The 115,343-nt window shown below is 33.4% G+C and carries 101 protein-coding genes and 2 tRNA genes (1 of these 103 only partly in view); 44 read left to right on the top strand and 59 right to left on the bottom strand.

Features of this window, described 5'->3' with window-relative positions:
- The 7 genes from BXU01_RS12825 to BXU01_RS12795 all read left to right on the top strand — a co-directional run.
- Nucleotides 1-254 carry the 3' portion of a PA2169 family four-helix-bundle protein gene (locus BXU01_RS12825; RefSeq protein WP_055095047.1) on the top strand. It extends 205 nt beyond the left edge of the window, so 254 of the gene's 459 nt are visible here — the last part of the coding sequence; its start codon lies off the left edge, out of view; it ends in the stop codon at nucleotides 252-254.
- 137 nt (nucleotides 255-391) lie between these two features.
- Nucleotides 392-985 (top strand): hypothetical protein, encoded by a 594-nt coding sequence (locus BXU01_RS12820; RefSeq protein ID WP_083693563.1) that lies wholly within the window; start codon nucleotides 392-394, stop codon nucleotides 983-985.
- Nucleotides 986-1,005: 20 nt separating this feature from the next.
- The gene (locus tag BXU01_RS12815; protein ID WP_083693562.1) at nucleotides 1,006-1,407 is read left to right on the top strand and encodes a hypothetical protein; all 402 of its coding nucleotides are present in this window, start codon (nucleotides 1,006-1,008) and stop codon (nucleotides 1,405-1,407) included.
- Nucleotides 1,408-1,536: 129 nt separating this feature from the next.
- On the top strand, nucleotides 1,537-3,408 hold the full coding sequence (locus BXU01_RS12810) for a U32 family peptidase (RefSeq protein ID WP_083693561.1): 1,872 nt from the start codon (nucleotides 1,537-1,539) through the stop codon (nucleotides 3,406-3,408).
- A gap of 481 nt (nucleotides 3,409-3,889) precedes the next feature.
- Nucleotides 3,890-5,050, top strand: a complete 1,161-nt coding sequence (gene purT / locus BXU01_RS12805) for a formate-dependent phosphoribosylglycinamide formyltransferase (RefSeq protein ID WP_083693560.1) — start codon at nucleotides 3,890-3,892, stop codon at nucleotides 5,048-5,050.
- A 2-nt stretch (nucleotides 5,051-5,052) separates the two neighbouring features.
- Nucleotides 5,053-5,370 carry a DUF6370 family protein gene (locus BXU01_RS12800; RefSeq protein ID WP_083693559.1) on the top strand — a complete coding sequence of 106 codons (318 nt, stop codon included), beginning with the start codon at nucleotides 5,053-5,055 and terminating at the stop codon, nucleotides 5,368-5,370.
- Nucleotides 5,370-5,945: a Crp/Fnr family transcriptional regulator gene (locus tag BXU01_RS12795; protein WP_083693558.1), complete on the top strand. Its 576-nt coding sequence runs from the start codon at nucleotides 5,370-5,372 to the stop codon at nucleotides 5,943-5,945. The genes BXU01_RS12800 and BXU01_RS12795 overlap by 1 nt, the downstream gene beginning before the upstream one ends.
- Nucleotides 5,946-6,060: 115 nt before the next feature.
- Here BXU01_RS12795 and aceA read toward each other — a convergent pair whose 3' ends face one another.
- Both aceA and aceB read right to left on the bottom strand, forming a co-directional pair.
- Entirely contained in the window at nucleotides 6,061-7,341 is a 1,281-nt protein-coding gene (gene aceA, locus BXU01_RS12790) for an isocitrate lyase (RefSeq protein WP_083693557.1), read from the bottom strand.
- A 258-nt stretch (nucleotides 7,342-7,599) separates the two neighbouring features.
- A complete protein-coding gene (aceB, locus tag BXU01_RS12785) occupies nucleotides 7,600-9,201 on the bottom strand; it encodes a malate synthase A (protein ID WP_083693684.1) in 1,602 nt (533 codons plus the stop codon).
- Nucleotides 9,202-9,398: 197 nt separating this feature from the next.
- Between aceB and BXU01_RS12780 the strand changes: the two genes are divergently transcribed.
- The 4 genes from BXU01_RS12780 (at nucleotide 9,399) to BXU01_RS12765 (ending at nucleotide 13,146) form a co-directional block, all read left to right on the top strand.
- Entirely contained in the window at nucleotides 9,399-10,880 is a 1,482-nt protein-coding gene (locus tag BXU01_RS12780) for a helix-turn-helix domain-containing protein (protein WP_083693556.1), read from the top strand.
- Nucleotides 10,881-10,885: 5 nt separating this feature from the next.
- The gene (locus BXU01_RS12775) at nucleotides 10,886-11,245 is read left to right on the top strand and encodes a hypothetical protein (protein ID WP_083693555.1); all 360 of its coding nucleotides are present in this window, start codon (nucleotides 10,886-10,888) and stop codon (nucleotides 11,243-11,245) included.
- A 496-nt stretch (nucleotides 11,246-11,741) separates the two neighbouring features.
- On the top strand, nucleotides 11,742-12,458 hold the full coding sequence (locus BXU01_RS12770; protein ID WP_083693554.1) for a pirin family protein: 717 nt from the start codon (nucleotides 11,742-11,744) through the stop codon (nucleotides 12,456-12,458).
- A gap of 154 nt (nucleotides 12,459-12,612) precedes the next feature.
- On the top strand, nucleotides 12,613-13,146 hold the full coding sequence (locus BXU01_RS12765) for a YceI family protein (RefSeq protein ID WP_083693683.1): 534 nt from the start codon (nucleotides 12,613-12,615) through the stop codon (nucleotides 13,144-13,146).
- A gap of 141 nt (nucleotides 13,147-13,287) precedes the next feature.
- Here BXU01_RS12765 and BXU01_RS12760 read toward each other — a convergent pair whose 3' ends face one another.
- Nucleotides 13,288-14,151 carry a helix-turn-helix domain-containing protein gene (locus BXU01_RS12760; protein ID WP_083693553.1) on the bottom strand — a complete coding sequence of 288 codons (864 nt, stop codon included), beginning with the start codon at nucleotides 14,149-14,151 and terminating at the stop codon, nucleotides 13,288-13,290.
- Nucleotides 14,152-14,247: 96 nt separating this feature from the next.
- On the opposite strand from BXU01_RS12760, the gene BXU01_RS12755 reads away from it, so the two are divergent.
- Nucleotides 14,248-14,610 carry a DUF983 domain-containing protein gene (locus BXU01_RS12755; RefSeq protein WP_083693552.1) on the top strand — a complete coding sequence of 121 codons (363 nt, stop codon included), beginning with the start codon at nucleotides 14,248-14,250 and terminating at the stop codon, nucleotides 14,608-14,610.
- 71 nt (nucleotides 14,611-14,681) lie between these two features.
- Nucleotides 14,682-15,557, top strand: a complete 876-nt coding sequence (gene fabD / locus BXU01_RS12750; RefSeq protein WP_056190824.1) for an ACP S-malonyltransferase — start codon at nucleotides 14,682-14,684, stop codon at nucleotides 15,555-15,557.
- Nucleotides 15,558-15,966: 409 nt separating this feature from the next.
- Here the strand turns inward: fabD and BXU01_RS12745 are convergent, their stop codons facing one another.
- The 4 genes from BXU01_RS12745 to BXU01_RS12730 form a co-directional block, all read right to left on the bottom strand.
- On the bottom strand, nucleotides 15,967-16,149 hold the full coding sequence (locus tag BXU01_RS12745; protein ID WP_083693551.1) for a hypothetical protein: 183 nt from the start codon (nucleotides 16,147-16,149) through the stop codon (nucleotides 15,967-15,969).
- Between the two features lie 143 nt (nucleotides 16,150-16,292).
- A complete protein-coding gene (gene galE / locus BXU01_RS12740) occupies nucleotides 16,293-17,306 on the bottom strand; it encodes a UDP-glucose 4-epimerase GalE (RefSeq protein WP_083693550.1) in 1,014 nt (337 codons plus the stop codon).
- A gap of 14 nt (nucleotides 17,307-17,320) precedes the next feature.
- Nucleotides 17,321-17,728, bottom strand: a complete 408-nt coding sequence (locus BXU01_RS12735; RefSeq protein WP_255373759.1) for a nuclear transport factor 2 family protein — start codon at nucleotides 17,726-17,728, stop codon at nucleotides 17,321-17,323.
- A 36-nt stretch (nucleotides 17,729-17,764) separates the two neighbouring features.
- Nucleotides 17,765-18,898 carry a DegT/DnrJ/EryC1/StrS aminotransferase family protein gene (locus tag BXU01_RS12730; RefSeq protein WP_083693548.1) on the bottom strand — a complete coding sequence of 378 codons (1,134 nt, stop codon included), beginning with the start codon at nucleotides 18,896-18,898 and terminating at the stop codon, nucleotides 17,765-17,767.
- 136 nt (nucleotides 18,899-19,034) lie between these two features.
- Between BXU01_RS12730 and BXU01_RS12725 the strand changes: the two genes are divergently transcribed.
- A complete protein-coding gene (locus tag BXU01_RS12725; RefSeq protein ID WP_083693547.1) occupies nucleotides 19,035-20,264 on the top strand; it encodes a 3-deoxy-D-manno-octulosonic acid transferase in 1,230 nt (409 codons plus the stop codon).
- A 348-nt stretch (nucleotides 20,265-20,612) separates the two neighbouring features.
- A complete protein-coding gene (locus tag BXU01_RS12720) occupies nucleotides 20,613-20,825 on the top strand; it encodes a hypothetical protein (protein ID WP_055095081.1) in 213 nt (70 codons plus the stop codon).
- Nucleotides 20,826-20,940: 115 nt separating this feature from the next.
- On the opposite strand, the gene BXU01_RS12715 is transcribed toward BXU01_RS12720, so the two are convergent.
- The 4 genes from BXU01_RS12715 to mutS form a co-directional block, all read right to left on the bottom strand.
- Entirely contained in the window at nucleotides 20,941-21,315 is a 375-nt protein-coding gene (locus BXU01_RS12715) for a DUF1508 domain-containing protein (RefSeq protein WP_083693546.1), read from the bottom strand.
- A 152-nt stretch (nucleotides 21,316-21,467) separates the two neighbouring features.
- Nucleotides 21,468-21,553, bottom strand: a tRNA-Leu gene (locus BXU01_RS12710).
- Nucleotides 21,554-21,567: 14 nt separating this feature from the next.
- Nucleotides 21,568-21,640: transfer RNA gene (locus BXU01_RS12705), tRNA-Gly, on the bottom strand.
- A gap of 159 nt (nucleotides 21,641-21,799) precedes the next feature.
- Nucleotides 21,800-24,406: a DNA mismatch repair protein MutS gene (gene mutS / locus BXU01_RS12700; RefSeq protein WP_083693545.1), complete on the bottom strand. Its 2,607-nt coding sequence runs from the start codon at nucleotides 24,404-24,406 to the stop codon at nucleotides 21,800-21,802.
- Between the two features lie 156 nt (nucleotides 24,407-24,562).
- Between mutS and BXU01_RS12695 the strand changes: the two genes are divergently transcribed.
- The 3 genes from BXU01_RS12695 (at nucleotide 24,563) to BXU01_RS23890 (ending at nucleotide 28,955) form a co-directional block, all read left to right on the top strand.
- Complete coding sequence (locus BXU01_RS12695) at nucleotides 24,563-24,997, top strand: DUF1573 domain-containing protein (protein ID WP_055095086.1); 435 nt, start codon at nucleotides 24,563-24,565, stop codon at nucleotides 24,995-24,997.
- 76 nt (nucleotides 24,998-25,073) lie between these two features.
- Nucleotides 25,074-25,619 (top strand): RNA methyltransferase, encoded by a 546-nt coding sequence (locus tag BXU01_RS12690; RefSeq protein ID WP_083693544.1) that lies wholly within the window; start codon nucleotides 25,074-25,076, stop codon nucleotides 25,617-25,619.
- A 102-nt stretch (nucleotides 25,620-25,721) separates the two neighbouring features.
- Nucleotides 25,722-28,955 carry a T9SS type B sorting domain-containing protein gene (locus tag BXU01_RS23890; protein WP_255373758.1) on the top strand — a complete coding sequence of 1,078 codons (3,234 nt, stop codon included), beginning with the start codon at nucleotides 25,722-25,724 and terminating at the stop codon, nucleotides 28,953-28,955.
- A 177-nt stretch (nucleotides 28,956-29,132) separates the two neighbouring features.
- On the opposite strand, the gene folK is transcribed toward BXU01_RS23890, so the two are convergent.
- Nucleotides 29,133-30,266: a 2-amino-4-hydroxy-6-hydroxymethyldihydropteridine diphosphokinase gene (gene folK / locus BXU01_RS12680; protein ID WP_083693543.1), complete on the bottom strand. Its 1,134-nt coding sequence runs from the start codon at nucleotides 30,264-30,266 to the stop codon at nucleotides 29,133-29,135.
- 268 nt (nucleotides 30,267-30,534) lie between these two features.
- Between folK and sppA the strand changes: the two genes are divergently transcribed.
- The 3 genes from sppA (at nucleotide 30,535) to BXU01_RS12665 (ending at nucleotide 36,052) form a co-directional block, all read left to right on the top strand.
- Nucleotides 30,535-32,292, top strand: a complete 1,758-nt coding sequence (gene sppA, locus BXU01_RS12675; RefSeq protein ID WP_083693542.1) for a signal peptide peptidase SppA — start codon at nucleotides 30,535-30,537, stop codon at nucleotides 32,290-32,292.
- A 13-nt stretch (nucleotides 32,293-32,305) separates the two neighbouring features.
- Nucleotides 32,306-33,253 (top strand): alpha/beta hydrolase, encoded by a 948-nt coding sequence (locus BXU01_RS12670; RefSeq protein WP_083693541.1) that lies wholly within the window; start codon nucleotides 32,306-32,308, stop codon nucleotides 33,251-33,253.
- A gap of 174 nt (nucleotides 33,254-33,427) precedes the next feature.
- A complete protein-coding gene (locus tag BXU01_RS12665) occupies nucleotides 33,428-36,052 on the top strand; it encodes an AsmA family protein (protein ID WP_083693540.1) in 2,625 nt (874 codons plus the stop codon).
- A gap of 37 nt (nucleotides 36,053-36,089) precedes the next feature.
- On the opposite strand, the gene BXU01_RS12660 is transcribed toward BXU01_RS12665, so the two are convergent.
- Both BXU01_RS12660 and BXU01_RS12655 read right to left on the bottom strand, forming a co-directional pair.
- Nucleotides 36,090-37,169 (bottom strand): glycosyltransferase family 9 protein, encoded by a 1,080-nt coding sequence (locus BXU01_RS12660; protein WP_083693539.1) that lies wholly within the window; start codon nucleotides 37,167-37,169, stop codon nucleotides 36,090-36,092.
- 257 nt (nucleotides 37,170-37,426) lie between these two features.
- The gene (locus BXU01_RS12655; RefSeq protein WP_083693538.1) at nucleotides 37,427-38,221 is read right to left on the bottom strand and encodes a DUF2797 domain-containing protein; all 795 of its coding nucleotides are present in this window, start codon (nucleotides 38,219-38,221) and stop codon (nucleotides 37,427-37,429) included.
- A 261-nt stretch (nucleotides 38,222-38,482) separates the two neighbouring features.
- Between BXU01_RS12655 and BXU01_RS12650 the strand changes: the two genes are divergently transcribed.
- Both BXU01_RS12650 and BXU01_RS12645 read left to right on the top strand, forming a co-directional pair.
- Nucleotides 38,483-39,991, top strand: coding sequence for a GH3 auxin-responsive promoter family protein (locus BXU01_RS12650; protein WP_083693537.1), 1,509 nt, complete (start codon nucleotides 38,483-38,485; stop codon nucleotides 39,989-39,991).
- Between the two features lie 31 nt (nucleotides 39,992-40,022).
- Nucleotides 40,023-40,457, top strand: a complete 435-nt coding sequence (locus tag BXU01_RS12645) for a hypothetical protein (protein ID WP_083693536.1) — start codon at nucleotides 40,023-40,025, stop codon at nucleotides 40,455-40,457.
- A 551-nt stretch (nucleotides 40,458-41,008) separates the two neighbouring features.
- Here BXU01_RS12645 and serB read toward each other — a convergent pair.
- From serB to BXU01_RS12615, 6 genes are all read right to left on the bottom strand, one after another.
- Nucleotides 41,009-42,238: a phosphoserine phosphatase SerB gene (gene serB, locus BXU01_RS12640; protein WP_055095097.1), complete on the bottom strand. Its 1,230-nt coding sequence runs from the start codon at nucleotides 42,236-42,238 to the stop codon at nucleotides 41,009-41,011.
- 143 nt (nucleotides 42,239-42,381) lie between these two features.
- Nucleotides 42,382-42,840 (bottom strand): VOC family protein, encoded by a 459-nt coding sequence (locus BXU01_RS12635; protein ID WP_083693535.1) that lies wholly within the window; start codon nucleotides 42,838-42,840, stop codon nucleotides 42,382-42,384.
- Between the two features lie 71 nt (nucleotides 42,841-42,911).
- Nucleotides 42,912-43,352, bottom strand: coding sequence for an SRPBCC domain-containing protein (locus BXU01_RS12630; protein ID WP_083693534.1), 441 nt, complete (start codon nucleotides 43,350-43,352; stop codon nucleotides 42,912-42,914).
- Between the two features lie 2 nt (nucleotides 43,353-43,354).
- Entirely contained in the window at nucleotides 43,355-43,762 is a 408-nt protein-coding gene (locus tag BXU01_RS12625; protein ID WP_083693533.1) for a VOC family protein, read from the bottom strand.
- A 134-nt stretch (nucleotides 43,763-43,896) separates the two neighbouring features.
- Nucleotides 43,897-44,301, bottom strand: coding sequence for an SRPBCC family protein (locus BXU01_RS12620; RefSeq protein ID WP_083693532.1), 405 nt, complete (start codon nucleotides 44,299-44,301; stop codon nucleotides 43,897-43,899).
- Nucleotides 44,302-44,343: 42 nt separating this feature from the next.
- The gene (locus BXU01_RS12615; RefSeq protein WP_083693531.1) at nucleotides 44,344-44,748 is read right to left on the bottom strand and encodes an SRPBCC domain-containing protein; all 405 of its coding nucleotides are present in this window, start codon (nucleotides 44,746-44,748) and stop codon (nucleotides 44,344-44,346) included.
- Between the two features lie 169 nt (nucleotides 44,749-44,917).
- Here BXU01_RS12615 and BXU01_RS12610 point away from each other — a divergent pair, with 169 nt between their 5' ends.
- Nucleotides 44,918-45,883 (top strand): GlxA family transcriptional regulator, encoded by a 966-nt coding sequence (locus BXU01_RS12610; RefSeq protein WP_083693530.1) that lies wholly within the window; start codon nucleotides 44,918-44,920, stop codon nucleotides 45,881-45,883.
- Between the two features lie 163 nt (nucleotides 45,884-46,046).
- On the opposite strand, the gene BXU01_RS12605 is transcribed toward BXU01_RS12610, so the two are convergent.
- The 6 genes from BXU01_RS12605 to BXU01_RS12580 form a co-directional block, all read right to left on the bottom strand.
- On the bottom strand, nucleotides 46,047-46,715 hold the full coding sequence (locus BXU01_RS12605; protein ID WP_083693529.1) for a murein L,D-transpeptidase catalytic domain-containing protein: 669 nt from the start codon (nucleotides 46,713-46,715) through the stop codon (nucleotides 46,047-46,049).
- Between the two features lie 130 nt (nucleotides 46,716-46,845).
- The gene (gene clpX / locus BXU01_RS12600; RefSeq protein ID WP_055095105.1) at nucleotides 46,846-48,078 is read right to left on the bottom strand and encodes an ATP-dependent Clp protease ATP-binding subunit ClpX; all 1,233 of its coding nucleotides are present in this window, start codon (nucleotides 48,076-48,078) and stop codon (nucleotides 46,846-46,848) included.
- A 177-nt stretch (nucleotides 48,079-48,255) separates the two neighbouring features.
- Complete coding sequence (gene clpP, locus BXU01_RS12595) at nucleotides 48,256-48,930, bottom strand: ATP-dependent Clp endopeptidase proteolytic subunit ClpP (RefSeq protein WP_055095106.1); 675 nt, start codon at nucleotides 48,928-48,930, stop codon at nucleotides 48,256-48,258.
- A 374-nt stretch (nucleotides 48,931-49,304) separates the two neighbouring features.
- Entirely contained in the window at nucleotides 49,305-50,627 is a 1,323-nt protein-coding gene (locus BXU01_RS12590) for a trigger factor (protein ID WP_083693528.1), read from the bottom strand.
- Nucleotides 50,628-50,741: 114 nt separating this feature from the next.
- On the bottom strand, nucleotides 50,742-51,089 hold the full coding sequence (locus tag BXU01_RS12585; protein WP_083693527.1) for a phage holin family protein: 348 nt from the start codon (nucleotides 51,087-51,089) through the stop codon (nucleotides 50,742-50,744).
- 170 nt (nucleotides 51,090-51,259) lie between these two features.
- A complete protein-coding gene (locus BXU01_RS12580; protein WP_083693526.1) occupies nucleotides 51,260-52,024 on the bottom strand; it encodes an alpha/beta fold hydrolase in 765 nt (254 codons plus the stop codon).
- Nucleotides 52,025-52,244: 220 nt separating this feature from the next.
- Between BXU01_RS12580 and BXU01_RS12575 the strand changes: the two genes are divergently transcribed.
- Nucleotides 52,245-53,606, top strand: a complete 1,362-nt coding sequence (locus tag BXU01_RS12575; protein ID WP_083693525.1) for a hypothetical protein — start codon at nucleotides 52,245-52,247, stop codon at nucleotides 53,604-53,606.
- A gap of 39 nt (nucleotides 53,607-53,645) precedes the next feature.
- On the opposite strand, the gene BXU01_RS12570 is transcribed toward BXU01_RS12575, so the two are convergent.
- The 3 genes from BXU01_RS12570 to BXU01_RS12560 all read right to left on the bottom strand — a co-directional run bounded on the left by BXU01_RS12570 (nucleotide 53,646) and on the right by BXU01_RS12560 (nucleotide 57,788).
- On the bottom strand, nucleotides 53,646-54,506 hold the full coding sequence (locus tag BXU01_RS12570) for a DUF4249 domain-containing protein (protein ID WP_083693524.1): 861 nt from the start codon (nucleotides 54,504-54,506) through the stop codon (nucleotides 53,646-53,648).
- Between the two features lie 4 nt (nucleotides 54,507-54,510).
- On the bottom strand, nucleotides 54,511-56,787 hold the full coding sequence (locus BXU01_RS12565; RefSeq protein ID WP_083693523.1) for a TonB-dependent siderophore receptor: 2,277 nt from the start codon (nucleotides 56,785-56,787) through the stop codon (nucleotides 54,511-54,513).
- A gap of 287 nt (nucleotides 56,788-57,074) precedes the next feature.
- Entirely contained in the window at nucleotides 57,075-57,788 is a 714-nt protein-coding gene (locus tag BXU01_RS12560) for a pyridoxine 5'-phosphate synthase (protein ID WP_083693522.1), read from the bottom strand.
- A 116-nt stretch (nucleotides 57,789-57,904) separates the two neighbouring features.
- On the opposite strand from BXU01_RS12560, the gene BXU01_RS12555 reads away from it, so the two are divergent.
- The 8 genes from BXU01_RS12555 to murI all read left to right on the top strand — a co-directional run bounded on the left by BXU01_RS12555 (nucleotide 57,905) and on the right by murI (nucleotide 66,345).
- Complete coding sequence (locus BXU01_RS12555) at nucleotides 57,905-58,564, top strand: CBS domain-containing protein (protein ID WP_055095115.1); 660 nt, start codon at nucleotides 57,905-57,907, stop codon at nucleotides 58,562-58,564.
- Between the two features lie 110 nt (nucleotides 58,565-58,674).
- Entirely contained in the window at nucleotides 58,675-59,562 is an 888-nt protein-coding gene (locus BXU01_RS12550; protein WP_083693521.1) for an NAD kinase, read from the top strand.
- Nucleotides 59,563-59,735: 173 nt separating this feature from the next.
- Nucleotides 59,736-60,419 (top strand): DUF6089 family protein, encoded by a 684-nt coding sequence (locus BXU01_RS12545; protein ID WP_083693520.1) that lies wholly within the window; start codon nucleotides 59,736-59,738, stop codon nucleotides 60,417-60,419.
- Between the two features lie 4 nt (nucleotides 60,420-60,423).
- Nucleotides 60,424-61,164, top strand: coding sequence for an isoprenyl transferase (locus BXU01_RS12540; protein ID WP_055095173.1), 741 nt, complete (start codon nucleotides 60,424-60,426; stop codon nucleotides 61,162-61,164).
- Nucleotides 61,097-63,844, top strand: a complete 2,748-nt coding sequence (locus tag BXU01_RS12535) for an outer membrane protein assembly factor (RefSeq protein ID WP_083693519.1) — start codon at nucleotides 61,097-61,099, stop codon at nucleotides 63,842-63,844. Before BXU01_RS12540 ends, BXU01_RS12535 begins: the two co-directional genes overlap by 68 nt.
- A 48-nt stretch (nucleotides 63,845-63,892) precedes the next feature.
- A complete protein-coding gene (locus BXU01_RS12530; RefSeq protein WP_083693518.1) occupies nucleotides 63,893-64,894 on the top strand; it encodes an OmpH family outer membrane protein in 1,002 nt (333 codons plus the stop codon).
- Between the two features lie 15 nt (nucleotides 64,895-64,909).
- Complete coding sequence (locus BXU01_RS12525; protein ID WP_198529562.1) at nucleotides 64,910-65,413, top strand: OmpH family outer membrane protein; 504 nt, start codon at nucleotides 64,910-64,912, stop codon at nucleotides 65,411-65,413.
- Between the two features lie 155 nt (nucleotides 65,414-65,568).
- The gene (gene murI / locus BXU01_RS12520; protein ID WP_083693517.1) at nucleotides 65,569-66,345 is read left to right on the top strand and encodes a glutamate racemase; all 777 of its coding nucleotides are present in this window, start codon (nucleotides 65,569-65,571) and stop codon (nucleotides 66,343-66,345) included.
- 3 nt (nucleotides 66,346-66,348) lie between these two features.
- Here the strand turns inward: murI and BXU01_RS12515 are convergent, their stop codons facing one another.
- Both BXU01_RS12515 and BXU01_RS12510 read right to left on the bottom strand, forming a co-directional pair.
- Nucleotides 66,349-67,584: an aromatic hydrocarbon degradation protein gene (locus tag BXU01_RS12515; RefSeq protein WP_083693516.1), complete on the bottom strand. Its 1,236-nt coding sequence runs from the start codon at nucleotides 67,582-67,584 to the stop codon at nucleotides 66,349-66,351.
- The gene (locus BXU01_RS12510; RefSeq protein WP_255373757.1) at nucleotides 67,585-68,913 is read right to left on the bottom strand and encodes a DUF4270 family protein; all 1,329 of its coding nucleotides are present in this window, start codon (nucleotides 68,911-68,913) and stop codon (nucleotides 67,585-67,587) included.
- A 311-nt stretch (nucleotides 68,914-69,224) separates the two neighbouring features.
- Here BXU01_RS12510 and BXU01_RS12505 point away from each other — a divergent pair, with 311 nt between their 5' ends.
- From BXU01_RS12505 to BXU01_RS12480, 6 genes are all read left to right on the top strand, one after another.
- Nucleotides 69,225-69,986: a DUF6268 family outer membrane beta-barrel protein gene (locus BXU01_RS12505; protein WP_255373756.1), complete on the top strand. Its 762-nt coding sequence runs from the start codon at nucleotides 69,225-69,227 to the stop codon at nucleotides 69,984-69,986.
- 16 nt (nucleotides 69,987-70,002) lie between these two features.
- Nucleotides 70,003-71,010 carry a kelch repeat-containing protein gene (locus BXU01_RS12500; protein ID WP_083693513.1) on the top strand — a complete coding sequence of 336 codons (1,008 nt, stop codon included), beginning with the start codon at nucleotides 70,003-70,005 and terminating at the stop codon, nucleotides 71,008-71,010.
- Entirely contained in the window at nucleotides 71,000-71,332 is a 333-nt protein-coding gene (locus BXU01_RS12495) for a DUF4907 domain-containing protein (RefSeq protein ID WP_083693512.1), read from the top strand. The genes BXU01_RS12500 and BXU01_RS12495 overlap by 11 nt, the downstream gene beginning before the upstream one ends.
- Entirely contained in the window at nucleotides 71,333-72,436 is a 1,104-nt protein-coding gene (locus tag BXU01_RS12490; protein WP_083693511.1) for a sensor histidine kinase, read from the top strand. It abuts the gene before it with no gap.
- Nucleotides 72,437-72,448: 12 nt separating this feature from the next.
- Nucleotides 72,449-73,159 carry an intradiol ring-cleavage dioxygenase gene (locus BXU01_RS12485; RefSeq protein WP_083693510.1) on the top strand — a complete coding sequence of 237 codons (711 nt, stop codon included), beginning with the start codon at nucleotides 72,449-72,451 and terminating at the stop codon, nucleotides 73,157-73,159.
- 103 nt (nucleotides 73,160-73,262) lie between these two features.
- Nucleotides 73,263-73,979 carry a LytTR family DNA-binding domain-containing protein gene (locus BXU01_RS12480; RefSeq protein WP_083693509.1) on the top strand — a complete coding sequence of 239 codons (717 nt, stop codon included), beginning with the start codon at nucleotides 73,263-73,265 and terminating at the stop codon, nucleotides 73,977-73,979.
- A gap of 1 nt (nucleotide 73,980) precedes the next feature.
- On the opposite strand, the gene BXU01_RS12475 is transcribed toward BXU01_RS12480, so the two are convergent.
- Nucleotides 73,981-74,499, bottom strand: a complete 519-nt coding sequence (locus BXU01_RS12475; protein ID WP_083693508.1) for a gamma carbonic anhydrase family protein — start codon at nucleotides 74,497-74,499, stop codon at nucleotides 73,981-73,983.
- A 9-nt stretch (nucleotides 74,500-74,508) separates the two neighbouring features.
- Nucleotides 74,509-75,498: a type IX secretion system membrane protein PorP/SprF gene (locus BXU01_RS12470; protein ID WP_083693507.1), complete on the bottom strand. Its 990-nt coding sequence runs from the start codon at nucleotides 75,496-75,498 to the stop codon at nucleotides 74,509-74,511.
- Between the two features lie 143 nt (nucleotides 75,499-75,641).
- Between BXU01_RS12470 and BXU01_RS12465 the strand changes: the two genes are divergently transcribed.
- From BXU01_RS12465 to BXU01_RS12455, 3 genes are all read left to right on the top strand, one after another.
- The gene (locus tag BXU01_RS12465) at nucleotides 75,642-76,541 is read left to right on the top strand and encodes a NifU family protein (RefSeq protein WP_083693506.1); all 900 of its coding nucleotides are present in this window, start codon (nucleotides 75,642-75,644) and stop codon (nucleotides 76,539-76,541) included.
- 144 nt (nucleotides 76,542-76,685) lie between these two features.
- Nucleotides 76,686-77,093, top strand: coding sequence for a hypothetical protein (locus BXU01_RS12460; RefSeq protein ID WP_083693505.1), 408 nt, complete (start codon nucleotides 76,686-76,688; stop codon nucleotides 77,091-77,093).
- An 89-nt stretch (nucleotides 77,094-77,182) separates the two neighbouring features.
- Complete coding sequence (locus BXU01_RS12455; protein WP_055095133.1) at nucleotides 77,183-77,995, top strand: mechanosensitive ion channel family protein; 813 nt, start codon at nucleotides 77,183-77,185, stop codon at nucleotides 77,993-77,995.
- A gap of 3 nt (nucleotides 77,996-77,998) precedes the next feature.
- Here BXU01_RS12455 and tsaB read toward each other — a convergent pair whose 3' ends face one another.
- From tsaB to BXU01_RS12420, 7 genes are all read right to left on the bottom strand, one after another.
- Entirely contained in the window at nucleotides 77,999-78,673 is a 675-nt protein-coding gene (gene tsaB / locus BXU01_RS12450; protein ID WP_083693504.1) for a tRNA (adenosine(37)-N6)-threonylcarbamoyltransferase complex dimerization subunit type 1 TsaB, read from the bottom strand.
- A 92-nt stretch (nucleotides 78,674-78,765) separates the two neighbouring features.
- On the bottom strand, nucleotides 78,766-80,058 hold the full coding sequence (locus tag BXU01_RS12445; RefSeq protein WP_083693503.1) for an efflux RND transporter periplasmic adaptor subunit: 1,293 nt from the start codon (nucleotides 80,056-80,058) through the stop codon (nucleotides 78,766-78,768).
- Between the two features lie 6 nt (nucleotides 80,059-80,064).
- Nucleotides 80,065-81,450: a TolC family protein gene (locus BXU01_RS12440; RefSeq protein ID WP_083693502.1), complete on the bottom strand. Its 1,386-nt coding sequence runs from the start codon at nucleotides 81,448-81,450 to the stop codon at nucleotides 80,065-80,067.
- Between the two features lie 79 nt (nucleotides 81,451-81,529).
- Nucleotides 81,530-82,645, bottom strand: a complete 1,116-nt coding sequence (locus BXU01_RS12435) for an efflux RND transporter periplasmic adaptor subunit (RefSeq protein ID WP_055095137.1) — start codon at nucleotides 82,643-82,645, stop codon at nucleotides 81,530-81,532.
- A gap of 38 nt (nucleotides 82,646-82,683) precedes the next feature.
- On the bottom strand, nucleotides 82,684-83,949 hold the full coding sequence (locus tag BXU01_RS12430) for an ABC transporter permease (RefSeq protein ID WP_083693501.1): 1,266 nt from the start codon (nucleotides 83,947-83,949) through the stop codon (nucleotides 82,684-82,686).
- Between the two features lie 2 nt (nucleotides 83,950-83,951).
- Entirely contained in the window at nucleotides 83,952-85,196 is a 1,245-nt protein-coding gene (locus tag BXU01_RS12425) for an ABC transporter permease (RefSeq protein ID WP_083693500.1), read from the bottom strand.
- Nucleotides 85,189-85,890 carry an ABC transporter ATP-binding protein gene (locus tag BXU01_RS12420; protein WP_083693499.1) on the bottom strand — a complete coding sequence of 234 codons (702 nt, stop codon included), beginning with the start codon at nucleotides 85,888-85,890 and terminating at the stop codon, nucleotides 85,189-85,191. The genes BXU01_RS12425 and BXU01_RS12420 overlap by 8 nt, the downstream gene beginning before the upstream one ends.
- Before the next feature lie 175 nt (nucleotides 85,891-86,065).
- On the opposite strand from BXU01_RS12420, the gene BXU01_RS12415 reads away from it, so the two are divergent.
- Nucleotides 86,066-87,472 carry a DUF4403 family protein gene (locus tag BXU01_RS12415; protein WP_083693498.1) on the top strand — a complete coding sequence of 469 codons (1,407 nt, stop codon included), beginning with the start codon at nucleotides 86,066-86,068 and terminating at the stop codon, nucleotides 87,470-87,472.
- Nucleotides 87,473-87,497: 25 nt separating this feature from the next.
- On the opposite strand, the gene BXU01_RS23980 is transcribed toward BXU01_RS12415, so the two are convergent.
- The 16 genes from BXU01_RS23980 to BXU01_RS12335 form a co-directional block, all read right to left on the bottom strand.
- Nucleotides 87,498-87,818 carry a hypothetical protein gene (locus BXU01_RS23980; protein ID WP_083693497.1) on the bottom strand — a complete coding sequence of 107 codons (321 nt, stop codon included), beginning with the start codon at nucleotides 87,816-87,818 and terminating at the stop codon, nucleotides 87,498-87,500.
- The gene (locus BXU01_RS12405) at nucleotides 87,811-88,350 is read right to left on the bottom strand and encodes a DUF420 domain-containing protein (RefSeq protein WP_083693496.1); all 540 of its coding nucleotides are present in this window, start codon (nucleotides 88,348-88,350) and stop codon (nucleotides 87,811-87,813) included. Before BXU01_RS12405 ends, BXU01_RS23980 begins: the two co-directional genes overlap by 8 nt.
- A gap of 2 nt (nucleotides 88,351-88,352) precedes the next feature.
- Entirely contained in the window at nucleotides 88,353-89,042 is a 690-nt protein-coding gene (locus tag BXU01_RS12400; RefSeq protein WP_083693495.1) for an SCO family protein, read from the bottom strand.
- A 10-nt stretch (nucleotides 89,043-89,052) separates the two neighbouring features.
- Nucleotides 89,053-89,694 (bottom strand): hypothetical protein, encoded by a 642-nt coding sequence (locus tag BXU01_RS12395; RefSeq protein ID WP_083693494.1) that lies wholly within the window; start codon nucleotides 89,692-89,694, stop codon nucleotides 89,053-89,055.
- A 78-nt stretch (nucleotides 89,695-89,772) separates the two neighbouring features.
- The gene (locus BXU01_RS12390) at nucleotides 89,773-90,123 is read right to left on the bottom strand and encodes a cytochrome C oxidase subunit IV family protein (RefSeq protein WP_055095146.1); all 351 of its coding nucleotides are present in this window, start codon (nucleotides 90,121-90,123) and stop codon (nucleotides 89,773-89,775) included.
- 18 nt (nucleotides 90,124-90,141) lie between these two features.
- The gene (locus BXU01_RS12385; protein ID WP_056245348.1) at nucleotides 90,142-91,125 is read right to left on the bottom strand and encodes a cytochrome c oxidase subunit 3; all 984 of its coding nucleotides are present in this window, start codon (nucleotides 91,123-91,125) and stop codon (nucleotides 90,142-90,144) included.
- A gap of 42 nt (nucleotides 91,126-91,167) precedes the next feature.
- Nucleotides 91,168-91,764 (bottom strand): cytochrome c oxidase subunit 3, encoded by a 597-nt coding sequence (locus tag BXU01_RS12380; RefSeq protein WP_083693493.1) that lies wholly within the window; start codon nucleotides 91,762-91,764, stop codon nucleotides 91,168-91,170.
- A gap of 2 nt (nucleotides 91,765-91,766) precedes the next feature.
- A complete protein-coding gene (gene cyoE, locus BXU01_RS12375) occupies nucleotides 91,767-92,669 on the bottom strand; it encodes a heme o synthase (protein ID WP_083693492.1) in 903 nt (300 codons plus the stop codon).
- Between the two features lie 159 nt (nucleotides 92,670-92,828).
- Complete coding sequence (locus BXU01_RS12370) at nucleotides 92,829-94,949, bottom strand: energy transducer TonB (protein WP_083693491.1); 2,121 nt, start codon at nucleotides 94,947-94,949, stop codon at nucleotides 92,829-92,831.
- 18 nt (nucleotides 94,950-94,967) lie between these two features.
- Nucleotides 94,968-95,711 carry a deoxyribose-phosphate aldolase gene (deoC, locus tag BXU01_RS12365; protein WP_083693490.1) on the bottom strand — a complete coding sequence of 248 codons (744 nt, stop codon included), beginning with the start codon at nucleotides 95,709-95,711 and terminating at the stop codon, nucleotides 94,968-94,970.
- Nucleotides 95,712-95,818: 107 nt separating this feature from the next.
- A complete protein-coding gene (locus BXU01_RS12360; protein WP_083693489.1) occupies nucleotides 95,819-96,202 on the bottom strand; it encodes a VanZ family protein in 384 nt (127 codons plus the stop codon).
- The gene (gene gcvH, locus BXU01_RS12355) at nucleotides 96,195-96,575 is read right to left on the bottom strand and encodes a glycine cleavage system protein GcvH (protein WP_083693488.1); all 381 of its coding nucleotides are present in this window, start codon (nucleotides 96,573-96,575) and stop codon (nucleotides 96,195-96,197) included. The genes BXU01_RS12360 and gcvH overlap by 8 nt, the downstream gene beginning before the upstream one ends.
- 87 nt (nucleotides 96,576-96,662) lie before the next feature.
- Complete coding sequence (sprA, locus tag BXU01_RS12350; RefSeq protein WP_083693487.1) at nucleotides 96,663-103,859, bottom strand: cell surface protein SprA; 7,197 nt, start codon at nucleotides 103,857-103,859, stop codon at nucleotides 96,663-96,665.
- 24 nt (nucleotides 103,860-103,883) lie between these two features.
- The gene (gene ruvA, locus BXU01_RS12345) at nucleotides 103,884-104,465 is read right to left on the bottom strand and encodes a Holliday junction branch migration protein RuvA (RefSeq protein WP_083693486.1); all 582 of its coding nucleotides are present in this window, start codon (nucleotides 104,463-104,465) and stop codon (nucleotides 103,884-103,886) included.
- A 77-nt stretch (nucleotides 104,466-104,542) separates the two neighbouring features.
- Nucleotides 104,543-106,834 (bottom strand): NADP-dependent malic enzyme, encoded by a 2,292-nt coding sequence (locus tag BXU01_RS12340; RefSeq protein WP_083693485.1) that lies wholly within the window; start codon nucleotides 106,832-106,834, stop codon nucleotides 104,543-104,545.
- 159 nt (nucleotides 106,835-106,993) lie between these two features.
- The gene (locus tag BXU01_RS12335; protein WP_083693484.1) at nucleotides 106,994-107,419 is read right to left on the bottom strand and encodes a CBS domain-containing protein; all 426 of its coding nucleotides are present in this window, start codon (nucleotides 107,417-107,419) and stop codon (nucleotides 106,994-106,996) included.
- A gap of 728 nt (nucleotides 107,420-108,147) precedes the next feature.
- On the opposite strand from BXU01_RS12335, the gene BXU01_RS12330 reads away from it, so the two are divergent.
- Complete coding sequence (locus tag BXU01_RS12330; protein WP_083693483.1) at nucleotides 108,148-108,468, top strand: hypothetical protein; 321 nt, start codon at nucleotides 108,148-108,150, stop codon at nucleotides 108,466-108,468.
- Between the two features lie 149 nt (nucleotides 108,469-108,617).
- Here BXU01_RS12330 and BXU01_RS12325 read toward each other — a convergent pair whose 3' ends face one another.
- Genes BXU01_RS12325 through BXU01_RS12315 form a run of 3 tightly spaced genes read right to left on the bottom strand, consistent with a single transcriptional unit; the run spans nucleotide 108,618 to nucleotide 115,036 of the window.
- Nucleotides 108,618-110,618, bottom strand: coding sequence for an OmpA family protein (locus BXU01_RS12325; RefSeq protein ID WP_083693482.1), 2,001 nt, complete (start codon nucleotides 110,616-110,618; stop codon nucleotides 108,618-108,620).
- 12 nt (nucleotides 110,619-110,630) lie between these two features.
- Nucleotides 110,631-111,536, bottom strand: coding sequence for a type IX secretion system membrane protein PorP/SprF (locus BXU01_RS12320; RefSeq protein ID WP_083693481.1), 906 nt, complete (start codon nucleotides 111,534-111,536; stop codon nucleotides 110,631-110,633).
- A gap of 50 nt (nucleotides 111,537-111,586) precedes the next feature.
- Entirely contained in the window at nucleotides 111,587-115,036 is a 3,450-nt protein-coding gene (locus BXU01_RS12315) for a gliding motility-associated C-terminal domain-containing protein (RefSeq protein ID WP_083693480.1), read from the bottom strand.
- Nucleotides 115,037-115,343 lie beyond the last annotated feature (307 nt).

The raw sequence follows: 115,343 nt of genomic DNA, 5'->3' as shown, positions 1-115,343 counted from the left end.
CAACAGATACTGCCGGAGGCGGACCATTGGGAGCCTTACACCGCGCATGGATTGACATCAAATCATCTTTTACAAGCGGAGATACTGAAGCTATCATTAATGCTTGTATTACAGGTGAAGAAGCTGCAATCGAAAAATATAAAATGGCGTTAGAACACAACCATCTTGATGGAAGTCAAATCGCAATTGTTTCTAAACAATTAAATAGTATTGAAAACACTTTGACTAAAATTAAAGCGAAAAAATTGTCATAATATTTGGCACTATTTTTTGAGAACGAAAACTACTTGATAATTTCTTATCAAGTAGTTTTTTTTTGTCTTTAGAAATTTAAAAATAAATCTTTACTTTCGCCCCAACTAATCAAAAATTCTTAAGCAAAAACCACTTTATGAATCTAGCTTTACACCATTCTCTTTTTATTATAATTATTGCTTTATTTTTCTCCAATCAGACAAAAGCACAGACTGAAGGTAATTCTATTAAAGGCAGTATAGGTTTTGCTTCAAGTAGCTCTTACTACATTGAAAATTACGGAAATCAAGATGATATAGATGTCATGGGAGGCGGTCTTTATCTACAAGGAGAATACATCATCGGATTAAAATCATGGTTTAGTATACGTCCATATGCAGGGGGTATATTTACATCTGTCGATAAAAATCAGAATTTACAAGGCCAACCTCAATACAAAGTAACAACGAATGCTTTTTTACTTGGAACAAAAGTTCGTTTTTGTGCACCAATTCCGTGGGTTGCCCCTTTTATTGAAGGAGGTATTGGGACTTCGATAGGTAAATTCGAAACATTTACACCAAACATTAATTTTAATAAAAGTGATGTTTTACTCCATATTCCATTTAATATTGGATTAGCAATTGGTCGAAGAAATAATTTTGAAATTGGTATTTCTGGCTATTTTCACCCAGCAGCTAAACAATCGTCTGGGATATTTGCTGTAGGATATAATTTTCCGTTAGATTAACTTAAAGAGCCTTAATTAATATGAAATATATTTTCTGCGTATTGATAGTTCTTTTTTTATTTACTGGCTGCAAAAAAAATGAATTAGAAAACATAAATATTAAATTTACTCATCAAGAGGCTTTTGATTCTAATTATTTAAAACGAAACGAAAATAAAAAAGCAGAGCTCATCATTACCAAAAAGACAAAAAAAGGCATTCAAATCATTGTTGAAAAATATGAAACTGGAGGTCTTAAATATTATGGAAATGCAAAAATAATCAAGAACACCTTATTTCTTTATTACTGGATTAATATTGATCCAATGGATATTTCAGCAGTATTGATTCCAAAAAGATTTATATATGAAATTAAAAACGTCTCGTACAATCAAGTCAAATTTGAAAACTTAGGAAATAAATTTGAAAATAATATAAATTAAAATTTTAATTCATTCCATATAACCCAACTATTTCAAAAAAAGTCCCTTCAGTATTAGCAAACTCGAAATATTTATAAGAACTTTGCAAACTTTTTTCCGTGAATACCACAGAAGCTTAAAGTCTTAAAAATGAAGAAGATCGAAATATTAGCTCCGGCTAAAGATTTAATTGGAGGAATGGCAGCCATAAATAGCGGTGCCGATGCAGTTTATATTGGGGCACCACAATTTGGGGCACGCTCAAATGCCAACAACTCTATCGAAGATGTTGCTGCATTAGTACAATATGCGCACTTATTTAATGCTCAGGTTTTTGTGGTTATGAACACCATTTTATACGACAACGAACTAGAAACTTGCCGTTCAATGATCTGGGAATTATACGATATTGGCGTCGATGCCCTGATTATTCAGGACATGGCGATTATGGAAATGGACTTACCTCCTATCGTACTTCACGCCAGCACACAAGCCAATAATCGTGATGCCGATAAAATTAAATTCCTTAAAGATGCCGGAATCAAACGTGTGGTTTTAGCGCGCGAATTGAACTTGCACCAAATTAAAACGATTTACGACCATGCCGATGTTGAATTAGAATTTTTCGTAACCGGTGCATTATGTGTATCCTTTAGCGGAAACTGCTATATGAGTGTGGCAAATGGAGAACGTAGCGCCAATCGTGGTTCTTGTGCACAAAACTGCCGTTTACCATATAACTTAATCGACGGAAACGGAGAAACTTTAATCAAAAACAGTCACTTACTTTCGATAAAAGATTTAGATATTTCAGAGCAAATCCCGAATCTTATTGAAGCTGGAATCGTTTCTTTTAAAATCGAAGGACGATTGAAAGATGTAGTTTACGTAAAAAACAACGTTTCTTATTTACGTCAAAAACTAGACAGTTATTTAGAAGGCGCAGGACGCGGAAAATACATCAAAGCTTCTTCCGGAACTTGTACTTATACTTTTGATTCTTCTTTAAACAGAACCTTCAACCGTGGTTATACTGATTATTTCGTAAACGAAAGACACAGTTCTATTGGTTCTTGGGAAAGCCCAAAATCAAAAGGTCAATATATTGGTAAATTAATCCGAACTGTTGGAAACGCTTACGAAATCGAAAACGGCGAATTATTAAACAATGGTGACGGACTTTGTTTCATCAACGAAAACAATGAAGCCGACGGAATTTACGTAAACAAAGCTGAAAACGGTAAAATTTATCCAAACGTTTTAAAAGAAGTAAAAGACGGAACTTTCATTTACAGAAATAACGACGCCGCTTTCATCAAAATTGTAGAAAGAGAAGACAGCGCCGTTCGTAAATTAAGCACGACTTTATTACTTACAGAAACAGAAACTGGTTTCGAGTTAATCGCAACCGATGAAGACGGAAACGTAAGCACCGTTACTTTAGAACACGCAAAAGAGCAGACTAAAACTGGCGAATCAATCGAAGAAAATATTAAAACGCAATTGGCAAAAACAGGTTTCACACCTTATACTGCCGATGAAATCAATATTATGTTTTCTCAAAACTGGTTCCTTCCTATTTCAAAAATCAACGAAATGCGAAGAACCGTTTACGATCAGTTGACTGAAATTCGTTTGGCAAACTACAAACGCGAAGAACACCAAATGGTAAAAACATCGCATCCGTATCCAGAAACCAAATTGGATTTCATGTATAACGTTTCGAACAAAACGGCTCGTAAATTCTACGAGCGCCACGGTGTTACCGAAATCGAAAAAGCATTCGAATTACAATGGGATCCAGGAAAATCTCGCGTAATGACAACCAAATATTGTATCAAATACGAATTAAAAAAATGTCCGATACATCAAAAAGATATTGTAGGTGTTAAGGTAAAAGAGCCTTTAGTTTTAAAACAAGGTGAACTTGAATATAAACTAAAATTCAATTGCAAACCCTGCGAAATGGAAATCTGGGAAAAAGATGCCGAATTTGAAATCGAGGAAGATCATTTTCATTAACATACAAAACCGATACTTTTAAGTGTCGGTTTTTTTTATTTTTATTTGGGCGTGACCACAAGGGTCGGGCTATCCACTCCAAGTCCTCGCACTTCCTTCGTCAGGCTGTGGACTTTCCACTTCTATCCCTCACGCAAATGGGTCAACAAGAACTTTTATATTTATAATTTCTCACAATCTTGTCATTTCGACGGAGGAGAAATCACACTCGGGATTCGACAAAGATTGGCGATTTTGATTGCGGAGTTTCTAGTGTGATTTCTCGTTCCTCGAAATGACAAACTGCATGGTTACTTTACCTAAAAATTAAATTTCCAATTAAAAAAAATCTGCTCGATCTGCAAAATCTGCGTGAAACCTTTATAAACCTTATTTTAACTTAAAAACAAAAACTTCGCGTTCTTCGCGTAATTCTTTGCGAACTTTGCGGTTAAAAACATTTTTCGCTACTTTTACTACTCCATTATTTACAAACTCCAAAATGAAAATACTACTCCTTGGTTCAGGCGAATTAGGCAAAGAATTTGTCATCGCTGCACAACGAATCGGACAAACCATAATTGCAGTTGATAGTTACGAAAATGCTCCTGCAATGCAAGTTGCACACGGTTTTGAAGTCATCAATATGCTTGACGGCGAAGCTCTTGACAGAATCGTAGCCAAACATAAACCAGATTTTATTGTTCCTGAAATAGAAGCCATTCGTACGGAACGTTTTTATGATTACGAGAAACAAGGCATCACCGTTGTTCCTTCGGCGAAAGCGGCAAACTTTACCATGAATCGTAAAGCTATTCGTGATTTAGCGTCAAAAGAATTAGGCTTAAAAACAGCCAAATATCAATACGCAACTTCAGCAGAAGAATTGCAAAAAGCCGTTCAGGAAGTTGGAATTCCGTGTGTTGTAAAACCACTAATGTCATCTTCCGGAAAAGGACAATCGACAATAAAAACCGAAAGTGATATCGAAAAAGCCTGGCAATATGCCGTTGCAGGTTCTCGAGGAGATGTAATCGAAGTTATTGTAGAAGCATTTGTAAACTTCAATTCAGAAATTACGCTTTTAACGATTACTCAAAATAATAATCCAACCTTATTTTGTGCACCAATTGGTCACAGACAAGAACGTGGAGATTATCAGGAAAGCTGGCAACCTGCTTTAGTTTCAGAAAAAGATTTATACGAAGCCCAAGATATGGCCGAAAAAATTACTGAAGCGCTTGGCGGAGCAGGACTTTTTGGTGTTGAATTTTTCCTAACCAATGACGGCGTTTATTTCTCTGAACTTTCTCCACGTCCGCATGATACTGGAATGGTAACTTTAGCCGGAACACAAAATTTCAATGAATTCGAATTGCATTTACGTGCTATTTTAAGTCTTCCTATTTTCGAAATTACTCTTGAAAAAGCCGGAGCAAGTGCAGTAATTTTAGCATCGGAAGATTCTAACAATCCCACTTTTAACGGAATAGAAAAAGTAGCAGCTTTACCTAAAACCGATTTCAGGATTTTTGGCAAACCAACTTCAAGACCTTATCGCCGAATGGGAGTTGTATTAAGTCACGATTCACTGGCAACTCCAATCGAGGAAATTGTTGAACGTGCCAAAACAACTTCAAAATTAATAACTGTAAATTCTTAAAAATGAAAAAAGCAATATTTATACTATTCCTATTTGTTGGAATCACAACGCAAGCTCAAAATAAAAAAACAACCGAAAAACCTCAAATTGTAGAAACTGCTTGCGGAGAATGTCAATTTGGGATGAAAGGTAAAAGCTGTGATTTAGCCGTTCGTATTGACGGAAAACCTTATTTTGTAGACGGAACTACAATCGACGAACATGGTGATGCACATGCCGAAGATGGTTTTTGCAATAAAATACGCAAAGCTTCTGTAACCGGAAGAGTAGAAAATGGTCGCTTTAAAGCCAATTCATTCACTTTGATAAAAGAAAAATAATGACGTTAATTCTTGAAAACATTTCCAAGCACGTTTCGTTGACTCCTGAGGAACAAGCTCTTTTTTTATCCAAAACCGAAACACATACTTACAAAGCCAAAACTATTTTATTAAGTGCCGGCGAAGTTTGCAAACACTCTTATTTTGTAAATTCCGGGATTTTAAGAAGCTTCAATATCAACGATAATATTGTCGAGCATGTTCTTTCATTTTCATGTTCAGGCTGGTGGATTAGCGATATGTATAGTTTCTTTTCACAAAAACCGGGACAGCTTTTCATCGAAGTTCTGGAAGATGCAGAAGTAGTTTCATTATCCAAAGAAAATCAGGAACAATTATATTTGGAAATTCCAAAATTAGAACGCTTTTTCAGAATTCTAATCGAAAATTCATTGGTTGCCAATCAACAACGATTAATGGATAATTTAAGTTTACCTGCCGAAGAACGTTTTGATAAATTCTGTCAAAAATACGGAACATTGGTTCATAAAGTTCCTCAAAAACAAATCGCTTCATTTATTGGCGTTACACCTGAATTTTTCAGCAAAATGAAAGCCAGACTTTTGAAAAAATAGTTTTTTTGCCACGAATTCACGAATTTTTATTCTCAAAGATTGTCGCAAAATAATTCGTGAATTCGTAGCTATAAAAAACAGAAAAGCCAGTTAATAAACTGGCTTTTCCTTTGAATTAAAATTGCTCTACCTCCGTAGAATGTTCCATCGCCGTTATCGTTGATTTTCCTATCATAACTGTATTCTGAACGGCATCGAAATAAGAAGTTCCTACGAACGCCTGATGTTTTACCGCTCTGAATCCGTTTTTCTGCAAAGCGAATTCTCTTTCCTGCAATTCAGAATATCCGGCCATTCCGCGTTCTTTATACGCTTTAGACAATTCGAACATACTCGTATTCAAAGCATGGAATCCTGCCAAAGTAATGAACTGGAATTTATATCCCATCGCAGCTAAATCTTCTCTGAATGTTTCCATTTCAGCAACTGATAATTTTGCCGCCCAGTTAAAAGAAGGCGAACAATTGTACGCCAACATTTTATCCGGAAATTCTTTTTTCATTGCATCAGCAAACTTTTTAGCATAAACTAAATCAGGATTACTGGTTTCCATCCAAATCAAATCAGCGTAAGGTGCATAACTCAACCCTCGTGCGATTCCCTGATCGATTCCGCTATTTACATAGAAAAAGCCTTCATTTGTTTTTTCGCCAGTAATAAATTTAGTATCTCTTGGGTCTGCATCGCTGGTTAATAAATTAGCTGCATCAGCATCTGTTCTTGCCACAATAAGCGTTGAAACTCCCATAACATCTGCTGCTAATCGAGCTGAAATCAATTTATTAATTGCTTCTTGCGTTGGAACCAAAACTTTCCCACCTAAATGTCCGCATTTTTTAGCAGAACTCAATTGATCTTCAAAATGAACTCCTGAAGCCCCCGCTTCAATCATTGATTTCATTAATTCGAAAGCATTTAAGTTTCCGCCAAAACCAGCTTCGGCATCCGCCACAATAGGAACTAAGTAATCTTTTTTATCTTCAACTCCATTTACGGTCTGAATCTGATCAGCACGTAACAAAGCATTATTTATTTTTTTTACCACCATTGGCACACTGTTTACCGGATAAAGTGATTGATCAGGATACATTTCTCCCGCCAAATTTGCATCAGCGGCAACTTGCCAACCGCTCAAATAAATCGCTTCTAAACCAGCATCGACTTCCTGAATCGCCTGATTTCCTGTCAACGCGCCCAAACCAGCAACATAATCCTGACTTTTTAACTTTCTCCATAATTTTTGCGCTCCCATTTTGGCAATAGAATGCTCAATTTGATACGATCCCTGAAGCGTCACTACTTCTGTAGCGGTATAAGGACGTTCAACACCTTTCCATCTTGGGTTCGTAATCCAATCGTTAATCAATTCCTGAATTCTGTCTTCTGTTGTTTTCATAAATAGTTTAGTTAAAGTGGTTAGTAAGTGTATAGTTTTCAGTCTCAGTTTTTAGTTTTCAGCTTAACTGGACTTATTTTTCTTTGAGTTTAATTTTTAAACACATAGAGACATAGCTTTTCTTTGTGGTTAAAGGCATTTCATTTGTTTAAACAAACATAGCTATGTGTAAAAATCCAGATTTTTTTCAAAACTCTTTTTTATTCACATTTTAAACCTATGTCTCTATGTGTTTAAAAATTAAACCCAGTATTTTCTTTATAAATATTTGTAGCAAGGAATCGTCAAAAAGTCAACAAAATCCGGATTTACAACTAGTCTTTCCAGAACTTTTTCGGCCAAAGGAAATTGACGTTTTTCATGATTTTCCTCGCCTAATTCGTCTTTGATTTTTTTGAATTCATCTAAGGCCAATTCATGATAATAAGCCAGATCTAATTTTCGCCCATTATCTAAAAGCACTTTGTTTTGAAGCCATTGCCACAATTGCGATCTCGAAATTTCGGCCGTTGCTGCGTCTTCCATTAAATTATGTAATGCTGCGGCACCTTGTCCGTTAAGCCATGAAGCCAGATATAAAACTCCAACGTTTATATTTTTTCGAACACCATTTTCAGTGATGATTCCAATTGGTGGCTCAATTAGATCTGCTTCTGTAATTTTTCGATGTTCTCTTTTTATATGAATCTGGTTTGGAGTTGGCATTCCTTTATCAAAAATTTCTTTTGCAATGGCAACCAAATCGGGATGTGCAACCCAGGTTCCGTCGTGACCATTTTTTACTTCTCTTTCTTTATCAGTTTTTACTTTGGCGAAAGCAACGGCATTGGCTTCTTCATTATTTCGAATCGGAATTTGAGCTGCCATTCCGCCAATCGCATGAATACCTCTTTTATGACATCTTTGAATCACCAAATTCGAATAGGCATTCATAAAAGGCGAAGTCATATTTACCTGATCGCGATCTGGAACGATAAATTTTGGATTTTTTCTAAACTTTTTAATGTAGGAGAAAATATAATCCCAACGTCCGCAGTTCAAGCCAACGATATGTTCTTTTAGTTCATAAATGATTTCATCCAACTGAAAACTAGCAGTAATAGTCTCGATTAAAACCGTCACTTTTATTGTGCCTCTTTTCAGTTTTAGATAATCTTCTGTAAAATCAATTACAGTATTCCACCAACGCGCTTCTAGATAATGTTCTAATTTCGGAATGTAGAAGTACGGTCCTGAATTGTTTTCTAAAAGTCGTTTATGATTGTGAAAAACATACAAACCAAAATCTACCAAAGAGCCCGAAACTTCATTTCCTTCTATCAAAACATGTTTTTCAGGCAAATGCAAACCTCTCGGGCGAACAATTAATGTTGCCGTTTTCTCATTTAAATGATAGGATTTTTGTTTCGCCAAATCGGTATACGTAATTGTTTTGTTAACCGCATCGATTAAATTCATTTGCCCATCCATCAAATTTTGCCAGGTTGGTGAAGTACTATCTTCAAAATCGGCCATAAAGGTTTTTGCGCCAGAATTTAAAGCATTGATAATCATTTTACGATCAACAGGTCCGGTGATTTCTACTCTTCTGTCCAGTAAATCTTTTGGAATTTCTCCAGCTGTCCAATTACCTTCTCTGACACTTTTTGTTTCCGGAGTAAAAACCGGCATGACGCCCTGATCAAAAGCAGTTTGTTTTTGCTCGCGTTGTAACAATAACAGTTTTCGTTGCGATTCGAATTTTCGATGCAAATCGGTGATAAAAACAATTGCCTCTTCTGTCCAGATCTTTGGATAAGAAAGCTTCTTTTCGGCTAAAAATTCCATTGCCGTTTCGGTAATTTCTAATTGGTTTTTCATAGCTGTGAATTTTATTTTCATTAGTAAGAATTGAATTGATTATAGCTTTTCGAAAAACATTTAATCACAACAATCTGATATCTAATATTTTCTACACCACAATATTAGAAAAAAGTTTTTTACAAAACAAGCGAACGTTCGCTAAATGTTAAAAATAATTTTTTGGCGATTATTTTTCAAATGCTTATATTTGATTTATGGATATCGAAAAAGACTATATAAAGCTGATCTTTGGGCTAAAACTCAAGCAAGTTCGCACCCAAAAAAATCTTTCACTTTTTGGCCTGGCCAAACTCACAAATCTTTCAAAATCATACTTAAATGAGATTGAAAAAGGAAAAAAATATCCAAAAACAGATAAAATTTTACTGCTTTGTACGCATTTAGACATTCCTTACGATCAATTAGTATCGTTAAAACTCGATAATAACCTTGCTCCGATTGGCGAAATTTTAAAGTCAGGAATTTTAAAAGAGATTCCATTAGAGCTTTTTGGCATTCAGGAAGCAGATTTAATTGATATTATTGCCAATGCTCCGGCAAAAGTCAATGCGTTTATTAGTACGATTATCGAAATTGCGCAACATTATAATCTAAGTCGTGAAAGCTTCTTTCTCGCTGCTTTGCGTTCGTATCAGGAAGCGCACAGTAATTATTTTGAAGATCTTGAAGAAAAAGTAATTGCATTTTCAAAGTCGTTTCAGATTAATCTGGATTCTAAAATTAGTATCGAAGAATTGCAAGCTATCCTAAAAGAAGAATACGAATACACTATAAAAGAAATTGTTTTTACAGATCAGGAAGCTTTGGGGGATTTGCGTTCGATTTATGTTCCTAAAAGCAAAACATTATTGCTTTCTACAGAACTCGATGCGCCACAAAAAGCTTTTATTTTAGCCAAAGAAATTGCGTATAATTACCTAAACATTTCAGATCGATTGTTGACTTTCAGTTGGATTAAGTTTGAAAATTTCGATCAGGTTTTACACAATTTCTACGCTTCTTATTTTGCCGGAGCCTTATTATTGCCGAGGAAATTAATTGTAGATAAAATCAATTCTTTCCTGGAAAATGAAAATCCAAAACCGGAAGCTTTTGTAGCGTTAATAGAAAGTTTTGAAGTTTCGCCGGAATCGTTTTACCAGCGTTTAACCAATTTATTACCGAAAGATTTTCAGCTAAAAAACTTGTTCTTTTTAAGATTATCTCATCGGGTTGGTTCTGATGTTTATCAAATTAATAAAGAATTACATATTACGCACCAGCAAGAACCGCACGCGAATGAAACCAACGAACATTACTGCAGAAGATGGGTTTCGGTTAAAACGATTGACGAAGCGATCAAACAAAATAAATCTCACTTTTTTGATGCTCAAATATCGAGCTACGCTAATAGCGGAAATGAATATTTGGTTTTTTCATCGGCTACAAAAGATCCTTTTTCTGAAAATTACATCCGAAGTATTTCTGTGGGAATCTTAATTACTCCGGCAATGAAAAAGAAATTCAAATTTATTGAAGGCAAACCTTTGGTAAAACGAATTGTGGGGGTTACTTGCGAAACTTGTGCCGTTCAGGATTGTCTCGAAAGAGCCGCGCCGCCAATTGTTTTAGAAAGAAAAAAACGCCATGAGAATACAGATGCAGTTGTACAACAGTTTATAAGTCAATATAGTTAAGCGCCATGAAATATTTTACTTTAATACTAACACTACTTTCTATTAATTTAGTCCAGAAAACGCAAAAGCTTACCGGACGCTATAATTATTTAATCGAAGACAACAACTCTTACCTTCAAAAAGACAAAATCACTTTTAATGATAGTGTTTTTGCTTTTGATAATAAGTACCTGCCAAAAGGGAAAATTTCATATGGCAACGTAATACTGTTGGACAATTTTATCAATACTGACTTAATTATAAGTATCTCAAAAGACCAAATTAAAAAAGACACTATTCCGTTTTACATGCATAATAAGCAAGGTTCGGCTGCGAATTATCTTGACGAGGTTGTTGGAAAAGGGATATTGATTAAGATTAAGTAATCTCGCAAAGTCGCGAAATCGCAAAGTTTTATTATTCTTTTGAACTCAACCACAATCTTGTCATCTTGACGAAGGAGAGATCGCACAAGAAACTCCTAACCAATAATAGCCAATCTTTGTCGATTATGATTGCGTAGAATGGATTGATCCCGAAGCTTCGGGACATCCCTACAATATCATTCGTTCCTCTGGAACTTTTATGCAAATTGGAAATATAGATTTCTTATGAAAATAAAAGCTCTCGCATAGCCTCGATAGAAGTGAAAATCCTTTTGTGCCGGCGTTCGGCACAAAAGATTGAAACGTCCCGAAGCTTCGGGAGCGGGACGTCACGTCTTTTGAAAACAAAATTTCTGCTCCTAAAAAACATCACAAAAAAACTTAGTACCTCAGAACCTCTTAAACTCAGCACCCTAAAGAACTTAATCTAGGTTAAGTGCGTTTCATTGACCTTGGTGGTATCTTTGTACTATAAAAATAACAAAACACATAGATCATGGAAAATATAGTATTACACAAAGCAGAAACTAGAGGAAACGCAAATCACGGATGGCTTAACGCATATCACAGCTTTAGTTTTGCGAGCTGGTATAACCCTGAAAGAATTCAGTTTGGAGCGCTTCGTGTTTTGAACGATGACACGATTGCAGGCGGAATGGGTTTCGGAACACATCCACACGATAATATGGAGATTATTACTATTCCGTTAGAAGGCGATTTAGCGCACAAAGACAGCATGGGAAATACTGAAATCATCAAAAATGGAGATATTCAGGTTATGAGTGCCGGAACTGGAGTTCAGCATAGTGAGTTTAACCCAAATGCGGATCAGCAGACTAAATTGTTACAAATATGGTTGTTCCCAAATAAAAGAAATGTAGAACCTCGTTACCAACAAATAACTTTAGATGTTGCTGACAGACACAATAAATTAGCACAAATACTATCTCCAAATGCTGACGATGAAGGAGTTTGGATTCATCAGGATGCCTGGTTTAATATGGGGAATTTTGACTCAGGTCTGTCTACTGAATACAAAATCAAAAAAGAAGGAAACGGAGTTTACGCTTTTGTTTTAAAAGGAAATATAACCATCAACGGTCAGGAATTAAACACTCGTGATGCTGTTGGAATTTCAGGAACCGATATCTTAAATATAAAAGCAAATACTGATGCGGAGTTTTTATTAATGGATATTCCGATGAACTATTAATTTAACAACATTCTTCAAACAATAAAAACAAAAATACTGATATTCAAAAAGTTACTTCGTTATTTATTTCTTAATCTAGGTTAAGTGCTTAACAAAGACAATCGAAGTAACTTTGTCTTATCAAAATGAAATTAATTATTTAAAAATAAAAATTATGGCAACTACAAAATGGTCAATTGACCCAACACATTCAGAAATTGGTTTTAAAGTTAAACACATGATGTTTACAAATGTTTCAGGTAAATTTGGAACTTACGACGCAACAATTACTACAGACGGAGATAACTTCGAAAATGCAGATATCCAATTTTCTGGTGATATCGCATCTATCGACACAGCAAATGCTGACAGAGATGGTCACTTGAGAAGTGCAGATTTCTTTGATGTTGAAAACAATCCAAAATTAACTTTCAAAGCTTCATCTTTCAAAAAAATTGATGCTGGAGATTATGAATTAACTGGAGATTTAACAATCAAAGGTATTTCAAAAGAAGTTAAATTTCCTGTAGAATATAGCGGAATCTTAACTGATCCTTGGGGAAATACAAAAGTAGGTTTAAGTATAGAAGGAAAAATAAATCGTAAAGACTGGGGTTTAAACTGGAACTCTGCTCTTGAAACTGGTGGTGTTTTAGTTGGAGAAGAAGTTCGTTTAAACATCGAATTACAATTTGTAAAACAAGCTTAATTCTTTTAGAATAGATTTAATTTGGTTGGTTGAAAAGCCTGCACTTTTTAGGAAGTGCAGGCTTTTTTTTATTAGCCACGAATTCACGAATTATTTCAAAATTTGCGCATAAAAAATTCGTGAATTCGTGGCTAATAAAATTCAACGTATTGCATTTCGGAATTCTGTTGGTGACATTCCGGTTTGTTTTTTGAAGAATCGCGAGAAATACGAATAATCTTCATAACCAACTTTAAACGCTACTTCGTTTACAGCTAATTGTTTGTCGATCAGCATTCTTTTTATTTCTAAAACTACACGATCTGTAATAACTTCGGTGGCTGTTTTTTGAAGAATTTCATTGCAGATTCTGTTTAAATGCTTCAAGGTTATATTTAGTTTTTCGGCATAAAAAGACGGTAATTTTTCTTGTCTGAAATATTGCTCCAAAAGCATTTCGAACTTATCGATTTTAATATTATAGGAATGCGTTTGATGCGAATAGGTTTCGTTGTATTTACGAGCAATCTCGATATGAATACAATCTAATAAATTCAGCATTTTATCGAGTTGATAGCGATTTTCCTGATTGTTTTCCTGAATCAGTAAATTAAAATACGGAAGGATTTTTGGAATTTCTTTTTCCTCAAAAACCATTTCCGGTCGGTTATGTATCGAATGATAAAAGTTATACTCGTTGATGTTTTTTTGTCCGAAATAGAGATTATACAATTCCTGCGAAAAGATTATCACAAAGCCTTCAATATCTTCAGACAAACTCCAATGATGCATTTGTCCGGGTTGCAAAACAAATAAACTTCCATTTTTTATTGCAAATTGATCAAAATCTATTTCATGCTGCCCTGAACCTTTTGTGAAAAATACCATTAAATACGAATCATGTCGATGTGGCTCTTCGACAAAACTGTGACTTTTTAGATGCTCTTTGAATGTATTTACATAAAAATCACGGTGAATATCATTGCAACTGAAATTCTGGACACTATAAACGGGATATTTTTTCATGACAAATGTCTTTATTGTGCTATAAGTAGCGAAGATATAAAAAAGACTTTTATCCTACTCTGGATTACCTTTGTATAAATAAAAAACAACAAGATCATGTCAAGTGCATTAACTCATATTTTAAGCAACGAATGTCCTATTTGTCATAAAGGAAAAGTTTTTAAAGACAAGAATATTTTTCTAAATTTTAGCTTGCCAAAAATGAATGAATATTGCAGTCATTGCAATTACAAGTTCCAGAAAGAACCTGGTTATTTCTTTGGCGCCATGTATGTAAACTACGGATTAACAGTTGCTCAGGCAATTACAACGTATTGTATTGCTCAGTTTTTCTTTGAGAAAAATTTCGATTTAAGAATCATTCCTATTATTGCCGTTGTGATTATCCTGCTTACTTCTTTCAATCTTAGATTTTCAAGATTAGCATGGATTTACATGTTTAAGGATTATACGAAATAAAAAAGTACTATTTTTGCCTTTCAATTGAAACTAATTTTCAATTTAAAAAAATTCAATCTTAAATTAGACAAATGAAAGCATACGTATTTCCAGGTCAGGGCGCACAGTTTACAGGAATGGGCAAAGACTTATATGAAAGCTCGGCTTTAGCCAAAGAATTATTCGAAAAAGCCAATGAAATTTTAGGTTTTAGAATTACAGATATCATGTTCGAAGGTACTGCCGAAGAACTAAAAGAAACTAAAGTTACACAACCTGCTGTTTTTTTACACTCGGTTATTTTAGCAAAAACTTTAGGCGAAGATTTTAAACCAGAAATGGTTGCAGGACATTCTTTAGGAGAATTCTCTGCATTGGTTGCAAACGGAACTTTATCTTTTGAAGATGGTCTTAAATTAGTTTCTCAACGTGCTCTTGCGATGCAAAAAGCTTGCGAAATTACTCCATCTACAATGGCTGCTGTTTTAGGTTTAGCTGATAATATCGTAGAAGAAGTTTGTGCTTCTATCGACGGAATTGTAGTTGCTGCAAACTACAACTGCCCAGGACAATTAGTAATTTCAGGAGAAACTACTGCCGTTGAAAAGGCTTGTGAAGCTATGAAAGCTGCCGGAGCAAAACGCGCTTTAATTTTACCTGTTGGAGGAGCTTTTCACTCACCAATGATGGAACCTGCAAGAGAAGAATTGGCTGCTGCAATTGAAGCAACTACATTCTCTACTCCTATTTGCCCAGTTTATCAAAACGTAACTGCAAATGCGGTTTCTGATGCAAACGAAATCAAAAAGAACTTAATTATTCAATTGACTGCTCCTGTAAAATGGACTCAATCTGTACAACAAATGATCGCTGATGGTGCTACTTTGTTTACTGAAGTTGGTCCAGGAAAAGTATTAGCCGGCTTGATTAATAAAATAGATAAAGAAGCGGTTACTGCGAATGCTTAATTTTTAGTATTCAGTCGCAGTTTTCAGTGATAAACAGTATAAATTTAAATCCTCATATACTTTGATTAGTTTATGAGGATTTTGCTTTTACAGCTCATTTGCTTCACAAGAATTATTATTTATAATACCTGTTATTAAATAATAATTCTCATTTTTTTCAAAAAAGATATACCATGTTGTTCTTGGATTTACTTTATAAAAAATATAATTTGAACCTAAATATTTAATATTATTTGGAGTTTTCTTATGTGTTGTTTTCTTTATTCTATCAGGAATTGCCTTGTAAATATCAGATACATATTTTTCTGCAGATTCTATAAATCCAAATATTCTTTCTTATACAATTCATTAATCAAGTCATCTAAAAATCTAACAACATCTGGTGTAGAGTTTATTTCTATTTGCCCCACTACTCTCTTATTCTCCTGATTGATTCCGCTTTAGCTTCTTCCAGTGTTAATCCTTTTGCGAACTCTGCATCAAAATCAAAAGTTTCAGGGTCTATTCCTTTAAATTTAGGTTTTTGAACTTCGTATTCTACGGAAGGTTCTTCAACCTTATCATTTTTCGAGTCTTCTCTTTTCTTATTCATAATTCCTACAAATTAATCTTACAAATTTACAAAATAAATCAACCCAAAATAAAAAATCCCAAACAATCTAATGATTATTTGGGATTTTAATATTCTATTGTTAGACGCACTGCTGTGCGCCTCTACGGAATATCTTTATGTACTTAAGAACGAACTTTTTGTTCCCATTTCCATGCACTCGCCATTGCTTCGTCCAGGCTTAATTGAGCTTTCCAGCCTAAAACATCATTTGCTTTATCTGTATTGGCGTAAGCTTCGGTTATATCACCTTCGCGGCGCGGCATAATTTTATATGGCAATTTTTTATCGCTTACTTTTTCGAAACTATGAATTACTTCCAGAACTGAACTTCCTGTTCCGGTACCTAAATTAAAGGTTTCTACTTTTTGTACATTCTTTTTGTTAAACAAACGCTGTAATGCAATAACATGTGCTTTTGCTAAATCGACAACGTGAATATAATCCCGAACTGCAGTTCCGTCTGGAGTTGGATAGTCGTCTCCAAAAACTGATAATTCTTTACGCAATCCTACTCCGGTTTGTGTAATAAAAGGAACTAAATTTTGCGGAACCCCAATTGGTAATTCTCCAATTTCAGTTGTTGCATGCGCTCCAACCGGATTAAAATAACGAAGTAAAATTGCGCTTATATTGGTTACTTTCGCTGTATCTATAATAATCTCTTCTCCTATTTGTTTCGTATTTCCGTAAGGAGACATTGCTGTCTGCACAGGAGCATCTTCTGTAATTGGCATTTTTTCGGCTTGACCGTAAACCGTACAAGAAGAACTAAAAATAAAACTTGCTTCCGGTTTTTGCTGCAATTCCTGTAAAAGATATACTAAACTGCTAATGTTGTTCTCATAATATAATAACGGATTTTCAACACTTTCGCCAACTGCTTTTGAAGCAGCAAAATGAATTACCCCAGTAACATCATTGTGTTTTTTAAAGAAATCCTGAACCGCCGATTTTTCTCTTAAATCTAACTTTTCAAATAAAGGTGTTTTTCCTGTAATATTGGTTATTCCTTTTAAAACATCTTCTGTAGAATTTGAAAGATTATCAATTATCACAACTTCGAAGCCTTCATTTTGCAATTCGACTACCGTGTGAGAACCAATGAATCCTAATCCTCCTGTTACTAATACTTTCATTTTTTGGTTAATTTTTATGTAGTTAATTTATAAGCTTGTCTAGCAATAAGAACCCAGTGATTTCTTTGCTTTTGCCAAACAAGCATTATTCCTATCTTAATATCTCTGTCAATTCCCTCATCTTTAGTATGAGCTGACAGAACATGTCTAACTATTGCTACATCATTCTGAATAGTTATGGTTTGGTTTTGAAAATCTATTGTTACAAAATCAGATTTCCCGCTAACGATTCCATCTATAAATTCTGTCTGATTTTGAAAATTACCATTCGAATGAACGTAATTCAACCTTTCAGAAGTTAACGCTTTTAATTTACTTCCATCAGCATCAATCATTGCCTTACGCAAAATTTCAACTTGATTATTGACTGCGGCTTCTTCTTTTGCATTTGATTTTTGAGCAAAAGCAGAAAACTGCACCATAATCAACAGGATTAAAACACGGAAACTTCTCATATATTATTTATGTAAAAATTCTAAAACCGAATCTGTAATAAATTTAATTTGCTCATCATCTAATTCTGTATGCATTGGCAAAGCAATAACTTCCTGAACCAATTGGTTTGTAACCGGAAATTGTTCTTCTTTATAACGCGTATCTACATAAGCTTTTTGCGAATGCAACGGAATCGGGTAGTAAATCGCACACGGAATTTGCTTATCCTGCAAATGCTGCAATAAAGCATTTCTGTCTGCATCGATAATTCTCAATACATATTGATGAAAAACGTGATCGTTTTCGTTTGCATCAAATTCCGGCGTTATAATATGTGCATTTCCTGCGAAAGCTGCATTGTATTTTGAAGCTGCTAAACGACGTGCTGTATTATATTCGTCTAACAAAGGTAATTTTGCATTTAAAACCCCAGCCTGAATACTATCTAAACGTGAATTTACACCTACAACATCATGGTGGTAACGCTCGTACATTCCGTGATTTACGATTCCGCGGATGATGTGCGCTAATTTATCGTCATTCGTAAAAATTGCTCCACCATCTCCGTAACATCCTAAATTTTTAGAAGGGAAAAATGAAGTTGCAGCAACGTGACCAATAACACCTACTTTGCTTTTTGTACCTGATTTCGAAATATAATCAGCTCCAATTGCTTGTGCATTATCTTCGATTACATACAAATTATGTTCAGCAGCAATTTCCATAATCGCATCCATATTTGCTGCGCGACCAAATAAATGTACCGGAACAATTGCTTTTGTTTTTGGTGTAATTGCTTTTTTAATTGCTTCGATATCAATATTCATGTTTGTGATATCAACATCTACCAAAACAGGAGTTAACTGCAATAAAGCGATAACCTCAACAGTAGCTGCAAAAGTAAAATCAGCAGTAATAACTTCATCGCCTGGTTTTAGATCTAATCCCATCATGGCGATTTGCAAAGCATCTGTACCATTTGCACACGGAATTACGTGTTTTGCCCCTAAATAATCTTCAAGATTTTTTTGAAATTGATGAACCAATGGTCCATTTATATAAGTATTTGTATCTAAAACTTCTTGAATCGAAGCATCAACGGTAGTTTTTATTTTTTCGTATTGACTCTTTAAGTCAACCATTTGAATTTTTTTCATTTTCAATATATTTTTAAAATTAAAGATCTGTTTTTAAACCAGAATCTCTAAAAGGAGGAACAAAAATAGTTATTTAATACCTTCAAACCAATGAAAATAATCGAAAGAAACGTAATTTAGCCACAAAAATAAACAGATGCTTTTTCTATATAATTTAGTTATTTCTATTACAGGTTTTTTTCTGAAAATTGTAGCCCTTTTTAGTCCGAAAATTAAGCTTTTTGTTGATGGCAGAAAAGATGTTTTTAGCATTTTAAAACAAAAAATAAAACCAACCGACAAAACTATTTGGTTTCACTCTGCTTCATTAGGCGAATACGAACAAGGTTTACCGGTAATCGAAAAAATCAAGGAAAAATATCCTCAACATAAAATCATTGTTACCTTTTTCTCTCCTTCCGGATACGAAGTACGTAAAAACAACACAGTAGCTGATGTTACTGTATATCTGCCATTAGACACGAAAGGAAATGCTAAGAAATTTCTAAAAATAGCACATCCTGAATTGGCATTTTTTATTAAATATGAATTCTGGCTAAATTATCTAAAAGAACTGGAAACAAGCAAAACTCCTACTTATTTAATTTCAGGGATTTTCAGAAACAACCAAATGTTTTTTAAATGGTATGGTGGATTCTACAGAAAAGCATTAAAAGCTTTTACTTACTTTTTTGTCCAGAATGAAAGTTCGAAGGAAAAAATTGAAAGCATAGGATTTCACAATGTTATTGTTTCCGGCGATACTCGTTTTGATCGTGTAAATGCAATTTTAGAAAGAGACAATACGCTTGATTTTATCGAAAAATTCAAAAATAATGCACCTACTATAATAATAGGAAGCTCCTGGCCAAAAGATGAAGCTTTATTAGCTGAATATATCAATCAGGCACCGGATCATGTAAAATTTATTATTGCTCCGCACAACATCAAAGCAGATCAGATAGCGAGTTTAAAAAGTCAAATTACGAAATCTACTGTTTTGTTTTCTGAAAAAGAAAACCATGATTTGCCAAAATTCAATGTATTTATCATCGATACAGTGGGCTTACTGACTAAAATCTACAGCTACGGAACCATAGCTTATGTAGGGGGAGGTTTTGGAAATCCGGGAATTCATAACATTCTCGAACCAGCCACATTTGGAATACCAATTGTAATTGGTCCAAATTACTCCAATTTTGCAGAAGCGGTTCAATTAGTTACACTTGAAGGATGTATTGTAATTTCTAACCAAAATGAACTAAAACAAAATTTGGATCACTTGCTTAATGATCCAAAATTTTTAGAAGAAAAAAGTCGCATTTGCAAATCGTATATTCAGGATAATACCGGCGCAACAAATACCATTATGAATATCGTTTCTTAAGAGGTTTATTCAAACAATATAGTATTTTGTGTCATTATTATTTATAAAAGAGCTTAAACGAGATCTTTTTCGCTTTTAGAGTTTATTAAATAATGAATCAAAAACAAAATAAACTGCAAGGAAGCGAATAAAATTAGCCAATTCCTTTATTGAATATTCAACAAAAAATAATCTAATCAAAAAATACAATAATATAACATAATTTTAGCATTGTGGCATATTATTTGATAACTAAGATAATCGTGAGCAATGAAAATATTTTAAAAAAAAAATAAAAAAATATTTTACATATTAAAAAATTTATATCTTTGCCACGAATTAATAATTAACCTTTTATAATAAAGTAAGATGAAAAAAGTATTTTTAAGTTTAGCTGTTGTTGCTGTTTTAACTGTTGTTTCTTGTAAAAAAGCTGATGCTGCAGCTACTGAGTCTGTAGATTCTACTGCTGTTGCTGTTGATTCTGCTGCTGCTGTAGTTGATTCTGCTGCTGCAACTGTTGATTCTGCTGCTGCTAAAGTTGATTCTGCTGCTGCTAAAGTAGAAGAAGTAAAAAAATAATTAGAACTTAGTTCTAAAGATTTTAAAACCATCCTTGAGATGGTTTTTTTTTGTGCCTAATTTTAATGATTAGCATCCGCAAAAAAAAAGCGATCGCCATGGCGATCGCTTTTTTTTATTCCTCAACTTCTTCTTCGATTATTTCATCCTCAAAAATTGATTCACTTGATGAAAAATCCAAAATCTCCGACTTTGAAGCATATGTTACAATTTCTTTTATTCCCTTTTGCAAAAGCAATTCCGTGGTGTATTTACGACTTGTAGCAAAATGAATCTCTCCCAACATCAATTTAAAAAAATACTTCCCTCCAGAGCCTTTAAATTTTAAAAACTTAGCCTGATCTATATTTGCTTTAAATTTCTCAATATCCTCCTCACCTTCAAACTTCAATTCATAACTCAAACTCGTAAATATCACTTTACCCTTCCTAGAAGTAAATACGAATTTATACTCATCGTTAAACCTTTTGCTAATTACGAAAGCACCCATTTATTATTTTAGATTTTAGATTGTTGATTTTAGTCCCGATAGCTATCGGGGTAGATTCTTAGATTCTTTAAAATAAATTTACGAAGTAAATTTATTTTACGCTGTGCGAGTTTACACAATAAAAAAAGCCTCTTCAAAAGAAGAGGCTTTAGTACTCAGAGCGGGACTTGAACCCGCACGAACATTGCTGTTCACTGGATTTTAAGTCCAGCGTGTCTACCAATTTCACCATCCGAGCATTATATGGCATTGAGCGAAAAACGGGGCTCGAACCCGCGACCTCGACCTTGGCAAGGTCGCGCTCTACCAACTGAGCTATTTTCGCGTTTCAAATTCTTGTAAGAACTACAATACTTGACTTGTGCTGTATTGCGAGTGCAAATTTAGGACATTTATTCAATTATACAAGCGTTTTTTGAAAAAAATTACACTTATTTTATAACTTTCTGATAACCTAAACTTTAAACTTGAAAACTTTTAAATTTTATTTCTTAACCAGCATTCTTTTGATCTCATTGAGTTTCATCAGTGCTTCAACCGGAGTTATGGCGTTTATATCGAGACTCATAATTTCTTCTTTTATTTCTTCTAATAAAGGATCATCCAGATTAAAGAAACTCATTTGCATTTCATCACCAGCTTCCTTAATTCCGTTTAGCGCTTCGTTTGAATGGTTCTTCTCTAATTTCTTTAATAACTTTTGCGCTTTTAAAATTACAATTTGAGGCATTCCAGCCATTTTTGCGACATGAATTCCAAAACTATGCGCACTTCCTCCTTTTACAAGCTTTCTGATAAAAAGAACAGTATCTTTTAATTCTTTTACCGCCACATTATAATTCTGAATCCTCGGCAAAGATTCTGTCATTTCATTTAACTCATGATAATGCGTTGCAAACAACGTTTTTGGTTTCCCCGGATGTTCATGCAAAAACTCCGCAATCGCCCAGGCAATCGAGATTCCGTCATACGTACTTGTTCCTCTTCCAATTTCATCCAGCAGCACCAAACTACGATCTGAAATATTATTCAAAATAGAAGCCGTTTCATTCATCTCGACCATAAAGGTAGATTCTCCCATCGAAATATTATCTGACGCTCCTACTCTGGTAAAGATTTTATCTACAATTCCCATTCTAACGCTGTCAGCAGGAACAAAACTTCCCATTTGAGCCAATAGTACAATCAAAGCGGTTTGTCTTAAAATAGCCGACTTACCAGACATGTTAGGTCCGGTAATCATAATAATTTGCTGCGTTTCTCTGTCTAAATAAACATCGTTGGCAATATATGGGGTTCCAACCGGCAATTGTTTTTCGATAACAGGGTGTCTTCCGTTTTTGATCTCAAGTTCAAATGTTTCATCAATTTCAGGACATACATATAAATTCTCTACCGCCAATTGTGTAAAGGAACATAAACAATCTAATTGTGCCACCAAATTAGCATTCATTTGAACCGGCTTGATATAAGTAGCAATCCAGGCCACTAATTGTTCAAAAAGATCTGTTTCTATTTTATGAATTTTCTCTTCGGCTCCTAAAATCTTTGTTTCGTATTCTTTTAATTCTTCGGTTATATAACGCTCGGCATTTACCAGGGTTTGTTTACGAATCCACTCTGTTGGTACTTTATCCTTATGTGTATTTCTAACTTCGATATAATAACCAAAAACGTTATTGAAAGATATTTTTAAAGAAGAAATTCCCGTTCTTTCTGATTCTCTTTTTTCAATTCCTTCTAAATATTCTTTTCCCGAAGTTGAAATAGCACGCAAATCATCCAGTTCTTCGCTAATACCTTTTGCAATTGCATTTCCTTTTGCAATCGCAACAGGCGCATCCTGATTTAAAGTGGTTTTGATTTTCTCTCTCAACAAATCACAAGCATGCAAACTATCTCCAATAATTTTCACAGCTTCTTGCGGACTTGCAAGTGCTAAAGTTTTTATTGGAATAATAGCATCCAGAGATTCTTTTAAATAAACAATTTCGCGAGGGGAAACTTTTCCGGCAGCAATTTTAGAAATCAAACGTTCTAAATCTGAAATTTGTTTGATTTGATATTGAATATTATACAGTACTTCAGAATTTGCTTTCAGATATGAAACCACATCATGACGTCCTTTTATTTTATTACTATCTTTTAATGGTAAAGCCAGCCAGCGTTTCAACAAACGTCCTCCCATTGGCGAAAGCGTTCTGTCGATTACATCTAATAATGTAACCGCATTTGGATTATAACTGTGGTATAATTCTAAGTTTCTAATGGTAAAACGATCCATCCAGACATAAGCATCTTCGGCAATACGCTGAATCGCGGTAATATGCTGTACACGATTGTGCTGCGTTTCGGATAGATAATATAAAATCGCTCCGGAAGCAATAATACCTTCTTTTAATTCTTCGATTCCAAAACCTTTCAACGAAACAGTCTGAAAATGTTTGGTTAAAGTTTCTAATGCATAATCTTCTTTATAAATCCAGTCTTCCAGATAAAAAGTATGAAAATCTTCTCCAAAAGAAGCTTTAAAGTCTCCTTTATTATTCTTTGGAACCAGAATTTCACTCGGATTAAAATTCTGCAATAATTTATCGATGTATTCTGCATTTCCCTGAGCCGTTAAAAACTCTCCTGTTGAAACATCCAGAAAAGAAACTCCGATATTTTTATTAGCAAAATAAACAGATGCTAAAAAGTTATTTGTTTTTGATTGTAAAACCTCATCATTTAAAGAAACTCCAGGAGTTACCAATTCAGTAACACCACGTTTTACAATAGTTTTGGTCATTTTTGGATCTTCAAGCTGATCACAAATCGCTACACGAAGTCCTGCTTTTACCAATTTTGGTAAATACGTATTAATAGAATGATGCGGAAAACCTGCTAATGCAGTTTCCGTTTCTGAACCCGCACCTCTTTTGGTCAGGGTAATCCCAAGGATTTTTGAAGCCCTAATAGCATCTTCTCCAAAGGTTTCATAAAAATCACCCACTCTAAAAAGCAGACATGCATCAGGATATTTTCTCTTGATTTCGTTGTACTGTTTCATTAAAGGTGTTTCTTTCACCACTTTCTCTTTCGCTGCCAAATTATTGTGTTTTAAATGAAAATTAAGACAGCGAATTTATAATATTTTAAAGGAATATCGAAGAGGATCAAAAATTAAAATATTTTAAGATTTTTTTATATTAACATATAAGATTTTTATATAGATTTGTTTATAATTAAAACAAAGATTCTAAAGATGAAAAAAATAATTTTATTCGCTATGTTAGCTGTAGTTGGAATTACTGCTTCTAACGCTCAAGCTAAAAAAACAACTGCTAAAGCTGCTAAGGTTGCTAAGGTTGAAGGAGCTGGAATGGCTTTCGAAACAGAAACTATTGATTACGGAACTATCGCTCATAATGCTGATGGAAAACGTGAATTCGTTTTTGTAAACAACGGAACGAAACCATTAATCATTACAAATACACAAGGATCTTGTGGTTGTACTGTACCAACAACTCCAAAAGAGCCAATCGCTCCGGGTGCTAAAGGTATTATTGGTGTAAAATATGCTACTGACAGAGTTGGTGCTTTTACAAAAACAGTAACTGTTACTTCTAATGCTGAAGGACAACCAACAAAAGTACTTACTATTAAAGGTACAGTTTTACCAGATCCAGTAAAAAGCTAATCTGAAAACAAAATAAAATAATCGAAAAAGCTTCCTTATCTTTGGAAGCTTTTTTTATGACCTGAATTTACACCCAATGAGAAAACTTGAAAATAGCGAACTGGACAGAAAATCAATTGAAGATTTTAAAAAATCAGACAAAACACCTCTTATAATAGTGTTAGACGACATCCGTAGTCTACATAATATAGGATCTGTGTTTAGAACTTCTGATGCTTTTTTGGTTGAAAAAATAATCCTGTGCGGTATTACAGCAACTCCTCCAAATAAAGAAATTCATAAAACTGCTCTTGGTGCTACCGAAACTGTGGCTTGGGAACATCACGAAAATGTATTAGAAGTTATTGAAAATCTTAAAAAGGAAAATGTAATAACAATGGCAATTGAGCAGGTTGAAAGCTCTGTTTTCCTTCAGGATTTTAAAGTAGAGAAAAATCAAAAATATGCTCTTGTTTTTGGTAATGAGGTTTATGGCGTTGCTCAGGAAGCGGTTGCAATTTGCGATGGCTGTATCGAAATACCACAATTAGGAACCAAACATTCCCTGAATATTGCCGTAAGTGCGGGAATTGTTGTTTGGGATTTGTTTCAGAAATTAAACTGGCCAACTACTACGATTTAACGAAGAGCTACTATTTTTTACAAACAAAATAACTGATTACCAGCATTTATTTTACAATTCTCTTAAGTACATTTACGAAAGAGAATTAGAAATAGATTGCTTATGAAAAATAGAATTACCTGGTTTTTATTTTTAATTGGTTTTTTCGGTTATGCCCAATTTACACCGATTCCGGATCCAAACTTTGAAAAAGCTTTAATTGATTTAGGAATTGACAGTGGCGTAATTGATGGTAAAGTTCTAACAGCACAAATTAGTGAAATAACATCTTTAGAAATTCCAGGAAAAAACATTTCAGATTTAACAGGAATTGAAGCTTTTGTAAAATTAGAGCAACTAAACATTGGCGCAATTGACACTGATCCAAGTCAAAGAAATAGAATCAGTACTTTAAATCTTTCCAATAATTTACAGCTTACTTATTTAATTTGCAGTTTTAATAACTTAACACAGCTTGATCTCTCAAATAATATCAATCTAGAGTTTTTATACATCGACAATAATAATTTTACAAGCATTGATGTTTCTAAAAATACAGCTTTAACTATGCTTTTTGCCAGAAATAACAAACTGACAACTATAGATTTAAGCAAAAACCCTTCTTTAAATACCTTAAATCTAGACAATAACTTATTACTGAACTTAGATATTTCTAACAATCTATTATTAATTACATTAAACTGTATAGGGAATCAACTCACTATTTTAGATGTTTCTAAAAATAGCAAACTTATAACTCTAAGCTGCGGGTTTAATAAACTCTCTACTTTAGACACTTCACAAAATACTGGTTTAAATTATTTAAATTGTGAAAACAATCAAATAGCCAGTTTAGATCTTAGTAAAAATCTATATTTAAGAATTTTATATTGCAGCACGAATAAATTAACAGCTTTAAGTGTTTCTAAAAATGCATATTTAATTGATTTATTCTGCAACTCTAATCAGTTATCAACTATTGATATTGCCCAAAATCTCCTTCTAAAAAGTCTTAACATCGATAATAATCAATTATTAAACCTGGATACTTCAAATAATTTGTCTTTAATATTTTTTTATTGCGGTTCTAATAAACTACCTGTCCTTGATGTTTCAAAAAACGTTGCTTTAACTCATCTTAGAGTCAACGACAATCAACTACTTAGTTTGAACTTAAAAAACGGAAGCAATACTAATATAAAAGAACTGGATATAAAGTCGAACCCAAATCTGAGCTGCATACAAGTAGATAACAAATCCTACTCTGATACTAACTGGCCTTCTTATAAAGATGCCATTGCAATGTATGCTGATAAATGTAATGCCAGCACAACTCTTCCGCCAGTGCTAAATGCTTCGGGCGATCAATTCTATTGCCCCACAAATAATATTAAAATTGTTACTGATTTTTCTATAACACATGATCCCGGAGAAACAGGAACACAAGCAGTATATATTCAAATTTCATCTGGTTATTCTTCCGGTTTTGATCTTCTCAAACTTTTAAATCCTGCTTTGTACCCCAATATAAAAGAAATTTGGGACGCATCATCAGGAAAGCTGACTCTGACAAGTCCAGCTGGTATCGATTTATTGTATTCAGATATAGTGGCTGCTGTAAAAGATGTTGTATTTACAAATTCTTCAGCAACATCTTCAGGAACCAGAACTTTTTCTATAACTATTGGTCAAGCCAATTATTTGCCTTCAACCCAACATTATTATTTATTTGTTCCCAGTATTGGCATTACATGGTCAGCTGCAAAAACTGCTGCTGAAGCCAGAAATTACTATGGATTAAAAGGATATCTGGCTACTATTTTATCTACGGATGAAGCTAAATTAATTGGAGAACAAGCTTCCGGAACGGGCTGGATTGGCGGAAGCGATACTGAAACCGACAATGTCTGGAAATGGGTTACAGGACCTGAAGCGGGAACTGTTTTCTGGAACGGAACTGCAAATGGATCCACTCCAAATTTTGCTTTCTGGAATAGCGGAGAACCAAATAATCAGGGAGGAAATGAAAAATATGCACATGTTACCCAACCCGGCATTGGAATAAAAGGATCCTGGAATGATTTGTCGAATGCAGGAGATACAAGCGGCAATTATCAGCCTAAAGGTTATGTGGTAGAATATGGCGGAATGCCGGGTGAATTGCCTTTAAAAATTGCCGCGAGTACTAAAATTACAATTCCGGTTGCAACACCTGATCCAAATCTAAACTCTGTTTGTGATTCAGGAAGTTTTACATTAAACGCAACAGCAACAACCGGAGCAACAATTAGCTGGCATGATGCCGCTATTGGCGGAAATTTATTAGCAACAGGAAATTCATATACAACTCCAATACTAAATACAACGACAACTTATTATGTTGATGCCGGATGCGAATCAAATAGAAAACCGGTCGTTGTTACCGTAAATGCAACGCCAAGTCAACCTGTTGCAGCTTCATCAACAGTTTATAATTGCGGATCAGGAAGTGTTGTTCTTGCAGCCAATGCAAACGTTGGCATCATTAATTGGTTTACATCTTCTACTGGAGGAACAAGCGTTTATATGGGCAATAACTTTACTACACCTACAATTTCTGCCAACACTACTTATTATGCAGAAGCTTCAAATAGTATGTGCATCAATTCAAATCGTACACCGGTAAATGTTGTTATTTATACTCCTCCTGCTGTTATAAATGAAACTTTGGCCTTGTGCCAATTTCAAAAAATTACTCTTGATGCAGGGATTGCAGGAATGACTTATTTATGGAATACCGGCGCAACATCTCCAACTATTGATGCAAATACTGGCGGAACTTATACAGTAGACGTTACAAGTCCCGCTCCTGAAAATTGTACGAGCCGAAAAACAATAATAGTCAATGAACGCCTGCTTCCTCAAGTAGATCGAATTGATGTAAACGGAACGACAGCCGTAATTTATCTAAAAAAAGAACTTGATTATTTTGAATATTCTGTAGATGGAGCAAATTTTCAGGATTCTAATGTGTTTTATAATGTTGCCGGAGGTTTACAAACTGCCTATGTAAGAGACAAAAACGGCTGTGGACAAACGACACAAAATTTTGTGGTACTTGTTTTTCCGCCATTTTTCACACCCAATAATGATTCTTATAATGATTTATGGGAAGTAACGGGAATGGAAAATTATCCGGAAGCACAGGTAACTATTTTTGATCGTTATGGAAAATTAATAGCACAATTAAATGCTTCTAAAATGAGCTGGGACGGAACTTTTGAGCAAACGCCATTACCTGCTTCAGATTATTGGTATGCCCTGAAAATTGATAATACGAAACCTGTTTTAAGAGGTCATTTTACTTTAAAGAGATAATATTTTTAATTAGAAAATGTGCCAATTAGAAAATGGGATAATTAAAAATACGTTCTCAGAATTATCTAATTGACACATTCTCTAATTATCTAATTAATAGCTTGTCAATTAGATAATGAGATAATTGAAAATTGCGTTGCCAAAATTATCTAATTGGCACATTCTCTAATTATCTAATTAACTTAACTTCTTTTGGATTTCGTTTAAGATAAAAAGATAATCTTCGTGTTTTTTTACAAAATCACGATCAGAAACATCTATGATTAAAACATTCAAATCGGTTTGGGATTTAATATAGTCCAGATATCCATTATTGATTTTATCCAGATATTCGGCTTCAATGTTCTGTTCGTAAGTTCTGCCGCGCTTTTTGATGTTTTGAAGCAATCGTTCAGAGTTCTGATATAAGTAAACATACAAATCCGGTTTTGGCATTTCCTTGTATATGATATCAAATAAGTTTCGATACAAGCGATATTCGTCTTCGGCTAAAGTAATTTTAGCAAAAATCAAGGATTTAAAAATATGATAATCGGCGACTATAAAATCCTTGAACAAATCAAACTGTGCCAAATCATCTGATAATTGCTGATAACGATCTGCAAGGAAAGACATTTCTAACGGAAAAGCATATCGATTTTGATCTTTATAAAATTTGGGTAAAAAAGGATTGTCCGCAAAACGTTCCAAAACCATTTTTGCATTAAAATCTTCAGCTATTTTTTGTACCAAAGTAGTTTTTCCTGCTCCAATATTTCCTTCAAAAGCAATATAATTAAAATTTTCCAGTGCAATTTGACGCAAAGGATTTTTTAAATCCTGAACTATTGTACAAACGCTGTCATCTGGTGAAATCGCAATTAATTCCGGAATAGATTTCTGAAAAACAGGATGTTTCCAATCTAATTTTAAATCCTGCACAGGCAATAAAACAAAGTTCCTGTTTTGCATTAAAGGATGCGGAACCTGTAATTTCTCAGAATCAATAATTTCATCGTCAAAAACAATCACATCCACATCTATAATTCTGGATTGATATCCTTGCTCATTAGATCTGATTCGTCCTAACTGTTTTTCGACTTTTAGAACCTGATTCAGGATTTTTTGTGCTGATGAAGTGGTGTGTAAAACTAAAGCACAGTTATAAAAAGCATCGCTCTCAAAACCCCAGGCAGGAGTTTCATATAGTTTTGAAACCCTGATTACAGTTCCTACTTCGTGATGTATCAAATCGATACAACTTTCGATGTTTGCTAACCTGTTTCCCTGATTACTTCCTATAGATAAAACGACTTGATGCTGTGACTTCATAATTAATGCAAATTAACTAAAACTATTCCAGAATTAACCACATTATTTAACTCAAGAATCAGAAGTTTCCAACTGTTTCTGATTTTTTATTTCCTTTTACTGTTTAAAAAAACCTCGGATATCCTTCAAAATATCCTATCTTTAATTTAGAATTTAAAAATGTAAAAAGTACAAATATTTGGTCAAATCGTATATAATAAATAATTTGTTTTTAGAGTACATTTGTAACAAACCAATCTTTTTTGCTACTTATTAAAAAAATATACTTATGAAGTTTTTAGGAAATGTAATTGCCACAGTTGTCGGTATTTTTGTATTTATCATGTTCTTCTTTTTCGGAATAATTCTTATAGGAGCTATTTTTGGAGGAGATGACAAGGTTTCTGTCAAAAATGATTCGGTTATAGAATTAGACTTGAAACAAATTCAAAATGATTATGCCGGAAAATACAAAGATCCGTGGGTAACTGTTTTCTCAGAAAAAAAAGGCGTTGGCTTAACAGATGTAATCAATGCAATTGAAGCAGCAAAAAAAGATGATAATATTAAAGGAATTTCGATTCTTAATGATGAATCTTCTTTAGGCTTGGCTCAATATAAGGATTTGAGAAATGCACTTGAAAGTTTCAAAAAATCAGGAAAATTCGTTTGGGCGTATGCAAATACGTATTCTCAAAAAGAATATTATTTAAACTCTGTTGCCAATACGGTTTATATAAATCCTGCAGGTGATTTAGATTTTAAAGGACTTTCGTCTGAAGTAATGTTCTTTAAGGATTTTCAGGATAAATCAGGTATTCATATGGAAGTGATTCGTCATGGAAAATATAAAAGTGCAGTTGAACCATTTTTAGAAAATAAAATGAGCGATGCCAATAGAGAACAAGTAACTGCTCTTTTAAATTCGATCTGGACAACTGTTTCTACTGATATTTCAAAAAGCAGAAATATTCCTCTTGATAAATTAAACGAAATCGCGAACGGTTTATTGGCAAGAACTCCGGAAATGGCAAAAGCCCAACATCTGGTAGATATTATTGCTTATGAAGATGTTTACCATAATGCAATCAAAAAAGCTTTGAAAGTTACCGGCGATGATGATTATAACAAAATTTCGATTTTAGATTACACTCAAAATAATATTACAACTGCTTTAACGAATACAGCGACAGATCAAATTGCTATTATCTATGCGCAGGGCGAAATACAAAGTGGCGAAGGTGACGTTACCGTAATTGGTGAAGGTTCTATGCGCCGTTCTTTGCAGGAAGCCCGAAAAGACGAAGATGTAAAGGCAATTGTTCTTAGAATTGACAGTCCAGGCGGAAATGCTTTAACATCTGACTTGATTTGGAGAGAAATTGAAATCACCAAAAAAGTAAAACCTGTTATCGTTTCTATGGGAAATTATGCCGCTTCAGGAGGATATTATATTGCTTGTAATGCGAACAAAATTTTCGCAGAAAGTAACACAATTACAGGTTCTATTGGCGTTTTTGGCATCTTACCTAATTTTACTCCTTTAGCTAATAAACTAGGGATTAATACAGAACAGGTGAAAACACACGAAAACTCAGCTAATTATAGTCCGTTTGTGCCTGTTGACGAAAAGTTTAAAGCCTTTACTCTTGAAGGTGTAGAACATATTTACAACACTTTTGTAACGCATGTTGCCGAAGGCAGAAAAATGACTTTTGCACAAGTTGATGCTATTGCGCAAGGAAGAGTCTGGTCAGGATCTGAAGCTTTAAAAATTGGTTTGGTAGATAAAATTGGAGGTTTAAATGACGCTATTGCCGAAGCTGCAAAAATTGCCAAAGTAAAATCATACAGTACACAGAATTATCCTGAATACGAAAAAACATTCAACGATTTACTTTCTAATTTGCCTTTTGCACAATCGAAAGAAGCTTTTATAAAAGAAGAAATTGGCGAAGAGAATTATATGCTTATTGAGCAGGTAAAAAGACTTCAAAAACAAAAAGGAGTTCAGGCGATGCTTCCTTTTGGATTAAATATTAAATAATTCTATTCGCAAAATGAAAAAATTATTTGCTCTTATTGTCTTTTTATTTCTGAGTGTAATTCATGCTCAGGACAAAAGCGAAATTACTTTTAAAGAATCTCCTTTGATTTTAAAGATTAATATCGATCAGATTTTTGGTACATTGACTACTCCTGATTTAAAGACAAAATATCCGGTAGCTTTAATAATTTCAGGTTCAGGACCAACAGACAGAAACGGAAATAATGCAATGATGAAAAATAATTCGTTAAAAATGCTGGCAGAAGCATTGGCAAAAAACGGAATTGCATCTTTGCGATATGATAAAAGAGGAATTGGCGAAAGCAAAGCTTCAGCTGTTTCTGAGCAAACTCTGGTTTTTGAAAATTATACAGAAGATGCTAAAAGCTGGATTAATTTGTTGAAGCAAGACAAACGTTTTTCTGAAGTGATTGTTATTGGTCATAGTGAAGGTTCTTTGATAGGAATGATTGCCGGAGCAAAGGCAAACAAGTTTATTTCTATTGCAGGTCCCGGAGAATCTGCCGATAAATTGATAAAAGCACAAATAGCTGCCAAATCAAATAAACAATTAGAGGAAATGACTTTTCCTATTATTGATAGCCTGAAAAGCGGAAATACGGTAAACAAAGTCGATCCAATGCTTAATTCGCTTTTTCGGGCAAGTATTCAGCCATATTTGATTTCATGGTTTAAATACAATCCGCAAACAGAAATTAAGAAATTAAATGTTCCTATTTTGATTCTGCAAGGAAACAAGGATTTGCAAGTAACGGTAAAAGATGCAGAACTACTGGCGCAAGCCAATAAAAATGCAGCACTATTGATCGTAGAAAACATGAATCATATTATGAAAACTATCGAAGGTGATAATCAGGCCAATATCGAAAGTTATACAAATGAAACCTTGCCTATATCAGAAATCATGACTAAGAAGATTGTTTCTTTCATAAAAAAATAATCAAAATCATAAAACCATAAAAAATCCGTTTGAATATATATTCAGGCGGATTTTATTTTTTATTAAAATTTAAAATTATTCTTACATTTTACAAAAATTTTATCTTTGATCTCAATCAAAAAAAACTATTTTTGCAAGGAGTCAATTATAAATTAAATCCTCAAATCTATTTATATGTTAAAGAAAATTTTAAAAATTACAGCCATCGTTCTCGTGGTGATTGTAGCCGCATTATTTGCCATTCCGTATTTCTTTAAAGATCAAATAAAAGCTAAAATTGCAGATGCAATCAACGAAAGTGTTGATGCTAAGGTAAGTTTTGCTGATGCTGATTTAAGTTTGTTCAAAAACTTTCCGAATGCAACGGTTGGAATCGAAAAACTGGTAATCATTAACAAGGCACCTTTTGAAGGCGATACATTGGTTTCGCTAGGTGAACTGAATTTAAAAATGAGCATAAAAGAACTTTTTAAAGGTAAAGATGAACCTTTAAATATTCAGGGAATAAGTTCTACAAATGGTTTGATTAATATTATTTTTAATAAAGACGGTGTCGGAAACTTTGATATTGCTTTAAAAGATAAAAAAGAAACAAAAACAGACGAAGCAAGCAAACCGCTTTCTTTAAAAATTCAGAACTATAAAATCGAAAATTTCACTTTTAGATACATCGATCAGGGTTCAAAAATAAAAATGGTTATCGATAGTTTAAACCATGAAGGAACCGGAGATTTTACGAATTCTAAATTAGATCTAACAACGAAATCTACGGCTAACGTTTCTTTGGATATGGACAAAATCAATTACATGAAAAATGTAAAACTAACGCTGGACGCTGTTTTAGGAATTGATTTAGAAAAAAGCAAATATACTTTTAAAGAAAATAAAGCTTTAATCAACCAGTTGCCTTTAGAATTTGACGGTTTTATCCAGATGGTAGAAGCAGGTCAGATTTATGATTTAAAATTTAAAACGCCAACCTCATCATTTACTAATTTCTTAGGATTGATTCCTTCTGCTTATTCTTCAAGTTTAGAAGGTGTAAAAACAACTGGAGATTTTACTGTTGTTGGTTTTGCAAAAGGACAATTAACAGATACTACTGTTCCTAAATTTAATATTGCAATTGCGTCTAACAATGCTTCTTTTCAATATCCTAACTTACCAAAATCAGTTCAGAATATTGTAATCGATACGAAGATTATCAATGAAACAGGAATTTTAAACGATACTTACGTTAATTTAGACAAGTTATCCTTTAGAATCGATCAGGATGTTTTTAATGCTAAAGCAAATATTAAAAACATAACCGTGAATCCGTTTGTAGATGCAGCCTTAAAAGGAACTGTGAATTTAGCTAATCTTTCAAAAGCATATCCTATTAAAATAGACAAACCTCTTGCAGGTATTTTAAAAGCTGATGTAACGACTCAATTTGATATGGCATCTGTAGAAAAAAGCCAATATCAAAACATTAAAAATGCCGGAACGATGAGTCTGTCAGGATTTAAATATACGGATGAAAACAACAAATCAATGAACATTAGTACGGCTTTGGTTGAGTTTAACCCAAGCACTATTAATTTAAAGAAATTTGACGCTACAACCGGAAAAAGCGATTTAAGCATTAATGGGGTTTTAGAGAATTTTTACGGTTTCATGTTTAAGAAACAAGAACTAAGAGGAAACTTTAATATGAGCTCGAACCAATTGGCGGTTGATGATTTTATGACTGCCGGAGAACCTGCAAAAACCGGAACTGCAGCCGGAAAAGAAGGCGAAACTAAACCAACAACAGCAAAACTTGCTGAAGCCATGAAGATTCCTGCTTTTTTAAATTGTACCATAAATGCAAAAGCAACAACGGTTTTGTATGATAATTTAAAACTAAAAGATGTTTCAGGAAAATTGATTGTTAAAGATGAAAAAGCAACTTTAGAAAACTTTAAAACTTCGATTTTTGGAGGAACAATTGGCTTAACAGGAACAGTTTCTACAAAAGCAAAAGTTCCTACGTTTGATATGAATTTAGGTTTTAACCAGGTTGATATTTCGCAAACTTTTACGCAATTAGACATGATGAAAAAAATTGCGCCTATTGCAGGAATCATCAATGGAAAATTAAACTCTACCATCAAATTAAACGGAAACCTGGATGCAAATGAACTTACTCCGGATTTAAAATCTATTTCGGGAGATTTAATAGGTCAGTTGCTTTCTACAACTGTAAATACTAAAAATTCAACTGTTTTAAATGCATTGACTTCAAACCTTAAATTTATTGATATGAATAAGGTGAATTTAAATGATATTAAAGCTGCCCTGACTTTTGAAGACGGAAAAGTAAACGTAAAACCATTTGATATTAAATATCAGGACATTAAAGTTACTGTTGGCGGAACTCACGGTTTTGATCAAACAATGAATTACAACTTAAAATTAGATGTACCGGCAAAATATTTAGGAAGTGAAGCAAATGCTTTTATCGCAAAAATGTCTCCTGCTGATGCTGCAAAATTGCAAAACATTCCGATAAATGCACTTATTACAGGTAACTTTTCTAAACCAAAGGTTTCTACGGATATGAAAACTGCGGTTACGAGTTTAACCACTCAATTAGTAAATCAGCAAAAAGAAAAGCTAACTCAAAAAGGTACTTCTGCACTTACTGATTTAATCAATAAAAACACCAAAGCAAAAGATACTACTAAAGCTGCCGCAACTGAAAAAGAACAGAAAACTCAGGAAGCTACGAAAAAAGCCAGTGACTTAATCAATGGTTTATTCAAGAAGAAATAAAAAATACTCATAAAAANNTTTTTATGAGTATTTTTTATTAAATAGCGTCTGAGTAGCTATTTAATTTCCCGTTATTCAGGATTGAATTTATTGTTTTCAGATAATCTTGTTTGGTATATAAATTCACATCTACCGCAACACTACAATTATCATATGGTTCGTATTTTTTGATATTGGATACAGAAAATAAACCAATCGTTGGCGTTTGTACAGCACTTGCCAAATGCATAATACCACTGTCTGCACCAATAAATAAATCGGCGTTGGCAATCACAGAACCTATTTCGCGAATATCTTTGCTATAAAATGATGGTGCTTTAAATGCAATTTGTGAAACATTTTCTACTGGTAAAATTTCGATGATATTGTAATTTTTATATTCTTCTTTTAGTTTGGTATAAAAATTCCCCCACCATTCTTCTGACAGACATTTTTCTCCTGTTGCAAAAGTAAATATGCAGATTGTTCTTTTATCATTATGAAACAGCTCATTCAAAATTTTCTTTCCTTCGGCAATTTCAGAAGATGATAATTTGAGATCTAAAGGTGGTATAATTTTATTACTTTTAGGAAATCTGAGTTTGGTTAAGTAATGTCGAAAGTTATATACCGGATATTTGGCGATATGTTCGTAATCATTTTTTACAAGTTGAGTTTCTTCATTCGAATCTCCGTAAAATTTATACTTGGCATTAGAAAACTGGACTGCCAAACGTCCTGAAGAAGAATTTTGATCTACATTGATCGCAATATCATAATTTTGTCTTTTTATCGAAATCCAGACATTCATATATTTCAATAAACTTTTAAAAGGCTTTTTTGGCAAGTCGATTATCTTATCGATATTTTTGTAGTTCTCAAAAATAATTGGTGATAATGTTCCCTTAACAAACAAATCGACTTTACAATTTGGAAATATTTCCGTGACTTCCTGGACGAGAGGTGTTATCAATAATAAATTCCCTAATCTTCCATTTGGTCTGCAGATCAAGATTCTTTTTATATCTTTTTTATCAACTAAAATGATATCTTCCTGTGATCTTGCTTTACCAATATTCTTAGTAAGGTTGCGCATTAAGCTACGCCTGAAATTATTTATTTTTGCTACAACACTCATCTTATAAAATAGATTACGAATTATTAAATCTGCATTTTGACCTTAGAAAAATCAAGAATTCAACTAGCTTAAAACTAGTATCTTTTTTTTTCTAAAAGTAAATTCTTTCAATAAGCTATTATTACAAAATTGTAAGGAAATGTATCAACATTCACATATTCAGCTAATTGAAAGAGATTTAAAACTACAAAAACTATAATACAAATAATTATATATTAGACCGTTAGCCCAATACTGTAGACGGTTGGGTGATAAAACTAGACGTTTATAGTGACAACATAGCCTTCTGAACTACGAACATTGAAAACCGTTCCGTTTTCAAAAATTAAATACTGACCTTTAATTCCCGTTAATTTTCCCTGAAAAGATGGTGTTTTATCGAGATTTAAACTGGCAACTTTAGCAGGATAATGGAGAACCGGATAATTTAACTGGTACACATCATTTTTTTGAGAATAGAAATACTCTTTTGCTTCATCAGGAATTAAACTTTCTACTTTTACTTTCTCTGCCAGAAGATCAAAGCTTTCCCCTGTATTTTGAAGCATCTTTCTCCAGTTTGTTTTATCTGTATAATGTTCTTTTAAAGCGACCTCTGTAATACCGGCTAGATATCGATTAGGCACCTCAACCACTGCAATAGCCTGCGTTGCGCCCTGATCGATCCAACGGGTTGGAACCTGGGTCTTACGTGTTACGCCAACTTTTACTTCACTTGCCAAAGCCAAATAAACAACATGAGGCTGGAGTTGCACTTTTTGTTCGTATTCAAGATCACGGTCTGCAATCCCTAAATGGGCTGTACTTAATTCCGGTCTCATAATCCAGTCACCAACGGCCGGACTGGAATAAAAACAATCATAGCAAAATCCCTGACGAAATATTTTTTTCTTTTTATGACAATTCAAACATTCGTAACCTGCAAAATTAATCTCAATCTCTTTATCCAAAAGTTGGTTCATATTCAGAAAACTATCCTCGAAAACCAGATAATATTGAATTGGGATTCCCATTTCAGTTTGCATTTTTGTAAGTACACCTTGATATGTCATAAGAATTTTAGATTGTAGATTTCAGATATTAGATTTCTCCGTATTGTGAACTTTTATTTGTTAAAATTCCAATTACCTATTGGAATCTTTACTTTTATAGAACTGTTTTTTTACAAAAAAACACTATTTTTGATACAACGGCAAAGTTAGTATTTGTCGATCGATATTCAAATTTTATATTTTTTGATTTTCGCATTAAAAGAAAAAATCTAAAATCTAAAACCTCCCGATAGTTATCGGGACTAAAATCTAAATTGACTCATGCCCTTATCAATAATAAATTCGTTTGCTTCCTGGGTTCTGAAACAAAGGATACATCAAATAGAACTTTTTCTAAAATATCCCAACGAAGTTCAGGAAGAACTGCTGCACAATTTATTAACAGCATCAGAGAATACAGTTATAGGCAAACAATATGATTTTGAGTCTATAAAGTCATATACAACTTTTGCTGAAAGGGTTCCTATAGCAACTTATGAAGAATTACAACCTTTAATAGAACGTACGCGTCAGGGTGAACAGGGCGTTTTTTGGGAAACTCCTATAAAATGGTTTGCCAAGTCAAGCGGAACTACTAATGCAAAAAGTAAATTTATTCCGGTAAGTACCGAAGCTTTAGAAGATTGCCACTATAAAGGAAGCAAAGATTTGCTTTGTTTGTATTTGAACAATAATGAAGATTCTGAATTGTTTTTGGGGAAAAGTCTCCGTTTAGGCGGCAGTTCTCAGATTTATGAAAACAACAATACTTTCTTTGGGGATTTATCTGCTATTTTGATTGAAAACATGCCTATATGGGCTGAATTCAGCAGCACACCAAGCAGCAAAACATCCTTAATGAGTGAGTGGGAAGCTAAAATTGCTGCCATTATAAACGAAACCAAAAATGAAAATGTAACCAGTTTTGCAGGAGTACCATCCTGGATGTTGGTTTTAATGAATAAGGTTTTAGAAAATACAGGTAAAGAAAGCTTGCTGGAAATCTGGCCCAATCTGGAAGTTTACTTTCACGGAGGCGTGAGTTTTTCTCCTTATAAAGAACAATATAAAAACATCTTACCTAGTAAAGATTTTAAATATTACGAAATATACAATGCTTCTGAAGGCTTCTTTGCAATTCAGGATTTAAATAATTCGAGCGATTTACTACTAATGCTGGATTATGGTATTTTTTACGAATTTATATCGATGGATACTTTTGGAACTCCAAATCAAAAAGTAATTCGTCTGGCTGATGTCGAACTCAATAAAAACTACGCTATTGTTATTACGACCAATTCTGGTTTATGGCGTTATTTAATTGGCGATACGGTTCGTTTCACCTCTTTAAACCCATATCGAATTCGTGTTACAGGCAGAACCAAACATCATATTAATGTTTTTGGCGAAGAGCTAATGGTCGAAAATACAGATCAGGCGATTGCCAAAGCATGTCAGGTTACGCAAACTGAAGTTATCGATTATACGGTTGCTCCTATTTTTATGCAGGACAAAGAAAAAGGCGCTCATGAATGGATGATCGAATTCAAGAAAAAACCAGCTGATGTGGGTCTTTTCCAGAAAGTTCTGGATGAAACCTTGCAGACTTTAAACTCTGATTACGAAGCCAAACGCCATAACAATATGACGCTGAATCCTCTAGTGATTAATGTAGCACGTAAAAACTTATTCTATGATTGGCTAAAGGAACGTGATAAACTTGGCGGACAACATAAGATTCCGAGACTTTCGAACCAAAGAGATTATTTGGAGCAATTGAAGGAGATGTAGGGATTTAAAATAGTCAATTATAAAATAATAAATGAATAAAATTGTTCTTATAATCATTCCATTCTTTTTTTCATGCAATCTAAGAAACACTCCAAAGTGCAGTGACGAAAACGTAAAAAAAATAACATTAAATATTTTAAAAGAAGAACTAAGATATCCTTTGATTTTAAAATATTCAAATTCTAATTTTGAATTAGATCATGTTGAATCTGCAGATGCTTCTCCAAATGATTATTCTTTCTCGAATGAGCAAAGAAAAATAGCTGAAAAATATGCAACTAACATTCTTGATAATTTAAAATTATCAAACATTATAACGTTGAAAAAACAAAATAACATTAAAAAATGTGACTGTGAGTCCCATATTAATGTTGAATATTTAAACAATCTAAAAATTAAATATACTGCTCAATTAACCGATGAAAATGAAACATTTATAAAACTAATAAGCATTAAGCAAGAATAGTTCTTTACATAATCTCATTAGCACTAAAAAAAACAATCACATTTGAATAGACACAAGCTTTAGCGGTATAAATAGATCTGCACGCGGCTTTAGTCAAAAATTCTACATTGTTCAATATTTTGGCTAAGATCTTGATTCATTTCTATTAATTTTCTCCAGCTAAAACTGGAGGCAATTAAAAATAAAACTGCTTGTAAAAAACTAGAGTTTCAATAATATGTGAATTTTATTAAATCGCATGAGGGATAGAAGTGGAAATCCTTTTGTGCCGGGGTTCGGCACAAAAGATTGAAACGGATAGCCCGACCCGGAGGGGACATGCCATTATTATGACTCCAAGGTTCTGAGATTCTAAGTTACTAAGGTTTATTTCTACGAAATGTAAAAGCACGCGGATCATACGGATTCGCTTTGCGAAAACGCAGATTTACACAGATTTTTTTCTTGTTTGTCAGACTGAGCGATCCCGAGGATTCGGGAGAAGCCCCTTTTTCAATACAAAAGTTCTACAACAAAAGCCCTTCTCCCGAAACTTCGGGAGAAGCCCTTTTCTACATCATATCAATATATCTGTCGTGATATCCTAATAAGTATAAAACTCCGTCAAGGCCTAAACTTGAGATTGAGGTTGCGGCATTTTCTTTAACTTTTGGTTTTGCGTGAAAGGCGATTCCCAGACCGGCTAAGTTTAGCATTGGTAAATCGTTTGCTCCGTCACCAACTGCAATAGTTTGGTTGATGTGGATTCCTTCTTTTTCGGCAATCGCTTTTAGGTATTCGGCTTTCTTTTGACCGTCTACGATTTCTCCTAAATATTTACCGGTTAACTTACCGTCTTTAATCTCTAACTGATTGGCGTGAACGTAATCAATTCCCAATTCTTTTTGCAGATATTCTCCAAAATAAGTGAAACCTCCAGATAAAATAGCCGTTTTATAACCGTAATATTTTAGGGCTTTCATCAAACGATGTGCTCCTTTTGTGATTGGTAAATTGATGGCAACATTTTGCAAAACATCTTCGCTCAAACCTTCTAATAACGCCATACGTTGTTTGAAGCTTTCGTTGAAATCTATTTCTCCATTCATCGCCGATTCTGTAATGGCACGAACTTGCTCTCCTACTCCGTTTAGCTCTGCCAGTTCGTCGATAACTTCTGTTTGAATTAAAGTAGAATCCATATCGAAGCAAACCAAACGACGGTTTCGTCTGTAAATATTATCTTCCTGAAATGAAATATCGACATTCAGGGTTCTGGAAATCTCCATGAAACTTGCGGTCATAATGATCTTATTTACAATCTCGCCAGTAACGGACAGTTGTATACAAGATCGTGGATATTCTTCTTTTTCGACGATAGAAGTCCTGCCTGTTAATCGAATTATAGAATCGATGTTCAGGTTTTGATCTGACATTATTTTAGTCACTGCTGCTAATTGTGAAGCTGCCAGTTTCTCTCCTAAAATATTAATTATATAACGTTGTTTTGATTGTGATTTTACCCAGGTTTCGTAATCTTCTACAGAAATTGGGATAAATTTTACCTTAACACCCAATTCGTAAGCTTTAAACAATAAGTCTTTCAAAACAGGTCCTGAACTTGAGCCGGCTTCGATTTCGAATAAAATTCCCAAAGAAAGCGTGTCATGAATATCAGCCTGACCAATATCTAAAATATTGGCATCATAAGTAGCCAATACGGCTGTTAATCCTGCTGTTACTCCTATTTTATCATGCCCAGAAACTTTTAATAAAATAATCTCTTTACCTTCTATTGCCATTTTACGTTGATTTTAAGAAGCGACAAAAATCGGCAATCTATTGTTGATAAAAAAGGATATTGTTTGTTTTTTTGAAAAGAAAAAGCACATATGAATGTGCTTTTTGAATTAATTTAACAAATATGTTCAGGTATTAAAATAACCTAACTATTATATTCCTTATGTGCTTCTGATTCATCAAAATTCACCATCCAGCTTACATCAAATTTATCTTTGAACATTCCGAAATAAGCGCCCCAGAAAGTCTTATTCATAGGCATATAAATTGTTCCGTTTGCAGAAAGTCCGTTAAAAATTCTATCTGCTTCTGCTGTACTTTCGACATTGATTGATACGGAAAAGTTTCCTCCCAAAACAACGTCTCCGGATTGTTCATTACTGTCACTTCCCATTAAAATAGTTTTGCCAATTGGCAGCGAAACATGCATTATTCTATTTGCATCTTTTTCAGATACTTCGGGACAGCTGCCATTTTCATCTGCAGGCATGTCTTTAAATCTTCCGATATACGGAAATTCTCCTCCAAAAACTGATTTGTAAAACAGAAATGCTTCTTCGCAATTTCCGTTGAATATTAAATAAGGGTTTACTGATGTTGCCATGATATTTTGTTTTTGTTTTTATCTATCCTCTTTCTTCTATTCTCTTTACTCTTTCTTCTATTCTCTTTAAACTATTTATTTTCAGAAAGTTCTTTTACTATCTCCAGCCCTTTTGGAAAAGTATCCTTAAAATAATCAATAAACTTTTCGACTACATCAACCTGAACTACAAGATCTGTAAACTCATCATCAGGAGTTAATCGATAGATTTCCATTGCACCGCTCCATTTTTCTGTTTCCGGATCTATAGGCAGTTCTTTAAAATCTTTAATTTCTCCCAAATGTTTAAAAGCCATATATTCATTTGGGATTTTTTTTTCGATTATGCTATTCATTCCTCCACCATTAGGTCCCAGAAAGTGTATTTTTCCTCCTTCAGTCCAATCACTTATTGCATATGATCCTTCATAAAAAACTCCTGCCCATTTTCTGTAGCTTTCATCATTCCATAAAACTGACCAGACTTTTTCTGCTGGTGCTTTGATTCTGATTTTAAATTCTAAAGTTTCCATAATTATGATAATTTACTAAAATCCATAAATAAGACATTCCATCTATGGCCGTCTAAATCAGCAAAACCAAAGCCATACATCCAGCCTTGACTTTCTGCCGGAGGAGCAAAAACTTTTCCACCGGCTTCTTCGACTTTCTTTGCTAATTCATCAACTTCTGAAGCGCTTTCGGCATCAATTGAAATCAGAACTTCTGAGCTTGATTGCGTATCCGTTAGTTTGTTTTGAGAGAAACCGGTAAATAGTGATTCTTCAAAAAGCATTACAACAAAATGTGATTCACCAACCACCATGCATGTCGAACTTGGTGTATCATGTTGTTCATTAAAAGAAAAACCAATTTTCCAGAAAAAATCTTTAGCTTTTGCCACATCCTTAACAGGCAAATTCAACCATATTTGTTTTGTCATAGTTTTTTGTTTTTTTTTATTTTAAACCATATAAGTTATATAAGATAATTTAAGAAGTGCCTTTTGCAGCTAAGACTAAGTTTTCATAACCTTTGCTACTTTGAGCCTTTGAACCTTTGAACCTCTGGAAAAAACTAATTCTGCTCTACATAACTTTTAAAGTTATCCAGGATCGCATTCCATCCGCCTTGTTGCATTTCTTCAGAATTTTGAGTTTCCGGGTCAAAACTTTGTACAATTTCTACTCCGTCTGGTGTTTCTGAAAATGTAATTTCAACCTTTCTTCCATCTTCCAATATATATTCAATTGCTTTATTTTTTTCGACTAAAGTATATTCACCTCCAAAATCAAAACTCATACTGCCATCTTTTGCAGCCATAGTCGATTTAAATTTTCCACCTTCTCTTAAATCATTTTCAGCATAAGGCGTATGCCATTCTGCCGAAGCAAAACTCCAGTTTTTGATATGTTCCGGTTCTGTCCAAAATTCCCAAACTTTATCTATTGATGCATTAATTGTATTTTGTATTGTTATCATAGTATTTTCTTTATTAAATTATTTTATAGTTTTTATAAATTCTTAAACGCCTTCTACATATTTTTTAAAATTATCAATAACCGTTTGACACCATAGTTTCTGCATACTTTCAGAATCTTCTTTTGTAGGTTCAAAAGTTTCTGTAATTTTTACTGTATTTTCATCTTTTTCAAAACTTACCCTTCCTATTCTGTTATCAGTGAGTTTATATACTATTAAAGATAAGTTCTCTACTTTAGTATATTCTCCTTCAAAATCAAAACTCAGGCTTCCATCTTTTTTAGCCATTTTATAGTTGAATTTTCCTCCGGCTTTCAGATCATTTTCTACATCCTGAGTATACCAATCTTCTGGAGCAATATTCCAGTTTTTGATATGTTCCGGCAATGTCCAGTAATCCCAAACTTTATCTATTGATGCATGAATCGTATTATGTACTGTTATCATTGTTTATTTATTAAAATTTAGCATGCTTATTTATAAAATTACAAATTATTTATAGCAAATTTAAAATTTTACCATTTCTTTTAAGATACATTAAAAGTCAACTTTAGGGTCATTTAAGACAAAATAATTATTTTTGTGTTTAAGTTAACTTTCCAAAAACCAAATAATTATGAGCAAAAAAGTAGGTTTAATTGTGCCCCACGACTACAAATTATTAAGTATAGCAGCCATTTTAGAAGTGTTTGAAACAGCTAATAACCTTTCAAAAGAAAGTGAAAAACCTTTTAATATTATGATTTTTCAATCAACTGAACAGATCAATCAGGAATTATTATTTGGCTATAAAATTAATGCGATTGAAGATTCTAATGCCATTTTAGATCTTATTTTGATTCCTGCTTTTACAACTGATAATATGGGAGAAATGATCAAAAAGAATAAAAATTTTATTCCGTGGCTAAAAAAACAGCATCAATCCGGAGCAGAATTGGCTAGTTTTTGTACGGGAGCTTTTTTGTTTGCGGCGTCAGGATTGTTAAACGAAAAACTAGCTACAACTCATGTTGATGCCTGTAGTGCTTTTACAAAAGCTTTTCCGTTAGTAAAATTAAAAGCCGAAGAAACTTTAACTGCTGACGGCAGTTTATATACGAGTGGAGGATCTACCTCAACGTTTCATTTATTGATTTTACTGGTTCAGAAATATTGCGGAAACGAAATTGCCGTTCAGATTGCCAAGATTTTCTCCATTGATTTAAACCGATATAAGCAAAGTTACTTTAGTACTTTCAGGCCAAATCATTTACACAATGATACTTTGGTTGCAATGCTTCAGCAAAAAATCGAAAGTCAATATCATACGATCGAAAAACTAGAAGAAATCACCAAAGATATCCCAACAAGTGCCAGAAACATGACACGAAGATTTAAACAAGTTACAGGAATTCCGCCAATTGAATACCTGCAAAATATAAGGGTTGAGAGTTCTAAGAAATATCTGGAACAGACTCAGCTTTCTATTTCTGAGATTATCGAAAAAACAGGTTATAATGATCCTAAGGCTTTTAGAAAAGTATTTTTTAAAATGGTTGGGATGAAACCAATTGAATATCGGGAGAAGTTTAGAGTGCAGTAATTTTTTTAAGGAGCTGATGTTTTTATTTTAAAAACACCTCTTGTCCTGCTCTTCACTATATCTTTTGCTGTGAACTCCACAGCAAAAGGATATGGTTTCGATCAGGGCTAGACGAGAAATTTCTATTTTTATAAGAAAATCAGGTTTGGGGTTTAAACTAAATTTACGACTTAATAATCCACATTAGTACTTTTTTATTTTCTTTGAGAAGTTTGTCAATTTCCTTCATGCTTTCATTAGATACTGCAGGACAACCCCAGCCTTCCGGAGTTCCCTGAGGATAAACTTCGTGACTCGAAATGGCTTCCCAGGAATGCAAAACTATTGCCCGACTTCTGGCGTGTGAATTTGTTTTATCTTTTCCCTGTAAAACATAATTTACTTTTATTCCCCATTGGCTTACACCGCGATCCAAAATAATAAATTTACCTATCGAGGAACAATGCGAATCGAATTCATTGCTTATTGGTGCATTCTCTTTTGACATCGTTGCGCCCCAGCTATTATCGCCACAACCATGACTTACTATGTAGGATTGTACTACTTTGTTTTTTTTAAAGTCATAAACAAAGAATCTCTTTAAACCGGAATGAATCCCTAAATCTATTAAGAAAAACTGATCTTGGTTTAGATTATTACGTTTGCAATATTGCTGCGCTTCTTTGTAATAAGCATTATAATCTATGTCTTTTATTTCGTTACGAGGCTTTTTATCAGAGGCATTTTCTATTGTTTTTTCAGCGTTAAAAACACTTGCTTCCCTAAGCTCTTTTTTGTTGTTCTTACAGGACAACACCAGCACAAAACTTATAATAAAGAATACTTTTTTCATAATGCCAATTTACATAAAAACAGAAACAGAAAGAGTGCAAAAAAAGTATAAAAAAACCTGTTCAAATAAATGAACAGGTTTATATTATTCTTCTTCAAAGCTTTAAGCTTAGACGAGATTATTTTTATATTTAAGAAGCAATTTCCATTCTCTTCAATAAATTTTTATTCAAAGTATGTTTTGCGTAATCTTTATCGATTGTCAACACTTTATCGTCTGAACTTGGTAATTCGTACATCGCATCTGTTAAGATTGCTTCGCATAAAGAACGTAATCCACGAGCTCCTAATTTATATTCTAAAGCTTTATCAACAATAAAATCTAATGCTTCATCTGTAATATTAAATTCAACATCATCCATCATGAATAATTTTTGATATTGTTTGATTAACGCATTTTTAGGTTGTGTTAAAATCGCACGTAAAGTTTCTCTGTCAAGAGGATCCATATGCGTTAAAACCGGCAAACGACCAATAATCTCAGGAATCAATCCAAAGTCTTTGATGTCTTTTGGAATGATATATTGCAATAAATTGTCTTTGTCTATATTATCTACATTTTTAGAAGTAGAATATCCAACTGCCTGACGGTTTAAACGTTTAGAAATAATACGTTCTACTCCATCAAAAGCTCCTCCTGCAATAAACAGGATGTTTTGAGTATTTACCTCAACAAATTTCTGGTCCGGATGTTTACGTCCTCCTTTTGGTGGTACGTTTACAACTGTTCCTTCTAATAATTTCAATAATGCTTGTTGCACTCCTTCACCAGAAACGTCACGTGTTATAGATGGATTATCGCTCTTACGGGCAATTTTATCAATTTCATCTATAAATACGATTCCTCTTTCGGCTTTTGTTACATCGTAATCAGCGGCTTGCAGCAAACGTGTTAAAATACTTTCAACATCTTCTCCTACATAACCTGCTTCTGTAAGTACGGTTGCATCTACGATCGCCAAAGGAACATCTAACATTTTTGCGATAGTTTTTGCTACCAATGTTTTTCCGGTTCCGGTTTGACCAACCATGATGATGTTACTTTTCTCAATCTCTACTTCGTCGTCTAATTGCTGTTGCATTAAACGTTTGTAGTGATTGTAAACCGCAACTGACATTACTTTTTTAGTTTGATCCTGACCAATAACATATTGATCTAAGAACGCTCTGATTTCTTTTGGTTTCTTTAAAATTAAATCACCAACCAGTTTTGCACTTCCGCTTGATTTTAATTCTTCTATTACAATTCCGTGCGCTTGTTCAATACACTTATCACAGATATGTGCATTAATACCTGCAATCAATAAATTGGTTTCTGGCTTCTTTCTTCCACAAAACGAACATTCTAATACTACTTTAGCCATTCTTTTTTAGTTACATAAGTCGCAAAGTTACTAAGTTTCTGAGATTTATTACTAAAACATCAAAAACTTAGTAACCTATTAACTTTTATTTTTTGTTTCAAGTTTAAAAAAATGTTTCAGGTTTCAGGTTTAAAGTTAACATCAGCAAACTTGAAACCTGAAACTTTAAACAAAATTTTAGCTTCTTCTCAATACTTCATCAATCATTCCGTACTCTTTAGCTTCATCGGCTTTCATCCAGTAATCACGCTCACTGTCTTTGTGTACTTTATCAAAAGTTTGTCCTGAATGTTGAGAGATGATATGGTATAATTCATCTTTTAGTTTCAACATTTCGCGTAAGTTGATTTCCATGTCAGTTGCAACTCCTTGTGCTCCTCCTGATGGCTGGTGAATCATTACTCTTGAATGTGGTAAAGCTGAACGTTTTCCTGCCGCTCCTGCACATAATAAAACAGCGCCCATTGAGGCTGCCATACCGGTACAAATTGTCGCTACATCTGGTTTGATATATTGCATTGTATCGTAAATTCCTAATCCTGCGTAAACGCTTCCTCCAGGAGAATTAAGATAAATTTGAATATCTTTTGAAGCATCAGCACTTTCTAAAAATAATAACTGAGCCTGAACGATATTAGCGATTTGATCGTCGATACCTGTTCCTAAAAAGATGATTCTGTCCATCATTAATCTTGAAAAAACGTCTAATTGAGAAATATTCAACTGGCGTTCTTCAATAATATATGGAGTCATGTTTGTTGGGTTCATTGCTGCTACGATTTTGTCGTAGTACATAGCGTTTACTCCTTGGTGCTTTGTAGCAAATTTTTTGAATTCTTTACCGTAGTTCATATTTTAAGTGTTCTAAGTTTTACGTAATATCTGTATTTATTCTTCCATCAAAGGTTGTACCTCTTTCTAAAGAATGTCAATTTGTCTTAGTTTTTTGTTTCAGGTTTAATTTTGTTTCAGGTTTCAAGTTTTCGAACTTGTTTCTTAGATAGCCCAGATAGTAGTTAAAAGCTTTTTGAAATGGCAACTATTTTTTGTTGGTAAGAAAAAGCGACCAGCGGAAGCTCTTTTTTTACCTTACAAAAAAAGGCAGCCGTAAAAAAACTTGTAACGGATAGCTGGATTAGCTTCTGAAAAGTAATCAAAAATAAATTAAAACAAAAGAGCGTCAGGAAAAAACTTCCTGACGCTCAAAATACTTATTGTTTTAGAAATTATTCTCCGTAAGACGCAGCAATAAATTCTTCGTAAGTTACTTCTTTAGTTGTAGGATTTGCTTTTTCTTTGAAAACCTCTAACAATTTTTCTGCCACAACTTGCTCAGAAAGTCTTTTTACTTCTTCCTGGTTAGATAAAACTCTAGCCACGATTCCTTGTACTTCTTCGTCAGTTGGGTTTGTTTGTCCAAATTGAGCCATTTGTTGTTTGATAGCGTTTGTTGTAAATGCTTTCAGGTCATCAAATGTAATTTGGATATTGCTTTGAGCCATTGCTTTTCCTTCGATTAATTGAAAACGTAATCCTTTTTCAGATCTTGCGTATTCAACTTCAGCTTCTTCTGCAGAAAGTTTTTTCTCTCCTACAGTTTGTAGCCATTTTTTAAGGAATTCAGCTGGTAAATCAAATTTTGTACTTTCGATCAAGAAATCCTGAACGTCTAACAATAATTTTTGATCTGCTTGTTGCGCGAATTGAGCTTCAGCATCTTCTTTGATTTTAGCTTTTAAATCTTCTAGAGAAGCTACTTTACCTTCACCAAAAAGTTTATCAAAAAGCTCTTGGTTTAATTCAGCCAATTCTGCTCCGTTGATAGCTTCGATAGTAAAGTTTACTTCGATATCTAAACCGTGAACATCATCATGACCTACTTTTAAGTAATCCATTAATTGGTGATCATCAGCAAATAAACCTTTTGTGCTTACTGCAACAACATCACCAACTTTTTTACCGATGAATTTATCAGCAGCAGCTTTGTTGAAAGTAGATACAGCAATTGTAGTTGTATTGTTGATTCCATTTTCTTCGTTTGAAAAAGTTCCGGTTAAATCTGAATCAGCTTCAACTTTATCCTGAGGAATTGCTTTTCCGAATTGTTTTTGGATACGTTCTACTTGTCCGTCGATTAATTTATCATCAGCAGTAACGATATATTTTACGATATTGTTTTTAGCTTCTAAGTCAATTTCGAAATTTGGCACTAAACCAATTTCGTATTCGAAAGTTAATTCTTCTGCATCCCAATCAAAGTTTTCGTTTTCTTTAGCAAGAGGAGTTCCTAAAAGATTTAATCTTTCAGATTGAACAAAACGCTCTAAAGCCAAATCAACTACTTTTTTAACTTCTTCTTGCTTGATTGCTTTTCCGTATTGTTTTTCAACAAGGTCTTTAGGAACTTGTCCTTTTCTAAAACCTTTTACGGTAGCCAATGGCATTTTTTCGTTTATTCTTTTTGCTACCTGACCTTTATAATCCATGTGAACAACGTTTAATACAATCGTTTCATTCACAGCATCTGTTGCTACTCTTTTAATATCCATCGTCTTCTTTAATTTACATAATAAAATTGGGTTGCAAAATTATAAAATTTTTGCAACCCAACCAAGTTTTTAATCTATTGTATTTGAAGCCGTTTTAAACATGCTTTCTACATTTTATTTTTTATCGTCTCCAAGTATTTTGTAAGTAATAGATTGAAGCAGAGACAATATAATACTAAAGAACAATGCTGTCCAGAATGAATCGACTGCAAAACCTCCAACAATATTAGTACACAACAAAATAATTATCGCATTAATTACCAGTAAAAACAAACCTAAAGTAATAAAGGTAACCGGTAATGTCAGGATAACTAATATAGGTTTTATAAAAAGATTTAATAATCCTAAAACGATTGCTACAATTACAGCAGTAGCAAAACTGGCAACATGAACACCTGGCAAAAGGTTAGCTATTAACAAAACCAAAGCTGCGGTAACAAGAAGTCTGAGTAAAAATTTCATATCTTTTTTTATTTAAAAGTTTTAATAAAAGTAATGATTTTTATATTGATCAGCTATTTGAATCCTTTTTTTTGCCACAGATTAAAAGGATTAGAAAGATTTTTTTCTAATTATGAAATTCTAATCTGTGAGAATCCTTTAATCTGTGGCTATAAAAAATTGACCTTCAATTACTCTTTTAAAAATTCAGTCGTTAATTCAAAAAACAATTTAGGATTTTCTGCATGAAGCCAATGTCCTGCATTTGGAATCGTTTCGAAGGTAACATTTGGAAATTGTTGACGAATCGCATCAAAATCGGCATCCTGAATATATCCTGAATTGCCGCCGCGAATAAATAAGGTAGGTTTATCAAAAACCAAATCACTATCTAAAGCTTTTCCAATGGCATCGAGATTATTATTAAAAGCTTCCAGATTAAATCTGAATGCTAATTGTCCCGGTTCTTTCCAATATAAGTTCTTTAACAAAAACTGACGCGTTCCAAAATCAGGAACATATTTTGATAACGTTTCCTCGACATCATTTCGGCTTGGTTTTATAAAAAAATCTATTGCATTTAATCCTGCCAAAATATCCTGATGATGTTGTTTGTAAAATCTGGGACCAATATCAGCAACAATTAGTTTGTCTACAATTTCAGGATGTGTAGTTGCAAAAAGCATCGCTACTTTTCCTCCCATCGAATGCCCCAAAATATCTACTCTTGTTAATTGATTTGCCTGACAATATTCGAAAACATCCTGCACCATTGCTTCATAAGTCCACTCATCTGAATGAAAACTACGCCCGTGATTTCTTAAATCTAAAATATGAACCTGAAATCCGGCTTCTACATATTGTCCTGCCAGGGTTTTCCAGTTATCAGACATTCCTAAAAATCCGTGCATGATGATGAAAGGTTTTCCTTCACCTTCTATTTTTGAGTATAACATTTATATTTTGGTTTTAAAAACTGAACACAAATGTAAAACTTATCTATGAATCTGACATGCAATAAGTTCTCCCGGATTTTATTTTAATTTTATTTTATTAGAAAAAAGTTTACAGTTTTACGGCTTCCCGTAAAAAAAGAACAAATACAAATACTAACTTGCGCCCTTGAAAATGAAGTCTTAAAAGCTTGATTTAATCCATTAATTAAAAACTTTCACCATGATCAAAAAATTACTTTTACTTTCTGTAGTTCTTTCTCAGTTTGCTATTTCCTGCTCAAGCGATGACAGCACGGACCCTACAACAGATCCTGTAACAGAAGAACCTACAAAAGACAAAACTCTTGCTGAGCAAATTGCAGAGATCGTTAAACAACCATATTCTAAATTAACTCCGGCAGAACAAAAAATAAAATTAGAAGCTGAAGCAAATGATATGTTGGTTCAGTTAGACAAATCTAAAAGCTCAAGCGCTATTGAAGCATTAGAAAACTTAAGCAGATTATTAGATATTTATCAAATTGATATCTTTAGCGGAAAAAATGACAATAATGTAGAAGACATTTTAAATATCTCTGGTGTTTATGGTGTATATACATGGAATAATACTGCAAAAAAATGGGACAAAACAGCTTCGACTACAGAATTAAAATTTGTTTTCCCTGCTAAAAAATCTCAAACAGCAAACAATGCAGTTCTTACTTCAAAAGGAGTTTCATCTGATGTAAAAGTTAAATATTATGATGGCTACAACGGAAACGAAAGTGTATATGATAATATTTTTTTACCAAGTTCATCAGATGCTGCTTTAACTGTTGATAATGCACAAGTAGCAACATTTACTCAAACTGCTAAATATTCTTCTAAAAACCAATCTCCGGATGAGTTTGCTTATAAAATGACTTTAAGCGATGGATATACTTGGGAAATGAACGGTAAAAAAGGTACTGAAAACATTTCAAAAGCACTTTTTACTTATAACGGAAAAACTTTACTTGATTTTAATTCAGGAAGTTCAGCTAATATTGATGCTCTTATCGATAATGACGATCTTGTTCAATACAGAGGTAAAGCAAATGGATTAATTAAATTAATGGACAATTTTATTATTGTTGCTGACATGAATTTAGAAACTGAAGGTGCTGATAAAATAGCTTTAGAAAAAAGCCTTGTACGTCCTACTTACCCAGATTCAAACAATCCTAAATCGAATTACAAAGAATATTACACGGCATTAAATGCATACGAGAAAAAATATTCTGAAGGTTCTGCTGCTAATTTTAATAAAAACTTAAAATTAATCTTAGTTTCTAAAAAAGACGGAACTAAAATTGCTGATCTTGTTCAGCATTCAGAAAAATCAGGTAATGATTATGTTTTTAATTTACCGGTTTGGAATGCTCAATATTCTTATTGGTCAAACAATGGTACTGGTGAATCATTTTCACAACCTTACCTTGAAGAAGTATTATACTTAAAATTCAACGATAATACAGAAGTTTCTTTTAGCACTTATTTCTCTAGTGGATTCGAAAAATTCGAAGCTAAGTTTGAAGATTTCATCAACGCTTTTGAAAAATAATAGCTTTTAAACATAAATTTAAAGCCGATTTGAAATGTTTCAAATCGGCTTTATTTTTTCCGGTGTTTTTACAATAAAAATACTTTGACCATATCCTGCCCAAATCCCAATTCCGCCGTTTATATTTGATTTTAAGCTTGTATTTGCCGGATAAATAGGGTTTCTACTGTTTACAATTTCATTTTGCCAGCTGTTCCAGAAATCTAACGCATCTTTATTTTGAGTTCTTAATTTTACAAAAATCAAATCTCCATCAGTAAAATAAGGCGTAAATTTAGTTTTAGGAAAAAGCAAAACACCTCTGTTTATTTGTATCGACATTGCTGATGCAGTGAAATTTTTATCATCTAAATTTCCATAAAATGCAGGAACAAAAATAGGTTCTTCGCCATCGATTTTTGTGGCAATCTGATAATAGTTTTTTTCATTTACAGGATCATCAAATTTCACAAAAACATATCCCGTTGTGTCTGACGGATTCTTTTTTATATACTCCGCATTAGTAATCTTTACTGATTTGGGGATTGTTGTTACAGCCTGAACTACCCGATTTAAATATTCTATTTTAATAGAATACTCTTTTCCGGCCTCTCCTATTAATGTAGTACCATAATATACAAATGGCGGCACTCGGTTTTTATCGTTTCTGACTCTTAAAACTTCAGAGTTTAATCCGTCAGAAACCGTAATTTTTGCAGATCTTATCACATGATTCAAAACGTTTGTTGAATCAATTACATCTGTAACCGGAATACTGCTCGACAATAAAACCTGTGCATAATCACCTTCTTCAATCCAGCCTTCGACTACAATTTTAGACTCAGTACTTTGCTCACTAAAATCATCTTTAGAACAGCTTACAGCGATTAACGTAAAAAGGAACAGTATATATTTTTTCATCTTTTTAAAATTTAAATCTCCAGCTTATCGAAGGTAATATTCGATACAACACCTTTTTTTCCTGTTTTACAATTACACTGCTTTTATCTTCGTTCACCTTAACATTCAATACTACGTAAATTGGGTTATCAATATTAAAAGTATTGTAAACTGAAAAATTCAAAGCACTTTCTTTTTTATTTGTTTTTAGGAAAAAATAATTAACAGAGAAATCTGTCCGGATATAATTTGGCATTTGTGCATTATTATATCCTGAATATTCCTTAACCGGATTGTTATTGATAAAATACCACGAAGTTGGCATTGTAAAACGATTTCCTGAACTAAATATCTGTGTAACACCAAAATTCCATTTTGGATTTAAATCATACATCCCAACTACTGAAAGATTATGGCGCCTGTCGTATTTAGCAAAATATGTATTTCCGTTATTCAGTTCATCAAAATTTCGATCAGACCAACTCAGGGTATAACTTAACCAACCGGTAAATTTTCCGTTGTTTTTTCGCAACATCATTTCAAATCCGTATGCTTTTCCTTTCCCAACAAGCAAATCATTTTTAAGTGTTGTAACCTCATTAAATTGCGTTATTCCATAAGGATATTCCAGTAAATTTTTCATCAAACGGTAGAATCCTCCAAAGGAAGAAGAAATATTTTTTGAAATATTCTGATTTGAACCAATAGAAAATTCATCTGAAGATTGCGGTTTTATGCCATCTGAACTTGCAATCCAAAAATCAGTCGGAATACCTACACTTGAAGTTGTTATCAAACTCAAATATTGATACTGTTTATTATAAGATCCGTAAAAAGAGTACTTCTCGTTTGCTATATAATTCAGTAAAACACGAGGCTGAAAATGCAAATAAGAATCATTAGAACCAGAAGTATAATAATTAATCCGGAGTCCTAATTCGGCATTTAAATGATCGGTTAATTTTGGCTTAACTGTCGTAAAAATCGCAAATTCATCAGCATTGATTGTATTATTTTGAGTCGTATTATTATCTGTGAGATTTTCGATATTAACTTTTTGTGGCTGTAAATCATGATGTACATATTGAACTCCTGATTCAACCGGAACATTTTTTATCCAATATCGAAAGGCATTATTAAAACCAAAATCTTTTACATATGAAGAAACCCCAAACTCAATTGTTGCTTGTTCCATATTCAGCTCATTAGAATATCTACTAAAATATACCGCATTCGACATATTAAATTTAGGCGAAAATGTAGTGATCAAACTTGGTGAAGCCGTAAAATTACTCCACTTCAGACTCGTTTTTAAAGCCAGATTATTATCCTTGATTTTTAGTTCGTCGCCACTTATAAATGCATCAACAGAGAATAGATTGTTTTTTGAAAGTTGCGAAATGAACGTTATGTTCCCATCAGAGAAACCATATTTCATATTTTGAACATCATTGTTTTTAGAACCGGAATGCAATAATGGCGCTACAATTTCATCGATATAAGTTTTTCGACCTGAGATATAAAAGCCGGATTTTTGATTAACAGGAACAGCTAAAGTAATTTGCGAGGCTAAAATGCCAACATTTCCCTGAATACCAAGTTCAGAAGGTATTTTTTTGTTGGGAATTAGAAGTGTTGTTGAACTTAAACGTCCGCCATATTTTGAATTTGAACTTGATTTATCAAACTCAACTTCCTTAATATGATCTGTATTATAGAAAGGAAAAATGCCCAGCAAATGCGACATTCCGTATACAGGAGTTCCGTCGTATAAAATGGCATTGTGCCCCGGATCTCCACCTCTAACATATAAATATCCGTTTGCATCTCCAGAATTCTGAACTCCCGGAGTCAGCTGCAAAAGTTTTATGATATCTGTAGTTCCCAAAACAGTTGGAACTGATGATAGTTCTTTTAAATTAAAAGATAATTTACCTCCTGACAAATTTGTAATGCCTCTTTTTTTATCATTGGCAATTAAAACTTCTTTTAATACTGAAATATCTTTTTCTAATACAATTGAAATTAAAGTGTCTTTTAGAAAATTAAAATGGATGGATTTTTTGAGATAACCCAATTGAGAAAGAGCAATCTCAACTTCTCCTAAAGGTATGTTTTCCTTAAAATTGCCAAGAGTATCTGTTATTGCGTAATAATGCTGATTATTCACCTCTAAAGAAATGCTTGCGCCAATAAGGCTTTCGTTTTCAGAAGATTTTACATTTCCAATTATAGTTGCTTTAGATTGTGCAAATACATTGGATAAACTGAGTAAAAAAAAGAGAATTATAGTTTTTTGCACTTGAATTTAATAAGAAAAGTGCGAAAGTAAACAATTATAAGCCAATTCTCAGGTGATGTAAATATTTATTTTGTGGTTGAAACTTGTAATCTGAAAAGATTATTGCGACTAGAATGCCGCATGAGGGATAGTAGTGAAAATCCTTCTATTTTTTCTTTAAAAATAGAAGATTGTAACGAATAGCCCGACCCGCTCCCGAGGCTTCGGGACTGCGGGTCATGCCCTAATTGCTTTATTTTTATTAAATTTTTATCTAAACCAATTGATTTAACTCAATAGTCTAAGTTTTACTTCAATTTATTCAAGTACATATTTACCACATTATCCAACCCCAAATACAACGCTTCTGAAATTAAAGCGTGACCAATAGAAACTTCTAATAAACCGGGAATATTTTGTTTAAAAAACTGAATATTATCCAGACTTAAATCGTGACCTGCATTTATACCTAAACCTAATTCGTTTGCTAATTCTGCGGCTTTAACATAAGGATCAATTCCGTTTTTGTTTCCTAAATCGTATTGATGTGCAAAAGCTTCGGTATATAATTCGATTCTGTCTGTGCCTGTTTTTTTGGCTCCTTCGATAATTTCCAAAACCGGATCAACAAAAATCGAAGTTCTGATTCCGTTACGCTGAAATTCCTGAATAACTTCGGTTAAGTATTCTTGATTTTTTATCGTGTCCCAACCTGCAGAAGATGTAATGGCGCCAATTGCATCAGGAACTAATGTAACCTGCGTTGGTTTACATTCTAATACCAAATCAATAAAATTATGCTGCGGATTTCCTTCAATATTATATTCTGTATAAACGATTGCTTTTAAATCGCGTGCATCCTGATAACGAATATGGCGCTCATCCGGACGAGGATGAATCGTGATTCCCTGTCCTCCAAATTTCTGAATATCGGCAGCCACTTTTAATAAATCAGGAACATTTCCTCCACGTGCATTACGAAGGGTTGCAATTTTATTGATATTTACACTTAACTTTGTCATATAAATAGATAATTAATTCTAGTAACACTATATTTGTTACGACAAAAATACAAAGTAAAACGTAGCAGTTTTTGCTATTTTTTGATTATTTTGCATGAAATATCCTTAACAGATTTATGACAGAAATTATAAACTATATCACCAATGATTTCAGAGCTATAGATAGCCAGGAAACGATAGCCTCGGTTCAGGACTATTTTGCCGATTTGAATTTTTCGCATTTTCCGGTTTTGGAAAACGGAATCTTCATTGGAAGTATCGCCTCTGACGATGTTGAAACTTTTGATACAGATAAAAAAGTCATTGATTACAAATATACATTGGAACGCTTTTTTGCGCGAAAATCAATGATTTGGCTTGATGTTTTAGAAGTTTTTGCTAAAAACCACACGAATATAATTCCTGTTCTTGACGAAAATAATATCTATATAGGATATTATGAAATGGAAGACATCATGAAATTTTTTCAGGAAACTCCATTTTTAAAGGAACAAGGCGGAATTATTATTGTTCAAAAAGGACTTCTAGATTATTCAATGGGTCAGGTAACCCAGATTGTAGAAAGCAACAATGGCAAAATTCTTGGCTGCTTTATATCTGAAGCTGATCTTGAAAATGTTCAGATTACCGTAAAAATTGGTGTTGGGCCTATGAATGAAATTATTCAGACTTATAGAAGATATGGGTACGAAATTATTTCAGAACATCAGGAAGATGCATACATCAACAGCTTAAAGGAGCGTTCAGATTACTTAGACAAATATCTTAATATATAATATAATCAGATAATTCGTCAATTAGATAATTTCTTAAATATTCTAATTTTCACATTATCAAATTGACGATTGCCACATTACCTAATTGACGAATTATCTAATTAAAAAGAATGAAAGTAGCTATTTACGGACAGTATTACCAGAACAGTACCGAACCCATTATCAAAGATATATTTTTGTTTTTTAACACGAATAATGTCGAAATGGTTATAGAAGAGCACTTTCTAAAAATGCTTCACGAAAAGCAACTCGTAAAAAAAGAATACAAAACTTTTTCAGCAAGTACATCGCTCGACAATAGTTTTGAGATGCTAATTAGTATTGGCGGTGACGGAACCATTTTGAGAGCAGCAACTTTAGTTCGTAACTCCGGGGTTCCTATTTTAGGAATCAACGCAGGAAGACTTGGTTTTCTGGCCACTGTACAAAAAGAAAATATTGATAGTTTCCTGCAGTTTGTAATTGATAAAAATTACACAACTTCTGAAAGAACGCTATTAAGCCTTACCTGTGACCCAAAAAACGATGCCATTGAAGAAGATTTAAATTTTGCAATGAACGAAGTAACGGTCAGCCGAAAAGATACTACTTCGATGATTACGGTTGAAACCTATCTAAATAATGAATATCTAAATTCGTACTGGGCAGATGGTTTAATCATTTCTACACCAACGGGTTCAACAGGATATTCTTTGAGCTGTGGCGGACCACTTTTAACTCCGGATGTAAAAAGCTTAGTAATCACACCTATTGCCCCACATAATTTAACAGCAAGACCACTTGTTATACCTGATGATACTGAAATTAAGCTTCGTGTTTCAGGCAGAGAAGACCAATATCTGGTTTCATTGGACTCGAGAATAGCTTCTGTAAAAAATGAATCTGTTTTAACAATCAAAAAAACAGATTACAAAATAAAAATGGTCGAAATTCCAGGCGAAACTTTCTTGAAAACCTTAAGAAATAAATTGCTTTGGGGAGAAGATAAGAGAAATTAAATTGTTTTCTGATTCATCACTATACGATAATAGCACTTTTTGCCGTTTTGCATGTATCGAATCATCATTAAATGTCTCAATATCATATTGTAAATTTAAAAAAAAGCACATTTAACTAAAGGAACGTTGATTCGTATCGATAATTATTATATTTGCACGCAATTTTGAATTAAATGAAGAAAATTTTTAATTTATTGTTATGTTTTTTCCCCTTTATCACACTAAACGCTCAGATCAATGAGATTGGTGTTTTTCTTGGCGGAAGTAACTTTGTAGGTGACGTAGGAAGCACAACTTATATTGCTCCTGAAAAACTGGCTTTTGGTATTTTGTATAAATGGAATAAAAGCCCGCGTCATTCTTACCGTTTTTCATACACACAATCAACTGTTTCCGGAAACGACAGGGATTCTGAAGAAACAGGAAGAAATAGAAGAGATTATAGTTTTGATAACACTATAAAAGAACTATCTGCCGGTTTAGAATTTAATTTTTTTGATTTTAATCTTCATGATTATCATCCAAAAATTACACCTTATATATATTCCGGTTTAAGTTACTTTATGTACGACAAATTGTACGTGACCGGAGGACAAACTAAAAAAGATAAAAACGGAGGTTCTATTGCCATACCAATGACATTAGGAATCAAATCGAATATAACACCTCATTTAATTTTAGGTGCTGAAGTTGGAGCCCGCTACACCTTTACAGATGATATTGACGGAAGTAACCCAAGCAGTGGTAATTTGAAATCGCTGCATTTTGGAAATTTAAATAATAATGACTGGTATGTCTTTTCAGGTATCACTTTAACGTATACCTTTGGACAAAAACCTTGCTATTGCGCAGAATAATAAAATGAATTTACTAGACTCTATAGATCAAACAAACTTACCCAAACATTTAGCCATTATTATGGACGGAAATGGTCGTTGGGCAAAACAACAAGGTTTTTTAAGAGCATTTGGTCATGAAAATGGGACAAAATCTGTAAAAAAAACAATTAAAACTTGTGCTAAACTTGGCATTGAGTATTTAACCCTATATGCTTTTTCGACAGAAAACTGGAACCGCCCTAAATTAGAGGTTGATGCATTAATGAAAATACTAATCAATTCATTAAAGAAAGAGCTTGTAACATTGCAAGAAAATAACATCAAACTGAATGCAATTGGAAATCTTGAAAAATTACCAAAATCAGCTCAAAAAGAGCTTCTGGATGTAATAGATAAAACCAAAAATAATACGCGTCTTACACTAACCCTCGCTTTAAGTTACGGATCAAGAGAAGAATTGGTAAATGCTGTGAGAATCATCAGTGATAAAGTTAAAAATAATATAATTTCAATAGACACTATTGACGATTCAATTATAAATGAGCATCTTTACACGCAAAATTTACCTGACGTAGATTTATTAATACGAACAAGTGGAGAACATAGAATAAGTAATTTTTTGCTATGGCAGATCGCCTACGCAGAATTATATTTTACTAATGTCTTGTGGCCAGACTTTAAAGATCAAGATTTATATGAGGCTATTATTAGTTATCAAAAAAGAGAACGTAGATTTGGAAAAACCAGCGAACAAATTAAATAATATTTTAGTGTTACAAAAAAGAATACAAATAGTCTTTACCCTACTTCTTTTGGGTAGTTTTTCACAAATAAAAGCACAAGAAAGAGTTCCTTTTGATCAGGGAAAAAAATATATTCTTGCTAAAGTTTCTGTTGTTGGTAAAATAAGCTTCAATGAACAAACCGTAGTTACATTTTCAGGTCTTCAAAAAGGACAAGAGATAACAGTGCCAGGAGAAGAAATTAGTGGCGCTATTAAAAAGTTAGGCAAACTTGGCCTATTCGATGAAATTGCCTTCTATATTAATAAGGTAGAAAACGACAGTATCTATCTTGACTTAAATATAGTTGAATTACCTAAACTAAACGAAGTAAAATTTGTTGGTATTAAGAAAAGTAAAGTCGAAGGATTAATTAAGGATAACAATTTGACCAAAAACAAAATTGTAAACGAAAACTTAATTACTACAACCAAAAATTATATAGAAAACAAATACAAAAAAGAAGGTTTTTATAATACCAAAGTTACCATTACAAATACTCCTGATACTATAAACGGACATCAGGTAAATATGCTTGTAAGGGTAGACAAAGGTGATAAAGTAAAAATTAGCAGTATTGATTTCATTGGTAATAAACAACTTACCGGAAATCAATTAAGATCTGCCATGAAAGACACGAAACAAAAAAACTTTTTTCGCGTTTTAAAATCATCAAAATTTATTCCGGAAAAATACAAAACCGACTTAGAAAAAGTTGTTGCTGCATATAAAGAAAAAGGATATCGTGATGCCCGTATCATTTATGATTCTGTTACTTATAACAAGAATAAAAATATGCTTGCGATCAAAATAAAAATGGAAGAAGGAAATAAATATTACTTTGGTAATATCAAATTCCTTGGAAACACCGTTTACTCAGATCAATTATTAAACCGTTATTTAGGTATCAAAAAAGGTGAAACTTATAATGGTGTTTTACTTGAAAAACGTATTGCTGACAAAACAAAACCTGACGCAGAAGACATTACAAACTTGTATCAAAACAACGGTTACTTATTCTCTAATATCAATGCTGTAGAGGTAAAAACAGTAAACGATACTATCGATTTCGAAATTAGAGTTACAGAAGGACCTATTGCTTACTTCAATAAAATATCAGTAGTAGGAAACGATAAAACTAATGACCACGTTATTTACCGCGAGCTTAGAACTAAGCCGGGAGAAAAATACAGTAAAGAACAACTGGTTCGAACTATTCGTGAGATTGGACAATTAGGATTCTTTGATCCTGAAGCTATTGATCCGAAATTTAAAAATGTTGATGCCGGAGCAGGAACTGTTGATATCGAATATCATGTTGTTGAAAAAGGATCCAGCCAGGTTGAGCTTCAGGGAGGTTACGGTGGTGGAGGTTTCATTGGAACCTTAGGACTTTCTTTTAATAACTTTTCTGCCAGAAATTTATTCAACAAAGAATCTTATAAACCATTACCAATGGGAGATGGTCAGAAAGTAGCACTTCGTTTACAAGGAAGTACGTATTTCCAGACTTATAGTTTATCATTCTCAGAACCATGGTTTGGAGGAAAAAAACCAGTACAATTTAGTTCATCTATATCGTACAGTAAACAATTCTTAAACAACTATGCTACAAGAACTGTAGATAAAAGCAAAAGTTTTAATATCTTAACTTTACAAGTTGGTTTAGCAAAACGTCTTACTGTGCCGGATGATTACTTCGTTCTTTCACAATCTGTGAGTTACCAACATTATGATTTGAATAATTATAATACTGGATTATTTACTTTTGGTAACGGAGCTTCAAGAAACTTAGCGTACACAATTGGACTTTCAAGAAGTAATAAAGGAGTTAACCCTATATTCCCAACTTATGGTTCTGATTTTAGTATTTCTGCAAAAGTTACTCCTCCATATTCCTTATTTAACGGAATTGATTACGGAGATTTAAAAAACCAGAAAGAATACAAAACTCAATATACAGGAGCTGCAACTTCAGGTATAGACGGACAACCACTTAATCCTGGAGATTATGTTAAAACCGAAACTATAAACGGACAATCAGGCTATGCAAGTGTAGGATCTGATTATGCAAATGCAGATACTGACCAAGGAAAAGTGGATCAAAAGAAATACAATTGGTTAGAGTATTATAAAATTAAATTTAAAGCAGACTGGTATACTAAACTATATGGTAAATTAGTTTTAAGAACATTAACTGAGTTTGGTTTCTTAGGTGCTTATGATCAATCAAGAGGTGTTGTACCATTTGAACGTTTCTATTTAGGAGGAGACGGTATGGCAAACTACTCCATGGATGGTAGAGAAACAGTACAGTTAAGAGGATATGAAAACAACTCATTGACTCCTGTAAATGCAAATGGGGAACAAATTGGGGCAACTATTTATAATAAATTCTCTATGGAGTTACGTTATCCAATTACATTAAAATCATCTGCATCGATTTATGCGTTAGCATTTTTAGAAGCTGGATCATCATACCCTACATTTAAAGATTATAACCCATTTGACCTTAACCGTTCTGCCGGTGTTGGTTTACGTGTATTCATGCCCGCATTTGGATTATTAGGTATTGACTGGGGTTACGGATTTGATCCTCAGCCCGGAGAAACTAAAGCACATGGTAAAGAAATTCACTTTATTATTGGGCAACAGTTTTAGTAGAAAATTTATTACATTTGTGTAAAAATTTTGATATAGACTAATGTTATGAGAAAACAATTTTTATTTATATTTTTAGCTCTGGTTGCAGTAAATGCAAGCCAGGCTCAGACAAGAACGACAAGAATTGGTTACATTGACATGGAATATATATTGGAAAATGTCTCTGATTACAAAGAAGCAAGAGCTCAATTAGAGCTAAAAGCCCAAAAGTGGAAACAGGATGTAGAAGCCAAAAAACTGGATATCAATAATCTTAAAGAAGGTCTTAAAGCTGAACGGGCTTTACTTACCAAAGAGCTTATTGATGAAAGAGAAACAGAAATTAAATTTCTGGAAACTGAAATGATGGATTATCAGCAAAAGCAATTTGGATCTGAAGGAAATCTAATGCATCAAAAAGCAGCATTAGCAAAGCCAATTCAAGATCAGGTTTTTACTGCTGTTCAGGATATTGCCGAGGCAAAAAATTATGATTTTGTTTTTGATAAATCATCCGATTTAACGATGCTTTTCAGTAACAAAAAATTTGATATCAGCGACCAGGTTATCCGTGTTTTGAACCGAACTGATAAAAGAGAACAATTGAATAAAAAACAATTAAAAGATCAGGAGGCAAAAGAAAAAATGGAAAATGCTATTGACGAAAATCCAGCAATGGCAGACCGTCAAAAAGCTTTAGATGAGAAAAAAGCAGCCAGAGAGAAATTAATTGAAGACAGAAGATTAGAGCAAGAAGCTAAGAAAAAAGAATACGACGACAGACGAAAAGCAATTGCTGCAGAAAGAGAAGCTAAAAAAAATGGCACGGTTTCTGAACCTGCTAAAACAGATGCAACAAAAACTGATGCAACAGCAAAGCCAGCAACAACCGGGACAGAAGCTACAACAACAGAACCTGCTGTTGATAAAGCTGCAGAAAGACAAAGACTTTACGAGGAACGTAAAAAAGAATTAGAAGAAAGAAGAAAGAAAATTTTAGAAGAACGAGAAGCGGCCAAAAAAGCAAAAGAAGCCGAAACACAAAAATCAAATACGACCAATAATTAATTAATATTTTTAAAAATGATGAAACAAATCAAAACTTTACTAATTGCTGCAATACTAATTTTAGGAGCAAGTAACACAATGAACGCACAAGCTAAGGTAGCTCATGTTGATGTTAGCGAGATTATGTCGAAAATGCCTGCAATGCTAGATGCACAAAATCAACTACAAAAATTAAGTGGGACATACGATGCAGAATACAAAAAAATGGTTGACGAATACCAAGTAAAAATCAAAAAATACGAAGGTGAAGCTGCAACTGTAACTGATGCTGTAAACGGAGAACGTTCTAAAGAAGTTCAGGACATGCAAAAAAGAATCGTTGACTACAGAGACAACGCTCAAAAAGAATTACAACAAAAAGAAACTGACATTGTAAAACCATTAATGGAAAAAGTTAGAGCTTCTATCCAAAAAGTTGGAAAAGCTAAAGGTTTCCAATACGTATTAGATGGTTCTACTCTTTTATTAGCTGATGGTCCAAACATAACTGCTGATGTAAAAAAAGATTTAGGATTCTAATAAACGGATTTCTTATAAATAAAAAAACTGCTTAAAACTTTTACGGTTTTAAGCAGTTTTTTTTTACAGTAAATTAAAATTAAAAAACTAAAATATTCGCAGATTTCACTTAAATTGGAATATAAATTTATTTGAAAAAACACTAAATTTGTAGTATGACGAATAACAACCCTATAGGCGTTTTTGATTCTGGTATTGGAGGAACTTCCATCTGGAGCGCCATTCACGACTTGCTTCCAAACGAAAAAACAATCTATTTAGCTGACAGCAAAAATGCTCCTTATGGTCAAAGAACCAAAGAAGAGATAGTTGCACTAAGCAAAAAAAATGTCGATTTTTTACTGGAAATGAATTGTAAACTCATTGTTGTAGCATGTAATACCGCTACGACAAATGCAATTGTAGAACTTCGTGCAGCATACAACATTCCGTTTATAGGTATTGAACCCGCAATAAAACCAGCCGCTAATAATTCAAAAACACAAGTAATTGGTATTTTAGCAACTAAAGGAACATTGAACAGCGAGTTATTTAACAAAACAGCTGAAATGTTCCAGAACACTAAAATAATTGAACAAGTAGGTCATGGACTTGTTCAGCTTATTGAAGATGGAAATCTGAATTCTCCAGAAATGACCCAATTATTAGAATCTTATCTTCAACCCATGATCGATGAAAATATTGACTATCTCGTTTTGGGCTGCAGTCATTACCCTTATCTAATTCCTCAGATCAAAAAAATTCTGCCGGAACACATTCAGATCATTGATTCCGGAGAAGCTGTTGCACGACAAACTCAAAATGTCCTGCGTGAAAAAGTTGGTTTTACTGATACACCAAATACAGATCCTCTATTTTATGTCAATTCAAATCCTGAAGTTTTAAAATCAATTTTAGAATATAAATATCCCATTATCGAAAAAGACTTTTAGAGATTAATCTATTTTTCTTTTGATAAACCAAATTCCGTCTAAAGATAAATTAAGGGATATTTTATGGTAATTTTCTTTGATCAGATTATCTGAAATTCTTCCTTTTTGTCCGTATGAATAAGAGATATGTAAAGCCGAATAGGTATTATCAATTGGCAAAGTAAGTCCAAGAGAAATAGCGGCATTATTAATCCTTTTTCCATCTACTTCAAGATATCCGGTATCAAAGTTTACACCTGTGGCATATTGAACCCTGTCCCAATATTTACGGATATTCTTTTTTGTACTATAAGTAAATCCTAATGCAAATCGATCCTGATTTACAAAATTTCCGTATAACTCAGATTGATTACTATCGCTCCATAAACTCTTTTCATAATCCAGTGTCATATTCAAATTGTTTTTAAAGCGTTTGCTTATCCCAATACCCATTTCTAAGGGCATATAATAATCATCCGTGTCAGATGCTACATCAGACTCTACCGTAGTAACAACATCATCATTTACAGTTTGTACCGTTTGAACTTTTGAAGCCTTAATATGACTTGGCAGCTTAAAAGTAGTCGCAACGGTAAAAGTTGAATCAATCTTATATTGAGCTCCCAATGTTGCTCTTACACCACTATAATTTGTTTTTTTCTGGATACTTGTAATCGAATTCATAATCAGGAAATTTCTGTTATCAGTGGTATTTCCAAATAATATAGCCGCAGAAGCTCCTACGGAAAGTTTTTTTCCAAATCTGTATCCGTACGAAAAATCAAAATTATTTAATCCGCCAGTTCCTGTCGCAGTCAAATAGTAGTAATCCTGACTATTATCTATTGGCAGTTTTAAATTAGAAATTTTGAAAGCTGAACTTGAATATGGTCGTAAAGCCACACTAAATCCGGAATTTTTAGTAACCGGAAAAGCAAAAGCAATATGCGAAAACTGAAAATTATTACGGCTTTCGCTTCTTGAACTGCTTTGATAAGTAGTAGAAATAGCTTTTCCGCCAATATCAAACATAAAGTGATTTTGAGGTAAATACCCTAACGATGCGGGATTTAGGTTATTTATAAACGTATCTGATGGCAAAGCAATTCCTGAAGAACCAATCGACGGAAGTACTCCGAAATCTGCATCATAAAGACTCCCTACTCCATATAATGAATATGGCGAACTTGAAACACTTTGAGAAAATGAAGTTATCGACATTAATATGAAGCAACTTAAATATGCTATTTTACTTTTCATTTAATAAGAGATATAATAAATTTTAAGCTGGATTTTATTGTTTATATGTTTTTGATCTCCCAGGACAACCCTATTCACAGATTTAGAAATTCCAGGCAATGTTAGAATAAGAGATGATTTAGAATCAGATGCTTTTATCATTTCTTTTTGCAAAAAGTTACCAACAGAAACGGTATATCCAACATTTTCGTTAAACTCATCCGTTTTTTTATTCAGGATACCAAAAACCGCTGTACCTGCAGAATTCACTAATGAACCACTGATTCTATTTAGATTATCGCCTACATAAATCTTTAAGGAATCTGCCAAAGGATACCGTTCTGAATAGGTATTATTAACCGGTTTCAGCAATAATTGAGCATCTACAATGGTACCTTTTTCAGAAATATATTTGAGTTGTTTAATATTGGGAAAATCAATTCTGCAAGCTACTCCTGTACCTGATTGAATAAATCCCTGCTGATTTGTTAATACGCTTGACAACTTACTACTCGAGACGGGTAAATTCTGAAGAAGGGTTCCAGTTCTGTCTAATGAAATAGAATTGAATTGCTTTGTGGCATCTAAAATCGTAAAATCTAATATAAAAGGAACTTCTTCAGTATCTGCCTGATATTTTGAATAATACAATCTTACTTTACTTGTTGCGACGTGAAAACCAATTACACTCGAAGAATTAGACGTTGATGGCACAAGAACGAGGCCTTTTAAATATTCATTGAAACTATCAAAATCCGTAATTTCTCTTTTCTTTAATTTCTGAAATAAAGCCGCACCAAACGCATCACTCATTTTAATATTTACAGAGTCCTTTTCTGTTGGTCTTGGCTTGTACGAAATTGTTCCAAGACTTTCATCACTATAACTTAAAACTGAGTTATTATAAAAATTATTATCATCAGTATTTGGTTTTACTTTTTGGGTCAATCGATGAATATCAAACGTTTGCACTTTTGTTGTATCGCCATAATAATAATTATCATATTTTAAAATCATAGCAATAGAGTCGAACACATAATTCGTTGTTTCTGTATCAGATCCACTGCTATTTAAGGTATACGATTCTGAAGCCAGTTGAAAATAACTGTTTGATTTTACCTTTCCGTAAATCGCATCATCATAATTACCAATCAGGATTCTGCTTTGATTGGATGTAACAAGCGAATCGAAATTTATCGTAGACATGTCCACCGTTACCGTATCGATCAAAATAACTTTATTGCCTAAAGCCAAATAATCAGATCCAACAACAAATTCGCCGGAATCAGAATCAGTTCCGCATGAGATTACGGTAACTGCCAGGAACAACATCAATATAAACTTGTGCATAATCTATTTTTTGAACAAATATAAAATGCACTCTTCTGCATTACACTATAACATATACAGTCACGTGTTTTTGCACTATAAACAGCAAAAAAACATCTACAATAGATTAATCGCCGGCAATACTTCATTCAACCTTAAAAAAGGCTGTTTAGTCTATTAAAAAGTACCATACATATATCTTCTTTTTTTTAAAACCATTAGCCTCCTACTTTTGAACCAATAAATAAGTAATGAAAACAAGGTTTTTAATTTGTTCGGTTTTTTTAATTTCAATTTTTAATATGAAAGCTCAGGAGAACTTTTCAGTAAATATGAATGCAAAAACAGCGTCTACTGATCAGATTGATTTTAATGAAACCAACATAAGTGTTTCATTTAACAAAAAAGCAGACAGTAAAAGCACTTTGACAAATACTTTAGAATATTCGAATTTGAAAGTGAATTATGAATTAGGCACCTATAAAACATATCAGAATTTGGATGGATTTAATCTGATTCAGGACAAGCTTAAATTTTCTCATGAGCTATCAGACAGAACAAGTTTAGATTTTTCTATTACTCCAATGGTAAATTTTCAAAGCAATTTAAACGCTTCTGATTTTTCTATATTAGGGAGTTTTGAGATCAAACAGCAATTAAATTCGAAAACTAATATTAGCATTGGTGCAGCACGAACAACTGTTTTTGGCACGCCTGAATTCATGCCAGTTCTAGCCTTAAATTATGTAATAAATAATAAAAGTTCTTTACTGATTGGGTTTCCGGATTCGAAAATTTCATACTCCAATAATAGTAGAAATAAGTTTAGTCTCAGCAATAGTTTTAATGGCAATTTTTACCATTTAGATTCACAAAACAATCTGGATAATAATGCCACAAAAGTTAGTTTATATCAAATGACTTCGGCTATTGAATATGAAAGAAATGTAGACAAAAACTGGTTTCTGAATTTGAAAGCAGGATATGATTTTGACAAAAAATACAATCTGATTGATAATGAAAATCATAAGGTTTATGATTTTAATACCGGCAACGGTTACGTTTTAGGAATTGGCATCAAATACAAACAATAAATAAATTTAATACACTATGAATAATTTTAAAAAAGGAATATTATTCGCGGCATTGTTTTCCAGTCTGGTTTTTATAGGCTGCAGCAACGACGACGATGATGATGATTTAATGGGGAACTGGGTGAAAAAATCAGCATTTGATGGCCCTGCAAGATCTAGTGCTACCAGTTTTGTTATTGGAGATTATGCTTATGTAGCAACAGGTTATACTGGTGATGTTTATTTAAAAGATTTATGGGCTTATAATTCTACCGGTGATTATTGGGAACAAAAAGCAGATTTTACAGGTGTTGGCAGAAGTTCTGCTTCTAGTTTTGCTCTTAACGAAAAAGGATATATTGGTCTTGGTTACGATGGAACAAATAAATTAAAAGATTTTTACCAATACGATCCAACCAGCAATAGCTGGACTCAAAAAACTGATTTTGCAGGAACTGGGCGTTACGCTGCCGTAGGATTTCAGGCGGGAGGAAAAGCTTATTTTGGCACTGGATATGACGGAAATTATCTTAAGGATTTCTACCAATATAGTGATGTTACCAATACATGGACGCTTGTAAACGGATTTAGCGGAAATAAAAGACGTAATGCCACTGCTTTTGTAATTGCAGATAAGGTTTATCTGGGAACCGGAATAAACAATGGCGTTTATCAGGAAGATTTCTGGGAATTTGATCCTGCTACTGATGTCTGGACCAGAAAACGTGATATCGACAAGGATACTGATGATGATTACAGCTATAATGATGACTATGCAATTGTTCGCTCAAACGCTTCGAGTTTCGCTATGAACGGACTAGGATATGTTGTGGGTGGAGAAAGCATCAAGACAATCTGGGAATATAATCCGGCAACAGATTTATGGACAGAAAGAACTCCTATGGAAGGAGCCAGCAGAACTGATGCTGTTGGTTTTGCGATTAATAATCGTGGTTTTTATATGTTAGGAAGAGTGGGTTCTACATACTTTGATGACGCATGGGAATTCAAACCTTTAGAAGAACAAAACAGCGATGATAATTAATATAAAAAAACAATTCTTCTGGAATAAAATCCAGAAGAATTTACTGTTTATTTTATTGGTTTTACAATTTACGGCTTGTGTAAAGCATGAGAAATTTAAAAGTACCTCCTTCAAAACCACAACAGGATGGGGATATACGGTTGCTTTTAAAAATAAAATCATCATCAAGCAGTCTGTTATTCCGGTAATAAATGACACTAAAAGTTTTTCGACAGAAAGCGATGCTTTAAAAGTTGCAGATTTAGTGGTAGAAAAACTCAACCAAAAGATATCACCAACGGTAACCAAAAATGATTTAATTTTATTAAAAATAAAATTATAAATGACACTAGATACCATCAAAAATACAAGCTCAAATAAAATTTTATTCCATTGCATTATATGGGTTTTCTTTATTCTGACTTCATTAATTCAATTTTATGAAAGTCCGTTTAGGATCAATAATGACTTTTATGTACAATGGAGTACCGGAATTTTGCTGTTTTATCTGAACTATTTTTATTTGGTTCCTGCGTTACTTTTAGAAAAAAAATACTGGCTTTATTTTGTATTTGTATTTGCTCTTATTTTACTTTTTATGATTATCAGGATTAATTATTTTATCCCTGAATTTAGGCATACAAGACCCGCAATGGGTCCTCCTCCTGAAGATCTTAAATTAATATTTAAAGGAAAACGGGTCAGAGCTATAATGGCTACAAGGCAACCCTTATTTTTTAAAATTGGGCCCTCTTTTTTCTATATTTTAATCATTACCATTAGTGCTATTATTAGAACACTAACTGAATTTTATAACAACCAACAAAACAAATTAATTGCCGAAACCCATAGAACAAATACTGAATTGATTTATTTGCGCAAACAAACCAATCCGCATTTTCTATTCAATTCATTAAACAGTATTTATTCTCTGGCACATAAAAAATCTGATTTGGTCCCTGATGCCATCGTAACATTATCAGAATTAATGCGCTATATGCTGTATGAAACGGATAATAAAACGGTGGCTTTAGAAAAAGAAATCAATTACATTCAGAATTATATTGAGCTGCAAAAATTAAGACTCAATAATATCGAAGATATTGTTATCAATGTTCATGGCGATACGCGCAACAAGTTTATTGAGCCTTTATTATTGATTTCGTTTGTAGAAAATGCTTTTAAATATGGAACTGATTACAAAGGCGCGGCACATGTAAAGATCAAAATTTTTATTCTGGAAAACAGTCTTGATTTCTGGATCGAAAATACGATTGAAAACTATGTTAAAGATCCTGACAATTCAGGAATAGGTTTGGTAAACATTCAAAACCGACTGGATTTGCTTTATCCAAATGCGCATGAACTTAAAATCACACAAGACAATGAATATTATCGTGTGCATTTGAATTTAAAATTAGATAAAATCCAAACTGCAATAAATTAAACAGAACTGACTATGGACAGAAAAAAATTCATTAGAAATGGTATTTTAGGAATTGCTTCGTTAGCAACAGCTTCTAAGTTATTAGAATCCTGTTCTAAAAATGATAATGATGACAGTGGCACAAATTCTTCGGGCGATGGAAGCTGCACTGTTTCTCCATCAGAAACTAAAGGTCCGTTCCCTATTAAAACACCTAGCCAATTGGTTTTAGAAAACATAAAATCTGATCGTATTGGAGTTGCTTTGCTGATTAATTTAGTTATCGAAAACAAAAACAATAATTGTTCACCGCTTTCCGGTGTTTTAGTTGATGTTTGGCATTGTGATAAAGACGGGAATTATTCAGAATATGGCGGGACTTCTATGCAGCAGACAGATTATACATCTGTTCATTTTTTAAGAGGCAGACAAACCACAAATTCTAAAGGAGAAGTTTCATTTATTTCGATTTTTCCGGGTTGGTATCAAGGTCGGGCACCTCATGTGCATGTTGAAGTTTTAAGCAGCAGCGGAGCTTCATTATTGGTCACGCAAATTGCTTTTCCTGAAACTGTTTCAAGTACCGTTTACTCAAGTACAAATTATGCCGCTCACGGTCAGGCTGACACTTCTAATACAAAAGATAATGTGTTCTCTGATAGTTTAGCCGATGAATTAGCAACCTTAACCGGCAATCTAACAGATGGTTATACTTTAAGCAAAACGATTACGGTAAACGGATAATTTTAACTCAATCAGTATTTTATGATAATTTTAAAACTTATTTTACTGGTTTAAAACTACTTTTGAGCACCAAACCAAATTTTTAAATCTAAAACTTCAACAAATGAAATGTGTAATTATAGACGATGAACCTTTAGCGGTTGAATTATTAGAAGATTTTGTTCGAAAGATAGATTCGCTGGAACTTATCAGCACTTTTAATAATGCTATTGATGCCGTTTCATTTATCAATCAGAATAATGTTGATTTGATTTTTCTGGACATTCAGATGCCTCATTTTTCAGGAATTGATTTCTTAAATACGATCGAAAAGAAGCCTTTAATCATTTTTACAACAGCTTTTTCTGATTATGCTGTTGAAGGTTTTAATCTTGGCGCTGTAGATTATTTGGTAAAACCCATCCCTTTTCATCGCTTTTTAAAATCAGTAGTCCGTGCACAACAAATTTTAAATCCAACTGCTAATGTTCAGACCATTTCTGAAAACACAACGGCACCGGAATTAGAACAGGATTTTATGTTTGTGAGAGCTGAATATGAAAATGTAAAAATGAATTTTTCGGATATTTTATTTATAGAAGGTTTAAAAGATTATGTCAAAATATATACTACAGATAATAAATTCACACTCACTTTAATCAGTCTTATAAAACTGGAAAACTTACTTTCAAGCAAAGGTTTTTCGCGAATTCACAGGTCTTATATCATCAATATAAAACATGTAAAATCAATTCAGAAAAATAAAGTTTTGATTAGCGATAAAAGAATCCCAATTAGCGAAAGTTATAAAAGTGCCTTTTTTGAAAGAATAAATTTGTAGTTTATTCTTCATTCTTAAACCATCCGGAATACATTACATAATTGTTTGAAATACGCTCAATCTCGCCGGCAAAGTCAGATTGATCAATGTCTTTTACTTTTTTTGCAGGAACACCGGCATAAATAGTTCCTGATGGCACAACTGTATTTTGTGTTACAACAGCTCCTGCAGCAATAATCGAATTACTTTCTACAACACAATTATCCATTACAATCGCTCCCATCCCAATTAAAACATTGTCATGAATTTTACATCCGTGAACAATCGCGTTATGTCCTATCGAAACATTATTGCCTATAATCGTTGGATGTTTTTGATAGGTACAATGAATAATTGCCCCATCCTGAATATTTACTTTATTGCCAATTGAAATAAAATTGACATCGCCACGAATTACAGCGTTAAACCAAACACTGCAAGAATCCCCAAAAGTAACATCACCAACAATTGTAGCATTTTCAGCAACATAACAGTCTTCAGGAATCGAAGGCGTTTTTCCGTTTACAGATTTAATAAGCATAATAAAAATTTAGTTAATAGCAGGACAATTACAATCGTAACGTTCCCTTTTACAAAATAAATTGATACCCAAAGTAATTTGATGGTATCCTCCTGTATCAAATTTTACATCGCCCGTAACTTGTGAATATGTATAAGCAAACATAAAATTCTTGTAATTAATACCAATTATTGGCGTAATATATTGCAGTTTTTGAGCTGCAACACCGCTTGTGGTACTATATTCTGTGCCATCAAAGCTTCTTCTATAGGATAATGCTGCCCACAAGCTTCCAAAATCCATACTCTTGTATGCTTTTAAGTTTAAATCGACAGATTTCTCTTTTGTTTTATCAAATAACTGAAATAAAACAGAAGGTTCCCAGGTAATTGTATTGCTTTTACCAAAAACATATCCGGCACTTAAAAGAAACTTTCTCACATTATCACTTTCGTAATCCGTATATAATTCGCGTCTGGTTTCAAGCAATCCCTGAACCGTCGCATGTGCATAAAAATCAAGATAATTATAAGAAGCTCCAACATCCATATTAAAATAAGAATCTTTTTGGATCTGCCCAAAAACAATTGGATCAAAAGTGCCCCCAAATTTAGTTTCATCCAGCTGACTCTGAATTATTCCTCCGCTTACACCAAACGAAAGTTGGTTTAAATCGAGTTCATCCCTGGAAAACATGATATGATGTGCATAAGTAAGCTTTACACCTTTTTGCGAATGATATCCATTTTTATCATTAAAAATAATAATTCCTGCTCCGGACCTTTCCCCTATTCTTCCGTTAAAAGTTAAAGTTTGAAGTGTAGGCGCATCTTCCTGACCAAACCACTGTTTTCTGGCTGTCAATCTTATCTTTGCACAATTGGCAGCGCCAGCCATCGATGGGTGAATCAGGTAATAGTTATCTGACAAGTAATCAGAATAAACAGGTATTCCCTCTTGCGAATAAGAATAAAATGTTGTTATTAAAAAAATAAATAAAACCTTGATCCTAAATTCCATAAAGGCAATTTTGTTTAAATATATTTTGGACTCTTATAATTTAATACGATTTATTTGAAAAGAGTCTTAATTATTTTATTAAAAAATCAAATATAGGTATTAGTAGAAAATAACTTTACTAAATTTGTGGAAAATTACAAATCATGACAAAAATCACCATAAAAGAAACTCAAAATCCAACTATACTAAAGTTTGAATTTGAAGATTTCATCACGCAAAATCAAAATTTTGAATTTAAAAATATTGACGAAGCACAATCATCTCCTTTAGCACAACAATTATTTTATCTTCCGTTTGTTAAAACAGTATATATTTCAGGAAACTTTATTGCGATCGAAAGATACAGTATTGTAGAATGGGATGATGTTAAAGATGCTGTTGCTGAACAAATTGAATCGTTTGTTGACAAAGGCGGCGTTATAATAAAAGTTGACGAAAATCAACCTAAAAAACAACCAATTACTGTTTATGGGGAAACAACTCCAAATCCTTCTGCTTTAAAATTTGTGGTAAGCAGAATGTTGACCAGAAATGCTGTTGAATATAAAAATATTGACCAGACCGCTTCTTCTCCGTTAGCAAAAGAATTATTCAAATTTCCTTATGTAAAAGAGGTTTTTATTGATGAGAATTATATTTCGGTAACGAAATATGATGTGAACGATTGGGACGAAATTACTTTGGAAGTACGAACTTTCATCAAACAATTTATTGAAAATGGCGGAACTGTTTTAGATGAAAATTTAATTGAAGTTGCTACAAAAAATGACATCACTAAAGATGAAGCATTTGATAAATTAGACGTTACCTCGCAACAAATTATTAATATATTAGAAGAGTATGTAAAACCGGCAGTTGCGGCTGATGGAGGAAACATTGCTTTTGATTCTTATAACGAGAATGATAAAACGGTTAAAGTAATCCTGCAAGGTGCCTGCAGCGGTTGTCCATCGTCTACTTTTACTTTAAAAAGCGGAATCGAAAATATGCTGAAAAGTATGCTAAATGACGAAGCAATAAAAGTTGAAGCAATAAATGCATAATATTTTGTTCTAAAAAATACAGAAAGCGTCTCAAATGGGACGCTTTTTTATTTTATTCGTATCTGCTTAATTTTCAATAAATTATTAGATCATAATGAGATAAAAATAGTTAATATTGTATTCTAAACTAATCAATATAAAACTATGGGATTATCTTCATTTTTCAAGAATTTATTTGGCACTGCCAAAGATTCTGCTTCAGATTTAACAACAGAAGCCGAGGTTAAATTTGAACAAGCTAAAGAAGCAGCCGCTCCTTACATTGAGAAAGCAGAGACTTTTGCTGAGGAAACTATCGCAAAAGCAAAAGAAGCTGCAGAACCAATATTAGATAATGCCGTAGAATATGCCCATAAAGCAAAAGACATTGTAAGCGAATATGTCGAAAAAGCTTCAGATTCATTAAGTGATGTAATCGATTCTGTAAAAGAAAAAACAACCGAAGTTTCCGGCGAAACCAAAACTGCTGTTGCAGAAACCACAAAAGATGCCAGTGAAAAAACGGAAACTATAATCGAAAAAAATACCGATCCCATTACAGATAAGGAATAAAGACATTTTTTCTAATAAAAATAAAATATCTCTATATTTGCACCACTAATATGCCTTCTCTTTGAGAAGGTTTTTTTATTCGAAAAAACATGAACATGAATCCAGATCAAATTAGCAATTATGTCACTAAATTTATTGATGTATTAGTTGATTATGCACCTAAATTAGTCTCTGCGTTTATTATTTTATTTGTTGGTATTTATGCCATCAGATTAATAAACAGGGTTATTACAAAAGTAATGGTTCAAAGAAATTTAGACCCTACCTTAACAAAATTTCTCTCGGACATCCTGATATGGGCGCTCCGTATTTTATTATTTGTAACGTTTATTTCAAAACTCGGGATTGAGACTTCGTCATTTGTTGCTATCTTAGGAGCAATGGGACTTGCCGTAGGTTTATCATTGCAGGGTTCTCTTTCTAATTTTGCAGGCGGAATGCTAATTATCGTTTTCAAACCTTTTAAAGTTGGGGATACAATCGAGGCGCAAGGAGTTATTGCTACTGTAGTCGAAATTCAAATTTTTGTCACTAAGATGCTTACGGGTAATAACCAGACTGTTTTTGTACCAAATGGAGCTTTGTCAAACGGAACAATAATTAATTACTCTATGCAGGGAGAAAGAAAAGCTGATTTGACATTTTCTATTTCTTATGACTCAGATATCAAGAAAGCAAAAGAGGTTCTTTTAGATGTTTTAGTCAAAAACCCAAAAGTACTTAAAACTCCTGCACCAGAAGTTTTTGTCAAGAATTTATCTGCCAGTTCTATAGATTTTGCTGTACGCCCTTGGGCAAAAAATGCTAATTATGGAGCTGTTTTTTCTGAAACACTTGAAAATTGCAAAATAGCCCTTGATGAGGCCGGAATTTCAATTCAGCCTTTTACACTTCAAAAATAAATGTTATTGCTTTTTTGATGGTGGTGCCATCATGAAGTCTTTTAAATAATATGGTTCAAAATAAGCGACATCTACAGTGTCGCTTTTTTGATATTTATCATAACTGATTTTACTCATTGCAGCTGCTGAAGGAAATTTAATTTCTTCTAGAAACACAAAGTTTTCTTTTGTTAAAACCGGCTTGCATTTGTCTGCGCAATCGCCCACGAAATAAACTGTCTCCTTATAATCTGCAAATGAATCTTCTTTAATAACTTCTGCTTCGATTGCTCTTTCAACTTCTAATGCAGCATTAAAAACTTCACTGTAAACTTCCATTCTTCTTGCATCAAGCATCGGGATAATTTTTCCTTCAGAGACTTTTGCCTGCGAAGCTAAAGTATGCAGTGTATCAATTGCGATTAAAGGTATATTCAAAGCAAAACACAATCCTTTTGCTGCTGATACTCCTATTCGTAAACCAGTATAAGAACCTGGTCCCTGACTTACTGCAACAGCATTTAAATCCTGAACATTTAGTCCGGCTTCGGCTATTGCTTCTTCAATAAAAACATGCAGCTTTTCGGCATGTGAATAGCCTTCTTCAGCAATTTCTTTACATACAATTGTTTCTCCATTTTTAGCAATGGATACGGAGCAATTTTTAGTAGCAGTTTCTATATTAAGGATAAAAGACAAGGTATTTATTTTTTAAATTATTATTTATGCCAGACTGAGCGTCCTGAAGTCTCGAGAAGCTCAGCCTGACAATATCTTTAAAGAAATTCTATTTACTTTTTAGGTAAATCAGCTTTTTTTAGTTTCACTTTATCGCCGGAGTTTAACTCTTTAGAAACCGTTGTATAAGGTCCGGTAATTACAACATCGCCGGTTTGTAATCCTGAAAGGACTTCAATATTCGTATCGTCCTGAATCCCTGTTTTAATGATTCTGATTTTAGCTTTGTCCCCTACTTTTACAAAAACACATTCGAATTTTTTATCGCTTTTCGGTGCTGTTTTTTTGTCATCATTTGGTTCTTCTACTTTAAAATCTTTTACGGCAGTTGTATCAGATTTTACTACAACAGAGCTAATTGGCACTGCCAAAACATTGTTTTTAGTTCTTGTAATAATATCAACAGTCGCAGTCATTCCTGGTCTAAAAGGCGAATAAGTACTTGGCTGGCCTTCTAATAAATCCTGATACGATTCTTTTAAAATACGTACTTTAACTTTAAAATTAGTTACCTGATCTGAGGTTAAGGTTGTACTTGCCGAGTTAGAAATACTGGTTACAGTACCTTTAAATTTCTTTTTTAGATAAGCGTCAACTTCAACATTTGCTTCATCACCAATTTTTACTTTTACAATATCATTTTCATTAACATCAACTTCAACTTCCATGTTGTTCAGGTTTGCCACTCTCAAAAGTTCTGTTCCTGCCATTTGTTGCGTTCCCAGAACTCGTTCTCCTAATTCTACATTTAAAACAGAAATTGTTCCGGCTGCCGGTGCATAAATTAAGGTACGTCCTAAATTATCTTTGGCTTCAGTTACAGATGCAGATGCGCTTTGAACATTATAGTAAGAACTTTGTTTTGTAGCTTTTGCCACTTCAAAAGTAGCAATTGATTTATCCCAGTCAGACTTAGAAATTACACCTTTGTCATAAAGTGTTTTATTACGTTCGTAACTAGCTTTTGCTTCTTTATAATTAGCTTCTGATTGTGTTAAACTAGCTTTTGTACCGGATAAATTGGCAACAGATCTGTCTAATCCTGAAGTATACAAATCAGGGTTAATTTTTACCAGTAAGTCTCCTTTTTTAACAACCTGACCTTCTTTTACATTCAGTGCAATAATTTCACCTGAAACCATTGATGAAAGTTTTACTTCGATTTCCGGTTGAATTTTACCTGTTGCTGAAACTGTTTCAACTATTGTTGAAGCTACTACTTTTGAAACTTCTACTTCTTTTCCTTCATCCTTATTTCCTATTACTCCTGCTTTCGAAAGAGCAACTAAAGCTACGATAAGAATTACTGCACCGCCAAGTAAGAAATAAATTGTTTTTTTTGACATAATAAATTATTTTGTGATAATTGGGACAATTGGAATTCCAAAGTAGAATTCAAGTATTTTTATTTTAAAAATGTAATCATATTTTGTTCTGATAACGTCTGACTGTGCATTCGTTAACAAAGTTTGTGCCTGTGTAAAATCAAATGAATTCATTAAACCTACATCATACTTTTCTTTGGCATAATTGTAAGCTTGTTGTCTTGCTTCTAAAGTTACTGTTGATGATTCATATGCATTTAATGCTCCTTTGGCATCTGTAAAAGCAGTATAAACGTTACGTTGCAAATCTAAACTTTTTTGTTCTAAATCTATTTTAGATTTCTCTAAACTTACTTTGCTGCGCTCTACATTATTTCTAACAGAAAAACCATTGAATATAGGAACGTTCAACTGAAAACCAAAATTGTGTCCTTTATTATCGCTAAACTGATCTAAAACTGAATGTGGTCCTGAATAAACCGGATTTCCATTTCCATCTGTTCCTATAAGTCTGTCACTGTAACTTGCACTTGTGCTAAATTGGTAAAAACCTCTAAGTGTTGGCTGAAAAGCACCTCTTGCAATAGCAACGCTTTTTTCTGCAATTTCAAGATTTGTCTGAGCCAATTTTAATTCTGTTCTAATTTCTTTAGCTTTTGCATAAATATCAACTGGAGTTTGCGCCATGATATTATTCTCATCTTTTGCATTTGTATCATCTATAACATCAAAATCGGCAAACTCTTTTAATTGTAAAAGCTGCGCCAGACTCAATTTAGAGATTAACAAACTATTTTCAGCGACAATAATCGCCTGCTGATCTGTTGCTTCAGTAGCCTTTAAATCATACAAATCGCCACGCGGGATTGTTCCTGCATTTACCATTTCTTCTGAACGCGCCAAACGTTTTTGATCAATAGATAATTGCTCTTTCTTTACTTTTAAATTTTCTTTGTTGAAAAGAATTTCCAAAAATGCATTTGCTACATTCAGTGAAATATCTTCCTGCATTTTTAAAAGCTGGTATTGTGATGCTACAATAGAAAGTTTGGCTCTTCTATAGGTATTTTGATTTTGCAGACCTTTGTAAATATCAACACCTGCATTAACGCCTAACGAAGAATATTGGGTTGTTTGGGTAGTAGCAATATTGGTTACCGGGTTAACGTTCAAACCAATATTCCAGGAGTGAGAAGCGTTTCCGCTTACTGATGGAAGATAACTTCCTAACGCTCCTTTTTTATCAATTGCAGCATTTTTTACATCCAGCTCTGATAATTTTATTGTGATATTATTATCTAATGCATAACGAACGCATTCTTCTAATGTCCATTGTTTTGATTGTGCCTGAGTCGATAAACCAAAACCGAACATGATGGCAAAAACAAGACTATTATATTTATTTATTTTCATATATTTTGAATGAAAGCATAGCAAGATGCTACGCAAATTTAACAATTTTTAAACCTCAAAAACTCTTTATACTTTCAAATTATTTTTTTTCTCCTTCATTGATCAAACCCTGATTCCAGATCTTAATTTTATCTGAATCTTTTACTCCGCTTTTAATCTGAACATAAATTCCGTCACTAACTCCTAAAACTAAATCTCTTCTTTCAAATTTTTGTGGAGCAGTTTCTATTTCAACATATGGCTTTTGAGTTTTTTTGTCAAATTGAACTAATGATTCTTTAATTGCTAATGTTTTTTCTGCTTTGTCTAAAATAATAGAAGCATTTGCACTTAAACCAGCTCTGATAAATGTTGCATCTCTATTTTCAAGAGAAGCTTTAATTTCAAACTGAATAGCACCATTTTCAACAACTCCTTTTGGAGCTATATCAGTTAAAACAGCATTGAATTTTTTGTTTTCAATTGCTCCGACTGTAATCTCGATTGGCATTTTTTCTTTTACTTTTCCAACTTCAGATTCGTCAATTTTTCCAATAAAAATCATTCTTCCAACATCTGCAACACTTGCAATTGTCGTTCCTTCATTAAAGTTATTACTTTCGATAACCTGATTTCCTACTTTTACCGGAACTGCCAAAACCATTCCGTTTACCGTTGAACGAATTAAGGTGTTTGCATAATTACCTAATGATGTAGTTGTTCCTGTTTTTACGATATCTAAACTTTGTTTAGCAGCCTGATAGTTTTGTTTCGCTTGTGTATATGCTAATTGTGCTGCATCAAAATCGTTTGCAGAAATTACCTCTTTATCAAACAAGGTTTTTTGTCTTTTATAGATTTTTTCCTGGTTATCCAAAGCAATTTTAGCCGTTTGTACCTGATTCTGAGTGTTGCTTACATTTGATACATTTGCTACAACTCTAATTTTGGCAATCATATCTCCTGCTTTGATTTTCTCTCCTGCTTTGATATACACTTCCTCAATAATACCTGAAATATTAGGTTTGATTAAGACCTCTTCGTCAGGTTGAATGTTACCAGTTGCAATTGTAGTTTTTACGATTGTTTTAATCTCTGCTTTTTCAGTTTTAAAGACAATTGGAGACTCTTGATTTTTGGCATACAAATAATATAGCGCGCCAAAGAAAACTATAGCAATAAAGATTAAAATGGTTACGGTTATTCCTTTTTTCATTTTGTTTTTGGTTTAATCGATTATTTTTGATTGATAATTTATTCTGCACGTAAAGCATCTACTGGCTTTACATTAATTGCGGTCTGCGCCGGGATAAATCCTGCCAGCAAACCTGATCCTACTAATATTATTAAGGCAACAAATACAACTCTTAAATCTACGCTTGGGTTGGCAAACATCATATTACTATCCGGCGGCATAGAGTCCAGCACCATATTTAAGATTGCAATAACTCCGGTTGCAACAGCAATTCCCAGCATTCCTGAAATAATAGTCAAAAATATAGATTCAGATAAAATCTGACCGCGAATTGCTCCCGGCGTTGCTCCTAAAGCTCTTCGAATCCCTATTTCTTTTGTACGTTCTTTAACCACAATCAGCATGATATTCGAGATTCCGATAACTCCTGAAATCAGGACCAAAGTTCCTACAAAATAAGCGATGATTTTTAATATATTAAACAAACTTTGCACTTTATTATATTGTTCATACAAATCGAAGTTTCCTACAGCACGATCATCCTTTGGATTTATAGAATGCAGGATTTTTATTTGTTCTAAAATCTTTGGTTTTAAATCTGTAATAGAAACTTCATCTCTTGATGTAATAGCCATCCATCCCACTTTATCACCATAATTAAAAGCTTGCTGAAAAGTAGTAAATGGTAAAAAGATATTTTTTTGTTCCTGTTCTGCGTTTCCACCGGTTCTTTTTGAATTGTAAACTCCTACTACCATAAAATTGATTCCGTTGACTTTGATGTAAGTTCCCACGGCTTCTTCTTCTTTTCCGTATAATTCAGTAATAACACCTTTACCTATTACAGCTATTTTTCGTCTTTCCTTAATATCCTGTTGGTTTATAAAACGTCCTTTTATAATATCCATTGGTTGTTGCTTGATCAATTCAGGATAATCTCCATAAATGGTAAACGCTGACGTTTTTGTACCACGCACTACATTATTTGTTCCGTTAAAATCCCCTAATTGATTACGGGGCGAAACATATAATAAATCCGGCAAAGCCGCTCTTAATGCTGCTACGTCACTGTTTCTAAAATCATATTTTCGTACTTTAGGCAAACCTTTGTATGCTTTAGAAGTCGTCTGACTCCACATAAACATTGTATTTGTGGCTATTCCGTCAAAATCTTTTTTTACCCCGTTCTCTAAACCATTTCCTGCAGCCAGTAATATTACCAGAATAAATATTCCCCAAAATACACCAAATGCCGTTAAAACCGTTCTAAAAACGTTGGCCGTTAAGGCCTGTAAAATCTCATCCCAATTATCTTTCTTAAACATAATTATTCGTCTCTAAGTGCTACAATAGGTCTAATTTTGGCTGCTCGATACGCCGGAAAAAATCCTGCCAATGCACCGGCAAACACCAGTAAAACAAGTGTTGTCAAAGCCACACTAAAATCGACCTCGGGATTTCTAAAATATTCACTCTGAACCATTGGTCCAACAAATTCTAATAACAGCAAACTGGCCAGCAATCCTACAAAACCTGCAATAGTGGTAATAAATATGGATTCATGAAGTATCATCGAAATAATAGAAAAAGGCGATGCTCCCAAAGCTTTTCTAATTCCAATTTCTTTCGTTCGTTCTTTAACTATAATAAGCATGATATTACTTACCCCAACAACTCCGGCAATAATGGTACAAATACCAACCCACCAGAAAAATAATTTGATATAGAGATTTAAGTCATAATACTGTTTTGCTTCTTGTACAGAATTATAAATTCCAATTGCGCTGTCATCGTCCGGAGCAATAATGTTTTTACTCTTCAGCAACTGTCTTACATCATTTGTAAATTGTTTAGATTGTGCTAATGCTTCGTCATAATCTGCTTTTTTATTTAAAACGAACATCATTCCTGTAATTTTATCTCCACCGCCATAAGCACGCTGAATAGTGGTCATAGGCATATATAATCGTGTCTCTTCTCTCTCGCCCGAAGGATCTGTAAAGACTCCAATTACTTTAAAATTAATACCATTTACTGAAATTTCTTTTCCAATTGCATCTTCTTCCTTAAAGATATCCTGCTTAAGTTTTAAACCAATTGCAGTCACTTTTTCATTATTTTTTAAATCATTATCGTTTAAAAATCTTCCTTGAATTATAGTCCCGTTTTCTATGTCTAAATAATCCGGATTTACCCCTCTGTACTGATAATTTCCAGATTCTTTGCCGTAAGTTACAATTACACCACGCGTGATATTTGTAGCGGATTTTTTATCGATTTGATCGCCAAATTTCATTACCGGAAGATCATAATCGCTATTTCGCAGCTGAATTTGTCTTCCCGGATTCAATCCTTTATATTCTTTTGTAGTGGTATTGGTCCAAATTTCGATAATTCCTACAGCATCATTTTCAAATTGTTTCTGAATTCCGTTTTGAAGTCCTTTACCAGCTCCAAGCAGAATCACCAAAATAAAAATACCTGAAGCCACAGAAATTCCGGTAAGAAATGTTCTTAGTCGGTTTTTAGAAATTGCCTCAAATATTTCCTGCCAACGCTCAATATTAAACATAAGATGCTGCTCTAACTTGTTCTACCAATTTATCATCTATAATTAATCCGTCTTTCAGGACCACATTTCTTTTGCACATTGCAGCAATATCAGGTTCGTGCGTAACAATTAAAATTGTTTTTCCTTCATCGTTAATTCCCTGAATAAGTTCCATAACTTCATAAGAAGTTTTAGTATCCAAAGCTCCTGTTGGCTCATCTGCCAATAAAACTTTTGGATTTGAAGCCAATGCCCTGGCAATTGCAACACGTTGTTTCTGACCTCCGGAAAGTTCATTTGGCAAATGGTGCGAATGCGAACCCAAGCCCACTTTCTCTAAATATTTCATGGCAATTTCATAACGTTCTTTTCTCTTTACACCTTGATAGTATAAAGGCATTGCAACATTATCAAGTGCCGTTTTGTAGTTTATTAAATTGAAAGACTGAAATACAAATCCCAGAAATTTATTTCGATATCTTGAAGCTATTGTTTCGTTTAGATTCTTTATTGGAGTTTTATCTAAAATATAACTGCCTGAATCTGCTTCATCAAGAATTCCCAGAATATTTAAAAGCGTAGATTTTCCAGATCCTGATGATCCCATAATCGCAACTAATTCGCCTTCTTCAATATTAAAATTAATACCTTTTAACACATGCAATTCTGAACTTCCCATTTTATAGGATTTATGTAAATCTTTGATTTCGATCATCGTACTGTTAAATTTTAAAACAATAATAATATTTTTTATAAGTAATTTATGGTAAAAAAACGTTAATAATTGCGTTTGGTTATTACAATAAGACTCAATTTGTTATCAATTGTTACACTTTTTTAAGATAATATAATTGTTTTCTTAATTTTGCATCACTTAAAAAATCTTAACGATGAAGTTTTTTTCAATTCTCTCTCTGTTTACAGCACTTACACTGCTTACAAGCTGTTCTACATCTCAAAAATTAGAAACTTTAAAACCGGAACCAGACGATGCAAGTCCGCTTGTTTATGACGCAAATCCGTCCTTTATCAATTTACCTATAACGGTAAAACTTAGCGACATTCAAAATCAAACCAACTCTTTGCTGAATGGTTTAATTTATGAAGACAATAATATTGAGGATGATGATATCGAAATGAAAATCTGGAAACAGGCTCCTATCAAGATTCAAAATGATCCCGCAAATCCGGATAAAAAGATAAAAACAATTTTACCATTAAAAGCCACCGTAAAATACCGTATTGGTACTAAAAAACTTGGCGTTGATCTTTACGATGTTAGAGAATTTAACTTAAATGGCGTAATTACTTTATCGAGTGAAGTAGCCTTGACCAACTGGAAACTAAATACTAAAACCGAGTTCAGATCATTAGACTGGAACGAAAGTCCTACGATGCTTGTATTTGGAAAAAGTATGCCAATAACTTATTTAGTAAATCCGGCAATTTCTATTTTTAAATCTAAAATTGAAAAGAAAATAGACGAAGCAATCGAAAAATCAATGGATTTTAAACCGAACGTTTTATCAGCATTAGAAAAAATATGTACTCCGTTCCAGATGAGCGATACTTATGAAAGCTGGTTAAGAATTGTGCCTGTCGAAGTTTATTCTACAAACGCAAAACTCAAAAATGATTTGTTTTTATTAGACATGGGAATGAAATGCAATATGGAAACTATTGTGGGTAAACAACCTGAATCGAGATTCAATGCCAGTAAAATTGTTTTGAAGCCTGTAGCAAAAATCCCGAATCAAATTTCAGCTAATATTGCAGCAATTTCAACTTATATTGATGCTTCGAAAATCATGACCAAAAATTTTGCAGGACAGGAATTTGGTTCGGGAAGCAAAAAAATAACGGTGAAAAATGTTTCTATCTGGCACAAAAACGGAAAAATGGTTATTGCACTTGACGTTTTAGGTTCTATAAACGGAACACTTTATTTAAACGGATTTCCGCAATATAATCCGCAGACAAAAGAGATTTATTTTGAGAAACTCGATTATGTGTTAGATACAAAAAGTAAGCTCATGAGAACGGCAAGCTGGTTAGGTCAGGGATATATATTGAGAAAAATGGAAGAAAGCTGTCGATATTCGATTCAGCCAAATCTGGAAGAAGGAAAAAAAAGCATGGCGGCTTATCTTAAAAATTATTCACCAATGCCAGGCGTTTTCGTAAATGGAAAAATGGAAGATATCCAGTTTGATAAAATTCAGCTGACCAATCAGGCTATTATCGCTTTTATAAAAATAAACGGAACGGTAAATGTTTCTGTAGATGGACTGAAATAAAAAATAAAAAAAAAACAGAATATAATTATTCTGCTTTTTTCTTTTTTGATTGGTACATTCTATAAATCAGATATCCAATTATGGCAACCAGTAAATAAGGAACGACCATCAAATAGACTATTCCATTATTTACAGCCTCGGCTTTTTTCACATTCGAATCTCCTGCAAGTGCTGCACGACACATCGCGCATTGGGCATTAGCTGTGAGAGAAGAGAAAAGAGAAAAGAGAATAGAAAATAGAAATACATATTTAGCTGAAAAACTTTTTTTAGCATTATCTTCTCTATTTTCAATATTCTGTATTCTGTATTCTTTATTCTGTATTCTATTTTCTATTTTAAACATAATAAGGAGAAATCATTAAGTAAACTACTACGCCTGTAACTGCAACATACAACCAAAGCGGGAATGTTATTTTAGCTATTTTTCTATGTCTGTCAAAACGTTGGGCAAGTGCTCTTACATAAGTAATCAATACCAACGGAATAATTGCAATAGACAATAAGATATGTGTTACTAAAATAAAGAAATAAATATATCGTATTGCTCCTTCTCCACCAAATTTAGTAGAATCGGCTGTCATATGATACGCTACATACATTACCAAAAAAGCAACCGAAAGCGCAATAGCAAAAGTCATTAAACGTTCGTGAAGTTTTTGTTTTCCGTTTTTGATAGCAATTACTGCCCAAACCAAAACAATTGCTGTAATACCATTTGTGGTAGCATAAATGGGAGGAAGAAATGAAAGCGGTTCTACATTGATTCCAAAATCTTTTAATTTTACTCCAAATAGTATTGCTACTACGACCGGAATAATAATTGAAACTGCAACAATAAGTTTGCTGTATTTTTTTTCTAATGAATGATCTTCCATCTTTATTCTTCTAATAATATTTTAATATCCTCTTGAATATCTCTAACTCCTTTTTTATCTAATCCGTCATAGTAAATGTTTGGATTACCAAATTCATCTTTTCTGCAACGAATATTTCCATCTTTATCAATTAAAGCAAACAAACCAGAATGCTCAAAACCGCCGCTTACTTTATCATTCTCGCCAGCATAAAGATTAAAACCTTTGTTTGATAAATCCATAATTGTAGCTTTATCACCTGTCAGGAAATTCCAGTTAGAAGATTTTACACCTAATAACTTAGCGTGGTCTTTTAAAACTTGCGGTGTATCATGTTTAGGATCGATTGTAATGGAAACAATCCCGAAATTTGGATTACCAAAAAACGTTTTTTCAATTTCTAACATGCTTAAATTCATCTTAGGACAAATCGATGGACAAGTTGTAAAGAAAAACTCCAAAACATATACTTTTCCTTTATAGGTTTCATTTGAAATTTTAGCATTATCCTGATTTGTTAAATCAAATTTAGGTGCCGGTCCTATTGTAATAAGTTTTGCATCAGATTTAGAGTTTTTTAATCCTACATTATCTAAACGGTTTCCTTTTACAACTTCACCATTTTTTATTCTGTCAACAATTTTAGGCACGGCATAAATTCCGAAGATTAAAATAATAAACGAAATTCCGATATATGATTTATTTTTAAACATGATATAAAGATTAAAGTTGTTTTGTTGCGTTGTGGTTCTTTTTCAATGCTGCCCGATATTCATATAATATGATTTTAAAATCATCAAGCATTTCGTTACTCAACTCAGAAGGATGAAAAGTATTATACCCTTCTTTATATTCATCTTTATCTTTTCTGCCTCTTAGGTTTCTTTCTTTGTCTACGATGTAAACATTTGAAGTTCCCAGATTCTGATCTAGTTTTCCTTTCAGATGCAATTGATCATAATAGGCTTTAATTTCATCAGGCGAAGCAAAAATAAAATGCCATCCCGAAACATCTGTAAAAGCACCCAATGATTCTACAATTTTCTCTGCATCTTTTTCTGTTCCCAATGGGCAGATAACTACAAATTGCAAATCTTTGAACCCGTTGTAACGCTGATATATTTTTTCGTTTAGATTGAAGAAATTACCTCTGTTTTTTAAAATCTCATTTCCTGAAAAACCAAGAATTGTAATTTTATTATTTAGGGTTACTTTTTCTCCTTTAAGGGATTTCCAATTACCAAAGTCGGCAATTTTAGGAGTTATTGTTGGAAGTTTAGTAAAGCTATTTACACCAGAAGCAAAAAACAAATAGGCTACAATTGGCAAAACAAAAAGTACAAAGAGAACTATATTTTTTTTCATTTTATTACCGGAAGTTATTGAGGTACAAAAATAAAAAAATCCCGATGTTATCGGGACTCTTTTCGAATTAATATCATGTTAAAAATTCCATTTAATAGTAGAATCTTTAAAAACCCCATAAATATAATGTCCTTCTGTTAGCAGAATAAACAATAAATATAAAACTAGGAAAATAACTGGTGAAACAACTGACCATCTAAGGCTGCTTTTTTCACCTTCCATGTGCATAAATGCCCATACTATATAATATGCTTTGAATATTGTCAGGATATAAAATATCCAGTTCAACAAATTCAAACCTACAAAATGATTAAACTCTAATGATGCTGGTTTTATAATCCCCAGGATAACTTCTACTGTAGTTACTGCTGATAGTAATGCAAAAACAAACCAGATTCTTTTTGTATTTGATACGTGTTCGTGTGACATAATAATTAAAATCTAAAATTAAACTAAGTAGAAAACTGTAAATACAAATACCCAAACTAAATCGACAAAGTGCCAGTATAAACCAACTTTCTCTACCATTTCGTAGCTTCTTCTTTTTTCGTAAGTACCTAATAACACATTAAAGAAAATAATGATATTAATGATTACTCCTGAAAATACGTGAAATCCGTGGAATCCTGTAATAAAGAAAAAGAAATCAGCAAATAATTTACTTCCGTATTCGTTTCTTATTAAGTTAGCACCTTCTACAACATATTTTGCCTGGCTTAAACGAGCTTCAGATTCTGCTCTTGACAAAACTGTTTTTTTCTTTTCTGCTGTAAGATGTTCTGTTCTTATTAATAATTCAGGATGCGCTTTAAAACCAGCCTGTACATCAGCTACTGAATATGTTGGCAATGTTTCTGCACTTTCCATAAACCATTTTGCTTTTGCTCTGCTAAGTTGTTCCGGTTGATTTGGTAATTTTACAGCAAACTCTTCAAGAGCAACTCTTTTACCATCTTTATCAACGAACTGTAATAGGCTTCCACCTACTGTTTCAACAGCACCATATTCTCCTTTAATGAAGTTTTTCCATTCCCAGGCTTGAGAACCCACGAAAATAAAACCTCCAATAATAGTTAAGAACATATAAATTGCAACTTTTGTTTTTTTCAATTGGTGACCTGCATCAACAGCCAAAACCATTGTTACAGATGAGAAAATCAAAATAAAAGTCATTAAGGCTACATAATACATTGGAGCCGAAACACCGTGCATAAATGGGAAGTGAGTAAACACTTCATCAGCCAAAGGCCAAGTTTCGATAAATTTAAATCTGGAAAAACCATAAGCCGCCAGAAATCCAGAGAATGTCAAGGCATCCGATACGATAAAAAACCACATCATCATTTTACCATAACTAGCTCCTAATGGCTGGATCTCATGTCCGCCTCCCCAAGTTTTTTCGTTGTTTGCAGTAGTAACTGTCGCTTCCATAAAAGATATTCGTTAAAAAGTTCCCAAATTTACGTTTTTTTCTTATTTAAAGAAATATAAAAATAAAAATAAATATACCCATAATAAATCCAAAAAGTGCCAATACATCGCACCTAGTTCTATACCAAGAGTTTGAGTCGAATTGTATTTTTGTTTAAAATGATTATAAATTATAATTAAAAGTGAAATTAAACCTCCAGCCAAGTGTAATAAGTGCGTAACAGTAACTACGTATAGAAAAGTTGTAGTAATAGAACTACCTTCTCCTGTAAAATAATAACCGCTTTTTACGATTTGTCCAAAACCTACAAATTGCAAAACCACAAATAAAACCCCTAAAGCCAATGTTCCCAAAAGTAATGCTGTAGTTGCTCCTCTATTATCTTTTTGAATGGCTTTTTTAGCCAGATAAAAAGTAACACTGCAACCAATAATAACTATTGTACTATAATAAAACGCAGTTGGCAATTCGAAATTCTTCAACCAGTCTGCTCTTGATTTACTTACTACAAATGCACTTGTAAGTCCGGCAAACATCATGGTCATACTTACCATTGCGAATAACAAAATCAGTTTAGCCGATTTTGATTTTCTTACTTGTTCTTCACTTATCGTGTCTTTTGTTAATGTCATTTCCATAACTATCTTAAAAATTTATCTACTATAAATACTATTTGCAGCAACGAAATATACGAAACGCTTACTAGCATTAATGTTCTTGCCGCTTTTGGTGTTCTTAACTGATACAAACGCACTGCATAAAACAACATCCACAATCCTAATAAGAACACTATTACAGCCGCAATTGGTGTAATAAACAATTGTCCTGTAAATCCTAAACAAGGAAGTAATGATGCTATTATAAGCCAAACTGTATATAAAATGATCTGCAAAGCAGTTTTTCTATCTTTTTTTCCTGTAGGCAACATAAAGATCCCTGCTTTTTCATAATCTTCATATAAAAACCAGCCAATGGACCAAAAATGTGGAAATTGCCAGAAAAACTGAATTAAAAAAAGTGTACCTGCTTCTATACCAAATTCTCCTGTTGCCGCAACCCAACCTAACATAAATGGAATTGCACCCGGAAAAGCACCAACAAAAACCGATAACGAAGTTACTGTTTTTAAAGGTGTATAAACGCTTGTATATAAAAATATTGAAATTGCAGCAAACATTGCTGACTTAGCATTGATTGTATACAACAATGCAATACCAATAATAGTCAATAAACTCGCTACAAATAATGCCGTTTTTGGCGACATACGCCCTGAAGGAACCGGACGATTTTTAGTACGATCCATTAATGAATCGATATCTTTTTCTATTACCTGATTAAAAGCGTTTGAAGCCCCAACCATACAATATCCTCCAATCATTAAAACCAACAAAACACTCCATTTAAATGGATTCTCTTCATTAACACCTAACAAATATCCTGCTATCGAGGAAAACAATACACTGATTGCTAAACCAGCCTTTGTAATCTCTTTGAAATCGTTAAATATTGATTTTATTGAAAATGTATTTTTAGTAGCGTTCAATACAGTATTATTTTGTATGTTTTTTTTGAGTGGTGCAAATGTACAAATTAGATTGTAGAATACTGACCTATAAAATTAGATTTTTTTCAATAAAACCTTTACAAAATAAGGACTTGCAAATCTTTAACACAATTATTTCGAAAAATCTTATTAAAAATACTAGTAATCAAAATACCAATTAAAGATATCTGAACGCAATCCGATAGTGAACCAGGTTGTATTTTGCTTAAAAGTAGTTGCTGTTTCTTGTGTTGGATCAAAATTTCTATAAAGAAAACTTCCAAAAAATTTCAAATTAGTCATTGGGTTTATCAAATAACCACCCTGAATATCTGCTATAAAAATATTGGTTTTATTTCCCTGTCCTACTTTTACATCTGTGTCATAAGGTCGATCCAGGTCATAACTTTTATAGATATTACCTCCGTAATTATAGCCATTCTCTGCAGTATCAAAATCAAGACCTCGTTTACCAACTGTAAATTTAGCATCAGCATAATAACGCCCTTTATGGTAACGTGCAATTGCCACAAGTTCTTCAAAATTACCACCCCATTGATGTCCAATGCTTTGATTGTTATGTCCGTAATTCGTAATAATAGCACTGTGCGAATAAACATAAGGACGCACATGATTGTACTCTAATTGCAGTAATAAATCTTTGACTTTAAAAGCATTAAAATATTTAGCCCCTAATTGATATCCAAATTTATTTGTCCAGCTATTTTCTCCCCCTGCCATGTCTCCTATCGAAAATTCATCAAGTAAAAACTGAGCATATAAATTGACATTGTTGTTCCATTTATATTTTCCTGACATTCCTAAAAGTGCATTTCCACTTTTTGATGATGATGAAAATTCTACAGAACGATAGAAAATAATAGGGTTTACAAAATTAATATCAAAACCTCGATTATTAGTATCTGTCCAGACTACAGATTCAAAAAAACCTAAATTCAGCTTATTAGAAACATTCCAGCTTAAGTAATGATTCGCCATGAATTTTGTTGCATAGGTTCTCTCTAAAGTAACATCAGGACGAACATCCTTAAGCCACATATAGGTATTGGTATATTTTATTTTCCAGAAATTGGTATTTATTTTAAAATAAGGATAAGGGCTTGCTCCGTCACTCTCAAACAAAGAACGATATCCGTCTCCAATAAAATTTCTTCCGTAACCTAGCTGCAAATCAAAAAACTTGCTTGGTACATAGGTAATATTAGCTTCAGCCAAAGGAAAATCGTAGGCATCCGTTTTAAATCTTTTTGCAATTCCCATTCCCGGAATAATTGCCGGATTTCCTCCTGAAGGTTTTAATGTTTCGGCATAATCATTAAAATAACCTGCAAATCGTCCCTGACTTTCAAAAACGGTAGTTGTAAAATTAAGGTTCTTACCTAAACCTCCTCTAAAATTTAAGGCACGCGTGTTTACATAGGTGTAAGATGCATCAAGATCTGAAGCTTTACCCATTTGCAAATCAAGAATAGGATTTAATGCCAACCAATAATCTTCTCCCTGAATCTGAACAAGGTTCTCATTCCAGAATTTTCTTCCCAGCCAGGTCGAAACATCTTTATGAAGGGACTGATTTACTTCTTTTAAATTGTAGTATTTTGAAACTTCTGCATAAGTATACGGTTTAGAAGCGGTATGATTATTACTTCCTACCTGATTCATTGCGCCATCAAATTGCGCATAATAACTATGAGAAAACGGAATATTCAAATGACTTTCGAATTCCGGATTATTGTATTTTTTATACACAATACTATCCAGTTCTGTCATTGGTTTTTGAGCAGGTTTCAAAATTTGGGCAGCAGCTAAAGCTTCTGCAGCAATTTGGCCGGAACTTTTTAATGGGATATCTATTGAAATCGTATATTTAGAATATGTAGGTTTTCCGTTATACGTAGATGGTTTTATTTTAGGGAATTTTCCAAAAACCCGTTTTGCTTCTTCTGACAATGCATCGTTTGCAGTATTTACATAAATTACTTTAAACTCTCCATTTTCATCTACTTCAAAAAGCACTTTTACTTCTCCTTTATAATTTGATTGTTTTAAATTATCAGGAACTTCAAAATTGTTAAAAACAAAATCCTGAACTTCTTTATAAAAGCAATCTTCCAGTTTTTTTGATTGCAAATTTTCGCAAGCAGGAAAAATAGGAAATTGTTCTGATGTAAAACCCGGTTTAACTGAAGTATTTGATTCTTGAGAAAAAACGTATAAGGCTGATAATGTCAAAATAAAAGATAGAAAAATCTTATTCACGTAGATGTAGGTTTTCAGTTAATATTGATTTGTGGTATTTTCTCCGTTTGCAATTGTTTTTGCAGCCGAAGTTCCGATACGTTTAACGCCTAAACGAATCATTTCTATTGCATCTTCGTAAGACCTGACTCCTCCGGCAGCTTTTACCGGCAAAGGTGATGCATTTTCGAGCATCATTATAATGGTTGGAATAGTTGCTCCGTTTGGCAAATCATTTTCAGTTTTATAAAAACCGGTTGAAGATTTCACAAACACAGAGCTATAATCATCTTCTTTAAAATGAGATATTACAACATTTTTTATCAAAGCCGAAAGCTGAATAATTTCTTTATCCGTTAAAGCTGCAACTTCAATAATCCATTTTACTGTTTTATTATTTGCTAAACCAATTTGGCTTCCTATTAAAATTTCTTGTTTGACTAATGCAATATCCCCATTTTTAAAAGCTTCATAATTACAAACAAAATCCAGATCATCTGCTCCGTCTTCGATTGCTTTATTTGCTTCTTTAATTTTAGTTTCTAGACTTTCTTTTCCTTCGGGAAAATCAATTACGGTACCAACAAGTAATGCAGAATGGGCTTTTAAAATCATTTCTTTGGCCAGTGCAACATGTTCCGGCCTAATCATAATAAGCTTAAAGCCTTCAAGAATTGCTTCTTCGATAGCAGTTTTTACTATACTATTATTCTCAGTTTCCGAAAGTCCGGCCTGAGCAGCAGTTTTTAAGTAAGTAGAATCTAAATATTGCTTAACATTCATGATTGTAGAGTTGCGACAAAAATACATTTTATATTCAGAAAAAAACACACTTTTTAAAGCTTGATTTTTTGGCAACAAAAAACCCACCGAAGTGGGTAATTATATTCTTATATTTTATCGATTTGTTTTTTAAAAGCCATTGCAGTAAAGATACCTATTAAAGCTCCTATTGCATTTGCTAAAACATCAGACACGTCAGACGCTCTTGTGGTTGTTAAAACACTTTGTAAAATTTCGATTGTGATTCCAAAAAAAACAGAAAATATAAACGAAATCAGGTATGCTTTATAATCATCAGGAGCTTTGCCTTTAAGTTCCTTTTTGAAAAACAAAATCCAGGAAATTGTGAATCCGAAATGAAAACAAAAATGAACAATCTTATCTATACTTGGGAAACTTACAGCAGGAATATTACTTGAATCTGTTAAACAAAAATAAGTAATGATCCCCGAGCATAATATTGCCCAGAGCAGTAATAATTGTTTAGGCACCGATAAGTTGTTTATAAGCTTCGTGAGACAATAATGAATCTATTTCTGATGCATTTGCAATTTTAATTTTAATCATCCATCCAGCTCCGTAAGGGTCAGAATTAACCGTTTCAGGTGCGCTTTCCAGACTATCATTAAAAGCAATAATCTCTCCTGTTAAAGGCAAGAACAAATCAGATACTGTTTTTACAGCTTCTACTGTTCCAAAAACCTCATCTTTATCAAGTGTCTGATCTAAAGTTTCTACTTCAACATACACGATATCTCCTAACTCTTTTTGTGCAAAATGAGTAATTCCTACAGTTGCAACATCTCCTTCGATGCTAACCCATTCGTGATCTTTTGTGTACTTTAAATTTGCTGGTATGCTCATAATACTATGTTTGAAAATTGATATTTTAATAATTAAGCCACAAATGTAATAATCTTCTAATGAAATCCTGTTTAGAAACCAAAAAAATTAATTTCCGAAATTATATCGAAGTGTGAATCCTGATCTGATGTTCGTTAAAGGAAATGACGTTGAAATTACAGCTTTCGAGAACGAATGATCGTAATAGAATATAGCCGTAAGATTTTTGCTGAACGAATAATCAGCAGTTAGTTTTAATGACCAGATATTTTGTCCTGCCGCTAACTGGTTGTTATCATAATCTAAATAACGCACCAATGTCTCATTATTTCTAAGAGAGAAATCAGCTTTGATATTGATATCACTTTTAATAATTCCGGTTGGACTATCTGCAAGTCTTGAGGAGAAAATAACATCTTTAAAACGATATCCTAAACCTACGATATACTCCATCCCTTTTACTTCTGTCAATAAATTGTTATCAAAACTCATTGATAATGCTCTGTCTTTTTTAACCTCAGTAAGTATTCTTAATGAACTTTTCAATTCAAAATCTACTCGTACAAGCGGACTAAACTGCTCGACTAAATTGACATTTGACATGATCGTTTTATTAAAGAAATTGGTATTTACGTCTTGTCCGTTTGGCGTTTCCTGATAATCAAAATTAGATCTAAACTGATTTATTGTATAAGATGCCCTGTAATTATGCTGTAATGAAAAACGCTTGAATTTATCTTTAAAATATTTATAACGCATCAAACCGTTGTATTTTACACTCCAGTTTGGAATTGGGAAACTTCTAAAAATATCTGTCGAACTGCCAGAAGCATTACTTCCTGAATAAGCTGCAAGAAACGCAGGCAACAGAACCGCCTGATTACTTTTTGTATACCCAATTGGATATCCCTGATTAGCAACATAAACTTTATAATTAGCGTCTGTTTCAGCCGGAATAGGGTTGTTTGCATCTCCATATCTAGGAATTGGGGCTCCGCCATAATGATCTTCAGCCAGACGATTAGCAATAACCAAACGGTTATTTCTAAAATCGTCAAACGCAGCAGATTCGGTTTCGCTACTAGTCGAAAACGCAGTCTTAATCAATACAGTCGAAATCGAGAACATTCCGTATGTGTAAGGTGACAAAGGCATATATTCTCCGTTTACTACACTATATTGTTCTGATGAATTTTCAGAATAAGCGCGATCCATTGTCAAGTCAACTTTTAAGTCCGGCAGTAAATCAATATTCGTCGTAATTTTTAAAAGCTTATTGGTTACTTGTGTAAAATTCTGGTTGAAATCCTGATAATCTGTCAACCAACCTCTTTTAGCTGCTTCATAACGCACATCATCCTGACTTCCAAAAATAAATCCTAAAGTAGGTCTTGATGACCCTAAGAAACCAACTCCAGGTGTATATCCAGGTAAAACTGTTCCGCTATTTTTAGTATAATTAACCTGAATATTTTTTACACTAGTCAAAATACCTATCATACTATCATAAAACGGACTACTGCTTGTAGCTGGTTTTGCCGTATTTACAATTTTCTCTCCCGGTTTTGGTGGCGCTGCTGCTTTAGGTTTTGCCGCTGTTTTTGACCCGGGTGTTAAACCTAAATACTTATACAATGTGTTCATGGTAAAAGTAGTAGTCAATGTATTTGAATTCGCATTCTGGATCGTATTTCCTAAGTCAAATTGATTTCCGTCCGGATCAATGTATTCAGAAAATGCAGTCGAGGAACGCTGCCAGTTATAATCAGCAGTATATGAATAAGAAGCTTTTACAAAACTTAAAACAGGAATTTTATTAATTGGAATATCATAATTCAACACTAATTGCTGCACATGTTGATTCGGCGTTCCTATATCCAGGTAATCATCCCAAATATTAAAATCTTCTTTTGGTGTATTATCATCATTCAAAAAGTTTCTTACGATATTATTTGAAGCCGCAGTGTAATTTAATTTTAATGATTTTGTCAAATTATAACCAAATCCGTATTGATAATTAAAGGCAAAATTTCGTCTGTATAAAGGATCAAGTCCAATTCCCTGAACTTCTACTTCTCTATATTGCTGACGGTTACTTTGTCTTAATATATTTGTATTGAAAGAGATATTAGATGGTAAATAATTAAAATTGAAATCACTTAACAATTTCCAATATTCACTTTTTTTCATGAATTTGGTTTTCTTGAAAGGCACTACTTCTTTTGGCTGAAAAGTATACGCATAATTTACAGCTGTATTTGATTGCTGATCTACATAATCTGCTACTTCATAATCATGACGTTCGACTTCGTTATAAGATTGTGATAACGTTAAATTTTCGACATCATAAATATGCGGTTTTTGCTCAGGCGCTCTATCTTTTCTAACTCCAATAAAGTTAATACTTCTTCGTTTTGTATAATCAATAGCACGAGTTCTGATATTTTCTTTTTCTGCCGGATCTGTAGTTTCTTTTATTAACTGATCTAATTTTATATCCTGATTAAAAGGATCATATTCCGGTGTTATTACCTCTTCTCCAATAGCATAATTAAAAGGCAGATTGATTCCCCATTTTTGAGGTAATAATTTACCCAAATTAAGATTGGTAACGATATTATATTGCTGTAGATCTTCACGATCTCTTTCGTTTGCACCTTGTTCCAGAGATCCAAAACCAATCGTACTCTTTTTACCTGTAGCAGATACAGTAGCGAAATCAGCCATATTAGTGTCAATATTTAATATTGCTGCCATCCCGCCTTTATTCTCTAAATCAGCTAAACGAAGTTCATTAAACCAAACTTCTCCTTTTATGTCTTTATGATCTGCCCTGCTCTTTAATCCTACCATTAAATTTCTAACCAAACCAAAGTTAGGATTTCCTTTTATCCCTAATCTCAGTTTACTGTCACCATCTCCTCCTGTGCTTAAGTCGTCATCCGGATAATAAATTCCGTTAACGTCACGCTTATTAGAGTTGATATCAATAGTCATGGCCTTAATTTTCATTCTGGTCAATAATTCAAGTGCCAGATCTATATTATTGTCTTCCATCCAGACCTGATCCGGGCTTATTGTACAAGACCCACCGGTTCTGGTTACTTTTAACGGAATTTCGACTTGATAAAAGTTTTGTGTAAAGTCATTTCCAAAACGAATAAAACCAATCATTTCATCATCCAGCAATGTGCTTTCGTTAGGTAAAGATTCAGCATGTAAAAACATTTTAAGTTTTTTGTACTGACGCATATCAACACTCACGTTTTTAAATACTGCTCTCGAATCCTGATATTGCAAACCTGCTCCGCCAACACGCAATGCCAATGCTTGTTCGTTTTGATTAATTATGGTATTGTTATTATACAATTGCTCTCTTTGCACTCCCGGAGGCACAACGTAATTTACAGGACATTTTGTACCATTTTCCTGAATATTAACTGCTGCTACATCAAACTCAGTACCGTCGTCATCAGGATTTGTATCATTAGCATCAAGCGTTCCTGTATATCTTCTCCATTCTCCTCTTACTAAATCTAATGCTCCAAAACGCATTGTCATCTGGTTGCTAAAACCAGTCATAAACATACGCATGAAACGGATAGATCTAAAATCTGTAATATTACCAACTGTATTTTGTGGCTGAGAAACCGGAATTTTAAACTGAATCCACCTTGCTGTTGTAGTCGATCCGTTTGGTAATTCGACACTACTTACTTCGCGGATATCAGTAATATAATTTTGTCCAACTTGCATTCCCGGTTTCACATCAATACTATATTCATAATAAGCATTGATGGTGTTCATGGTATTATCTCTATTGATATCTTCAACATCCGGTAAAGTTGTTGAACCACGATTAGGATCATCTACACTCACTGCAGAGTTGCCTTCGACTCCGTTATAATTTTTATAACGCTCAAGAACCCCTCCGTCTGTATTTAAATAATAGATATAATTATCTGCAGCTGGATCTGCTTCTCCTGCATAATTTGTATAAACTGAACCTTCTCTTGAATCTGGTAAACCATCTAAACCAACATCCTGGTTTTTACGATTGTCAGCATTTGTATCAAACGCATAAATCAAAGATTGTGACGCAGGAACATCTCCCCAAAGTGGTTGCGGATTTACCATTATCTGGCCAGGTCCTAATCCGTTTTCGTATTGTTTTCTTCCGTCTTTTAATACGTCTTCAGAAATCTCACCTAAGTTAAAATATATTTTTCCGGTATTACTTGTAGGCGCTTCAGCATTTCCTACATAAGGGTCCATTACCCAAAACTGAATATACTCTACATTTCCCTGCTCAAAGTTGGTTGAATTTAAAGCACGCATAATTCCTCCAAAATTAGAATTGGCAGGATTGGTACTAAAATTTGGGTTGTTATTATATGGTCCTCTGTCAGAAGGATAATAACTTAAATCAAGTGTATTAATTACCTGAATTTGTCCTTGTGCAATATCTGTATTTGGATATAATTCTTTACTATAAACTCGTCTTGTTGTGTTTAATGATAAATCATCGTTTGAAATACCAGATGGTTTTGAAGCATAAAAAACAGGATCGATTGTATACCATGCTAATTTTGCACGTTTAAATCCGTATTCTAATGTGTTTGAATTTGCATTAAACGTATTATCATTTATAGAATTCACAAAAGGTGTAGATGCCAAACTCCATGCATAAGCTGAGCGCATGTCTATTGTTGATTGTGAACCTTCAAAATCGTCAACATATATGGTTGCTTCACCTTCAAAATCACTTGCTTTTGGAGCATCAGGTCTTAAAAAAGCAACTTCTCCACGAATCGAAAGATTCGAAGGAACGTCTGTATCAATATTTGGTAATTTATTTACTAATCTGGTAAAGAAAGGAACTTCGGTTGAATAGTTTCCATTAAATCCAAAGATAGTATTGTTTACAGATTCCTGCCCATAACTCGATTTTTGAGTAAAAGGTTTCTCTGTCATTTTTAAAAAGGTTCCTCCAATAACAAAATTATCCGAAATTTTGTGCTCAATATTGAATCCCATAAATCTTCGGGTTTGTTGCCCAAAAATTGAATTGTTTTCTAAGGAAACTTCAATTGGTGTGTTTGATGCCTGAAGAGAAGGATCTAAAATCTGAACTCTCCCCAGTTGATAATCGACACTATAATCTATACCTTCGACTAATTTTCTTCCTGCTGCCATAACTACAACAGAACCTTGCGGAACGTTGAAGGCACCAATAGGAATACCGCTACTTCCTGACGATTTATATTTTCCTCTTAATAAGAATTTATTTTTATCACTGTCCTGTAAAGCGCCTGATTGTGTGTTTCGATACATGTTTCTAAACACATATTTTTGCTGATTGGCATTGTATGAATTTGGATCATCATAATTTTCACCAGAACCTGTATTTTGTAATTTTCTAAATAAAAGTTCTCCAAATGGCTCTTTAGTTGTAAAAATAATTCGTCCGTTTTGAACATCTACTGTTACTCCAGGAATATAATCAAAGAAACCGTCCCCTCCTGTTTGCGGATCATTATTATAATTCAATCGGTCTAAATTAAAGACATTTAATAATGGGGTTTGATCTACTTTGTTATCGGCTGTTGCATTCGCAGGAAAAGTAGTTCCCTGAACCGGTGAAATATAATTTATTGGTGAAGGATCTGTATAAAGTATATTTAATCTAAAATCATCTTGCTTAATTTGATATGCCTGAGGAATTTGATAAACGTTTTTCATCATCAGGTTCCAAACCGGATTTTGAACATTTGTCAAATTACTTTTCAGCATTTTCAACACTAAACTTTGTGTAATAATTGCCTGATTTGCATTGTTGTTTCCTGTAACTACAGTTGCATCAACTCCATCACTACCAAATTCTCCTACCTGATAGACTTTTCCTCCTACAGTATATTCGAAAGCTACGGCCAGAATCTCATCATTTGCCAAACGCTGCTGTAAAGAGATGTATCCTAATTGTGCATTAAAAGTATATTCGGTTGAAGTTAATTTTCTCGCATTTTCAAGTACAGAATAGTCTGTTCCTTCGCTTGTATTTGCATTATTGAAGCCAGACTTTGCCGTTACAATTTCTCTAATATTAGAATTTAGGTATGCTCCTGCCTGCCCAATTGTTGCAGGATCGTATTTATTGTTATTATTGTCTGTTGGTGTATCTATAGGATTGTTGAAAAAACCTGCTGAAGAACTTATAACAACAATCTGATTATCTGGAACACCTGTAACCTGACCTTCACCTAAATCCTGAAGGGCAATAATATTACGTAAGTTATTATTGTTTGTACTTACTCTGTTTTGCTTATTAGTTACCCAAACCTCTAATCTTGTTACCTGAACGCGGCTATCAATAAATGGATAATTTTTTAAGGAAGCATCGTATTTGTTTCTAAAGTACTGAGATAAGAAAAAGTGTCTGTCATTATCATAGTCTAATGCATATAAATCAAAGTTTTGCACTGTTCCGCCACCTTCTGCAACTATACTCTTTGTTTGTGACTTTTGTTCTGAGAAAACTCCTGTTACAGTTGTCTTACCAAATTGTAACTGTGTCTTAACCCCAAATAAACTTTGAGCACCACGAATAAGGGTACTATTTAATGGCATACTAACATTACCAACCTCAACTTTCTGGACGATATCATCTTCAGAAGGTGTGTAAGCCAGTTTAAATAAATTTTGAAAGGCAAATGTAGATTGGGTGTCATAATTAGCATTAACCTCTAATCTGGTTCCTACTTTACCCATTAAACTCATACTAATACGCTGATCAAAGTCAAAAGTAAGACTTGACCTGTTTCTTGGTGAAAACGAAGGGTTATCTTGTTTTGTGTATCGAACACCCAAGTCCATTTCTACTGACCCTGTGGGTTTTACATCGATTGTATTACTTCCAAAAATACTTTCAAAAAGACTTGAATTAATATAATATCGCGGTAATAAATCCTTTTTGGCAGCTTCACTGCCTACTTTTTTACCATCGATTGCATCAGATTTTTTTCTGAAATAATCTCTTCTCGATTCTTTCAAAACTAAATCTTCGTACTCTTTTGGCGTTAATATAATAGGGTAATTGATAGAAAATCCATCAACTGAATTTGTATAGATATATCGATCTGTAATAGGATCATATCTATAAGCAGATAGTACACTTGGCGGATCTTGCAACTCTACTTTCCCAACAGAGAATTGAGTTTTCGTTGTATCTTTAACCGTTGGATTAACTTGCGCACGCAAAACATTACCGCAAAACAAGAACAGTAAAAAAATACAAATTTTACGCATACAATTCGTTTATAAAAATTGAGTTTATAGGCTTTTTAACGCTTTCTTAATGATTGTTTCGACTGTAGCTTCCGGATCTTCTTTTACGATTTTCTCTACTACTTTTTCTGAAGTTTTTCTAATGAAACCTAAAACTTCCAAAGCAGATAACGCTTCATCTCGGTTTGTATTGTTTTGCACGACAGAAACTTCGTCTAAATCATACAACTTTAACACTTTTTCTTTCAAATCAAGGATAACTCGCTGTGCAGTTTTGTTTCCAATTCCTTTAATAGATTGAATAACGCCTACATCTCCGGATGCGATTGCGTTGATAATTTGCCTTGGTTCTATTGAGGATAACATTGTTCTGGCAATGTTTGCTCCAATACCGGAAACAGACAATAACATTCTGAATATTTCACGCTCTGATTTTTCGACAAAACCAAATAAAGTATGCGCATCTTCTTTGATTTGAAGATGCGTATACAGTTTTATATGTTCAGCATTGGGGATTAACGAAAAGGTGTGTAAAGATATATTTACCTGATAACCAACACCTCCACAGTCAATAATGACGTCTGTAGGATTTTTCTCTACTAATTTACCCTGCAAATGTGCTATCATAGTTAATGTATTAAGGGTCAAATATAACAAAAATGCAATAAAAATACGACAATATTATTCGATCCTTATTATTTGTACTATTTAGCTAATTTATTTTTTTTATTTTCTTTTTCCTGAGCATCAATGACTGCAATTGCTGCCATATTAACCATTTCTTCTACACTTGCACCTAATTGAAAAATGTGAACCGGTTTACCCATTCCCATCATAATTGGACCAATAGAATTTACTTTATACAACTCTTTCAATAATTTATAAGTAATATTAGCTGACTCTAAGTTAGGAAAAATCAATGTGTTTACTTTTTTACCTGCTAATTTAGAGAAAGGAAATTTCTCTGCAAGCATTTCCTGATTCAAAGCAAAATCTGCCTGAATTTCTCCATCAACAATTAATTCCGGATGATTTTTATGTAAGTATGCTACTGCTTCTCTTACTTTTGACGCTCCAGGACTTGTAGATGATCCAAAGTTAGAGAATGAAACCATTGCAATTACTGGCTCAACACCAAACATTTTTGCAGTTTTTGCAGTCATGATTGCAATATTAACTAAATCTTCAGATGATGGGTTAATATTAATTGCTGTGTCTGACAAGAACATTGGCCCTCTTGAAGTCATCATCATGTTTGCTGTTGCAATCAACGAAGCTCCTTGCGCTTTATCAATTAATTGTAACATAGGTTTTACAACCGTTGGGTAACTTCTTGTATGACCGGTAACTAATGCATCTGCTTCGCCTTCGTTTACCATCATAGCAGCAAAATAGTTTCTCTCGCGCATAAACTTTTGAGCATCAAGTAACGAAACTCCTCTGCGTTCTCTTGTTTCCCAATATGAAGTTGCAAATCGATTACGTCTCGCTTCTTCATCATTTGTTTTAGGATCTATGATTTCAAGTTCAGCATCAAAACCTAATTCAGCTTTTAATTCTAAAATTACCTCTTTGTTTCCTAATAAAATTGGAAGCCCAATTCCGTCCTCATGAACAATTTGTGCCGCTTTTAATACGTTTAATTGATCTGCTTCTGCAAAAACAATTCGTTTAGGATCCATTTTAGCACGATTTGTAATCAAACGCACCATTTTATTATCGTTCCCCATACGTTCGCGAAGTGCATCTTCGTATGCAGCCCAATCTGTAATAGGATTTTTTGCTACTCCTGACTCCATTGCTGCTCTTGCAACAGCAGGCGTCACAACAGTAATCAAACGTGGATCAAATGGTTTAGGGATAATATATTCCTGACCAAAACCTAGTTTCATTGCACCGTAAGCTACGTTAACTTGCTCCGGAACCGGCTCTTTTGCTAAAATAGCCAACGCTTTTACAGCAGCCATTTTCATTGCCTCGTTAATTTTTGTAGCTCGTACGTCTAATGCCCCTCTAAAAATATAAGGAAAACCAAGAACGTTATTTACCTGATTAGGAAAATCTGAACGTCCTGTAGCCATAATAACATCTTTACGAGTTTCTGTAGCTAAATTATAATCGATTTCCGGATTTGGATTCGCCATTGCAAATACAATCGGATTTTCTTTCATTGTCAATAACATTTCTGCAGACAAAATACCTCCTGAAGATAAACCAATAAAAACATCAGCTCCATTTACAGCTTCGGCTAAATCAATTTTAGCACCGTCTACAGCATATTTTAATTGTAATTCTGATAGTGCAGGATTATCTTTTGTTAAAAGTCCTTTACTATTAAACATTAAGATATTCTCTACTTTTACACCTAATAAAACATATAAATCAGTACAAGCTATCGCCGCAGAACCTGCACCGGAAACTACTACTTTTACATCTTCTGCTTTTTTTCCTGCTAATTCTAAAGCGTTAATTAATGCTGCCGAAGAAATAATTGCTGTACCATGCTGATCATCATGCATTACAGGAATATCCAATTCTTCTACCAGTCTTCTTTCTATTTCGAAAGATTCCGGCGCTTTAATATCCTCAAGATTAATTCCTCCAAAAGTTGGAGCAATATTTTTTACGGTCTGAATAAATTCTTCAATATCCTTTGTTCCAATTTCAATATCAAAAACATCGATATCAGAGAATATTTTAAACAATAAACCTTTACCTTCCATTACTGGTTTAGAAGCTTCCGGGCCAATATCCCCAAGTCCTAAAACAGCTGTACCGTTTGAGATAACGGCAACTAAATTTCCTTTTGCTGTATATTTGTAAACGTCATCAACGTTTGCTGCAATTTCTAAACATGGCTCTGCAACACCCGGCGAATAAGCCAAAGACAAGTCTCTTTGGGTTGCGTATTTTTTTGTTGGAACTACCTGAATTTTTCCTGGAGTTGGTTCTGAATGGTACAGTAACGCTTCTCTTCTTTTACTCTCTTTGTTCATTTATTTTAGCTTTTATTCTAGCTTACAAAGATATAAGTCTTGGTTTAAATTGGCGTATTTTTACAGCTTTCTTTTCCTAAAATAACAATTTTGGAAAACCAAAAAAAATAGTCCGCTATTATTTGGACTATTTTTTAAAGCTTATTTTTTAAATTTCTTTTACTGAGAAATATAAGAGTTTAGGTGATTTATTGTGTCTTTCTGAATTTCTATAATTGCTTTTACAACATCGCTTATAGAAATTATTCCTACCACGATTCCGTCCTCCAGAACTGGTAAATGTCTGATTCTTTTGGTACTCATAAGTTCCATGCAATCTTCGATATTATTTGAAAGTTTTACCGAAAAAACATTGCTTTCCATAATTTCATGAACAAAAGTCTCTTTTGAAGATTTGTCTTTTAAAACAATTTTTCGAGCATAATCCCTTTCAGACAATATTCCTTTTAAATCGGTGTTATCGATAACCAGAATTGCACCTATGTTTTTCTCTCCCATCACTTTTAAGGCTTCATAAACCGTTGTTGTTGACAAAACAGAATAAACATTTTTTCCTTTTGTGTTTAGTATTTGATTTACAGTCATATCTGAAAAATTTTAGATTCATAAAGTTAAAAAAAAATGAACACACACAACAACGAAATCGATTTTTTAAAACTTAACTAATTCATTTTAAACATAATAAGTTAAATTTCGTTTTAAAAGAATTTTACACTAAAATAATGAACGAATTTTAAGACTTTTTTGCGGAAAATGCAGGGTTTTTGATTTTCACGAATGAAATTCCAGCATTTTTGTTATCACAAACCAAATTAAAATTCCAATATGTTTTTATAAACTGGACTAAAGTCCAGCTCTACAAAATTAATCGAGCCGATGGCTCTTTATGATTTTTATAAATAAAACATACATCAGCTCTTTATAAAGTTCCAGAGGAACAAATTATATTGTAGAGCTGGACTTTAGTCCAGTTGAAAATATACAAAATGAAGGAAATATTATATTCCACCCCGATGGGGCTCAATTACGCAAATTATTTATTTTCTATAAATATATCATCCCGCTGGGATTTTCGCATTTTGTGAATTGTTATGTTTACTACAATTCAAAATCTATTTATCGTTACTTACGAAAAAAAATAACATATTATAGTATGTGAGAATTAATAAATATAAAACGGAAATTGCATGAATTAACCCATTAAATTTAAAGCCGACATTTATGTCGTAACTTTTTTCATTCCTGTTTAATAGATTTGTTCGCGGAAAAACAAATAGAATAGAATTTAAAATAAATAATAAAACATACTAGAAATGGAATCAAATGAAACTGAAAAATTAGAGAATCTTAGAAAATTAATTTCTCTGTATTTTAACCGTTCAAAGTCAAATAATAATAAATCAGATGTTTATACGACTCAAGTTAATATCAGTTATTATGAGATTGGTTGCGTAATTACCAATATGATAAAAATGTGTATTTTGACACTCGATAATGAAGGAGACAAAAGGTCAAGCACCAACAAAAATCCCATAAATGTTTCTCTTGTTTTAGAAATGGTTCTTGAAATGTTTCCTATAAATGAATTTGAATTGTTATCAGAAATTAACCAGATGTTTGTCACTGAAAATTAATCAAAATACACATTATTGACGTAAACTGGACTAAAGTCCAGCCCTACAATATAAATCGAGCTTAAAGCTCTATATAAAGTTCCGGAGGAACAAAATATGTTGTAGGGCCGGACTTTAGTCCGGTTGAAATATGTGATTACAGGATAACATTACAAATTAGTAATAATAAATTCGCTTCGTCTGTTTTGTTGATGTTGTTGTTCTGTACATTTTACACCATCGGCACATTTGTTTACCAATTGTGTTTCTCCAAATCCTTTTGCAGATAATCGACTTGCGTCGACTCCTTTACTAATTAACCAATTTTTGGTCGATTGTGCTCTTTTTTCTGAAAGAATCATATTGTTTGCAGCGGATTGTCTACTATCTGTGTGCGAACGAATATCGAGTTTTAAGGATGGATATTGTTTTAATACATCTACAATTTTCTGCAACTGAGGTTCTGATGATTTTCTGATGGTAGCTTTTCCTAAATCAAAAAAGTTCATAGGGATATTAAGCGTTTTTGCCAAATCTGTTCCAACAGCAATAGGTTTCATTTTTACAGATTTAACCGTCACTGTTTTTATCATTATGGTTTTAGCCACTAACGGAATCGCTTTCTTTTCTAACGAAATTGGCAAAATTGTTTTTCCCGTCCCTTTTTTTATTGCTACCGAAATTTCCTTTATATCATAATCGTTTCTGGATGTTTTTACGGTGTATTTTTTACCGCATTTTACATTCGGAAAAATATAATTTCCGTTTTGGTCTGAAACAACTTGTATGGCATTTTGTTTCGTTTCATCAAACAAAATCAAGGTTACGTTTGCAAGAACTTCATTTGTTTCTACATCTGTAATTGTACCTGATAATTCTTGTTCGCAAATAAGTCTTCGAGTTTCTGTGAAGCGATAAACATCGTCGAATCCGTGTCCGTTTTCTCTGTTAGAAGAAAAGAAACCGTTTCTATTTTTACTATTAATTATAAAAGCAAAATCATCTTGTTTACTGTTTATTGGTTCTCCAAGATTCTGAATTTCATCATAAGAACCGTCTTTATTTATTTTTGAAACAAAAACATCAAGTCCGCCTAAACCAGGTCTTCCGTCGCTGGCAAAATAAAGTTCATTATCACCGGATATAAAAGGAAAAGTTTCTCTGCCTTCAGTATTAATTGAAGTTCCTAAATTTTCAGGTTTTTCAAAACTTCCGTCATCGTTTATCTTTACTTTAAACAAATCAGATTGTCCTAATGTTCCCGGCATATCAGATGCAAAATACAATGTTTTATCATCCAGACTTAATGCCGGATGTGCCACGCTGTATTGATTACTATTAAAGGGAAGTTCTTCGATATTTGACCATTCACCATTAACTAAGGTTGCTTTATATAGTTTTAATAAAGTAATTTTCTTTTCGCTTCTGCCTCTTTTTCCGTCTAAAAAATTGTTTCGGGTAAAGTACATTGTTTTTCCATCTTTGGTAAAAACAGGTGTTGATTCATTGAATTTTATATTTACTTTTTTATGAAAGCGCTGCGGAATCCCAACACTTCCATCCGACATTAATTGTGCACTATATAAATTTGTAAAAGATGTATTTGTCCATTTAAAATTTTTCTTAACTACTGCGCCTGTATCTCTTGCTGAAGCAAAAATTAATTTATTGTCTAAAATAGCGCTTCCATAGTCAGAATAATTAGAATTAACTCCGGCATCGGCAATTTCATATCTTCCGGAATTAGACTTTATTTCTTCTAAATAATTTTTGTTGCTTTCGAATAAAATTCCTCTTTTATCTGCAGTTAATTTTCGATTGAACTTTTCTAAAATTGTATCTGCCTTGGCATAATTTCCTGCTGATTTCAGGCATTGTGCATATCTGTACAAATACTCCGGTTCTTGCTGCTCGTTCATGGCAAACAATTCATCGTACCATTTTAAGGCATTAAGGAATTCGCCATTAAAATAATAGGAATTACCAAGACGCTGAAACATTTTTTCGTCTTTATAGCCTTTATTTGCAATGCTTTCATAGGCTTTTATGGCATCTACATAAGCAAATTTTTCATACTTATTATTTGCATCATCCAAACTTTGCGTTTGTGCAATTGTATTGAAACAAAACAGTAAAAATAAAACGATATATTTTAAATTTTTTATTGTCATGGATTGAATTTGTTAGAAGAATCTTGGTGATGTAATTCTGTTGTAATTATTAAAAAACTCAAAACGAAGGAAAATTTCATGTGATCCGGAATTATACCTTCTTAAATTGGTCGTTTCATGATCATAACCATATCCTATATATAAACCATCTGACACCTGAAAACCAGCCATAGCACTTACTGAAGCGCTCCATCTGTAAGCAAGACCCAATACAAATTTATCATTAAACATAAAGTTTCCGGAAACATCAACCTGAAGCGGAGCTCCTTGTACCATTTTTGTTAACAATGCGGGTTTGAATTTGATATAATAATCAAGATCAAAAACATAACCTGCCATAAAATAATAATTGATTTTATCCTTAAAAATAGCTGTATCATTGTCATTATATCTATTGGTTTCGATAAAATTAGGAACTGATAATCCTAAATATGCTTTATCTGAATGCCAATAAACACCTGCTCCAATATTGGGTGTAATTTTATTATTTAAATCCTGAAACTGCGGATCTCCCTGATCTTCAAAACTTAATTTGTTTACATCTAAATTAAAAAGATTTGCTGTAGCTTTTATTCCAAAAGAAAGTTTGTAGGTTTCTGATGTTGGAACTGTATAGGATAAATCTGCAGACAAAGTGTTTTCGTTAGTTGGACCAATTTTATCGTTAACCAGGGAAACTCCTAATCCTAAATTGCTATTGCTTAAAGGAGTATTTACAGAGAAAGTACTCGTTTCTGGTGCACCATCAAGTCCAACCCATTGTGTACGATATAAACCAAAAACACTTAATACACCTCGAGAACCTGCATATGCGGGATTGATCGTAATAGTATTATACATGTATTGGGTAAACTGAGAATCTTGCTGCGCTGAACACACAACCGAAAAAAACATGAAAATTAAAATTATCTTTTTCATTTAAAAAGCTTTAATGAGCGGTCTGACTTAAGCAAACCGCTTGTATTTTTTTATTTGTTTATATATAAATAACCTGACATTTCATGCGAATTTGAACCGCTGTCTTTATATTTCAATATGTAGAAATAGGTTCCTACCGGTAATCCGTCTGCTTGTTTTACAGTTGTACGTCCTTCAGAAAAACCTTTGAAAGCACGATCTTCATTGTTATATTTATCAATATCATATACTAAAACACCCCAACGGTTGTATATTTCTACCGTATTATCCGGATAACATTCTAATCCTTGTATGTAGAATCTGGTGTTTTTCTCATCTCCGTTTGGAGAGAATGCATTAAAAACTTTTATAACACACCCGTTTAAAGGCATTACCGTTGGTTTGTCGCCGGTGTTATTTTCGTCATCAGACATGTCTTCGACTATTACTCCTTTATCACTGACAGCTTTTACTTTTGCCTGATTACTTACACTGCCTTTGTTTATATCACTTTGTGTAATTTTATAAGTACCAACAAAATTATTCTCATCTGATTCGTTTACTGCTAAATCAATTGCTTGTCCGGAAACTATAACGCCAGGCAAAGGATCTGAAACCATAACTCCTCTTAACGGAACGTTTCCGGTATTGGTTACTTTAAATTTATAGGTAATGGTTTCGCCTGCATTTGCATATCCGCTGGCATTTTCATCATTAAAGACTGCTGTTTTAATAATTGCAATTGCAGGAACTTCTACAAAAACATCAAGCGTTGCCGTTGCGCAATTAGTTGGATTTGATTTTTCGCAAACCTGATATATTAATGAATAATTTCCTCCGGGAGTATTTGGTTTTACATTTACGGTTCCGTCAGCATTAAATTCGAAATAACTGTTTTTTGGTGTATTTGCGATTATGACATCTAAAGGATTAATTGGTAAGCCTTTTAATAAATCATTATCCAAAATATTTATAAATTCAAGCGAACCATTTATTCCGTCCACATTTACTACTCCGTCATTAGTAAGAACAATTTGTGCTAATGGAGTCGCTGGCGGATTAGCACCCACAGTATTTACTACCGAAATTTTTATAACTGCCTGACTACAATTAGATGGATTTAAAACTTCACAAATTTGGTACGTTAACTCATAGTTTCCTATTGGAGTTCCCGATTTTACCTCGATTGTTCCATCTGCTTTTAAAATTAAATTAGGATTTGAAACAACAGTAGTTAAAACTACACTTGCAGGATTAAGCGCTGCTCCGTTTAAAGTATCGTTATTAAATATATTTGTTGTTGAAGTTTGCCCTTTATTACTATCTACAGTTCCTGCATTGTCATTGTTTGCTTGCAAAACTGCTCCAGTTACTGGTACATAACTTTTTACAGTCGAACAATTTGTTTGATTTACATATTCACAAATGCTATATTCAACTTCGTAAATTCCTATTGGAGTTCCTGCGTTTACTGTTATCGTTCCGTCTGAATTTAAAATTAACCCTGTTGGTATATTAACTGGTTTTAAAATTACTCCTCCAGGATTATTGGTGATAATTGCCGGATTTCCGTTTAAAGTATCATTATTAATTAATGAAAGTGTCGTTCCTCCGATACTTCCATTTATTGGAAGCGTATTTTCGGTCACTGCATTAATTATTCCGTTAACAATAACTGTAACTGTTCCTGTTGTACAATTAGGTGTTGTTGCACCTGCCTCACACAACTCGTATATTATTGTATAAGTTCCTGATGGTGTATTCGGAGCTAACGTTAATTCTCCGTTTGCATTAATACTAAGTGGTCCGTTTGTAATAGGCGTTACACTCGTATTGGCTGCCGTAACCGGTAATCCGTTTAACGTATCGTTTGAAGTTACGTTTCCAACTGTCGTTATTGTTGTTGCTGATGAAGTCTGAGTTGGATATGTATTATCAGCATTGGCAATAAGTGTATTCTCAACCACAACCGTTGCAGTATTCGATGCACAATTGATTGGGTTTGCGCCTTCTTCACAGATCGTATAGGTAATTGTGTATGTTCCCGATTTTGTATTCGGGTCCAAAGTTAATTCCCCATTGGCATCAATACTCAAAGGTCCGTTTGTAATTGGTGTTACACTCGTATTTGCTGCCGTAACCGGTAATCCGTTTAACGTGTCGTTTGTTGTAACATTCCCTATTGTGGTTGTTGTTGCTGATGAAGTCTGTGTTGGATATGTATTATCAGCATTGGCAATAAGTGTATTCTCAACCACAACCGTTGCAGTATTCGATGCACAATTGATTGGGTTTGCGCCTTCTTCACAGATCGTATAGGTAATTGTGTATGTTCCCGATTTTGTATTCGGGTCCAAAGTTAACTCGCCATTGGCATCAATGCTTAATGGTCCATTTGTAATTGGCGTTACATTCGTATTGGCTGTCGTAACCGGTAATCCGTTTAAGGTGTCGTTTGAAGTTACGTTCCCAACTGTCGTTGTTGTAGTTGCTGAAGTCTGAGTTGGATATGTATTGTCTACATTGGCAACAAGGGTATTTTCAACTACAACCGTTGCTGTATTTGATGCGCAGTTTACTGGGTTTGCACCTTCTTCGCAGATCGTGTAGGTAATCGTGTAAGTCCCTGATTTTGTATTCGGGTCCAAAGTCAATTCTCCATTGGCATCAATGCTAAGTGGTCCGTTTGTAATTGGCGTTACACTCGTATTGGCTGCCGTAACAGGTAATCCGTTTAACGTGTCATTTGAGGTTACGTTTCCTATTGTGGTTGTTGTTGCTGATGAAGTTTGTGTTGGATATGTATTGTCAACATTGGCAACAATCGTGTTTCCAACTACAACCGTTGCTGTATTTGATGCGCAATTGATTGGGTTTGCTCCTTCTTCACAAATAGTGTAGGTAATCGTATACGTTCCTGATTTTGTATTCGGGTCCAAAGTTAATTCCCCATTGGCATCAATGCTTAATGGTCCATTTGTAATTGGCGTTACACTCGTATTGGCTGCCGTAACCGGTAATCCGTTTAACGTGTCGTTTGAGGTTACGTTTCCTATTGTGGTTGTTGTTGCTGATGAAGTTTGTGTTGGATACGTATTGTCAACATTGGCAATAATTGTATTTTCAACTACAACCGTTGCTGTATTTGATGCGCAGTTTGCTGGGGTTGCGCCTTCTTCACAAATAGTGTAGGTAATCGTATACGTTCCTGATTTTGTATTCGGGTCCAAAGTCAACTCGCCATTGGCATCAATGCTAAGTGGTCCGTTTGTAATTGGCGTTACATTGGTATTAGCTGCAGTAACCGGTAATCCGTTTAACGTATCGTTTGAAGTTACGTTTCCAACTGTCGTTGTTGTAGTTGCTGAAGTCTGAGTTGGATATGTATTGTCTACATTGGCTACAATCGTGTTTCCAACCACAACCGTTGCTGTATTCGATGCACAGTTGATTGGGTTTGCTCCTTCTTCGCAGATCGTGTAGGTAATCGTGTAAGTTCCTGATTTGGTATTTGGGTCCAAAGTCAATTCTCCATTGGCATCAATGCTAAGTGGTCCGTTTGTAATTNNCGTTTAACGTATCGTTTGAAGTTACGTTTCCAACTGTCGTTATTGTTGTTGATGAAGTTTGTGTTGGATATGTATTGTCAACATTGGCAACAATCGTGTTTCCAACTACAACCGTTGCTGTATTTGATGCGCAATTGATTGGGTTTGCTCCTTCTTCACAAATAGTGTAGGTAATCGTGTATGTTCCCGATTTGGTATTTGGGTCCAAAGTTAATTCTCCGTTGGCATCAATACTTAATGGTCCGTTTGTAATTGGCGT

Origin of the sequence: [Flexibacter] sp. ATCC 35103, from assembly GCF_001975985.1 — a bacterium.
Classification (GTDB): domain Bacteria; phylum Bacteroidota; class Bacteroidia; order Flavobacteriales; family Flavobacteriaceae; genus Flavobacterium.
Note: the sequence above shows the minus strand (reverse complement) of the source record. Positions and strands in the feature narration are given on the sequence as shown.

Coding starts and splice junctions, on each gene's coding strand:
- gcvH (WP_083693488.1), bottom strand. CDS start 96,575: ATGAGCATACCAGCAAATTTAAAGTACACAAAAGATCACGAATGGGTT.
- BXU01_RS12775 (WP_083693555.1), top strand. CDS start 10,886: ATGAAATATTTTACTTTAATACTAACACTACTTTCTATTAATTTAGTC.
- BXU01_RS12395 (WP_083693494.1), bottom strand. CDS start 89,694: ATGAAAAAAAATATAGTTCTCTTTGTACTTTTTGTTTTGCCAATTGTA.
- murI (WP_083693517.1), top strand. CDS start 65,569: ATGACGAATAACAACCCTATAGGCGTTTTTGATTCTGGTATTGGAGGA.
- BXU01_RS12575 (WP_083693525.1), top strand. CDS start 52,245: ATGATCAAAAAATTACTTTTACTTTCTGTAGTTCTTTCTCAGTTTGCT.
- BXU01_RS12550 (WP_083693521.1), top strand. CDS start 58,675: ATGAAAGTAGCTATTTACGGACAGTATTACCAGAACAGTACCGAACCC.
- BXU01_RS12570 (WP_083693524.1), bottom strand. CDS start 54,506: ATGAAAAAATATATACTGTTCCTTTTTACGTTAATCGCTGTAAGCTGT.
- BXU01_RS12525 (WP_198529562.1), top strand. CDS start 64,910: ATGATGAAACAAATCAAAACTTTACTAATTGCTGCAATACTAATTTTA.
- BXU01_RS12720 (WP_055095081.1), top strand. CDS start 20,613: ATGAAAAAAGTATTTTTAAGTTTAGCTGTTGTTGCTGTTTTAACTGTT.
- BXU01_RS12635 (WP_083693535.1), bottom strand. CDS start 42,840: ATGGCAACATCAGTAAACCCTTATTTAATATTCAACGGAAATTGCGAA.
- BXU01_RS12400 (WP_083693495.1), bottom strand. CDS start 89,042: ATGTTTAAAAATAAATCATATATCGGAATTTCGTTTATTATTTTAATC.
- BXU01_RS12715 (WP_083693546.1), bottom strand. CDS start 21,315: ATGGGTGCTTTCGTAATTAGCAAAAGGTTTAACGATGAGTATAAATTC.
- BXU01_RS12780 (WP_083693556.1), top strand. CDS start 9,399: ATGGATATCGAAAAAGACTATATAAAGCTGATCTTTGGGCTAAAACTC.
- BXU01_RS12620 (WP_083693532.1), bottom strand. CDS start 44,301: ATGATAACAATACAAAATACAATTAATGCATCAATAGATAAAGTTTGG.
- BXU01_RS12500 (WP_083693513.1), top strand. CDS start 70,003: ATGAATAATTTTAAAAAAGGAATATTATTCGCGGCATTGTTTTCCAGT.
- BXU01_RS12485 (WP_083693510.1), top strand. CDS start 72,449: ATGGACAGAAAAAAATTCATTAGAAATGGTATTTTAGGAATTGCTTCG.
- BXU01_RS12535 (WP_083693519.1), top strand. CDS start 61,097: ATGAGGCTATTATTAGTTATCAAAAAAGAGAACGTAGATTTGGAAAAA.
- BXU01_RS12390 (WP_055095146.1), bottom strand. CDS start 90,123: ATGTCACACGAACACGTATCAAATACAAAAAGAATCTGGTTTGTTTTT.
- BXU01_RS12340 (WP_083693485.1), bottom strand. CDS start 106,834: ATGAACAAAGAGAGTAAAAGAAGAGAAGCGTTACTGTACCATTCAGAA.
- BXU01_RS12615 (WP_083693531.1), bottom strand. CDS start 44,748: ATGATAACAGTACATAATACGATTCATGCATCAATAGATAAAGTTTGG.
- aceB (WP_083693684.1), bottom strand. CDS start 9,201: ATGAAAAACCAATTAGAAATTACCGAAACGGCAATGGAATTTTTAGCC.
- BXU01_RS12470 (WP_083693507.1), bottom strand. CDS start 75,498: ATGGAATTTAGGATCAAGGTTTTATTTATTTTTTTAATAACAACATTT.
- BXU01_RS12325 (WP_083693482.1), bottom strand. CDS start 110,618: ATGACAATAAAAAATTTAAAATATATCGTTTTATTTTTACTGTTTTGT.
- BXU01_RS12815 (WP_083693562.1), top strand. CDS start 1,006: ATGAAATATATTTTCTGCGTATTGATAGTTCTTTTTTTATTTACTGGC.
- BXU01_RS12770 (WP_083693554.1), top strand. CDS start 11,742: ATGGAAAATATAGTATTACACAAAGCAGAAACTAGAGGAAACGCAAAT.
- BXU01_RS12630 (WP_083693534.1), bottom strand. CDS start 43,352: ATGGAAACTTTAGAATTTAAAATCAGAATCAAAGCACCAGCAGAAAAA.
- BXU01_RS12440 (WP_083693502.1), bottom strand. CDS start 81,450: ATGAAAATAAATAAATATAATAGTCTTGTTTTTGCCATCATGTTCGGT.
- BXU01_RS12330 (WP_083693483.1), top strand. CDS start 108,148: ATGGAATCAAATGAAACTGAAAAATTAGAGAATCTTAGAAAATTAATT.
- clpX (WP_055095105.1), bottom strand. CDS start 48,078: ATGGCTAAAGTAGTATTAGAATGTTCGTTTTGTGGAAGAAAGAAGCCA.
- folK (WP_083693543.1), bottom strand. CDS start 30,266: ATGAAGTCACAGCATCAAGTCGTTTTATCTATAGGAAGTAATCAGGGA.
- BXU01_RS12645 (WP_083693536.1), top strand. CDS start 40,023: ATGAATAAAATTGTTCTTATAATCATTCCATTCTTTTTTTCATGCAAT.
- sppA (WP_083693542.1), top strand. CDS start 30,535: ATGAAGTTTTTAGGAAATGTAATTGCCACAGTTGTCGGTATTTTTGTA.
- BXU01_RS12660 (WP_083693539.1), bottom strand. CDS start 37,169: ATGAGTGTTGTAGCAAAAATAAATAATTTCAGGCGTAGCTTAATGCGC.
- BXU01_RS12795 (WP_083693558.1), top strand. CDS start 5,370: ATGACGTTAATTCTTGAAAACATTTCCAAGCACGTTTCGTTGACTCCT.
- BXU01_RS12650 (WP_083693537.1), top strand. CDS start 38,483: ATGCCCTTATCAATAATAAATTCGTTTGCTTCCTGGGTTCTGAAACAA.
- BXU01_RS12545 (WP_083693520.1), top strand. CDS start 59,736: ATGAAGAAAATTTTTAATTTATTGTTATGTTTTTTCCCCTTTATCACA.
- BXU01_RS12560 (WP_083693522.1), bottom strand. CDS start 57,788: ATGACAAAGTTAAGTGTAAATATCAATAAAATTGCAACCCTTCGTAAT.
- BXU01_RS12730 (WP_083693548.1), bottom strand. CDS start 18,898: ATGAAAAAAATTCAAATGGTTGACTTAAAGAGTCAATACGAAAAAATA.
- fabD (WP_056190824.1), top strand. CDS start 14,682: ATGAAAGCATACGTATTTCCAGGTCAGGGCGCACAGTTTACAGGAATG.
- BXU01_RS12745 (WP_083693551.1), bottom strand. CDS start 16,149: ATGAATAAGAAAAGAGAAGACTCGAAAAATGATAAGGTTGAAGAACCT.
- BXU01_RS12530 (WP_083693518.1), top strand. CDS start 63,893: ATGAGAAAACAATTTTTATTTATATTTTTAGCTCTGGTTGCAGTAAAT.
- BXU01_RS12755 (WP_083693552.1), top strand. CDS start 14,248: ATGTCAAGTGCATTAACTCATATTTTAAGCAACGAATGTCCTATTTGT.
- aceA (WP_083693557.1), bottom strand. CDS start 7,341: ATGAAAACAACAGAAGACAGAATTCAGGAATTGATTAACGATTGGATT.
- galE (WP_083693550.1), bottom strand. CDS start 17,306: ATGAAAGTATTAGTAACAGGAGGATTAGGATTCATTGGTTCTCACACG.
- BXU01_RS12760 (WP_083693553.1), bottom strand. CDS start 14,151: ATGAAAAAATATCCCGTTTATAGTGTCCAGAATTTCAGTTGCAATGAT.
- BXU01_RS12665 (WP_083693540.1), top strand. CDS start 33,428: ATGTTAAAGAAAATTTTAAAAATTACAGCCATCGTTCTCGTGGTGATT.
- BXU01_RS12695 (WP_055095086.1), top strand. CDS start 24,563: ATGAAAAAAATAATTTTATTCGCTATGTTAGCTGTAGTTGGAATTACT.
- BXU01_RS12460 (WP_083693505.1), top strand. CDS start 76,686: ATGGGATTATCTTCATTTTTCAAGAATTTATTTGGCACTGCCAAAGAT.
- ruvA (WP_083693486.1), bottom strand. CDS start 104,465: ATGATAGCACATTTGCAGGGTAAATTAGTAGAGAAAAATCCTACAGAC.
- BXU01_RS12810 (WP_083693561.1), top strand. CDS start 1,537: ATGAAGAAGATCGAAATATTAGCTCCGGCTAAAGATTTAATTGGAGGA.
- BXU01_RS12465 (WP_083693506.1), top strand. CDS start 75,642: ATGACAAAAATCACCATAAAAGAAACTCAAAATCCAACTATACTAAAG.
- purT (WP_083693560.1), top strand. CDS start 3,890: ATGAAAATACTACTCCTTGGTTCAGGCGAATTAGGCAAAGAATTTGTC.
- BXU01_RS12725 (WP_083693547.1), top strand. CDS start 19,035: ATGCTTTTTCTATATAATTTAGTTATTTCTATTACAGGTTTTTTTCTG.
- BXU01_RS12420 (WP_083693499.1), bottom strand. CDS start 85,890: ATGATCGAAATCAAAGATTTACATAAATCCTATAAAATGGGAAGTTCA.
- deoC (WP_083693490.1), bottom strand. CDS start 95,711: ATGAATGTTAAGCAATATTTAGATTCTACTTACTTAAAAACTGCTGCT.
- sprA (WP_083693487.1), bottom strand. CDS start 103,859: ATGCGTAAAATTTGTATTTTTTTACTGTTCTTGTTTTGCGGTAATGTT.
- BXU01_RS12405 (WP_083693496.1), bottom strand. CDS start 88,350: ATGGAAGATCATTCATTAGAAAAAAAATACAGCAAACTTATTGTTGCA.
- BXU01_RS12430 (WP_083693501.1), bottom strand. CDS start 83,949: ATGTTTAAGAAAGATAATTGGGATGAGATTTTACAGGCCTTAACGGCC.
- serB (WP_055095097.1), bottom strand. CDS start 42,238: ATGGCAATAGAAGGTAAAGAGATTATTTTATTAAAAGTTTCTGGGCAT.
- BXU01_RS12670 (WP_083693541.1), top strand. CDS start 32,306: ATGAAAAAATTATTTGCTCTTATTGTCTTTTTATTTCTGAGTGTAATT.
- BXU01_RS12335 (WP_083693484.1), bottom strand. CDS start 107,419: ATGACTGTAAATCAAATACTAAACACAAAAGGAAAAAATGTTTATTCT.
- BXU01_RS12425 (WP_083693500.1), bottom strand. CDS start 85,196: ATGTTTAATATTGAGCGTTGGCAGGAAATATTTGAGGCAATTTCTAAA.
- clpP (WP_055095106.1), bottom strand. CDS start 48,930: ATGAACTACGGTAAAGAATTCAAAAAATTTGCTACAAAGCACCAAGGA.
- BXU01_RS12555 (WP_055095115.1), top strand. CDS start 57,905: ATGACAGAAATTATAAACTATATCACCAATGATTTCAGAGCTATAGAT.
- BXU01_RS12480 (WP_083693509.1), top strand. CDS start 73,263: ATGAAATGTGTAATTATAGACGATGAACCTTTAGCGGTTGAATTATTA.
- BXU01_RS12445 (WP_083693503.1), bottom strand. CDS start 80,058: ATGTCAAAAAAAACAATTTATTTCTTACTTGGCGGTGCAGTAATTCTT.
- BXU01_RS12735 (WP_255373759.1), bottom strand. CDS start 17,728: ATGGTGCAGTTTTCTGCTTTTGCTCAAAAATCAAATGCAAAAGAAGAA.
- BXU01_RS12625 (WP_083693533.1), bottom strand. CDS start 43,762: ATGACAAAACAAATATGGTTGAATTTGCCTGTTAAGGATGTGGCAAAA.
- BXU01_RS12585 (WP_083693527.1), bottom strand. CDS start 51,089: ATGAAATTTTTACTCAGACTTCTTGTTACCGCAGCTTTGGTTTTGTTA.
- BXU01_RS12580 (WP_083693526.1), bottom strand. CDS start 52,024: ATGTTATACTCAAAAATAGAAGGTGAAGGAAAACCTTTCATCATCATG.
- BXU01_RS12690 (WP_083693544.1), top strand. CDS start 25,074: ATGAGAAAACTTGAAAATAGCGAACTGGACAGAAAATCAATTGAAGAT.
- BXU01_RS12800 (WP_083693559.1), top strand. CDS start 5,053: ATGAAAAAAGCAATATTTATACTATTCCTATTTGTTGGAATCACAACG.
- BXU01_RS12495 (WP_083693512.1), top strand. CDS start 71,000: ATGATAATTAATATAAAAAAACAATTCTTCTGGAATAAAATCCAGAAG.
- BXU01_RS12610 (WP_083693530.1), top strand. CDS start 44,918: ATGAGCAAAAAAGTAGGTTTAATTGTGCCCCACGACTACAAATTATTA.
- BXU01_RS12385 (WP_056245348.1), bottom strand. CDS start 91,125: ATGGAAGCGACAGTTACTACTGCAAACAACGAAAAAACTTGGGGAGGC.
- BXU01_RS12605 (WP_083693529.1), bottom strand. CDS start 46,715: ATGAAAAAAGTATTCTTTATTATAAGTTTTGTGCTGGTGTTGTCCTGT.
- BXU01_RS12510 (WP_255373757.1), bottom strand. CDS start 68,913: ATGCACAAGTTTATATTGATGTTGTTCCTGGCAGTTACCGTAATCTCA.
- BXU01_RS12380 (WP_083693493.1), bottom strand. CDS start 91,764: ATGGAAATGACATTAACAAAAGACACGATAAGTGAAGAACAAGTAAGA.
- BXU01_RS12505 (WP_255373756.1), top strand. CDS start 69,225: ATGAATGCAAAAACAGCGTCTACTGATCAGATTGATTTTAATGAAACC.
- BXU01_RS12455 (WP_055095133.1), top strand. CDS start 77,183: ATGAACATGAATCCAGATCAAATTAGCAATTATGTCACTAAATTTATT.
- BXU01_RS23890 (WP_255373758.1), top strand. CDS start 25,722: ATGAAAAATAGAATTACCTGGTTTTTATTTTTAATTGGTTTTTTCGGT.
- BXU01_RS12415 (WP_083693498.1), top strand. CDS start 86,066: ATGAAGTTTTTTTCAATTCTCTCTCTGTTTACAGCACTTACACTGCTT.
- BXU01_RS23980 (WP_083693497.1), bottom strand. CDS start 87,818: ATGTTTAAAATAGAAAATAGAATACAGAATAAAGAATACAGAATACAG.
- BXU01_RS12320 (WP_083693481.1), bottom strand. CDS start 111,536: ATGAAAAAGATAATTTTAATTTTCATGTTTTTTTCGGTTGTGTGTTCA.
- BXU01_RS12655 (WP_083693538.1), bottom strand. CDS start 38,221: ATGACATATCAAGGTGTACTTACAAAAATGCAAACTGAAATGGGAATC.
- BXU01_RS12540 (WP_055095173.1), top strand. CDS start 60,424: ATGAATTTACTAGACTCTATAGATCAAACAAACTTACCCAAACATTTA.
- BXU01_RS12475 (WP_083693508.1), bottom strand. CDS start 74,499: ATGCTTATTAAATCTGTAAACGGAAAAACGCCTTCGATTCCTGAAGAC.
- BXU01_RS12765 (WP_083693683.1), top strand. CDS start 12,613: ATGGCAACTACAAAATGGTCAATTGACCCAACACATTCAGAAATTGGT.
- BXU01_RS12435 (WP_055095137.1), bottom strand. CDS start 82,645: ATGAAAAAAGGAATAACCGTAACCATTTTAATCTTTATTGCTATAGTT.
- BXU01_RS12820 (WP_083693563.1), top strand. CDS start 392: ATGAATCTAGCTTTACACCATTCTCTTTTTATTATAATTATTGCTTTA.
- BXU01_RS12515 (WP_083693516.1), bottom strand. CDS start 67,584: ATGAAAAGTAAAATAGCATATTTAAGTTGCTTCATATTAATGTCGATA.
- BXU01_RS12490 (WP_083693511.1), top strand. CDS start 71,333: ATGACACTAGATACCATCAAAAATACAAGCTCAAATAAAATTTTATTC.
- BXU01_RS12590 (WP_083693528.1), bottom strand. CDS start 50,627: ATGGATATTAAAAGAGTAGCAACAGATGCTGTGAATGAAACGATTGTA.